The organism is Rhizobium ruizarguesonis, assembly GCF_017357285.1.
In the GTDB taxonomy this organism is placed as follows: Bacteria; Pseudomonadota; Alphaproteobacteria; order Rhizobiales; family Rhizobiaceae; genus Rhizobium; species Rhizobium ruizarguesonis.
In genome coordinates this window covers 461,373-575,285 of record NZ_CP071681.1, presented here as the reverse complement: position 1 = coordinate 575,285, position 113,913 = coordinate 461,373, and the positions used below count along the sequence as shown (strand labels likewise).

Below are 113,913 nucleotides of genomic sequence, written 5' to 3'. Positions count from 1 at the left end.
GCGCGCGGTGGCAGATATGGGCGATTTCCTCGAAGTCGGTCGACACCACGACAACCGCGAGGCCGGCCTCGAGCGCCTGGGTGATCAGACGGTAGATCTCCGCACGCGCTCCGATATCGACGCCGGCGGTCGGATCTTCTGCGACCAGCAGCTTGCGGCCGGTCGCCAGCCAGCGGCCGACGACGACTTTCTGCTGATTGCCGCCCGACAAGGCCTCCACCGGCAGATCCGGGTCGTTCGGCCGCAGGCCGACGGAATGACCGATCTTATGAGCAAGATCGGCTTCGCCGCGCGGCGACAGGAAGGACAAGAGCCCACGTCCGACGGCGCCCGGATTGAGGTAGGTATTTTCCCGAATGGAGAGTGAGAGCGCCACGGACTCCTCCGTCCGGTCACGGGCGATCAAGCCGATGCCCGACGCCATGGCGCGCCGCGGGCTGGAGAGGTCGGGGGCCTCGTCATGCAGCAGAACCGAGCCGTGGAAGGGCTCGCAACCGAACAGCGCGCGGCCGATCCGTTCCTGACCGGCGCCACGCAATCCAGCCAGGCCCAGAAGCTCGCCCTCGCGGATATCGAACGATATCGCGCCTGTGCCGGCGCAAACGAGATCGCGAACCTTGACGATCGCCTTGCCGGGCGTGATCGCCGTCTTGGAAAAGAGGCTGTCGCCGCTGCGGCCGATAATCATCGTCACCAGCTCGTCGGGGGTGGTCTCGCTGACGGGTTTCTGTCCTACCATGCATCCGTCGCGCAGAACGGCGACCCGATCGGCAATCCGGAAAATTTCGTCCAGCCTGTGGGAGACGTAGATCATCCCGACGCCGCGATCCTTTAAGGGGCGGATTGCATTGAACAGCCGATCGACTTCATCGGCGGGAAGGCTCGCCGTCGGCTCGTCGAGCACCAGAACGTCGGCTTCGACGGCAAGCGCACGGGCAATGGCGACAAGCGACTTTTCGGTGCGCGACAGCGCCGAGACCCGCGTGGTGGGGTCAAAATCGCAGCCGACCAGTTTCAAGGCTTCCTTGGCGCGCGCCTGGGTCCTGTTCCAATCGATCAGGCCGCGACGCATCGAGAAGCCCTGTGACAGGCCCATGTTCTCGCCGACCGTCATCCACTCGATCAAACCGAGATCCTGGTGGATGAAGGCAACCTGTTGCCGTTCGTTCGGCTTCGGGGGACGATGATGGTAGCTCTGGCCGCGAAAAAGGATGTCGCCGCTATCGGGCTTGTAGATACCCGCAAGCGTCTTGATGAGCGTCGATTTGCCGGCGCCGTTTTCCCCCAGCAGCGCGAGGATTTCGCCCTCGCGCAGGTCGATCGAGACGTCCCGCAGCGCTTGCGTGCCGCCGAAGCTCTTGGTGATCGACTGGAACTCCAGCAGTCTCTTGGCTTCCACTGTGGCTCCTCCCAAAGCTGCGGTTGTCATTGATCGTATGTTATCGATAACATTTATGGATGGTCAAGCGGAAAGATGACGATCTCGAATTTCTCGGGAAATTGATGTCAGCCGGCCTGAAATCCGTCGAGAAGACGCATCATCTCGGCGGAGTCCTTCGGCCCGAGGCCGGCAGCGCAGAGCAGGCGATGAATTTCGACCACCGAGCCGGTCATCGGCAATGGCGTCTTGGTCTTCAGCGCGAAGGCCTGAAGTGAATCCAGGTCCTTCAACATGTTGTCGATTCTGCCTGTCGGAGAGAAATCCCGGGCAGCGAATTTTGCCATGAATTCCTGCATTATCCGATTATCGGCCCTGCCGCCGGCGAGGGCTGCCGGAATGGCGGCCGGATCGACGCCGCCGGCTTCGGCGAGCTTGACCGCTTCGGCGACGGCCTGAAACAGCACGGCGCAAAACAGCTGATTGATCAGCTTCGTCGTCTGCCCGGCGCCGGATGCACCCATCAGCGTGTAATTGGCGGCGAGATGCCGCATCACCACGCGCGCCCGTTCGAAATCCTCAGCACTGCCGCCGGCCATAATCGTCAGGCGTCCGCTCAGCGCACCCGGCACGCCGCCGGAGAGCGGGCAATCCACCCATGCCATGCCGGTTTCCCTACGCAGCCGCATCGCCATGTCAGCCGTGTCGGCCGGGTCGATCGACGACATGTCGATCAGCACCTTGTCGGCATTTGCCGCCGGCGCGACACCCTTTTCGCCGAAGACGACGGCGCGGACGATGCTGGCGTGATTGAGGCTCAGCACACAAAACGCCGACCGTGAGACCGCTTCCTCCACGGAGCCGGCCGCGCGTGCGCCCTTGGCCACCAAAGCCGCGACTTTTTCGGTATCCAGGTCGAAGACCGATACCTTATGCCCGGTTTCGATCAATCGGGTGACGATCGCCGTTCCCATGATGCCGGCACCGATGACGGCGACATCTGCTCTGTAGTCATCCTGCATGATAATCTCCTCCCTTGACGGCCATGCCGCTCAGTCCCTGACAAGCCAGCGCCACAATATCATCCAACGCATTATCGATCGCCACCGTCACCACACCAGCTTCACCGGTCGGCGGCTCCAGCGTCTGCAGCTGGCTGTCGAGCAGCGACGCCGGCATGAAATGGCCCTGGCGAGCCTGCATCCGCGACAGCAGCAGGTCGCGGGATCCTTCGAGGAAAACAAAGGCCAGGCGCCCGCCCGCGGCCTGTCTTAGCCTGTCGCGATAGCTTCTCTTCAGCGCCGAACAGGAAACCACCAATCCTTGCGACGTTTCTTGCGCGGTCCTTATTTCTTCGCCGATCCGGTCGAGCCAGGGCAGGCGGTCGTCGTCAGCAAGCGGTATGCCCTGCGCCATCTTCTCGACATTTCCAGCGGGGTGGAGTTGGTCGCCCTCCAGAAACAGCATGCCGTTTCGAGCGGCGAGATGCTCTCCAACCGAGGATTTGCCGCAGCCGCTGACGCCCATGACGACAATGGCCAGAGGCGATGCCTTTTGCTCGAAGCCCATGGTCTCGTCTCTATCAGAGGCAGGTCGTGATGCCGCCGTCGACATAAAGCGTATGCCCGTTGATGAAGGACGAGCCGCGGCCCGACAGGAAAACGGCGGCACCCACCAGCTCCTCGACATTGCCCCAGCGTCCGGCCGGCGTCCTCTTCTCGAGCCAGGACGAGAACTCGGGGTTGTCGACGAGCGCCTGGTTGAGCGGCGTCTTGAAATAGCCAGGCGCAATCGCGTTGATCTGCAGACCGTACTTGGCCCAGTCGGCGCACATGCCGCGGGTCAGATTGCGCACCGCGCCCTTGGTCGCCGTGTAGGGGGCAATGCCGGGGCGCGCCAGTTCGCTTTGAACGGAGGCGATGTTGATGATCTTGCCCTGTCCGCGGGCGATCATGGGTTTGGCCGCTGCCTGGCCGACGTAGAACACGCTCGAAATATTGGTGGTCAGCAGCAGCTCCCATTTGTCCGCCGGAAAATCTTCCAGCGGCGTGCGAAACTGCATGCCGGCATTGTTGATCAGGATGTCGAGCGGCCCGATATCGGTTTCGATCGCGTCTATACCTTCTTTGGCAGCGTCCTTGCTGGTCACGTCGAAGATCGCCGCATGGGCAGACAGGCCTTGATCCTTGAGGCTCTCGACCGCACGTTTGACGCTTTCGGGCGTGCGGCCATTGATGATCACCTCGGCGCCATGCTGCGCCAGGCCTTCGGCCAGGGCGTAGCCGATCCCCTGGCTCGAGCCGGTGATCAGGGCGCGCCGTCCGGTAAGATCAAACAAGTTCTTCATGCAAATCACTCCTCCGGTCTCGCCGCAGGCGACGGCTTCAACTGCCGCTGACGGTGAAACTCACTTGACATCCCTCTTCCGAATTATATGTTATCGATAACATAATCAACTGTCAAAATGCGGGATGGAAACGGAATGCCTGAGGTAGAAATCTTGATGGCCGGAGCCTATCCGGAATGGGACATGGTGGATCTGGAGGCGAACTACCGCATTCATCGCCTCTGGGAAGCGACAGACCGGCAGGAGCTGATCTCCAGGGTCGGCAAGGATATCCGCGCCATAGCGACCCGCGGCGAACTGGGAGCGTCCGCAGAACTGATGGCGCAATTGCCGAAACTGGAGATCGTCTCCTGTTACGGCGTCGGCACCGACGCAATCGACTTGTCCTATGCCCGCGCCAACGGCATTCGCGTCACGAATACCCCCGATGTGCTGACCGAAGATGTCGCCGATATCGCCATCGGACTGCTGCTTGCCACGGCAAGGCAGGTCCCTCAGGCCGATGTCCTCGTTCGCTCCGGCCAGTGGGGCAGTGTCGCCATGCCGCTGGTGACGCGCGTCTCGGGCAAGAAGGTGGGGATCGCCGGCATGGGCCGGATCGGCAAGGCAATCGCCAGAAGGGCTGCTGCATTCGGCTGCGACATCTCCTATTTCGCTCGCCATGACCACACGGATGTTGCCTATACCTACGAGCCCGACCTGATCGCGCTTGCCGATTGGGCCGACTTTCTGATCGTCATCGTCCCCGGCGGGGAGGCGACCATGAAGATCATCAATGCTGAGGTGCTTAAAGCGCTCGGCCCTAACGGCATCCTGGTCAACGTCTCCCGCGGGACGACCGTCGACGAAGAAGCGCTGATCGCAGCCCTTCGAGACCGCACCATCCAGGCTGCGGGCCTTGATGTCTTCCTGAACGAACCCAAGATCGATGCCCGTTTCCTGACGTTGCAAAACGTCGTGTTGCAGCCCCATCACGGCTCTGGCACTGTCGAGACCCGCAAGGCCATGGGCCAATTGGTCAGAGACAATCTCGCTGCGCATTTTGCAGGTAGCCCGCTTCCAACTCCCGTCGTGTGAGGGTCCCGATATGAAAGCCATCGTCATTCATGCCGCCAAGGATCTGAGGATCGAAGAGCGCGAGCCGGAGGTTGCTGGCGCCGGGCAGGTGGAGATTGCCATCGAAGCCGGCGGCATCTGCGGTTCCGACCTGCACTATTACAACCACGGTGGGTTTGGCACCGTTCGCCTGCGCGAACCGATGATCCTCGGCCATGAGATCGCCGGAACGGTCAAGGCGCTGGGCTCCGGCGTCACCGACCTTGCCGTCGGAGACCGTGTTGCGGTTTCCCCGAGCCGGCCGTGCAACCATTGCCAATATTGCCTGAAAGGACAGCAAAACCACTGCCTCAACATGCGGTTTTACGGCAGCGCCATGCCGATGCCGCATATTCAGGGTGGCTTTCGCCAGCGGCTGGTGGCGGAGCGCTGGCAATGCCACAAGGTCGCAGACGGCATTTCCATTAACGAGGCCGCCTTTGCCGAACCCTTTGCCGTGACGCTGCATGCGGCAAGCCGCGCCGGCTCGCTGCTCGGCAAACGAGTGCTGGTCACCGGTTGCGGCCCCATTGGGATGTTGGCGATCGTCGCGGCGCGCGTCCTCGGCGCCCGTGAGATCGTCGCGACCGACGTGACCGACAGCGTTCTGGCAATCGCCCGCACCAGCGGCGCCGATAGAACGATCAACGTTGCCACCCATGCTGCCGACCTTGCGGCTTACAGCGCTGACAAGGGATATTTCGATGTCATGTTCGAAGCGTCGGGCAATGAGAAGGCGGTGCGCGCCGGCCTGGAGACGCTTAAGCCCCGCGCCATTCTCGTGCAGCTCGGCCTTGGCGGCGATGTCTCTATCCCGCAGAACATGATCGTTTCGAAGGAAATCGAGATGCGCGGGACATTCCGTTTTCACGAGGAATTTGCGCTCGCCGTCGAACTGATCAACGCGCGTCGCGTCGATCTGAAGCCGCTGTTGACAGGTGTTTTCGGGATCGAAGAGGCCGTTGCCGCCTTCGAGTTGGCGGGCGACCGCAGCAAGTCCATGAAAGTGCAGATCGCCTTCTGACCGACTGTATGATCCCTGCAGCCATTCAAAGTGTTGCATCGCCGCGCACCTGAAAAGACGCGCGGCGCTTTAATCTCAAGCGGTCGGCGCGCCGTTCCGGTCCGTGCTTTCGCGCAAGACAACCTTATAGCCTGTCAATGTGATCTCATCGCCGGTCGCCTCACCGGTATGGAGGGTATCCAGCAGGCGGGCGGCGGCCTGGCGACCGATGCCATAACAATCCACATTGATGGTGGTAATGCGCGGATGACAGATGGACGAGATCTCATAATCGCCGAAACCGGCAATGGCGATGTCCCGCGGAACCTTCATTCCCCTGCGCGTGCATTCCATGATGGCGCCGAAGGCGGAAAGGTCGGAGACGCAGAGAACCACTTCCGTGTCCGGCCAGCGCTCCAGCAGGCTGACGATCGCCTGGCCGCCCTGTTCCATCGTGATGGGCGGGACGCCGAAGGAAATCATCCGTCCCGGTCCGAGGCCCAGTTCTTCGACAGTTTTCTGGAAACCGCTTCGCCGCTGGCTGCCGCGCGTATCGCGCGCCGTCGTTCCGCCGATATAGCCGAACTTCCGATACCCTTGACCGGCAAGCGTCCGCACCAGCAGGGACATCGCCTCACTGTTGGAAAAGCCGACGACCTGATTGATCGGATCTTCCGGAAGTTCCCAGCTCTCGACAACGGGAATGCCGGCTTTTACGAGCATCCGCCGCGCGCGCGCCGTGTGCGAACCACCGGTCAGGATGATGCCTTCGGGGCGGCGGCGCAGCATCGCCTCGATCAGCTCTTCCTCTTTCTCCGCCGAATAGTCGGTATAGCCGAGAAGGAGTTGAAGGCCGGTATTCTGCAGCGCATCGGTCATGCCGCGTGCGGTGTCGGAAAAATTCGAATTGTTGATCGAGGGCACCAGGGCGGCGATGAAGCCGCTCCGCCTTGACGAAAGACTGCCGGCAGACAGATCGAGCACATAACCGAGCGCGTCGACGGCTTCCATGATGCGCTTCCGGGTTTCCTCGGAAACGCTCGCATCCTGGCGAAAGGCACGTGAAACGGTCATGGCAGAGACGCCGACATATTTGGCGACCTCCGCCATCGTCAGCTTTTGCGCGTCTCCCGGCTTGAGACGCTTGTCTTTCGGCTCATCCTCGTTTTTCACTGGTCTCCGCTTTCAAACAAGCTTCCGAGTTGGGTGGTCTAAGACACGATAAAGTTATCGCTATCATCGTACAATCGATATTATTGCAGGAATGCACCATTCCAAAGTCCAAGAACCAGGATTCCTGGGGCTTTTTCGCAAAGGCCGGCCGATCGGCATCTGTACGAAGCCCTCAAAACGCGACAAGATGATATCGATAACAATTTGAAGGAAACGGAGGAGCATCATGTTCGGGCAAATTGACGGTACGGGGTTTGAGGTTCTCGACCCGCGTTTTGAAAGCTGCTTCGTCGGTCACGCCCGCGTCGAGCGGCTTTGGACGGGCGGCCGCTGGCTGGAGGGACCGGCCTGGTTTGCCGCCGGGCGCTATCTGGTTTTTTCGGATATCCCCAACAACCGCATGATGCGCTACGACGATACCAGCGGGCATACATCGGTATTCCGCTCGCCCAGCAACAATTCGAATGGCAACACGGTCGACGTTCAGGGCCGGCTGATCACATGCGAGCATCTGACGCGCCGTGTCACGCGCACGGACTTCAACGGCAGGATCACGGTTCTGGCCGATCAAATTGCAGGCAAACGGCTCAATTCTCCAAACGACGTCACCGTCAAGTCCGATGGGACCATCTGGTTCACCGACCCGAGCTACGGCATCCTCCACGACTACGAGGGCGACTATGGCGAGGCGGAAATCGGCGGATGCCACGTCTACCGGCATGATCCGGCAACAGGCTCGACCGATCAGGTGACCTCCGATTTCGTCAAGCCGAATGGACTGGCTTTCTCCCCGGATGAGACGCTGCTCTACGTCGCCGACACCGGGGCAACGCATCTGCCCGGCGGTCCGCGTCACATCAGAAAGCTCGCGGTCTCGAATGAGGGAAGGTTGACCGATCTCGGCGTTTTCGCAGAATGTACCTCAGGCCTTTTCGATGGTTTTCGCGTCGACCGGAAAGGCCGGATATGGACGAGCGCCGGCGACGGTGTGCACGCCTATGATCCGGATGGCACTTTGATCGGCAAGATCCATATTCCCGAGGGCGTCTCCAACGTCGCTTTCGGCGGAGAAAAATTGAATCGTCTCTTCATCACTGCGAGCACGTCTCTCTACGCTGTTTATCTCACCGCCAACGGATCGAGACTGGGATAATCACTTAGCAGAGGCCGCCCTTTTGGGACGGCCTCTGCTGAGCGCGGCTTTGTGCCTCTTGCCTCATCGTTGACTGAGGCCGTCCGCCAGCCGGACGAGGCCGAGGAAATCCGACCTGTAACCGAAGGTGTCCGTGCCTCGCGATGCCGCGGCGAGATCGGCGATCGCCTGATAGGAATAGGTGTCGACGGCCGCGACGTGGCTCAGTTTCTGGCCGAAGGCTGCGACGGCCACCGAGAAACGGACATCCTGCGGCGCGACGTCGAGGGTGGCGACCGCGTTGTTGTCGTCGACAGGCGTGGTGATGAGCGCGCTCTTGTCCTCTCCCGGCTTTTTGTAGCGCATCTTGACGAAGGCAAGCTCACCGCGATGGGCGCTGTCAGCGGCCGCGGCCGGCGCCTTATCGGCAGCCCCGTAGCGCAGGTCGTCATTCATCACTGCCGGGCTTCCCTTGGGCGTAATCTCGTAAATCGCCGTGACGCTGTGGCCGGAGCCGATATCGCCGGCGTCGACACGATCATTGTTGAAATCCTCGCGCTTCAACGCCCGCGTCTCGTAACCGATCAGCCGGTATTCGGCGATCCGTTCCGGGTTGAACTCGACCTGGAACTTGACGTCGCTGGCGATCGGAAACAGCGTCGATCCGGCCTCTTCGACCAGTGTCTTTTGCGCTTCCGCCAAGGTGTCGATATAGGCAGCACTGCCATTGCCGTTCTGGGCCAGCGTCTGCATCAGCGAATCGTTGAGATTGCCCCGCCCGAAGCCGAGAACGGTGAGGAAGATGCCGTCCTTGCGTCTTTCCTCGATGATGCGCTTCAAGTCCTCGTCGCTCGACGGGCCGACATTGAAGTCGCCGTCCGTCGCCAGCATCACCCGGTTGACGCCGTCCTTGACGAAGCCCTGCTTGGCAAGATCGTAGGCCGCCTCGATGCCTTCGGCGCCGCCGGTCGAGCCGCCGGGCTCCAGCCTGTCGATCGCCGACAGGATCTTCGATTTCTCCGCCACGCGTGTCGGCGCCAGAACGGTGCCGGCATTGCCGGCATAGGTGACGATCGAGACGGTATCGTCGGGTTTCAGCCTGTTGACCAGAAGCCGGAAGGCGCTCTTCAGCAGCGGCAGCTTGTCCGGCTCGTCCATCGAGCCCGACACGTCGATCAGGAAGACAAGATTGGCATGCGGCGTGGTCGCCGGCGCAATGTCATAGCCCTTGATCGCCACATGCATCAATTCCGTGTCGTGGTTCCACGGGGTCGGCATGACAGTCACCGTCGCCTTGAAAGGTTGATCGGCATTATCGGGACCCGGCCAGTCATAGGGGAAATAATTGATCATCTCCTCGACGCGGACCGATAGTGGATCGGGCATCGCCCCGCCTGTCAACGACCGGCGGACGAAGGCATAGGACGCGCTGTCGACATCGGCCGAGAAGGTGGAAACCGGATCCGTCGCGACGCTCTTGATCGGATTGGCCGCTGCATTGGCAAACCGCTCGCGATTGGGATCGAGCTGCATCTGGACACGCCCCTCCGCAGGCGGAGCAGGCGAGGGGGCGATGGCGGCCATCGGTTCGGCCAATTGCTGTTGGGGGGCAACGCCGGGAGCGGCCGGTACAGAGCGTTTGGCGCCTCCGAGTGCAGCGGCAGAACCTTCCGATTTATTCAGGAGAGTGGATATCTCGTCGGCGCTGAAATCAGGAAGCTGCGACGCAGCCGATTTCGCGGCGGCTTGCTGCTCCTTGTCCCGCAAAGCTTGCGCGCTGTCAGCAGCGGGTTGTTCGGCAAGTCCGCTCGTTTCGGGGGTTGCCGGCCGAAGCTGAGGCACAACCGTAATGGGTTTCGCAGACTGGCGCGCCGCTTCGTCGATCGGTTTCGGCGCGTTATTCTTCGAAAGGTTACCGGCAATCTCAGTCTGGTCGACGATCGGCAATTGGTTGCGGGTCAGCTCGAAGGTGAAATAACCGGCGGCGGGAATGACGAGCAGCGTCGCAAGCGCTGAACCGGCGAGGAATTTCTTGTTCATGACAGGGCTCCATATCCAGTTGATGATGGAGCTTTGACGCCAGCCTTTCGCATTTCCTTGGGCCGCCGGCGCACTATTTTCTGCGGTGTCGAAGGCCTGCATCGCGGCAGCAAGCGCACGCGCACGCGCCTCCGGCGTCGCTGCCGGCGGTGTCAGGCGGGAGAGCTTTTCGAGTTCCTTGTCCACGGTCATACCTCTTCCTTGCCGAGCACGGTCTTCAGCCTTTTGCGCGCCTCATGGACCTGCCAGGACACGGTCGCCTCCGAGCAGCCCATGACATCTGCAGCAGCCGAATGGCTGAGGCCTTCGCCGTAAACGAGCAGCACGGCGTCGCATTGCCTTTCCGGCAAGGCGCGCACGGCGGCCCATAATTCGCTCGATAGTTCGTCGTCATGTCCGGCCGGCGCATCGGGCTGCGGTTCGGCGGCGTAGGCGCGAAATGTCTGCTCCTCTCGCGCAAGCTTGCGTCTATGGTCGCGGGCGGCGTTGAGCGTTAGCGTATAGAGCCATGTCCTGAAGCGGCTGGCGCCGCGAAAGCTGCGGATGGCCGCGCCGAGCTTGACGCAGACCTCCTGGGCGATGTCGTCGGCATCGGTGGAACTGCCCGACCAGCGCCATGCCGTCGCATGGACGAAATCATAATGGCGCGAGACCAGTTGCCCAAAGGCCTCCCGGTCACCGCCCTGCGCTCGTTCGATGAGCTCCGCGTCCAATTCCGCACCTACCCCATGCTACCAAGCAAGATGCTATTTCGAGATTGAGACGTTTCTCGGATGGCGTTCCTTTGGTCGATGGCGAAAAAATTATCGGAAATTTTGAGTGGGGCGACATTCATGGGTCGCGGCCAGACAGATCGTCCCCGTCACAAAGGCGCATGATGAGGACAGAGTCGGCCGAGGACGTGATCTACATCGTCCCAAATCGCGAAAGGACCTCCATGTCCGCTCAACCGCCTGTCCCCACCGAAAGGGGCATCCTGCAGTTTCTGGCGATTTGCGATGCCTTCTATCCGCCAGACGCTGTTGAAGCGTCGATCGAGCAGCAGCGAGATTGGTACGACGCTCTTTGTGCGCGCTTTGACCGCCCACTGCCCCCGGAGATGATCTTTGCGGACGGCATGCTCCAGCGCATCCCGATCCGGCGTTACCGTCCGCGCAAAATCAGCACGCGGACCATTCTGCTCTACCTTCACGGCGGCGGCTTCGTTGTCGGTTCGCTCGAGAGCCATCATGCCATCTGCGCCGAGATTGCCGACTTTGCCGGTGCGGAACTCGTTTCGGTCGATTACCGGCTGGCCCCTGAATATCGCTGGCCGGCGCAGACGGATGACGGCTTTACCGTGTTGAAGCATCTGCTTTCCGCCAACAGCAAGGTCGTGCTGATCGGCGACAGCGCCGGGGCCAATCTGGCGGCGGGCCTCGCCTTGCGGGCGCGCGCCGAGGGCCTGTCCGGCGTCATCGGCCAGGTCCTGATCTATCCGGCGCTGGGCGGTGACCTTGCCGCAGGCTCTTACGTCGAAATGGCCGCGGCGCCGGGCCTGACGACGGCGGATGTCACCTATTATCGCGAAATCCTGCAGGCGCCGGCAGGCAATGGGATCGCCGAGCCGCTGCATGCAGCTTCGCTTGCCGGGCTGCCGCCGGCCTTCATCACGGTCGCGCATTTCGATCCGCTCCGGGACGACGGCCGGCACTATGCCGCCCGGCTCACCGCGGAGGGCGTCGAAGTCTGGTTCCGGGAGGAGCCGCAGATGGTGCATGCCTGGCTGCGCGCCCGCCACATGAGCGATGGCGCTCGCGACGGCTTCCGCGCCGTCTGCGAGGCCACAAGGCGTTTTGCGGCGGCCTGATGGTCACATCAGGTCGCGCGCGATCCGCTTTTCCGCAAAGACCTTTTCGAAGACCTGAACATCGTCCTCGAAGGCGGTGACGACAGCGCTGATAACCCAGTCGGTCCGGGTGCAGGCAATCCGTGCGGTCGCGACCGTTCGCACGAACCAGCCGGGGCGGCGCATGTCGCAGGTCCAGGTCGACGTCCCGGTCATCGACAGGGGATCATCCGGTGAAATCGACCAGACTTCCTCCCGCAATTGCCGGGTCGAGAGGCCGGTCTCAGGGTGTTCGGTGAGCCCGGTATCCTCGTGGATGTGATACTCGGTCCGACTGGCCGAGAGATCGCGGACGACCTGCCGCTTCGTTGCGGCGCCCGCATGCTCGATGTATTTCGGCAGGGGATCGGGATTGGCCGGTTCCTTGATGTCGATCCGCTGGTGCTCGCCGAGCATCGGCAGCCCCAGGCCGAGTGCGGCGATATCGACCTCGATGCCCTCGTCATCAGGCGGCGGCAGGATCATCGGCCAATAGGCGGTAGAAAGCGAAAGGCGGATGCGATGCCCCTTGCGGAAGCGATAACCGCAGGCATCGAGCACCAGCCGGATCGACACCCTCTCGCCTGGCATCAGCGGCTTGGGATCTGCATTGCCGTCCCGGTGGGTAAGATTGACGACGCCGAAGGCGACACGCGTTGCCGTGCCGTCCGGATGGACATCGACGAGCCGGGCACAGAGGTTCCCACCGGTTGCCCGGGAGCGTAGCGCAAGCGTCAGCACGGGCCTGCCGAGATAGTCGTAATCGCCAGCAAGCGGCATCGTATCGAAGACCAGCGAGCCGGCATCGTCCAAGCGCTGATCGACCGCCATTTCGGCGTCGGGCTTCAGCGTGAAATATTCACCGGATGCCGTCCCGGTATCGAGCGGAGAGCGGAGATAGACGGGATGCTCTGGCGCATGCGGGATCGGCATGCCTTCCGTCAGCTTGCCGAATTGCTCGACATAGAAGCACTGCATCTGCGGCATCGACCAGACGTCCTTGGCGACCCAAAAACCCGGATCGCTGTCACGTCGCGGGGCAGGGCGGATGGCATCGAGAATATAGGCGCGGGCCTGCGGCAAGCTGTCGATCCCATTATCCTCGCCCCGCAGCCATCTGTTCCACCAGGCGATCGCTTCGCCATGGAAATCGGTGCGCGGCTTCGGCCAGGCAAAGTGCGGATATTTGTGGACCCAGGGGCCGATCAGCGCCTTGGCTTTTTTGCCCAGGCCTTCAACTGCCATCAGCGGCGTATTGCGGTAGCCGTCCGCCCAGCCGGCGATCACCAGCGTCGGGATCTGCACGCTCGAAAAATCCTCTGAGATCGAGCCGTGACGCCAGAAATCGTCGCGCCGCTGATGGGCCAGCCACTCCTCCATGAAGAAGGGTTCGCCCGCCAGACGTTCCAGCCACATTTCCTTCCAGCGCTCGCCGACAAGCGCCGGGTCGGGCGGCCGCGACTGGTAGCCGAGCATCGTTGCCGCCCATGAGAGCTGGGCGGAGAGATGGCAGCCGTTCTTGTAGTGAATGTCGTCATTGTAGCGGTCGACGGTCGAGGCGATCGAGATGACGGCCTTCAGCGCGGGCGGGCGCAATGCTGCGACCTGCAGGCTGTTGAAGCCGCCCCAGGAGATGCCCATCATGCCGATCGAGCCGTTCGACCATGGCTGCGCGGCAATCCAGGCGATCAGCTCGCAGGCATTGGCAAGCTCGCATTCGGTATATTCGCCGTCGATGACGCCGCCGGATTCTCCGGATCCGCGGATGTCGACGCGCACGCCGGCAATGCCTGCGGCCGCGAATACCGGGTAGGTCGACTCATCCCTGAGGCTGGTTCCATCCCGCTTGCGATAGGGCAGGAATTCGAAGACGGCGGGAACGGGATCTTTCTCCGCACCATCCGGCATCCAGATGCGCGCGGCAAGCCGCGTCCCATCCTTCAGTATAATCCATTCATTCTCGATGGTGGTGAAGCCGCGCGAGGTCATGCTCATTCCTTGATGCATATTCCATGAGACGAGGGTTCGGCCCTCGTCAAGTCAGTTACCGGCGCTCTCCATGCGCCGCGTGGCAAGCACCCGTTCCAGCCAGCCGATTTCCATTTCCGGCACGGATTTCAATAGCAGATCGGTGTAGTCGTCAAAGGGCGGCGATAGCGCAGTCGATTTCGGACCGAACCGTACCAGCTTGCCGCGATGCATCACCGACACGCTGTCGGCAATCGCCCGGACGATGGCGATGTCGTGGGTGATGAAGACATAGGACAGCTGTTCTTCCTCCTGCAGGCGCAGAAGCAGCTTGAGGATACCCTCCGCCACCAGCGGGTCGAGCGCCGAGGTCGGCTCGTCGCAGAGGATGAGTTCGGGCTTGGCGGCAAGCGCTCTTGCGATCGCCACCCGCTGCTTCTGGCCGCCGGAAAGTTCGGCCGGGTAGCGATCGACGAAGCCCTTGCCCATCTCGATCTGGTCGAGCAACTCCTTCACCCTTGCCGTCTTCTCAGCACCCCTCAGGCCATAATAGAAGGTGAGCGGCCGGCCGATGATGTCGCGGACCGTCTGGCGCGGGTTCATCGCGGTATCGGCCATCTGGTAGATCAGCTGGATGCGCCTCAGATCGTCGTTCGGCCGGCTCTTGAGACCCGGCATCAGCGGTTTGCCGTCAAAGACGACGCGCCCGCTGCTCGGCGGCAAGAGGCCGGTAATGACGCGCGCTAGCGTCGATTTGCCCGAACCGGATTCACCGACGACCGCAAGCGTCTGCCCCCTCGGCACATGCAACGTGACATCGTGCAGCACCTTGAAACCGTTGGAATATTCGGCACTGACATTTTCCACCTTGAGAAGTGCTGCAGACTGATCGGCGGCCTCCTCGCGATAGGCCTGCCTGACATTGACGAGGGCGCGGGTATAATCCTCCCGCGGCGCCTCGATGATCTGCTGGACGCTGCCATATTCGACCTGCTTGCCATAACGCAGGACCATGATGTCGTCCGAGATCTGGGCGACGACGGCAAGGTCATGGGTGATATAGAGGGCCGCCGTGTGCGTTTCTTCGATGGCATGCTTGATCGCCGCCAGTACGTCGATCTGCGTCGTGACGTCGAGCGCCGTGGTCGGCTCGTCGAAAACGATGAGTTCGGGGTTGGAGCAGAGCGCCATCGCCGTCATCGCCCGCTGCAGCTGGCCGCCGGAGACCTGGTGGGGAAAACGCTCGCCGAAGGTTTCGGGATTGGGCAGGCCGAGAACCCCGAACAGATAAAGCGCTCGCGCACGCGCCTTGTCCTTGGTCATCAATCCATGTTTGACCGAAGCTTCGATCACCTGATCGCCGAGCCGATGCGCCGGATTGAAGGCAGCGGCTGCCGACTGCGCGACATAGCAGACCCGCGCGCCGCGGATCTGGCGGATGCCGTTCTTGCGGAGCGCGAGGATATTGTCGCCGTCGAGCAAGACCTCGCCGCCGGTGATTTCGGCGCCGCCCCGGCCATAGGCGAGTGCGGAGAGACCGATCGTCGATTTGCCGGCGCCCGATTCCCCGATCAGGCCGAGAACCTTGCCCTTCTTGAGGTCGAAGGAAACGCCGTCGACGATCGTGACCCGCTTGGGCGGTTCGCCCGGCGGATAGCTGGTTGCTTCGATCTTCAGATTGCGAACGGAAAGAAGCTCAGGCATCGCCGCGCCCTCCCTTGAGGCTGGATGTGCGTTTCAAAAGCCAGTCGACGACGAGGTTGACGCAGACGGCCAGGACGGCAATCGCCGTGCCCGGCACCAGCGCTGCCGAGATGCCGAAGATGATGCCGTCCTTGTTGTCCTTGACCATGCCGCCCCAATCGGCTGCCGGCGGCTGAATGCCGAGGCCGAGGAAGGAGAGCGTCGACAGGAACAGGATCGAGAAGGCGAAGCGCAGCCCGAACTCTGCCAGCAGCGGCGACAGCGTGTTCGGCAGGATCTCGCGGAAGATGATCCAGAGCTTGCCTTCGCCGCGCAGCGTCGCCGCCTCGACGAATTCCATCACGGCGACATCAAGCGCCACCGCACGGCCGAGACGATAGACGCGAGTGGAGTCGAGGATCGCCATGACAAGGATCAGCACGACGATGTTTTGCGGCAGCACCGCAAGAACGACGAGCGCGAAGATCAGCGTCGGGATCGACATCATCAGATCATTGAAGCGTGACAGGACGGTGTCGATAACGCCGCGCGAGACAGCGGCGGTGAAGCTGAGGATGATGCCGAGCGAGAAGGAGATGATGGTGGCGGCGGATGCGACCGTCAGCGTCGTGCGCGCGCCGTAGATCAGGCGCGAGAAGATATCGCGACCGAGATTGTCGAGACCGAAGATATATTGATTATCCGGCAGCTGCCAGACGTCGCCGACGACCTGCGTCTCGCCATAGGGGGCGAGCCAGGGTGCGAAGATTGCGAAGATGAAGGCGATGGCGATACCGGCCATGCCGATCCAGGCGGTGATGGGGATGTCTCTCAATCTCATCGCGGATGCCTCAGGCGGGGATTGGCGATAATCGCGAGGATATCGGCCGTCATATTGAGGAAGATGTAGACGGCGGCGAAGATCAGGCCGCAGGCCTGCACGACCGGCATGTCGCGCACGGTGACCGCATCGACCATATATTGCCCCATGCCGGGATAGACGAAGACCACTTCGACAACGACGACGCCGACCACGAGATAGGCAAGGTTCAGCGCGATGACATTGATGATCGGCGCCAGCGCATTGGGTGCGGCATGCTTGACGATCGCGCGGAAGGCGCTGAGGCCCTTCAGCTCTGCGGTCTCCATGTAAGCGGAGGACATGACGGAGAGGATTGCCGCCCGCGTCATGCGCATCATATGCGCGAGGACGACGAGCACGAGGGTCGCCGTCGGCAGCGCGATCGCCTTCAACCGCTCGACGAAACTCATACTGTCATAGACGGTCGCCGGAAAGGTCGCCATGCCAAGGTTCACCGCGAAGAACAGGATCAACAGGTAGCCGATGAAGAATTCCGGCAGCGAGATCGCCGCAAGCGAAATCACGTTGATGATCTTATCCGGCAGGCGGTTACGGAAATGCACCGACAGCATGCCGAGGCCGACCGCGAGCGGCACGGATATCACCGCTGCGAAACCCGCCAGGAACAGCGAATTGCCGAGGCGCTTGCCGATCTGTTCGCTCACCGAATTCTTGCTGGCCCAGGAGGTGCCGAAGTCACCCTGGACGGCGTTGCCGAGCCACTCGACGTAGCGCGTGGTGATCGGGCGGTTCAGTCCGAGGTCCTGGCGAATATTGGCGACGGCCTGCGGCGTCGCCGACTGGCCGAGATAGGTGGTGGCAAAATCGCCGGGCAAAGCTTCCAGGCCGCCGAAGATCAGGATGGAGACGGCAAAAAGCAGGACGAGGCTGAGCACGAAGCGCTCGAGGATGAGGGCAAGCAGCGGAAAACGCTGCCGGAACCTGAGGCCGGGCAAGATGCTTGGGGCAGGATTGGTCATGGCGAGGACCTCGCGCTAAAACGTCGGGAGGACCGCGGGTTTTCATCCCACGGTCCCGGCTTCGTTAGAGATCGGAGGGGCATACGCCCCTTGCCATCAGGCGTCCAGCCAGACGCGGGTCGCGACGTAGCCGTTCGACATGTCGTTGCCGATGTCGTGGACATAACCCTTCACCTGCTTGGTGGAGGCGTTCACGAAGTCGTTGAACATCGGCAGGATCACCCCGCCCTCGTCACGCACCGTCATCGCCATGGTGCGATACATGTCCTTGCGCTTGGCTTCATCAAGCTCGGAGCGGGCCTGCAGCAGCAGCTTGTCGAAGTCAGGACGCTTGAACTTGGTGTCGTTCCAGTCCGCCGTCGAGAGATAGGCTGTGGAATACATCTGGTCCTGCGTCGGGCGACCACCCCAGTAGGAGGTCGAGAAGGGCTGGACGTTCCAGACGTTGGTCCAGTAGCCGTCGCCCGGTTCACGCTTGACCTCGATCTCGATCCCGGCCTTCTTGCAGCTTTCCTGATAGAGGACGGCCGCATCGACGGCGCCGGGGAAGGCGACTTCGGAAGTGCGCAGGAGGACCGAGCCGCTATGGCCCGATTTCTTGAAGTGGAAGGCAGCCTTGTCGGGATCGTAGGTGCGCTGCTCGATGCCTTCGGGGAACAGTGCATAGGTGTTGTTGATCGGGAAATCGTTGCCGACCTTGCCGTAGCCGCCCAGGATCTTCTGCACCATGGTCTCGCGGTCCATGGCGTATTTGAGGGCCAGGCGCAGGTCGTTATTGTCGAACGGCGCTTTGTCGCAATGCATGATGAAGACATAGTGACCGCGACCGGCAGTCGAGAGAATCTCGACGTTCGGGGCACGCTTCAGCAGATTGACGGTCTTCGGGTCAACGCGGTTGATGTAGTGCACCTGGCCGGACGAAAGTGCGGCGATGCGGGCGGTCGCATCATTCATGCCGATGATTTCGATCGAATCGACATAACCTCGGTCGGTGCGCCAGTCGTCCTTGTTCCTTTCAAAGGTGGCGCGGACGCCGGGCTCGAAGCTCGTCATCTTGTAGGGGCCGGTGCCGATCGACGCCAGCGGATCATCGACGCCGCCGTTCGGCTGGATGACCAGATGGTAGTCCGACAGCAGCAGCGGCATGTCGGCATTGCCTTCGCTGAGCGTCAAGACGAGATTGCCGCCGTCGGCCTTGATCTCCTTGATCGAGCCGAGAACACCGAGCGCGCCGGATTCCGACTTCGCATCGGTATGACGCTTCAGCGTCGCAACAACGTCGTCGATCGTCAGTTCCTTGCCATTGTGGAACTTGACGCCCTTGCGGATCTTGAAGGTCCAGGTCGCCGCGTCCTTTGACGGCTCCCAGGATTCGGCGAGCGCCGGCACGGCAGCACCCGTCAGCGGATCGGACTCGACCAGCATGTCCCCCCAGCAGCGGCCGATGCAGAACATCACCTGCGACAGGAATTTTGCCGGATCGTTGGAATCGGTGGCTGCACCACCTTCGAGGCCGAGCTTCAGGTGGCCGCCGCGCTTCGGTTCGGCGGCTTGCGCACTTTCGGTAAAGAGCTTGTCGGCGACGGCAAGTGTGATGCCCGCCGCCATGGCGCGTCCCATGAATTCGCGGCGGCTGAGCCCGCCGGCGGTGACGCGGCTTGTGAGATATTTCGTATAGTCGTTCATTCCCCAGTTCCTTCTTTGTGGTGCGTTGACAGAACTTCCGGGCAGGTCCGCAGGCGGTTTCCTCTCCACCTCCGGTGCCCGCATCATGCGGGAAAACAGTGCGGTTGCTGCCGCCTGGTTACTTTCCTTTCCAAATGGGGCTTCGCTTCTCGGCAAAGGCCCGTGCGCCTTCCAATTGGTCCTCGCTCGAATAGAGCCTGTCGACCGTCGCAAACTGCCGCTTGGTGACCTTGTTCATGGCAGTCTGGAACGTCGAACCCTCCGCTTCGCGCACGATTTCCTTGATGGCCGCATAGACGAGCGGCGGCCCGCTCTCGAGCAGCCGGGCAAGCTCCCATGCTCTCTCCATCAGCCGCTCGGCCGGCAGGACCTCGTTGACGAAGCCCCAGCGATGCGCCTCGTGGACGTCGAGCCAGCGCCCGGTCAAAAGCATGTCCATGGCGATGTGGTAGGGGATGCGTTTCGGCAACTTGATGGAAGCCGCATCGGCAACCGTGCCCGAGCGGATTTCCGGCAGAGCAAAGGTTGCATGTTCGGCGGCGAGGATCAGGTCGGTCGACAGCGCGATCTCCAGACCGCCGCCGCAACAGATACCGTTGATCGCTGAGATGACCGGCTTGTTGAGGTCGCGCAGTTCCTGCAGCCCACCGAAGCCGCCGACGCCGTAATCTCCGTCGACCGCATCGCCTGATGCCGCCGCCTTGAGATCCCAGCCGGCACAGAAAAATTTCTCGCCGGCGCCCGAGACGATGGCGACACGCAATGCCGGATCGTCGCGGAAATCTCGGAATATCAACCCCAGGGCGCGGCTGGTCGCAAGGTCGATGGCATTCGCCTTCGGCCGGTCGATGACGACTTCGAGTACTCCGCCGTCATGTCGTGTGCGAATGTGGTCGCTCAACCTATGCTACCTCCTCCGCCGTATCAGAGCATCGACTGCGGCAACGCCAAGCCCTTCGGGAAGAACCATCAACGGATTAATGTCCAGTTCCTCCAGGCATGCCGCGTTCCTTACGACATAATCTGCCGCTGCTGAGACAGCACCGACAGTGGCTTCGAGGTCGCCTTTTGGCCGCCCGCGATAGCCATAGATCAGTTTTGCAAGTTTGAGACGCGAAATCGCTGCGTGAATGTCAGTTTTCGTCGCCGGAAGGGGCAGGATGATGGAATCTTCAAGCAATTCAACGAAGATTCCGCCGGCTCCAAGCGTGAGCGACAATCCGAAGACAGGGTCGCGGATGGCGCCGACAATGAGCTCGGCAACCGGCGGATCAACCATTTCCTCGACGAGATAACCGGCATTCGGCGGCATTGCCGCCGCCGCATTCGACACCGCCTGAGTATCCTTTAGGTTGAGTGCGACGGCTCCGGCCTCGGTCTTGTGTGCAATGCCGAGCGCTTTCAGCACGACGGGAAAGCCGAGCCGCTCAGCCTGCTCGGCCGCTTGACCGGGAGAGGAGGCCAACAGCCCTCGCGGAATCGGAAGGCCGAAGGCGGCAAGCTCTGCCTTCGCATCGGCTTCCGTCAACGTCTCGATCTCGCCATCCATAAAGGACACATCGAGCAGCGCCAGGGGAGGCGGGCGATCCCACGCCTGGCCGATGCCGGCGGCAACTTCCGCTGCCGTGATGGTCTCGTCGATACCGCAGAAGGCGATGATGCCATTTGCCATCAGCCGATCGGCGATGGGCTCCGGCATGTTTTCCGGAAGGGTTGCCAGAAGGCCGGCCAGCGCACCGGTTGCTGCAGCGGCCGTCATGACCGCGTCTGCCGTCATCGCCCATTCGGACGCATCGCAACGGTCACCGCGGGGGAAGTCGAGGACGACGAGATTGAGGGAATAGCCGCCCTCGAACATGGCGCGGAAGGCTTCGGTCTGGCGTGCAAGATCACCCCACACGAATGTGTGGTAATCGAGCGGATTGGACAGCGTCACCATCTCGCCGAGGACCCGCCGCAGACGGGGTAACTGTTGTGGCTGCAGCGCCGGGAATTCCACGTTGCGACCGACGGCGGCATCCGCCATCAGCGAAGCCTCCCCACCGGAACAGCTCATCGACGAGATCGAATGGCTTGCGAGCGGGCCGGCGACATGCAGCAGCTTCAGGGTTTCGAGCAGCGCCGGCAAGGTCTGGACACGGCCAAGGCCGAGGCGGGCGAGCACCGCGTCTGCGACGGCATCGCCGCCGGCGAGCGAGGCGGTATGCGAAACCGCCGCGCGTTTTGCCTGCTCGGATCTGCCGACCTTCAGCACGACGACGGGCTTCCTCGACCGCCGGGCCATGGTGGCCAGGCGTTCGAGTGCAGAGAGATCGCCGAAACCTTCGACATGAAGGCCGACCGCCGTGACGCGCGGGTCGTCGATCAGTGCGCAGGCGACATCGGCAAGCGATGTCTGCGCCTGGTTGCCGGCGGTGACGACATAGGCGATCGGCACGCCGCGGGTCTGCATGGTCAGGTTGATAGCGATATTGGAGGACTGCGTAAGGATCGCGACGCCACGTTCGATACGCTGCATGCCATGCTGATCGGGCCAGAGCAGCGCGCCATCGAGACCGTTGATCAGCCCGTAGCAGTTCGGCCCGAGGATCGGCATGTCGCCGGCTGCGTCCAGCAAGGCCTGCTGCAGCTCGGCGCCGTCGCTGAGTTCCGCCGTCGCCTCGCTGAAACCCGATGCATAACAGACCGCCCCGCCGGCACCGGCCTCAGAAAGGCTGCGGACGATCTCGACGGTCAGCGTCCTGTTGACGCCGACGAAGGCGGCGTCCGGCACCGAAGGCAAATCGGATACGGAGCCATAACAGGGCCGCCCGAGCACCTCGTCGAGTTTGGGATGGACGGGCCAGATCTCGCCGGCAAAGCCCATACGGTCGCATTGCTCGATCACCCTGCGCGCCTCGCGGCCGCCGAAGACGGCGATCGTTTGCGGTCTGAGCAGGCGGTCGAGCGGGCGCGGCGTCATCGGCTTATGCTCCCAGCGGTCGAAGCAGGTCGCGGCTGATGATATGCCGCTGGATTTCGGAAGTGCCGTCCCAGATGCGTTCGACGCGCGCATCACGCCAGAAGCGGGCGAGCGGCAGGTCGTCCATCAGTCCCATGCCGCCGAAGATCTGGATCGCCTCGTCCGTCACGCGGGCCAGCATTTCCGAGGCATAGAGCTTGGCCGAGGCGATCTGCCGGTCTGCGGGGCGGCCGGCATCGACCTGCCAGGCGGCGGCAAGGGTCAGCCAGTCGGCCGCGTCGATCTCCGTGATCATGTCGGCGAGCTTGAACGACACGCCCTGATTGGCGCCGATCGGCTTGCCGAACTGCTTGCGCTCGGCGGCGTAGGGCAAAGCCAGGTCGAAGACGCGCCGCGCCCGGCCGACGCAGGTGGCGGCCACCGTCAGCCGCGTGCCGTAGAGCCATTGATTGGCGATATCGAAGCCGCGATGCACCTCGCCCAGCACCTGGGCTTCGGGAATCCGGCAATCGGTGAAGTTGAGCGTTGAGTTGTGGTAGCCGCGATGCGAAACGGAATCATAGCCCTTGAGGATTTCGAAGCCCGGCGTGCCACGATCCACCAGGAAGGCGGTGATCTTCTTCTTGATGCCTTTCGGTGTTTCCTCCTCGCCCGTTGCTGCAAAGACGATGACGAAATCGGCGACATCGGCATGGGAGATGAAGTGTTTCGTACCGTTGACCACGAAATCGCCACCGTCGCGGCGGGCGGCGCATTTCATGCCGCGCATATCCGAACCGGCGTCCGGCTCGGTGATGGCAAGCGCGTCGATCTTCTCGCCGCGCACTGCGGGCAGGAGGTAGCGCTCTCGCTGCTCGCCCTCGCAGGCCATCAGGATGCCGGAGGGCCGGCCGAAGAAAACCGTCAGCCCGAGGGAGCCGCGCCCGAGCTCCCGCTCGACCAGGGTGAAAGTGACATGGTCGAGACCGGCGCCGCCGACTTCTTCCGGGAAATTGCAGGCGTAAAAGCCAAGATCGATGCATTTGCGACGGATCTCGTCTCCGAGCTCCGGCGGCACGATGCCGCTGCGCTCGACCTCGTTTTCGTGCGGATAGATTTCGGTTTCGACGAAGGCGCGGACCGTCTCGACGATCATTTCCTGTTCTTCGCTCAGTCCGAAATCCATGCCGATCCTCCTACCGCTTCTGGCCGACGTGACGGCCGAGGCCTTCAGGCGCAGCCAAATTCGCATGCGCTTCGGCGATCGCCTTGACCTTGTCGAGAATGACGGCCGGCGCCGGCGTGGCCTTACCGGCCTTGCTGTCGACATGCAGCAACATGTGCTCGGCGGTGGCAATGGCCTCGCCCGTCGCCGTATCGTGAAGCGTGTGGAAGACATGCAGCCGCTTGTCGTCGACGGAGAGGATCCGGCAGGTCGAATGAATCGCCTGCCCGAGCTTCGCCTCGCCGAGATGGCGGATGTGGGTTTCCACCGTGTAGTAGCTGTGTCCCGCCTCGACATAGGCGACGTCGACGCCGACGAGGCGCAGCAGCGCATCTGAGGTATCGCCGAAAACCTGCAGGTAGCGGTGTTCGGTCATATGGCCGTTATAGTCGACCCAGGCAGGGCTGACTTTCGTCTCGACGAGCCTCAGCGGCTTCGACGGGTCGCAAGACGTCGTCGTCCCGCCGCCTTGTACCCAGAGCGATTGCTCGAAGTCCTTCAGCAGCTTGCCGGCGCCCCAGCCCTTGCCGCCATCGCCGCCCTTGAGGGCCTGCAGGATGCCGACGAGGTTTTCATCGCGGATGCGTTCGAGTTCACGGATCGACAGGCCGGCCGCCTGTTCGTCGGATTGCTGGCCGATCTTTTCGATCAGCGCATCGTCGAGATCGACGACATCGGTGAGCTTGGTCCAGGGCCAGGCAAGGCAGGGGCCGAACTGGGCGAGGAAGTGGCGCATGCCGGCCTCGCCGCCGGCGATGCGGTAGGTCTGGAACAGGCCCATCTGCGCCCATCGCAGGCCGAAAGAGTAGCGGATGACGTCATCAAGCGTCTCGACGGTGCAGATATCGTCGTGGATCAGCCACAGGGCCTCGCGCCAGAGCGCTTCGAGCAGCCGGTCGCCGACGAAAGCCTCGATCTCCTTGGCGATGTGGACGCCTTTCATGCCGATCGGCGGCAAGCGTTCCATCGCTGCCTTGATGGTCGCCGCCGAGGTCTTCTCGCCACCGACGATTTCGACGAGCGGCAGCAGATAGACGGGATTGTAGGGATGGGCGACGAAGAGGCGTTCCGGATGCTTCATGTCGCGCTGCAGATCGGTCGGCAGCAGGCCTGACGTCGAAGAGCCGATCAGGGCGTCCGGTCGTGCCACGGCGTCGATCTCGTTCAGCACACCGCGCTTGAGGTCGAGCCTTTCGGGCACGCTTTCCTGAACCCAGTCGGCGCCGGCAACAGCCTCTTCCAGCGTCTCGCAGAAGGTCAGCCTGCCGCGCGGCGGCAGGGGTGCGCCGGTCAGCATGGCATAGGCTTTTTCGGCATTGGCGATCACTTCGCCGACGATGCGGCTCGCCTCCGGATGCGGGTCGAACACATCAACGTCGATCCCGGCCAGCAGGAAACGCGCGATCCATCCGCCGCCGATGACGCCGCCGCCGATGCATGCCGCCTTGTTGATCCCTGTCATGCCGTCCTCAGCGCTTCGTCAGTTTGAGTTTCTTGCGGACGTCTTCCGGACCGATGATCCGGGCGCCCATGCCTTCGACCACCTGCACAGCCTTTTCGACGAGCTCAGCATTGGTGGCGAGCTGGCCCTTGCCGACAAAGAGGTTATCCTCCAGGCCGACGCGCACGTTGCCGCCCGCCAGAACGGCTGCCGCTGGATAGGCCATGGCATTGCGGCCGATCGAAAAGGCCGAAAAAGTCCAGCTCTGAGGCACGTTGTTGACCATCGCCATGAAGGTATTGAGATCGTCGGGCGCACCCCATGGAATGCCCATACAGAGCTGGATCAACACCGGATCTTCGATCAGGCCTTCCTCGGCAAGCTGCTTGGCAAACCAGAGATGGCCGGTGTCGAAGGCCTCGATCTCCGGCCGCACGCCGAGATCCGTCATCTTCTTCGCCATCGCCCGCAGCATGGCCGGCGTGTTGGTCATGACATAGTCGCCGAGGTTGAAGTTCATCGTGCCGCAATCGAGCGTGCAGATTTCGGGCAGACATTCGGCGACATGGCTGACGCGCTCGGTGGCGCCGGCCATGTCAGTGCCCTTGGGGTTAAGGGGAAGGGGGCTTTCGACATCCCCGAAGATCAGATCCCCGCCCATGCCGGCGGTGAGATTGAGAACGACGTCGACATCGGCCGAGCGGATGCGGTCGGTGACTTCCTTGTAAAGGTCATTGCGGCGGCTGGCGGCGCCCGTTTCCGGATCGCGAACATGGCAGTGAACGACGGCGGCACCGGCCTTTGCCGCATCGATGGCGGAATCGGCGATCTGCTTGGGAGTGATCGGCACGTGGCTGGATTTGGACACCGTGTCGCCGGCGCCGGTAACGGCGCAGGTGATGAAAACATCGCGGTTCATGGCAAGAGGCATGTTTTTGTTCTCCCTCGTCTTGTCTGCATTACGCGACAGGATCGGCGGCGATGCTTTGCATTTTTGGAGGTAATTGATACATTATCGGAAATCCGAGGAGGTGGCCTTGCTGGAACGATCGACGGAGCGGCTCGATATCGATCTTCTTATCCTGCCGGATGCGAACCTGATCCTGATCGCGTCGGTCATCGAGCCGCTGCGCGGCGCCAACCGCATCTCCGGCAGCGAGCTTTATCGCTGGCGGCTGCTCACGCCGGACGGAGCGCCGGTTCCGACCACCAGCGATATCGCGATACCCGCTAACGGGGTTTTCCAGGCGACCAGGGACGAAGCGCCGCTCTTCGTGCTTGCGAGTTACAACTGGCGCCGCAGCGCGACACCGGCGCTGAAGATGCAGCTCTCGCAGGCCGCTCGCTACCGCACGATGATTGCGGGCATCGAATCCGGCACATGGCTGCTGGCCGAGGCAAGCCTGCTCGACGGGTTGCCGGCGACCGTTCACTGGGAGGATTACGAGGATTTTGCGCTCGCCTATCCCGAGGTGCGGGCCGTCAAGGATCGTTTCGTCATCGATGCCAAGCGGCTGACGACCTCCGGTTCGCTTCCGACCGTGGACCTGATGCTTGAGGTGATAAGACGAAGGCAGGGTTATTCGCTGGCGCTCGAAGTCAGCCGGCTGTTCCGTTACGAGCAGCCCTCCTTCCATGCGGACGAGCAGCTTTCCGCAGCCTCGGCGGGGTTGCGCCTGCATGATCCCCGCGTGACGCAGGCGGTGCGGCTGATGGAGGAGCATGTCGAGCAGCCTCTGGTCCTCGCGCGGCTGGCCCGCAGGGTAGGCGTCAGCGCCCGGCATCTGCAGGATCTCTTCCAGCAGAGCATCGGCGCGCCGCCGCATGTGCATTATCTCGCGCTGCGCCTGAACGCGGCGCGCCGCAAGGTGATCGAGACGACAGCCTCCTTCGCCGACATCGCGGCAGCGACCGGCTTCAACTCAGCCTCTGCCTTTGCGAGAAGCTACCGGGCGAGTTTTTCCGAGAGCCCGTCGGAGACCCGGCGGCGTTTGCGCCGCCGCATCACACCATCGGAAGCGCCGGCATAGGCTGGAACGCTTCCCGCACCATATCGGCAAGTTCGCGCACAGCCTCGCTGGAACGGTAAGTGCTCCGACGGAGCACGACCTTGGAGGAATCGACCGGCGGAAAACCGTCTTCGGCAGTCAGCTCCCGGCAGCCGGGCGGAATGTTGCTGCGGCACAGCGTTGTGACGGCAAGGCCTGCGATCACGGCGTTCTTCAGCCCAGAGCCCGTATCGGCAATGAATGCGATCCGGTAGTTGCGGCCGATCTGCTCCAGCGACCGGAGCGCATAATCACGTGACCAGGTGGAGTTGCGATAGGTCGCAATGGGCAGGGGATCGATGTCGTGCAACCGATGGACCATGGATGTGACCCAGACTGTCGGATCGATGCAGATGACCTCGCCTTTGGTCTCATCGCTCCAGTCGAAAACGACGGCCAGATCGAGTTCGTCCCGCTCGAGGGCGGCGAGGTTGCGGACTGTATAGTCGCAGGACACGGTAACCTCGACGGCCGGGTGGCGAACGGCGAAAACCGCGAGCGCCGCCGGCAACACCGTCTGGCTGTATTCCTCGGGAATTCCGATGCGCACAGGCCCATCCAGCGGCTTGCTGCGGATCGTCGCGGCGGCCTCGCTTAAGAGATCGATGATCCGGCGGGCGTAGGGCACGAGCTGTATGCCCGGGCGCGTGAGCAGCACGCCGCGGGCGCCCCGCTCGAAGAGAGTCTCGCCGATCGTCTCCTCGAGCCTCTTGATCTGGCTGCTGACGGCCGATTGCGTCCGCCCGATGCGCTGGGCGGCCGCGGAGAAATTGGAAGTCTCGGCAACGACCAGGAAGGTTCTGAGCAGGTCGCTCTCAATCGGCTCGTGCATGGGGAAGCCATTAAAAAAATCGATGACAGCTATCTCTACTATTCGTTTGCCTGATGTCAATTCTTGACGCACAAATAAGCCGCGTTCGACTTCCTTCTTTGAGAATATCTGCGTGACAATTGAAAATCCGGCCAGACGCCTCGCAGGCAGCGAGCACGAGAAGGGTGTGCTTCTCATCATTGCCGCGACACTTGCCTGGAGCGCGAGCGGCGTCTATTCGCGACTCCTGACGACCGACGTATGGACGGCGATCGCCTGGCGATCATTGTTCGGTGGCCTGTTCCTGCTGATCCCCTGCCTTTTCCTCGAAGGGGGCATCTCACGGCGGCAATGGCGATCCGTCTTCCATCCCACAGGTCTTGCCATGATCGCATGCCAGACCTTCAGTCAGGTATGCTTCATCGGGGCGCTTTACATGACCACCGTCGCCAATGTGACGATGATCTATGCGACCGCGCCCTTCATCGCGGCCATGCTCGGCTGGGTCATCCTCAAGGAGAGGGTCTCCAGGCGGACGTTGATTGCCGGCGGCATCTCGCTCTTCGGCGTCGCGGTCATCGTCGCCTCGTCGATCGGCGGCGGCACTGGTGTGGGAGATCTGCTGGCGCTCGGCATGACGGCGTCCTTCGCGCTCGTCATCATCATTCCGCGCATCAATCCCGGCGTGCCGAGCCTGCCTCCGACCGTCGTCAGCGCTTTCCTGACGCTGGCCATCTTTGCCCCGTTCGGTTCAGTCGGCTCGCTCGACCTGCACAACTGGGTCGTTCTCGCCGCCTTCGGTGCGACCAATTTCTCTCTCGCGCTGGTGCTCTTCCTTGCCGGGGCCAAGCGGATGCCGCCGGCCGAGGCGGCGCTGATCGGCACGATGGAAATTGTGCTCACGCCCTTCTGGGTGTGGCTGCTGTTTTCCGAACAGCCGCCCGTCGCCACCTTTTTCGGCGGCGCGATCATCCTCGGCGCCGTGCTCTGGCACACGGCCGTCGACTTCAACCGCAGCCGGCGCCCCTCGCGCCTAAAGTCTTTAGGCGGCGATTAAATCTTCCGGGACGAACCGGAAAACCGCCGTATTCGCGGGATCAATTATTTCCGCTACGCAGCGCTATTGCGACTTTGCGACTGTCGTCTTTGAGTTGCACCCATGTCGTTTTCTTGATCGCTGTTTTCCGTCAGGCATGGTTTGTTTGTACTGTTCAAGGCGCTATCTCGCAAACTGGCGAAATGGACCATTGGGAAGCCGGCCCGACGCCGGCGCTGCCCCGCAGCGGTAGAAGAACTGAAATCCTCAAGGAAATCGCCGGATAGACATCCGGAAAGATATCGAGATGGATCGGAAGGAGATTCTGGAGCCGGAAACCAGCTCTTACGCAGCAGATCGACGGATTGCGGCAGACGGTCACGAGCGGAACGACAGGCAAAAACCGTGGCGTTCACTTCACTTCTGCATCCAATCTGTCCGTTTTGAAAATTCGAATATCGCCCGGTGCGGCGGTATCCTCGTGTTGTCGACACCGGGCTGCAGAGGAGGCAGGCCGGAGGGAAGTCGCCATCGACTGCATCGGTTGCAGATCGAGGCTTTCAAACAAGTGGGAGGAATCCATGAGCAAAAATAGAGGCGTCGTCTATCTCCGGCCGGGCAAGGTCGAAGTTCGCGACATCGACGACCCGAAGCTGGAAGCGCCCGACGGCCGCCGCATCGAACACGGCGTGATCCTTAAGGTGATCTCGACCAATATCTGCGGCTCCGATCAGCACATGGTCCGCGGCCGCACGACAGCGATGCCGGGCCTCATCCTCGGTCATGAAATCACCGGCGAGATCATCGAGAAAGGCATCGACGTCGAGATGCTCGAAATCGGCGATATCGTCTCGGTGCCTTTCAATGTCGCCTGCGGCCGCTGCCGCTGCTGCAAGTCCCAGGATACCGGTGTCTGCCTGACGGTAAACCCGGCCCGCGCCGGTGGCGCTTACGGTTATGTCGACATGGGTGGCTGGATCGGCGGACAGGCGCGCTATGTCACCATTCCCTACGCAGATTTCAACCTGCTGAAGATCCCCGATCGGGACAAGGCAATGGCGAAGATCCGGGATCTCACCATGCTCTCCGACATTCTGCCCACGGGCTTTCATGGCGCGGTGCGGGCAGGCGTTGGCGTCGGCTCGACCGTCTACGTGGCAGGCGCCGGCCCCGTCGGCCTTGCGGCTGCGGCTTCGGCTCGCATTCTCGGCGCCGCTGTCGTGATGATCGGTGATTTCAACAAGGACCGTCTGGCGCATGCGGCGAAGGTCGGTTTCGAGCCGATCGACCTGTCGAAGAGCGACCGTCTCGGCGACATGATTGCGCAGGTCGTCGGCATCAACGAGGTGGACAGCGCCATCGATGCGGTCGGCTTCGAGGCACGCGGCCATTCCGGCGGGGAACAGCCGGCGATCGTGCTCAATCAGATGATGGAGATTACCCGTGCCGCGGGTTCGATCGGCATTCCCGGCCTCTACGTCACCGAGGATCCGGGCGCTGTCGACAACGCTGCCAAGCACGGCAATCTGTCGCTCCGCTTCGGCCTCGGATGGGCCAAGGCGCAGTCCTTCCACACCGGCCAGACACCGGTGATCAAATATAATCGCCAGCTCATGCAGGCGATCCTCCACGACCGGCTGCCGATTGCCGATATCGTCAACGCCAAGGTCATCCCGCTCGACGATGCCGCCGCTGGATATGAGAGCTTCGACCATGGAGCAGCGACAAAATATATCCTCGATCCGCACGGAGAGGTCGCGAAAGCCGCGTAGCGCTCACGACCGAAGACAGGGATGGTCGGGCAACAGCCCGACCGTCCCGCATTCTCGAAAATCGGCCGGTGAATTACTGGATGCTGAACGGGAAATATTTGGCGTTGATCATGTCATAGGTCCCGTCCGCCTTGATGCTCTTCAGCGCTTCGTTCAGGCGCGTCAGACGCTCCTTGTCATCCAGGCGCAGCGCGATGCCGGCGCCTTCGCCAAAATATGTGATGTCGACCAGATCCGGCCCCTTGAACTCGCAGCAGCTTCCGGCCTTGGTGTTGGCAATCCAGTCGTAGATGGCGAGTTTATCCTCAAGGATAATGTCGACACTCCCATCCGCCAGCCCCTTGTATAATTCGGGCGAAGAGCGAAAAACCGTCTTCTTCATGTCCGGATAAAGATGGTTGGCATAGGATTCCTGCGCTGTCGACGAGGTCACCCCAAGAATTTTGTCGCTGAGGGCGGCTGGGCTGACGTTACTGATCGACGAATCCTTCCGGGCGATGAACACCGACGGGCTGTTGTAGTATTTTTCGGTAAAAGCAACCTTTTGACGCCGCTCAAGGCTCATCGACATGGATGAGATGATCGCGTCGTATTTGTCGGCAACGAGATCGGGGATGATGTCGTCCCACTTCTCGATGATAAATTGGCATTCGAACTTGCCAACCTCGCACAGCGCATTGGCAATATCGATGTCGAAGCCCTGAAGCTTGTTATTTGCATCGAGATAGTTGAAGGGCGGAAATGCACCTTCGACGGCAATTCTCATCGGCATGCGATCTTGCGCAGCCAGCTGGAGCGGCAAGGCAGCGGCGAGAAGGATTCCCACCGCGCCCGTCATCAGGGCTCCGCGCACTATAGTGTGAAGGGATCTGCGCAACATCGTCGGGAGCTCCTTGGGGCGTATTCGATCTCGCCCCATAGTGCGCCGCAGCTTTTAATTCTACGTGAACGCTTCTTTGTTAGCGTCGACCAATGCGCCCGTGTCGTGGTGTTCAGGGGTCTAGGCTTGCAGATCGTTCTTCCTTCCAGCTCCAGCACGTTTCAGCAATCCTGGATCGCTTCGGGGCGAATTCTGTTTCTGATTGCCGTCAGCGGCCTTGGAGCGATCGGACTGGTCGTGCTTTCGGCACTGTGGGCGGGAACCGAGAGCGACGCTGCCGCCCTTGATCGACAGCGCCAGCTTGTGAACGCCCGCCTGCGGGAACAGGTCGATCAAGTCGCGCATGTCATCGGCCAGTTCGGCAACGGCTACCTCACCCGTGTTTATCCGGCTGCCCGGTCAAGCGGAGGTTCCTCCAGCCTCGATGCGGTTCTGACAGCGGCCGCCGGGAGCGCGATCAGCCAGACAGCAATGTCCGCCTTCGGCTACGATCAGGCCTTCGTCGTCGACGAGAAGGCGCAACTGCTGATGCTGGCGGACGCCCAAACGGAAAAGCGTTATCGCTGGATGAAGCCTCTCCTTTTGCCTCTCCTTCACGATGCCCGCCTTGGGGTGAGACAAGGCTCGGCTTCCAACGAAAGAACGCCGTCCTCGATGGAAAGCCGCCTTGCAAGCCCAGGGCGCTCCAACACTGCGTTGGCCAATCTGATGCGGCTGGAAGGTCGGCCGACGATCGTCGGCGTCGTCGCCATCAACGAAGCTGATGAGCGGCAACAGCAGACGATGCGGCAGTTCCTGATCGTCGTGCGGTTTATCGATGGTGCGGCGCTGGACGAATTGAGCCGGCAACAGGGCCTCAACGGCGCGCGCTTCGCGCGCACGGCCGATGCAGACGAAAACGAGGTTGCGTTCCAGATCGACGCCACGGCAAATGGCGAACCGATCGGCTTCATCGTATGGCGGCCCGATCTTCCAGGTTCGAGGGTGATCGGCCGATTGATGCCGGCGCTTTCGATAGCCGCCATGGTGATCGCGATCCTGTTCTCGGTCTTGCTGGTGCGCCTGCGAAGCAGTCTCGGCGAGTTGAAGAAAAGCGAGCTGCATGCAAGACAGCTTGCCTTGCATGATGTGCTGACCGACCTTCCCAATCGCGCCTTGTTCGCGATCAGGTTCGACGAGTGCCTGGCCGAGACGCAGAATTCAGCCGAGCGCTCGGCAGTCGCGCTTCTCGACCTGGACCGATTCAAAGCCGTGAACGACACGTTCGGCCATGCCGCCGGCGATGAACTCATCAGGATGGCTGCGGAGCGGATCCGCTCCCTGCTTCGTCCGGGCGACACGCTTGCCCGGCTCGGAGGGGACGAATTCGCCCTGCTTCTCCGGGACATCAAAGATCATGATCACGTGTTGCCGGCAATATGCGACGCGATCGTTGCCGAACTTGGTAAGCCCTTCCCGCTTTTGAGGGGCGAGGCGGTCGCGCGCGTCGGCGGCTCGATCGGCGTGACCGTTGTGCCAGACGCCGGGCGGAATGCCGATGACATCATGCGCTACGCCGACGTCGCGCTGTACGAAGCCAAGATGGGCGGCAGGGGCCAGTGGCGCGTCTATTCACCCTCCATGGACGGCGGCAGGAATGCGCGCGACATTCTCAAGAACGAATTGCGGGAGGTTTTGGCCAAAGGCATGACCTCATCCGCTGACGGTCCACAATCCGGTCCGATTGAGGCCCGGCCCGACTTCGGATCGCTCGAGGTCTATTACCAAACGGTACATCGCGCTGAGGCAGGATATTCGGCATCGGGTGCAGAGGCTCTCGTGCGTTGGCGTCACAGTCAGCGCGGATTGTTGACGCCTGCCAGCTTCATCCCCGTCGCCGAGGAGGGCGGCCTCATCGACGCTCTCGGTTTCTGGGTGTTGCGTGAAGCCTGCAGAGCCGCCTGCAAATGGCCGGAAGACACGTTTGTTGCGGTCAACGTGTCTCCCGCCCAGTTAAGAAGGCCAAATTTTGCCGAGGAAGTATTCGCAGTGCTGCAGGAGACTGGCCTGCCGCCGTCCCGGCTCGAGCTCGAGCTCACCGAGTCCTCGCTCATCGAGGATAACTCGGACGTCTATACGGTGCTGAAGTCGCTGCGCAGCCAGGGTGTCCAGATTTCGCTCGATGATTTCGGAACCGGCTTTTCATGTCTCAGCCATCTGCTGCGCTTCGATATCGACCGCATCAAGATCGATCGATCGTTCGTCTCGCAGCTCGGCACAAGAGCCAACGGGGCGGCCATCATCGGCGCCATCGTCGCGCTCAGCCGCAACCTCGGTATCTCGACGACGGCGGAAGGGGTCGAAACCGAATATCAACGCGACTTTCTGGCCGCCCTCGGCTGCACCGACCTCCAAGGCTACTTCTTTTCCAAACCGGTTCCTCTTGGCGACCTTGATAGTTTCCGGAAAGCTGAGAGCGCCGGGTTACTGGCGACCGCTCCAGGCGCCGTTGCCTGAGAGGCTTTTGATCTCCCGCTAAAGCATGATGCCGAAAAGTGTGAGCAGTTTCGGACGACACCATGCGTTGCGCGTCTCCGCGTCAGGTCCGTCTCGTCAGACAAAGAGGTTGAGAAAGCAATTGGTATCGTTGTAGCAATCGGTATCAAAGAGAAATAGATATGATCGCTGCAAAACCCAATTCGCTCGTTGCCCGCCTCTCTGCCCCGCCCATTCCTTCCGTCGTCGCCTGGAGCCGCGAATACAAAGGGGGAAAAGGGCCGCTCATCGATCTGTCGCAGGCCGTTCCCGGCTATCCCGCGCATCCGGAGATGCTTCGGCTCCTTGGCGAGGCGGCCGGGCAACAGGCTATGACAGGCTACGGGCCGATCGAGGGCGAACCTCTATTGCGCAAGACCTACGCGGCTCATCTTGCCGCGCTTTACGGCGCCGACATTTCCGCCGGCAACATCCACATGACCGCCGGCTGCAATCAGGCGTTCATGTGCACGGCGATTGCGCTGGCGAGAGCCGGCGATACGGTCGCGCTCACCAACCCCTTCTATTTCAATCACGACACGACGTTATCGATGCTGGGGATCGGGCGCCGATTGGTCGATTGTGACCCCGCCAGCGGCTTTCTTCCCGATCCGGGTTCGGCTGAGGCGGCGCTTGCAGCCGGCGCAAAGATGCTTGCCGTCGTGACACCCAATAATCCCACAGGGGCCGTGTATCCCCCAAGTCTGCTTCACGAGCTTTTTGTGCTTTGCCGGAAATATGGCGCCTGGCTGATCCTCGATGAAACCTATCGCGATTTTCTTGGCGAGAATTACGGACGGCCGCACTCTCTTCTCTCCGAACCGGCCTGGGAGAACACGCTCGTTCTTCTCTACAGCTTCTCGAAATCCTTCTGCATTCCTGGTCATCGACTGGGTGCAATCACGGCAGGGCCCAAACTTGTCGCCGAGATCGCCAAGGTGATGGACAATATGCAGATCTGCGCGCCGCGTTCGGCTCAGATCGCCGTTGCATCAGCCATTCCGGCGCTCGCCGAGTGGCGAGCCGGCAACCAGTTGGAGATCGCTCGTCGGGCGGAGGCGTTGAGGCTGGTCTTTTCCGGGCTGCCGGATTGGGAGATCGCCGCGATCGGCGCCTATTTCGCCTTTGTCCGCCATCCCTACGCCGATAAATCGTCTTCGGAGGTTGCCGAAAAACTCGCGAAGGAATCCGGAATCGTTTGTCTACCCGGCGCCTATTTCGGCGAGAGGCAGGAGGGTTATCTCAGACTTGCCTTTGCCAATGCGGATGTCGCCTCGATCGGGCTATTGTCCGAGCGCCTTCGCTAGACCGTTTTGATCAACCTCCGCCGGAAGTTCATGATAGCCGCCGCGCCAGTAAAGCAGCGGCCCTATGCCCTGCCGGATTTCCATCGCGCAGACATGTCCGACCAAAACGGCATGGGAATTGTAGTGGAATGCGGTTTCGAGCTTGCAGTCCAAGACCGTCAGGGCATTTTCAAGGGCGGCCGCGCCGGTCTTGAGACGATACCATCCCGCATCGCCGTAGCGTTCGGCGCCCTTTCGGCCGTCAAGACCGGCAAAGGATTGCGCCACCTGCTGCTGGTCGGCGGCGAGCACGTTGACACAGAAGCAGCCGTACCGCTGTAGCGCCGGCCATGAGGAAGACGCGCGGTTGACGCTGACGATGACGGACGGCAGCTCTGCCGAAAGCGAGGAGACCGACGTTGCCGTGAAGCCGGTGCGATGTTGCCCGTCGCCGACCGTAATCACGCTGACGGCACCTGCCAGATGACGCATCGAAAGCTTGAAGTCCGCTTCGCTGATCAAAGCCTCGACACTCATCGGGCTGGCTCTTGTGTTTTGGCAAAGCGATTGACAGGCATTGAAAGACCGAGGTTTTCGCGCAAGGTCTTGCCCTCGTATTCCTCGCGGAACAGTCCGCGGCGCCGAAGCTCGGGCAGGACAAGCCGCACGAAGTCGTCGAGGCTGGACGGCAGGGTCGGAAACATCAGGATGAAGCCGTCGGCCGCACGTGTCTCGAACCATTCCTCCATGAAGTCGGCGATCTGGGCCGGCGTGCCTGTCATGCCGTTTCCGGTATGCTTCTCGGCATAGTGCCGGATGAGCTCGCCGACGGTGTGGCCGCTTTTCACGAAATCGACGAGCTCGTCGAACAGGGCGCGTGATCCCTTCGGCGCCGCCGGCAGCCGATCCAGGGGGAAGGGCTTGTCGAGAGCGACATCGCGCAGGTCCGCTTCGAGGAATTCGGAGAGCATCAGCCGGCCGACATCCGGATGCATCTTGTCGATCAGATAATCCACCTTCGCCTTTGCCTCGGCTTCAGTTTCACCGACGTTGATCACGATGCCCGGCATGATTTTCAGGTCGTCGGGATCGCGCCCAAAGGCCGGCATCCGGCGTTTGACGTTTTCGTAGAAGGCCCGGTTGCGCTCGATATTCGATGCGAGGCTGAAGACGATCTCGGCCGTGCGTGCCGCCATGTCCATTCCAGGTTCCGAACCGCCCGCCTGGGCGATGACGGGGCGGCCCTGGGGCGTTCGCGCGATGTTGAGGGGTCCGCGAACCTGGAAGTGTTTACCTTTGTGATTGAGCGTGTGGTGTTTGTCTTTGTCGTAGTAGATGCCGTTTTCGCGGTCGAGCAGCAGTGCGCCTTCCTCGAAGCTGTCCCAGAGGCCGAACACGACATCGACGAATTCGTTGCCGCGTTCGTAACGCAGGCCATGCGGATCGAGCCCCTCGCGATTGAAGTTGTAGCCGGTTTCGTCATGGTCTGACGTGACGACATTCCAGCAGACGCGGCCGTTGCTCAGATGGTCGATCGAGGCGAACAGGCGCGCGACATTGTATGGCTCGTAATAACTCGTCGACACCGTCGCCACGAGACCGAGATCGTTGGTGGTGACCGCCAGCGCCGAAAGCAGCGACAGCGGTTCGAAACGGTTCATCTTGGTTGGAATGCGGGCCAACGCCTTCGGATCGCCGACGGCGGCGGCGGGAGAATCCGCCATGAACATGAAATCGAACTTGGCCGCCTCGGATCGTTTGGCGACATCGAGCAGATGAGCGAAGTCGTTGGCGCCATTGACATCGCTTGCCGGATGCAGCCAGGAGGCAGGGTGAAAGCCGAAAGTATAGACGAAAGTCCCGAGTTTCATCTTGTCGGTTCGCGCCATCGAGCTCTCCTGCTATGTCGGCCATGCCGCCAAGGAAAGGCGACTGCGCAAATTATCGCCAGGCGCAAATTTTCATCAATATCGCGCAGCTGAGTTCCGTTTTAGTTTTTCTAAAGTATCGGCTGGGGCGCCGACGCCACGGCCTGCTGACGGGAAATAGCAATGAGCCAGTTGCGGAATTCGCGCCCATAGGGCTTCTGCAACGCCGCCCGATCCCAGGCGAGAAAATAGCTTTCGCGCAGTGCAATGCGCAGGTCGAGCGGAATGACGAGCGTTTGCGCTTCGAGCTCATCTGATATCATCGACATTTGTGCAAGCACGACGCCGCGCTTGTTGACGGCGGCGTCAATTGCACTGCTCGACAGGGTGAAAGAGAGGCCCGGCGTCGACGCATCGAAGGAGACGCCGGCCTTGGCGGCAAACTCCGCCCAGCTGGGATAGGGGGTGAAGTGCCGTTCCCACTCGACATGGAGGAGGGGTTGTTCGAAGAGATCGCGAGCCGCATGCGCGCGATCCTGCATCAGCGCCGGCGAGCAGGCCGGAACGACCCAATCGCGAAACAGCTCGGTATAATGTTCGTGCTGCAGCACGTCCGACCCGTAGCTCACGCGGAAATCGATATCGTCGAAGCCGATGCGGGGCTCTTTGTCACGTCCGATGATTCTCACCTGCACGTCGGGATGAAGCGCCTGCCAGTCGAAGATGCGCCTGCCGATCCATTTGTTGACGACGGAGGAAAGCGCGCTGAGGACCAATGCTGTCTCATTACGCGCCTTTTCCAGCAGTTGCCCGGCCAGCGCGAATTGCTCAAATCCCTTCGATATCTCTTGGTGGTAGAGCCGGCCCCAGGCAGTCAGCTCGACGGTTCGTCCGCTACGCTCCAGAAGCGAAACGCCAAGGAAGCTTTCGATTTTGTGAACCTGCTGGCTGATTGCTCCCGGCGATACGTTGAGTTCCAGTGCTGCGGCCGTCACGCCGCCGCAGCGCCCCACGGCCTCGAAGGCTTGCAAGCCCTTCAGCGGGATCGTCTTGAAGCGCTCATCGGTCACTTGCGGAGCCTCTCGTGATTTGCGCCACTCAATTTGCCATCGGATGAAAGGTCCCGGCGAACTGGAACCGGTCGCCTGGATGGGTAAACTCGACATATGTCACCGTACGACCGTTCTGCCAGGTCTGGCGGATGAGGCTAAGGCAGGCCTCGCCGCGTTCCGTCTGCAGGATCCGCGCCGTCGTGGTGTCGGCCGAAACGGCGCGTATGACATGTTTGGCCTTGGACCAGGGAACCTCGTCAAGCAGCCATTTGCCGGGCGGAATTGAAGCAAAGCTCTCGTCTCTGGCCCGTGGGACAGCATCGAGCATGATGATCCGCCGCTCGATGGCATTCGGTCTGCCATCGACGATATGCAGGCATTGAAGCCTGAGGACTTCCGCATCGGCAGGCTCCGACAGCTGCTGCGCTTCCGCCTCTCCAAGGCGCTCGACCTTGCGGGCGAGGATTTCAAAGCGGTGTTCGTGCCCGGCCAGTTCCGCTTCGGTGCTGATATCCTGAATATCCATCACCGTGCGGTCGATCTGGGGCGATGCGACAAACGAACCTGTCTTGCGCCGTCTGACGATCATGCCGCGCTCGGCGAGCGCCGACAGCGCCTTGCTGACGGTCATCCGCGAGCACCGATATTCCGCCGCGAGTTCGTGCTCGACGGGAATACGGTCACCGGGCCGCCAATCGCCGCTGATGATCTTCGTCTCGACATCCGTGAAAATACGCTGATAAATCGACACCAAGTCCGCACCTCATCCGGCGTCAACGATCATAAATTCCGGAACGGTCATGCCAGCGAGATCGACGCCACCCGGCACAAATTTTGCGTTCCTCGTCTTTTACATTGACACTCTAGGCCAGCCTATATCTATTTGTATAGTCAAAAGCGGGGCATAGAAATCCGCGCAGAGGAAATCGAAGTCGGGAACCAAAACTCCTCCGCCGGGGGAATAAAAACTGGAGAGATGATCATGAAGGCAAATTCACTGCTGAAGGGTCTGGTCGGCGCTGCGTTCCTCATCGGAGCAGCCGTTTCCGCCCATGCAGCCGACACGCTGGCAGCCGTCAAGGCAGCCGGCACCCTCAAGGTTGGCACCGAGACGGCTTTTGCGCCGTTCGACTATATCGATGCCGGTGAACATACCGGCTTGAACGTCGACCTCTTTGCCGAAATCGGCAAGGAACTTGGCGTCAAGATCGAGTGGGTGGCGCTTCCCTGGGACGGTGTTTTCCCGGCGCTTGAGGCCGGCAAGTTCGATGTCGTGGCAGGTCCTGCCACGATCACCAAGAAGCGCATGGAGCGCTATCGCTTCACGCCGCCGATCGCCGAAGCGACCATTGCCATCCTGAAGAAGGCCGGCGACACGACGATCAGCAAGCCGGAAGATATTGCCGGCAAGACGATCGGTGTCGGCAAGGCAACTGCCCAGCTCGACCAGCTGAAGGAATTCTCCGGCACGCTGCCGACCAAAGTCGATGTGCGCGAATATCCAGCCTTTACCGAATCCTACGCTGATCTCGCGGCCGGCCGTATTGCCGGCGTTGCCAACTCGCTGCCCAATATCGCCTTCGTCGCCAGCCAGCGAAAAGGCACCTTCGAAGTCGTCCTGCCGCCATTCGGCAAGAAGTCCTATTTCGGCTTCATCGGTCTCAAGGATGCCGATCATGCGCCCCTGATGGATGCGATCGATGCCGCGATGCTCAAGATCAAGGCAGACGGACGTATGGCAGAGCTGCAAAAGAAGTGGTTCGGTGCATCTTTCGATACGCCGGACGCTGTCAAGGACCCGGCATTCTGATTAGCCGCCGGTGAAACGAACGCGTCCCGCCATCGGTCGGGGCGCAGTCCGCCGTGGGATCAGAGTTCACGGCCGCAGCGCCCAGGCAAACACCGCCCATGTCCATCAAGCTTTTCGAACTGCTTCTGCAAGCCTCGATCTATACGGTGACGATCAGCGTGGTTTCAATTCTGATCGGCTTTGCGATCGCCATCATTGTTTCCGCCATGCTGCTTTCACGGCAACGGCTTTTCGTGCTGCCGGCGCAGATTTTCATCAGTTTCTTTCGTGGTGCACCGCTGCTGGTGCAGCTGTTGCTGATCTATAATCTGCTGCCGGTGATTGGCATCAACGTGCCGAGCATCGTTGCGGCCGTCGTTGGCCTTTCCTTGTGTACTGCTGCCTATCAGGCTGAAAATCTACGCGGTGGTTTTTCCAGCGTTCCTGTGGGCCTGGTCGAATCTGCCGAAATGGTCGGCATGACTCCCATTCAGATCTTCCGCCGGATCAGGGCGCCGATCGCCCTGCGCCTGACCTTCCCGGCGCTCGTCAACGAAGCGATCCTTATTCTGAAGGCGTCTTCGCTCGTCTCCGTTGTCGGAATCGTCGAGCTGACACGCATGGCTCAGGACCTTGCCGGCAGCACCTTCCTGCCGCTCGAGATTTTTGCGTCCGCGGGCCTGATCTATCTCGTCATCAATTGGATCGTTGCGCTTGCGGGCGGCCTGATCGAACGCTCCCTGCCGGGAGTGCCGCGATGACCTTCGATACCAATGTGATTTTCAGCAACTTGCCGGAGATCCTCAACGGTGCGTGGGTCACCATCCTCATCTGGATCGTCACCACCCTTGCCGCTGCCGTGCTGGGTTTCCTTGTCGCTGTGGCGCGACGTTTTGGCGGCGTGCTGCTGGACAGGGCGTTCGGCCTTGTCATCGCGGTGCTGCGCGGCACGCCCTTCCTGATTCAGATATTCCTCGTTTACTATGGTGGCCCCTTCGTCGGATTGTCGCTCGATCCGATCCCGGCCGGCATCGTCGGCCTTTCCATCTACGGCGCGGCCTATTTCAGTGAGATATTCCGCTCGGGCTTTGCCGCCGTCCCGAAGGGACATATCGAGGCGGGTCTGTGCGTTGGCCTGACACAAGGTCAGATTATCCGGCGCATATTGCTGCCGGAGATGACCATGCTGGTGTTACCGCCTTCGGTCAACATGACGATCATCCTGATGAAGGAGACGGCCGTGCTATCCATCATCACCGTGCCGGAGTTGACGGCGACACTCAGCGCCATCGGCTCGCAGCAATATGCTTTCGTCGAGGCGCTCTTCGTCCTTGCACTATTTTATTGGGTACTGGTCGAAATCACCGGCTGGCTCGGCCATCTCGCCGAAACGAAACTCACCAGATTCAGGTTTTTCAACATATGAGCGTTCCTGCGATCGCAGTCAAAAATCTCGTCAAAACGTTCGGCGGTTCCACCGTGCTGCACGGCATCGACCTCGAAATCGAGCAGGGACAAGTTTCCTGCGTCATCGGCCCGTCCGGATCCGGCAAGAGTACGCTGCTGCGCTGCATGGCGTTTCTGGAGGAATCGACGAAGGGGACGATTACCGTCAATGGCGAGGTGCTTGGCTTTGCGGAAAACGCAAAGGGTGTCCGTGAGCGGGTGCCGGCGGCTGTGAACCGGCAGATTCGATCGCAGATCGGGATGGTTTTTCAGCAGTTCAATCTCTGGCCGCATATGACCGCGCTCGGCAATGTCAGCGAGGCGTTGAAGACGGTTCACAAGATGAGCCGCAAGGACGCCGAGGAGCGGGCAATGGCCCAGCTCGTCAAGGTCGGCCTCGAGGGCAGGGCAGGGCATTATCCGTCGCAGCTCTCGGGAGGGCAGCAACAGCGCGTCGCTATCGCCCGGGCACTTGCCCTCAACCCGAAGATCATGCTCTTTGACGAGCCGACCTCGTCACTCGATCCCGAGCTGACCGGCGAAGTGCTCAACGTCATGCGCGATCTCGCCGCCGAGGGTATGACGATGGTCGTCGTCTCCCACGAGATCGGATTTGCAGCAACGGTCGGCCAGCAGATCGTCTTTCTCGATCACGGCAAGGTGCTTTTCACCGGCCCGCCGCAAGACGTCTTCAAACGACCGAGAAACCCCCGGCTCGAGCAATTCCTGGATACCTATATCGATCGCGGAGCCTCGATGCTGCTGTGACGTTCATGTCCTTGCCCGACGTCGGACAGACTTCCACCGCTGGCGTCGGCTTCACGCAATTTCCTCTTCGAGTATTTTCACGGGCCGGTCCCACTGGATGAGCACCATACAGCCGGTATCGCTCCAGACCGAGTGTTCGCTGCCCGGCGCATTGACGATATAACTGCCGCTGATGTAATCGCCCGTCTCGTCGGATTGAACGCCATCGAGCACCAGGATGGTCTCGAGCCCCTCGTGGCGATGGCGGGGAACGGAGGCGCCGGGCTCATATTTCAACAGCGCCACACCCGGCTGATCGCCCTCGAAGGGGCGGATCCAGTGGATGGTGACAGCATCGCGGAAAGGGCTGAATTCCAACTCCTTCCAGCCGCCTGACGTCAGGCGTTCACGGGTCGTTTCAGGCATGGGCAATGCTTTCCAGAATGTCGTCGACATGGGCGGTCCAGCCGACGATCGCGCCCTGGGCGCGGATCATGGCGATGGCGGCGGCTTTGAATTCGGGGAAATAGCTTTCCGTCGCCTCCTCGGCGAGCAGGCATTCATAGCCGCGGTCGTTTGCTTCGCGCATCGTCGTCTGCACGCAGACTTCGGTGGTGACACCGGCAAAGACGAGCTGACGAATGCCCTTTTGCTGCAACACGGTGCCGAGGTCGGTCGCGTAGAAGGCGCCCTTGCCGGGTTTTTCGATGACGACTTCGCCCTTCACCGGAGCGAGCTCCGGAAGAATTGCCGTGCCGGGTTCGCCCGAGATCAGGATGCGGCCCATCGGGCCTTCGTCGCCGATCCTGAGCGCAGGATTGCCGCGATCGCGTTTGGCCGGTGGCAGGTCGGAGAGATCAGGCCGGTGGCACTCCATCGTATGGATCACAGGCAGGCCGGCATTGCGGAAGCCCTGGATGAGGCGTTTGACATCGGGCACGATCCTGGTGATGCGGCTGACATCATTGCCGAGGCTTGCACCGAAGCCGCCGGGCTCGGCGAAATCGCGCTGCATGTCGATGACGATGAGGGCGAGCTCATCGTGCTTCACCGGAAAGGCGAAGGGTTCTGCCTTGATCCCCATCATCAGTGATGTCCCGCCATGTGAGCGCCGATCACGCCGATATCGGCCGAGCGCGCCGGTGTCTCGTAAACCAGCTTGCCTTCCGAAATGACCATGATGCGGTCGGACATCTCGAGCAGTTCATCGAGGTCTTCAGAGAGCAGCAGCACCGCGGCACCTAAATTGCGGGCCTTCATGATCCGGGCGCGGATTTCGGCAACGGCCGAGAAATCGAGGCCGAAACAGGGGTTCGAGACGATCAGCAGATCGACATCGCCCGTCAGTTCTCGGGCGAGCACCGCCCGCTGCACGTTGCCGCCCGAGAGGGCTGCGATCGGCGAGGAGGAAGAGGCCGTCTTGACCTTAAAGTCGGAGATCAGCGCCGAGGCACGCTTCTTCATGCTGCCCTTGTTCAGCCAGACCGCGTCCGTGCCGTCCAGCTTCAAGTCGAACGTGCGGAACGCAAGGTTCTCGCTCACCGTCATCTTGGGCGCACAGGCATTCTGCAACGGCTCTTCGGGGATGAAACGCACCCTGTTCTTGCGGGTCTCGTCACGGGTGGCGCCGTAAGTCTCGCCATTGACCATGACCTGCCCGCTATCGGTCGGGCGCTGGCCGGCCAGAATTTCCGTCAGCTCCTTCTGGCCGTTCCCCGATATGCCGGCGATGCCGACGATCTCGCCGGAGCGGACCGTAAGCGCGTCGATCTCGATCGTCTTCAGGCCGGAGCGATCCGGAGCTTTCACCTGGCTTACAGTAAGCACGGATTTGGCCGCTTCCGCCACCGGCAGACGGCTGTCGAGCTCGGCGAGCTTGACGTCGCCGATCATCATCGCCGCCATCTCGGCGGTGGAGAGCTCGCCGACCTTGCCGGTGCCGACCAGCTTGCCGCGCCGCAGGATCGAGACGGCATCAGCGAACTTCGTCACCTCGTGGAACTTGTGGGAGATCATCAGTACGGTGAGCTCGGCGCGCTCGGTCATCCCACGGACGATGCCGAGCATCTCATCGGCTTCGGCCGGCGTCAGCACCGAGGTCGGCTCGTCGAGCACGAGGAAGGAGCGGCCGAGATAGAGCTGCTTGACGATTTCGAGCTTCTGTTTTTCGCCGGCAGCAAGCTCGCTCACCGGCCTGTCGAGCGGGATCTTGAACGGCATACGTTCCATGAACTCCGCCAGATCCCTGCGTTCCCTGGCCCAATTGATCACCGCGGGTACTTCGGTACGACTGATGACCAGGTTTTCCGCACCGGTCAGAGAAGGAACCAGTGTGAAATGCTGGTAGACCATGCCGAGCCCATAGGCCGCGGCATCCTTGGGCGAGGCCACCGCCACCTCGCGGCTGTCGACCGACAACGAGCCTGACGTTGCGTGATAGAAGCCCATGATGCATTTGACGAGTGTCGACTTGCCGGCGCCGTTTTCGCCGAGAAGCGCGTGAAAAGACCCGGCCGGAACGGCGATCGAGACGTTGTCGAGCGCGGTGAAGCTGCCGAAACGCATGGTCATATCGAGCGTCTCGATGCCGACGGCCTTGCCGGCTTGCGGAAGGGGCGTGTCGCGGACTGTGCTCACTTCATTGCTCCTTTTCGACGATGATGGCGACGGGACCGCCGCCGGACGGACCCTGGTGTTCGGCGCCGCCGGACACATAGAGATCGGTAATGCCGAAGATGCCGGCGAGAACGCCGCCGACGAAGGCACGGGCATGGCGGGTGCCTGCAATATCCGAGTCATCGAGCATCGTGTGGCGCCTGCCGCCGATCCTGCCGGACGGGTCCGGCTCGGCCTTGGCGAGAACCGCTGCCAGCCGGCTGTTTTCCGGCAGGCGTTCGCGGGCTTTCCTGACGGAATGCGCGTCGATCGCATCCCGCATGACCGCGTGGTCGATCGACAGCGGACCGGACCATTTTGCGCTCATGCCGAGGACGATGATTTCGTGATCGGTGAGTTCGACCCCGGACGAGGTTGAGGCGCAGCGGGAAAAGAGATCGAAACGTGTGCAGATGTCGGCATCGTTGATCGATGTCGCATCTATCTCGCCGAGTGCCACGGCGACGCCGAGAGCCGAAGCGCCGCGCGAGAGGCCCATGGATTTCAGCGTGTCGTGGGTTGCGACCGTCCTGCCTGCTGCCTCGGCCTCGGCAATCCGGCGCGAGGTGAGCAGCGGACACTTAATCTGCACGAAATGGGCATCGGCGGGATCATCGATGCGGGCATCCCTCATCGCGGACCTCACGCCTTCGGCAACGAGCAGGATCTGTTCCCGGCGCCCGAGATGTTCGGGGGGCAGCGCGGGGGTACGCGACACACCAATGGCCAGCGCCCGTTCGCCCGGGGTTTCTACGGTTTCACGCGCAAAAACCGTCCAATGCGGCGAGAGCGCACCCTCGGTGCCGCCGGACATGATGATCGAGACGCCGTCGACGCCATATCTACTGAACAATGCCTCGAAGCTGCGGGTGGCATAACCGCGGGTAAAATCATTGACGCAGCCGTTGCCTTCCGTCTTGCCGAGAACGGCGACGATGTTGTTCGCCTGAAGGCCGCTGGCAAAGAGCGCCTCGACGCCGGCAACGTCATCGGGGCCGTCGGCTGGCACGCGAAAGACATGGGCACGCAATGACGGCATCAGGGTAGCGCCTCGACTAGAGCCGCGGAATTGGAGACGGAGCCGAAGACGCCTCCCTGCATCTTCACCATCTTGATGGCGGCGAGGTGGTTTCCATAGTCGGTCGCACCACAGCAGTCCTCCAGCAGCAGGCATTCGTAGCCGCGGTCGTTCGCCTCGCGCATCGTCGTCGAGACGCAGACATCGGTGGTGATTCCGGTGAGGATAATGTTCTCGATGCGCTTCTGGTTGAGGATGAGTTCGAGGTCGGTGGCGCAGAACGAACCCTTGCCGGGCTTGTCGATGATCGTCTCGCCTTTGATCGGGTAGAGCTCGGGGATGATGTCCCAGCCGGGTTCGCCGCGCGTCAGGATGCGGCCGCAGGGGCCGGCATCGCCGATGCCGGCGCCGATCCGCTGCGAGCGCCAGCGTTTGTTGGCCGGCAGATCGGCGAGGTCGGGGCGATGGCCCTCGCGAGTATGGATGATGTGGTAGCCCTTGGCTCGCATGGCGGCCAGCACACGCTTGATCGGTTCGATCGGCGCCTGCACCAGTGACAGGTCGTAGCCCATATGGTCGACATAGCCGCCCTTGCCGCAGAAATCCGTCTGCATGTCGATGATGATGAGGGCGGTGTTATCAGGCCTCAGCGCGCCGTTATAGGGCCACGGATACGGATCGGCGTCGATAAAACGCCCTTTGGTTTCGACCATCGCGTCCATCATTCTCTCTCCTATTCCGCGGCAGGTTTGAGGGGTTCGCCGTAACGGCGCATCGGCTTGTCAAATCCGCAGGACGTGCCGTCCTTGACCTTTATCTCGTCTTCCCATGGCAGGCGGTATTTGCCGGCGACGAGGTTGTGCATGTAGGTGTAGGGTGCATCCTGGGCGCCGCCGGCAACGGCGACATAGCCGCGATGGCCAAACTGGTAGATATTGTTCTCCACGCCCCAGCCGAGCCGGGCCTCCCGCACCAGGTCAGGACGCACCTCGGCGGTGATGATCTCGTTGACGCGGCCGGAGGTGCCGTGGGCGATGATCGTGCCATCGAAATTGCAGATCATGCCTTCACCCATGGAATCGAACGTGCCGTCCGAGCCGCACATGCAGACATTCGCGGTAACCATCAGGTTGCAGAAGGCATTGGCCTGGTTGGTGAAGCGCCAGGCATCGCGGATCGGCGCCGTATAACCCGCCGTGCGGATCATGATTTCGGCGCCCTTATAGGCGCATTCACGCGCCATCTCCGGGAACATGCCGTCATGGCAGATGATCAGCGCGAGTTTGGCGCCCCGCGGGCCTTCGACAACAGGGATGCCGAGATCGCCGGGCTCCCAGGGCTCGACGGGGATCCAGGGATGCATCTTGCGGTAATAGAGCTTCAACTCGCCCTGATCGTCGATGACGATGCCGGAATTATAGGGCATGCCGCCAGGGTTCAGCTCCATGATCGAGAAGCAGCCCCAGATCCGATTGTCCCTGCAGGCCTGACTGAAGGCCGCGACCTCCGGCCCGTCGAGCGTGCACATGATCTCCGGATTGATGTCCATGGAAAGGCCATGCAGCGCATATTCGGGAAAGACGACGAGGTCCATGCCCGGCTGGTTGCGCCGCGCTTTGGCCACCAGCTCGACGATCACTTGCGTCTGTTTTGCCAAGTCCGCTTTGGTGACGGTCACCGGCAGCTGGAGCTGCACCAGGCCGATACCGACGCCGTGTTCGGATTTGTTGAGACCGCCAAGTCCGTTCATCGGAATGCTCCGTTATTTCGTGAGCGACAGCGCGCCCGGCGCACCGGCGAGCGAGCGGGTGGGCGAGGAGGTGGCGATCAGGATGACGAGGGTGAGCACGTAAGGCGCGGCATAAAAGAGGTAGTAGCCTTGTGTGACACCGACCGATTGCAGCGCCGGGCCGAGCGCGCCGGCACCGCCGAAAAGCAGGGCAGCGAGGAAGCAGCCGATCGGGTTCCAGCGGGCGAAAATGACGAGGGCCACGGCCATCAGGCCCTGGCCCGACGAAATGCCTTCGTTCCAGGAACCCGGATAGTAGAGCGAGAGATAGGCACCGCCGATTGCCGCCAACGAGCCGCCGGCGGCCGTCGCCAGCAGGCGAACCCGGTCCGGGTGAATGCCCATGGCCCGGGCCGCGTCGGTGCTGTCGCCGACAACGCGCAGGATCAGACCGATCCTCGTATTCTTGAAGGCCCAGAACAGGAAGAGGGCAAGGGCTGCGCCGATGAAGAACAGCACGTTGATATTGAGCGCCGCCTGGATCTGCGGAGTGCTCGACCAGCCGCCGAGCGGGATCGAGGGCAGTTTCGGGGCAACCGGCTGGATGAAGGATTTGCCGAGGAAGAACGCCATGCCGAGACCGAACTGCATCATGGCGATGCCGATGGCGATGTCGTTGACCTTGGGGAATTTGCAGATCCAGCCGTGGATGAGGCCGAAAATCGCGCCCGCCACCATTGCGGCCAGCACGCCGAGGGTCGGGGAGTTAGTCATGACGGCCACCGCATAGGCCGTCATGGCGCCGAAGACGAGCGTGCCTTCGAGGCCGAGATTGATGCGGCCGGAGCGTTCGGTGATCGTCTCGCCGAGGCTGACGAAGATGAAGGGGGTGGAAACGCGGATGGCGCCGGCGAAGATCGCCAGCGGCACGCCCCAGATGCCGATGCCTGTCTCTTCCATCAGAGGCTCCTTTTCCAGAGGTCGGGATTGAAGATCTTGAAGCGGCCGTAGAAGGTCTCGCAGAAGAGAATGACGATGAAGAGCGTCCCCTGCAGCACCAGAACGGTCGCATCCGGCAGGCCCATGCGCCGCTGGATGAGGCCGCCCGAGGCGTCGATGCCACCGAGCAGGATCGCGACCGGAATGATCGCCAGCGGATTGTGCCTGGCGAGGAAGGCGACGAGGATACCGGTATAACCGTAGCCCGCGGCAAGCGAGGCGTTGGCACTTCCCTGCACCGCTGCCACTTCGATCATGCCCGCCAGACCGGCAAAGCTGCCGGCAAGCGCGGTAAATCCGGCAATCAGCCTGCCGACCGGCAGTCCCTGGATCTGCGCGGCGCGCACGTTGCCGCCGGCGATGCGGGCGGCAAAACCATAGCTCGTCGCCTCGATCACGATCCAGGAGATCATGCAGGCGAGGATGCCGATGACGAGGCCCCAATGCACGTCCATGCCGGGAATATTGCCGAGCATGTATTCCGCCGGCAGCGGCCTGGTTGACGGCTTGTTGAGACTTGCCGGATCGCGCAGCAGCCCTTCGACGAACTGGTTCATCAGGGCAATGGCGATATAGGAGAGCAGCAGCGACGAGATGGTTTCATTGACGCCGCGATAGTGGCGCAGGAAACCGGCAAGGCCGATCCAGATGCCGCCGACCACCATGGCAGCGATCGCCATCAGAATGAGGGTGAGGAAGACAGGCGCGGTGCCGGCGAGCGGCAGACCCATGGCCGCGGCGGCAACGCCGCCCAGCACGACCGCTCCTTCCCCGCCGATGATGACGAGGCCGAGACGGGCGGGCAGGGCGACGCAGAGTGCCGTCAGGAGAAGGGGTGCGGCACGACTTAAGCTGTTCTGCACCGAAAACCAGCTGCCGAAGCCGCCGGTATACATCAGTTGGAAGAGGGTGGCCGGCGACTTGCCGACCGCCAGGATGAAGAGGGAGAAGAGCGCAAGACCGATCAGGATGGCCGCGAGGCCGATGACAACAGGCTCGGCCCGCCGCGCGATCCATTCGAGGACGGGGCGCAGGGAAGCCGGTTTTTCGACGATGGCTATTGCAGGATCATTGGCCTCGATGGTCATGGCGCTTCTCCCTTCGCGGTTTACGCCGTGGACCCGACGACGCCCTCGACCAGATAATTCATGCTTTCGAGCTCGATCGCGTCTTCGGCGTAGCTCTTGTCGGCAGCCACGACGGTGTCGCCCTTGTTGTCCTTCAACGGTCCCTTGAAGACCGAGAAGCCGCCCTTCATCATGTCGGCCTGCGTGGCTTCGAAGGCCTTGCGGCCCTCCGCGGACACACCGGGACCGAGCGCGCTCATCTTCACGAAGCCGTCCTTCAGGCCGCCACGTACGAAGTTGCCGAGCTTTTCGCCGGCCTGCGCCTTCTTGACGAAGTCGCTGTAGACGTTGCCCCAGGCCCATTCGGCGCCGGTGAGGTACTTTTCGGGAGCAAGCGGGCTCTGATTGGCATGATAGCCGCAGACGAAGGCGCCGCGGCCGGCAGCCGTCTCGACGACCACTTTGGGGCTGTCGACGTGGCAGGTGATGACGTCGGCGCCCTGGTCGACCAGCGCATTGGTGGCTTCGGCCTCCTTGACGGCGAGCGACCATTCGCCGGTGAAGATCACCTGGCAGGTGATACCGGGATCGACTGTGCGCGCGCCAAGCAGGAAGGCGTTGATATTCTGCAGAACCTGCGGGATCGGCTTTGCGGCAACGAAGCCGATCTTCTTGCTCTTCGTCGCATGGCCGGCGGCAATGCCGTTCAGATACTGGCCCTGGAAGATATAGCCGAAATAGGAGCCCGTGTTGGCCGGGTTCTTGCCTTCCTGCCAGAGGCCGCCGCAGTGGCGGAACTGGATGTCGGGATGTTTGGCGGCCACGGCCAGCATGTGGGGGTCGAAGTAGCCGAAGGAGGTCGGAAAGAGCAGGGTCGCGCCATCCAGGTTGATCATGGATTCCATGGTCTTCTGGACGTCGACGGTCTCCGGCACGTTCTCTTCTTCGACCAGCGTCACACCCGGCATCGCCTTGATGGCGGCCGCACCTTCGGCATGCGCCTGGTTGTAGCCATAGTCGTCCTTGGGGCCGACATAGATGAAGCCGACGGTCAGCGCGGTTTGGGCTGCGGCGGAGGAGGCGATCAGGCCCGGCATGGCGCCGGCAAGCGCACCGGCAGCGGAAGCCTGGAGGAAATTGCGGCGGTTCATGGAAAGGAGTTTGGTCATCGGAAATGCTCCTTGCGGCGCTGGGCCGGTTGTGAACGGGTACGGAAAAGTGCATGCAATGTATGTGCCAGAAATTAATCTGTTGTTTTTTATAGTTTATCCATTCCAGAAAGACTTGCACATTGCAAAGTGCATACAGATTGATCGAATTCTTGCGCAAAAAGTAATCAATAGATATTTCTTGTTCATTGTGACTGCGTAGCTGGCACAAAGTCGAGTTACCCGAGGTATCTCCTGCATCAGAATGCGAAAATTTAACAATATCTTCGCCGTCCGATTTGACTTATCGAGTCTCGAACGTCATCTGTATGCAGAGTGTTGAGGTGAGCAGATTCGTATCGTGAAGCAAACCAGACGCAGAGAAGTGATCCGCAGCGGAACCACCGTCGAACAGATGGTGCGGGCGATTGCCGACATGATCGTCACAGGTGAAATGCTGCCGGGCGCGAAGTTGGACGAGGTATCGCTCGCGGTTCGTTTCGACGTTTCGCGCACGCCGGTGCGCGAAGCTCTGCGTGAGCTGGGCGCCATGGGATTGGTCGCGCGCGAGCCAAACCGCAGTGCCGTCGTTACCAATGTCACCGAAGCCTATCTGCATTCGATGTTCGAAGCGATGGCGGAACTCGAAGCGATCTGCGCCAGGCTCTCGGCCGAGCGTATGACGGTCGACGAGCGGCGCGCGCTGGAGCTGGAGCATCGGGGATCGATGAGGCTCGTGCATGCCGGCGCGGAAGAAGAATATTCGGCTCACAACACCGAATTCCACACCCGGCTTTATCGTGGCGCGCATAATGATCACGTCTTCGAGATGGTGATGCAGACACGGGCGCGGCTCGCGCCCTTTCGGCGGGCGCAGTTCCGCCTGCCCGGGCGTCTGGCAAAATCCTACGAGGAGCACGGCCGGATCGTCACCGCGATCATGCGCGCGGACGCCACCGCTGCGGGGCAGGCGGCATATTCCCATGTGGAAATTGTCAGCGATGCCAGCGCGGTATTTGCAACGCCCGGGGAGTAAAGAGGGCGCGACGCCCGAAATCAGGCGCCGCTAAAGCGCGTCGCGATCTTTCAGATTCGCTCCTCGCGCTTTAGGTCCTTGTTTTTACGCATGTCGTTGTCGCAAAACCACCGCACACTTTTGCGCGACATGCTCTGGGCCCCGCTACGAAGGCGAGAAAACCACGGCCGGCAAACGCCGAAGTTATGTCCCGGCCTCTACTCCGCCGCTTCGATGAAGCGGTGGCGTTCGTAGAGGAACTTCAGCACGGCTTCACGGCATTTGAGATATGTCCGGTCGGAGGCGAGTTCGATGCGATGGCGGGGACGGGGCATGGTCACGTCGAGCACTTCGCCGATGCGGGCCGCCGGGCCGTTGGTCATCATGACGATGCGATCGGACAGCAGCACCGCTTCGTCGACGTCATGAGTGATCATCACCATCGTATTGCCAAGCCGGGCGTGGATTTCCATCACCGCGTCCTGCAGATGAGCGCGGGTCAGCGCATCGAGCGCGCCGAAGGGTTCGTCGAGCAGCAGGATCTTCGGCTCCATTGCAAGCGCGCGGGCGATGCCGACGCGCTGTTTCATGCCGCCTGAAATTTCCGAAGGCCGCTTATCCCTGGCATGCGCCATCTGCACGAGATCGAGGTTGGCCATCACCCACTCATGCCGCTCGGCCTTGGTCTTCGTTCGGTTGAAGAGTTTGGAGACGGCGAGATTGACGTTCTCGTAGACCGTCAGCCAGGGCAGCAGCGAGTGGTTCTGGAAGACGACGGCGCGCTCCGGACCGGGTCCGTTGACCTCACGGTTTTCAAGCAACACGGCGCCTGCCGAAACCGGGGTCAGGCCGGCGATGAGGTTGAGCAGGGTGGACTTGCCGCAGCCCGAATGGCCGATGATCGAGACGAATTCGCCTGCGGAAATCGTCAGGTTGATGTCCTTCAGGACCTCGGCGCGCACGCCGCCCCGATCGAAATGTTTGTCGATATGATCAAGCTTCAGATAGGCGTTCATAGGTGCGTTCCTCAGTTGGCCATGGCGCCGCGGGTGATGAGTTTGCCGAGTGCGGCCACCAGCTTGTCGAGGGCGAAGCCGACGATGCCGATATAGGCGAGCGCGACGATGATGTCTGGAAGGCGCGACGAGTTCCATGCGTCCCAGATGAAGAAGCCGATGCCGACGCCGCCCGTCAGCATTTCTGCCGCGACGATGGCGAGCCAGGAGAGGCCGACGCCGATCCTGAGGCCGGTGAAGATGTAAGGCGCTGCCGAAGGCAGCATGATCTTCCAGAAAAACTCGAACTGGTTGAGCCGCAGCACCTCGGCGACATTGCGGTAATCCTGCGGGATATTGCGGACGCCGACGGCGGTGTTGATGATCACCGGCCAGATCGACGTGATGAAGATCACGAAGATCGCCGAGGGGTTGGAATCCTGGAAGGCTGCGAGCGACAGCGGCAGCCAGGCGAGCGGCGGAACCGTACGCAGCACCTGGAAGATCGGATCGAGGCCACGCATCGCCCAGACCGACTGGCCGATGATCGCACCGACGACGACGCCGGTGACCGCTGCAAGCCCAAAGCCATAGAGAACGCGCTGCAGCGAAACGAGCACGCGCCAGCCGAGCCCGATATCCTGGGAACCGTAGTTGAAAAACGGATAGGCGATCAGGTCATAGCTATCCTGCCAGACCCGGTGCGGTGAGGGCAAAGACGCATCCGCCGACGAACAGAGCACCTGCCAGACGAGCAGGATGAGTGCCAGTACGACGAGTGGCGGAACGACGTTGCGAAGTGCGGTCAGTGCCGCTCGACGAAAATCGATCCGCGATCCGTGCTTGCCGGAAAATGGCAGAACCTTTGCCGCCAGCTTGGCAGAGGCGGCCGTGGAGGGATTTTCTTTATTTGCCAGGGCGAACATCAACGCGCTCCTCACGTGAATGAAAGGCCGGCGCGCCCGTTGCGCGCCGGAGCGGGTCAGGAGACAGCCTTGATCGAAAGGCTGTCGAGATAGGCCGAGGGATTTTCAGGGTCGAAGACCTTGCCGTCGAAGAAAGTCTCCTTGCCGCGAGAAGACGATGCGGGGATATCGGCCGCCGCGACGCCGAGATCCTTGGCGGCCTCGCGCCAGATGTCTTCGCGGTTCACCTGGTTGACCAGCGCCTTGATGTCGGTGCTCGCCGGCAGATTTCCCCAACGGATGTTTTCCGTCATGAACCATGTGTCGTGGCTCTTGAACGGGTAGGAGGCGCCGTCCTTCCAAAATTTCATATAGAGGTCGGTGGCCTTGACCTCGCGGCCGTTGCCATAATTGATGTCGCCCTTGAGGCGGCCGAGCACGTCCTTCGTCGGAACGTTGAACCATTGGCGCTTGCCGAGAATGTCAGCCATCTCCGCCTTGTTGTCCATGCTTTCGCACCATTGCTGAGCCTCCATGACGGCCATCAGCAGGGCCTTGGCAGCATTGGGATTCTTTTCGATCCAGTCGGCGCGCAGTCCGAGCGCTTTTTCAGGATGACCCTTCCAGAGCTCGCCGGTGGTGGCTGCGGTAAAGCCGATGCCCTGGTTGACGAGCTGCTCATTCCACGGTTCGCCGACACAGAAGACGTCCATGTTGCCGACCTTCATGTTGGCAACCATCTGCGGCGGCGGCACGACGATGGTCGAAACGTCCTTGTTCGGATCAATGCCGCCGGCGGCGAGCCAGTAACGGATCCAGAGGTCATGGGTGCCGCCCGGGAAGGTCATGGCGGCCTTGATCTCCTTGCCCTCCGCCTTCTTTTTCTCGAATGCGGCCTTCAGCTTCGAGGAATCGAGCTGCACGCCGGTTTCGGCATATTCCTTGGCGACGGAAATACCCTGGCTGTCGAGGTTGAGCCGGGCAAGGATCGCCATCGGCACCGGTTTATTGTTCTGCGTCACCTTGCCGGTATGCATGAGATAAGGGAGCGGCGACAGGATATGCGCACCGTCGATGCCGTTTGCCGCGCCGCCCAGCACGAGATTGTCGCGGGTCGCACCCCAGGAGGCCTGTTTGGCCACATCCGTTTCCGGAAGGCCATGCTTGTCGAAAAGGCCCTTTTCCTTGGCGATGATCAGCGGCGCGGAATCCGTGAGTGCGATAAAGCCGAGCTTGACACCTGTCACTTCAGGGCCTGCTCCGGCCGCGAAAGCGCCGGACGGAAAGGCCGTCTTGACAGCGCCGATGAGGGCAGCCGCTGCAGTCGTCTTGAGCATGCCGCGGCGGGTCATGCCGGTTGTAAAAATCCCAGTCTGCAAATTCTTTGTCATGCGCAGGTTCCCTCTGCTGGCTGAATTTGGACACAAAAAAACGCCGCCGGAAATTGCGTCCAGGGGATGGGAGAATCCCGGAGCAAAAACCTTGCGACGTCGGTGTCTATTGTAGGCGCTTATGCCGCGCCTATCTGCGCCGGTCGCCATTGACCGATGCGTCTCAGAACCTGCAAGCAGCGTGCCAATTTCGAGAGGAGATGGTAACGGCATGAAGCAAAAGGAGAAATGCGAAGAATTGACTGGCGCCCATTTCTTAGGCTTATTATTTTCTGCTTCCGTTTTGTGCGATTGCTAGCGTAATCGCAGCCATGCGAGCGCTCTATTTGTGCAGTGCACGCAATATGGAAGTCGCGATCACCCAGACCGCAGAGCGGATTCTACCCCTCTCATTCGTCGGTATTGCCACCGGGAAAGCTCAGGAGGGGAAGGTCAATGCGTGGCGATTGCCTCGCCATCCTCTCATTTCATTGCAGCAAAGATACGAGGCCGTAGAACGCCGCCGATATTGCTGCAGCCGCCGGCATCGTGACGATCCAGGCTATCACGATGTTGCCGGCCAATCCCCAGCGCACGGCGGAGACACGACGAGCCGCGCCCACTCCAACGATTGCTCCGGTGATGGTATGCGTCGTCGAAACGGGAATACCGAGCCACGTCGCTCCGAAGAGTGTCAAGGCTCCGCCGGTCTCTGCGCAGAAACCTTGCATGGGGTTGAGCCTCGTGATCTTCGACCCCATGGTATGAACGATCCGCCATCCGCCAAAGAGCGTACCGAGAGCCATTGCCGACTGGCAGGAAATGACCACCCAGAAAGGCACGTAGAATGTCGGGCCGAGATATCCCTGGCTGAACAAGAGCACCGCGATGATGCCCATCGTCTTCTGCGCATCGTTCCCGCCATGGCCAAGCGAATAGAGCGAAGCGGACACAAACTGCATAATGCGAAATGTCCGATCCACCGCAAACGGCGTTTGCCGGACGAATAGCCAGGAGACGGCGAGCACCAGCACCAGGGCAAGCAGGAAGCCGATGGCTGGCGAAAGGAAAATAGCGCCGACCGTCTTTAGAAGGCCGTTCCAGACGATCGAGCTGAAGCCAACCTTTGCCAGACCGGCCCCCACCAGCCCACCGACAAGCGCATGCGACGAACTGGATGGAATCCCCAAAATCCAGGTAAGAATATTCCAAATGATCGCGCCCATGAGGGCGGCGAAGATCACTTGAGGCGAAACGATCGCAGGATCGATGATGCCGGTCCCCAGTGTCTCGGCCACATGTAGACCGAAGAACAGGAATGCAATGAAATTGAAGAACGCCGCCCAGGCGACCGCATACTGTGGCCGCAGGACGCGGGTCGAGACGATCGTGGCGATCGAATTGGCCGCGTCATGCAGACCATTGAGAAAATCGAAGAACAGGGCGACGACGACCAGGCCGACGAGCAGCGGGAAAGCGAGGGAAGCATCCATCAGACGTTCTCGATGAGAATGCCGCTGATTTCGTTGGCGACATCCTCGAAGCGGTCGACGACTTTCTCCAACTCTCCGTAGATTTGGCTTCCGATCATGTAGGCCATAGCGTTGCCGCCGGGGCCATAACGCAAAAACAGATCCTTCAAGCCCTGGTCGTGGAGTTCATCGGAACGACCCTCCACTCGGGTGACTTCCTCCGCGATGGCTGCCAGACGCTGCGCATTGGCTCCCAATCTGTCGAGGAGCGGTATCGCTTCCGCAATGAGGTTTGCTGCCTTGACGATTTCGCCGCCCATGTGCTGCATAAGCGGATCGAAGCTCGATTGCTCGAACAAGCGGATCGTCTTGACTGTCTTATGCATCATGTCGATCGCATCATCCATCGACTGGATGAGATCCTTGATGTCGCCGCGGTCGAAAGGCGTGATGAAGCTTCGCCGAACGGCAAGAAGAACCTCGCGCGTGACGTCATCGGCCTCGTCTTCCAATGTGACGATACGTTCGCAGTTTTTCTGGACGTCATTGCCTTGCAAGAGTTGATCGAGGGCGTGCGCTGCGGCAACGACAGTTTTCGAGTGCTTGGAAAACATTTCAAAGAATCTGTCTTCCCGTGGCATCAGCCTGCGAAAAATGCTCATCATGCCTGCGAACCTTCCTCGTGCGGCCGATTGTCATAAAAGTGTCATAAACACGCTCAGGCAGTTGAAGCAACAAGCAAATTCGGTAACTCAGTCAATATGACGCCTAGCAAAAAAGGCAGGAAGCCTCGACCGGACAAGTCCCAGCCACTGCTGCGGCAGCTCGCTGCTGTTCCTGAAATGCTGTTCGCCGGTGCATTCCGTCAACAATACGGCGCACTTTGCTTCCGTCACGGCAATGGCGGATCCGAGGTCGAAATCCTGGTGATCACATCGCGCGAGAGCGCACGCTGGGTCATCCCGAAAGGATGGCCGATGAAAGGGAAAAAGCCTTTCGAAGCAGCAGCAATCGAGGCCTGGGAGGAGGCAGGCGTGCGCGGGGTGGTGAAGAAGAGGCCGGTCGGCCGCTATACCTATCTGAAAGAACTCGACAACGGCGATGTGGCGCCCTGTATCGTCGACATGTTTCAGATTGAAGTCACGGAAATCAGCGGCGATTTCAAGGAGCGGGGTCAGCGTATTCTCGAATGGGTCAGCCCGGATGAAGCGGCAAGACGCGTTCGCGAGATCGAACTCAAGTCGCTGCTCGTCCAATTTGAGGCGCGCGGCCGCAAGAAACGCGATCGCGGCTGACCACAGGCTTTTTCGCCGACGCGTTACAGCGCCGCGCGTCTTTTTAGGGAATTATGCAGTCGGCGTTTGATCCCGAAAACCGCTTTCCGCACTATGCCCTATCGCTCGAATGGTTCGCCGAGCGAAGCCACGCCGTTCAGTTTCAGCAGACGACGGTCGGCGGAGATGATGCCGAGCACGATGATCGTGACGAGATATGGCAGGCTCGAGAGCAGTTGCGAGGGAACGTCCAGTCCGGTTGCCTGGGCTGCAAGGCCCATCAGCGAGACCGCGCCGAAGAGGCAGGCGCCGAGGAAGATACGACCGGTGAGCCAAGTCCCGAAGACGACGAGGGCGATGGCGATCCAGCCGCGCCCGGCAATCATTCCATCGGCCCAGAGTGGTGTATAGACTACCGACGCATAGGCGCCGGCGAAGCCGGCCATCGCACCGCCGAAGGCGATGGCGAGGACGCGGACTGAGATTACCGAATAGCCGATGGCGTGAGCGGCCTTCGGGTTCTCGCCGACGGCGCGGACGATGAGGCCAAGCTTGGTGTAGGCAAATATCGCCCACAAGGCGAGGGTCGCGGCGAGTGAAATCCACACGACGATGTCCTGGACGAAAAGGCCGCCGACAATCGGCAATTCCGAAAGCCCCGGAAGGGCGAGCTTCGGAAGTCCCCTGACCGTGAGGCTTTCATAGGTCTTGCCGAAAAGCGCGGAAAGGCCCTGGCCGAGAATGCCGATGGCAAGGCCCGCTGCCACCTGGTTTGCCCGGAAACCCAGCGTGACGAAGGCGAAGAGCAGCGAAAGGACAGCGCTGCCGAGCCCGGCTGCGACGAAACCCAGGAGATGTCCGCCGCCCTGGTAGACGATAATGAAGGCGAGCACGGCACCGAAGGCCATCAATCCCTCGACCCCGAGGTTGAGGACGCCGGCGCGCTCGGCCACCAGCTCGCCGAGGGCTGCCAGAAGAAACGGTGTCGCAGCCGCAAGCATGCCGGCAAGAATGAACTCGATGGCGTTCATGACGGGCTCCGGTGGGCGGCGCGGCGCCATTCAAGGCGATAGCGCACGAAGGCGACGGCGATCAGATAGGCGAGCAGCAGGCTGCCCTGGAAGACACGGACGGCGGCGATCGGCAGGTTGGCCGAGACCATGGCATTGTCGCCGCCGATATAGATGACCGCCATGACCAGCCCCGAGATCACGATGCCGATCGGATGCAGGCCGCCGAGATAGGCGACGATGATGGCCGCATAGCCATAGCCGCTCGCGACCGAACGCTGCAGTTGACCGAGCGGACCGGCGACTTCGGCAGCCCCGGCAAGGCCGGCTGCAAAGCCGCCGATCAGCAGCGAAAGCCAGATCGCCCAACCTTCCCTGAAGCCGGCGTAGCCGGCAGCCCGCGGTGCCAGACCACCGACCTGCAGCTTGTAGCCGATGAAGCTCCTCTGCATGAAGATCCAGGCCGCAACCGAGAAAGCCAGCGTAATCAGGAACGAGACATTGACGCGCGTGCCGGCAATCAGGGTCGGCACCATGGCATCATACTGAAACATCACCGACTGGGGGAAGTTGAAGCCGTTCGGATCCTTCCAGGGGCCGAGCAGCAGATAGTTCAGCAGTTGCGCCGCAACGAGGCCCAGCATCAACGAAACGAGGATCTCGTTGGCGTTGAGGCGCACGCGCCAGAAAGCGGTGAGAGAAGCCCAGAATGCGCCGCCGATGGCGCCGAGCAGCAGCATTGCCGGCCAGATCCACTGGCCCGTCGCTTGCGGAAACCAGACCGGAATGGCAGAGGCGAAGATCGCACCGAGAATGAACTGGCCTTCGGCGCCGATGTTGAAGACCTTGGCGCGAAAGCCGATCGCCAACCCCTGTGCGATCAGGAGGAGCGGTCCTGCCTTTAAAAGCACCTCCGAAAATGAGGCCCAGGAAAGGAAGGGTTCGAAAAGCATCGCATAAACGACCGCGACAGGGTCGCGGCCCATCAAGATGTATAGGCCGAGGTTGAGCGCGGTCGCTATGACAAGTGCCATGACGGGCGCGAGCAAGGTCGCGGCAAGCGAGGCGCGCTCCCGGCGGACCAGGGTGGGAACGAAAGCAAGGGACCAAGCGCTCATTACTGGACTTTCTCGGGCGAGGCTTGTGCCCCGATCATGTATCGGCCGATCTCCTCGGGCTTCGTGTCGCGTGTTGCGAGCGGCGGGCTGAGCCGGCCGTGATGCAGCACCTGGATGGAATCGCAGAGCTCGAACAGTTCTTCCAACTCTTCGGAAATGACGAGGATCGCCATGCCCTGATTGCGCAATGCGACCAGACGGCTGCGGATGGCGGATGCAGCGCCGATATCCACGCCCCAGGTTGGCTGCGCCACGAAAAGCAATTTGGGAGACAGCATGATTTCGCGGCCAACGATGAACTTCTGCAGATTGCCGCCCGATAGAGTGCCGGCTTCCGCATCCGGGCCTGGCGTGCGGACATCGTACTGACGGATGCAATCCTTGGTGAACGCCAACGCCCGCGCCCTGTCGACGAGACCGTGCCGCAAAAGCTTGAGCGGATGGGCCGTCAGCAGGCTGTTGAGGGCGAGCGACATTTCGGGGACGGCGCCGCGTCCGAGCCGGTCTTCCGGAACGAAGGCAAATCCGAGCGTCCGCCGCGTGGCGGCATCGAGCCTGCCGACATCCATCCCCATCATGTAGATCCGGTCGCGTTGGTCGCGCGCCAGCAGCGTCTCACCTGAAATCAGTGCGGCAAGCTCGCTTTGGCCGTTGCCCGAAATACCGGCGATCCCGAGGATTTCGCCGGCACGCACTTCAAGGCTGATGCCGGAGAGCGGCACGGCAAAGGGATCGTCGGGCTGATAGTCCAAACCGATGATCTCCAGCCGCTTTTCCCCGCCAGACGTTGGCAGCGCCGAGATGGGAGCGGGCATATCGCGGCCGATCATCATGCGGGCAAGGTCATGGGCATCATGTTCGCGCGGATCGACATCCCCGGTCACGCGTCCACCGCGCAGGATGGTCGCCCGGTCACAGATCGCCCGGATTTCCTCCAGCTTGTGGGATATCAACAGGATGGAAACGCCGCCGTCGCGCAGCCGACGCAGCGTGTCGAAGAGCTTCTCCACCAGTTGCGGCGGCAGGACAGAGGTCGGCTCGTCGAGGATCAGCAGCTTCGGATTTGTCATCAGGCTTCGGATGATCTCCACCCGTTGCCGCTCGCCGACGGATAGCGCATGCACATGGGCGAGCGGGTCGACCTCAAGGCCGAATTCCCGTCCAAGCGTCCGGATGCGGTCCTTGAGCTCAGCCTTGCGACCCGGCACGACCAGCCGAATATTCTCCAGGACCGTCAGGGTCTCGAACAGCGAAAAGTGCTGGAAGACCATGCCGATGCCGTGGCGCCTCGCCTCGGCGGGGGAGGCGAGGCGCAAGGGCTCTCCTTCCCAGACGACATCTCCGTCGTCTGGTTGCTCGACGCCGTAGATCAGCTTCATCAGCGTCGATTTTCCCGCCCCGTTTTCGCCGAGGATCGCATGGATCGATTGCGGCGCCACGTCCAGATCGACTGCCTGATTGGCGTGGATCTGGCCGTAGCTCTTCGAAATGCCGCGCAGCGACAGGAGCGGGGCGGTCATGACTTATTTCGGCAGCGGCGTGGACACGCCCTTGACGTGCCAATTCATGGCGATGATCTCGGCGTCGGCCATGGTTGCGCCGGATGCGACACCTTCGCTGCCGTCGGCCTTGGTGATCGGCCCGGTGAAGGGCGAGAAGCTGCCGTCGGCGATCTTTACCTCGATTTCCTTGATCTTGGTCATCACGTCAGCTGGAACATCCGGGTTCCAGTCGACCACTTCGACGACCTTGTCGGCGACGCCGAGGAACGCATTGGCGCCCTTGAACGTACCGGCAAGGTGAGCGTCGACCGACGCCTTGAAGAACGGCGACCAGTCCGTCGAGATGCATCCGAGATAGGTTTTCGGTGCGTATTTCTTCATCGAGGAGTTAAGGTTGAAGGCGTAGACGCCGGCTTCCTCGCAGGCCGAGATGACGGACGGCGTGTCCTGGGCATTGGAGAAGATCACGTCGCACTTCTGCGCGATCAGGGCTTTGGCGGCTTCCTGCTCCTTGGCCGGGTCGAACCAGGAGTTCACCCAGACGACCGAGACCTCGATATCCGGCTTGACGGCCTGGGCGCCGAGGGTGAAGGCGTTGATCGAAGTGATCAGTTCGGGAATCGCAAAGGCGGATACGGAGCCGAGCTTGCCGGTCTTGGAGAGGGCTGCGGCAGCCATGCCGAGCAGATAGGTGCCCTGGAAATACTTGGCCGCAAAAGGCGAGAAGTTCGGAGCGATCTGGAAGCCGGAGGCGTGCAGAACCGTAACGCTCGGATCGCGGCGAGCGATCTGCAAGGCACCGTTCTGATAGCCGAAAGAGCCAGCGACCAGGAACTTGTTTCCGTCGGCGACGGTCTTGTTCATGATGCGGTCGGCGTCCGGGCCTTCGGCGATATTCTCGAGCACGGTGACCTTCACCTTGTCGCCGTAAGCGGCCTTGATCGGCTCGAGACCGGCGGCAAGCGCATGCCCCCAGCCGACGTCGCCGATCGGCGACGGGACGACGAGCGTGATGCCGAGCGGCTCGTCGGCGGCCAAAGCAAGACGGCTGCCGAGCACGCCGGCAAGGCCGGTAGCGGCAGCGGCCGTCATCAGGTTTCTGCGGGTCAGTTTGGTCATGTTCTCAGTTCCCTCTTTTGGTTTTTTTAAAATTCCACGGTGGATAGTGCAGCCTCTGCATCGGCAGCCAGCTTGGCCTCGTCGAGACCGGGGAATTCGCCCTTCTGCCAGACGATGCGGCCATTGATCATGGTCATGTCGGTCGCCATACCGATGCCGACGCGGGCAATCAGGCTCAGCGGGTCGTGCCGCGTGCCGACATAATCCATACGGCGAGTGTCGATCGCAAACAGGTCAGCGGCCATGCGGGGCGCCAGCCGGCCGATCTCGTGCCGGCCGAGCAGGCTGGCACCCCCTGACGTGCCGTAGCCGAGGAAATCGACCGGCGGCGGCACGGGATGGGCGCGGCCGGAGGCGACGAGGCACTGCAGCATGTAGGCGGAATGCAGGCAGTGCATCAGGTTGGAATTGTCGTTGGAGGCAGCCCCGTCGCAGCCGAGGCCGACGCGCAGGCCGAAGGCGGCCATGGCGGGAATGTCGGTGACCTCAGCGCCGACCAGATAGACGGGTTCCGGGCAATGCGCGACACCGGTGCCGCTGGCGGCCATCTTCCTGAGTTCGTCATGGGTCAGCTCCCAGCAATGGGCATAGAAGGCATCGGGCCCGGCAAAGCCGAGTTCTTCGAGATAGTCGACCGTGCGCATGCCGTGGCGCGCCTGGATGACCGGGCTTTCGCCTTCGCCGACATGGGTATGCATCATGACGCCGCGATCACGCGCCAGCGCCACCGATTCCACGAAGGTCTCGCGATAGCAATTGACCGGCTGGCAGGGCGCGACCACCACCTGGCGCATGCTGAAGGGGCTGGTATCGTGGTAGGTCTCGATCAGCCGGGCGCAGTCGGCGATGAACTCGTCGGTCGTTTCCAGCATCTCGTCGGGGATGGTCGAGCCTTCCGACTTCGGCAAGGTGTTGCCGCCGCGGCCGGCATGGAAGCGCATGCCGAGCAGCTCGGCCGCTTCGAACTGGCGGTCGATCAGCCGCTTCCCGGCATGCCGGGGGAAATTGTACTGGTGGTCGAAGGCCGTGGTGCAGCCATGCTTGATCATCTCGGCCATCGCCGTGACGGAGGAGTGGTAAAAGCATTCCTCGTTGAGCTGCGAAAAGATCGGGTAGATGCGGTCGAGCCACTCGATCACCGAGAGCTTCGTCCAGTCGAGATCGGCGCGGTTGCGCACGAAGCACTGAAAGAAGTGATGATGGGTGTTGACGAGGCCCGGATAGACAAACCAGCCGGCGGCATCCTGAACGGTCGTGCCGGCAGGCAGTGCGTCCGCCCCCAGATTTTCGCCGATCGCCAGGATCGCCGGACCGCTGGTCAGGAGATCGACATTGCGATGGACGACCGGTCCCTTGCCCTCGTCGACAATCACGGCTGCGCAGTTCTTCAGGAGATATCCAGCCATGTCACGCCTCGCCCGGTTCGATATGAGGTTCGGGCTTCAGCTCGTGCAGCCGGTGAATGCCTGGCATTTCGATAAACTTGTCGAGGGCGCGCAGCGCCCGGGACCAGAGCCGGATGGCGGGATAGGCATCCAGCGTGACGCCGCCATCGGGCGCCAGCGCTACATAGGGAAAGCAGCCGATGTCGGCAATTGTCGGCCGATCGGCGGCGAGGAAGCGCATGCCGCGAAGACCCTGCTCGACAAGCCCGGCTTCAAGCTCGCGAAGCGCGGCGATGCCCTGGGCCTGCAGCGCGCCGATATCGCCCGGCCGCAGCAGCATCTCATGGAGCCGTGCTGCCCCGAGGCTTGCCGTCAGCCGGCCGGAGAACGACAGCCATTGCTGCACCCGTGCCGCTTCCTCGGCCGTACCGCTGCCGAGCCACTCGGGTGCTGCCTTGGCGGCAAGATAGACGAGGATCGCCGACGATTCCGTCAGGATCAGGTCGCCATCCTCCAGGATCGGAATGGAGCCTGCCGGGTTGAGCGCAAGCAGCTCGGGACCGCGATGCTCGGCGCCGGGATGGAAATCCACCGGGCGCAAGTCAAGCTTCACCCCGGTCAGCGCCGCCATCAGACGCACCTTGTAGCAACTGGGCGAGAGAATGTAGTCGTAGAGCTTCATTGCGCCACCAGCTGTGCGCCGTAGGTATAGTTGTGACGCTTCAGCCAGCGCCGGTAGGCGATCGATGTCAGATCGGCCCGCGTCGGGATTTCCATGCCGGGGTCGAGCGGCAGCAGCCGCGGGATCTGGTTTTCGAGGATCGAGCGATCTTGCAGGAAGATCGTCTGCTGGAAGTGGATGAGGTCGGTCATCGCGGTCTCGTCATCGAAGAGCGCCATCCATGGCCAGACGTCGCACAGGTCCTCTGCCAGCGGCTGCACGAAGAGCGTGATGACATCCCATTCGCTCGGGCGCGGCGGGCAGGTCTTGTAAAGCACGGAGCAGGTCGGTGCCGGCACACGGTACATGTATTCCGTCGTGATCCCGCCGCTTGCCGATTTGGCGGCCTGCGGCTGGTAGAATTTCACTTGCGTTGCCCAGACCTCGTCTTCTTCCTCGCGGATCTCGACCTTGTAGTTCTGCACCTCGGTGTGCGGCTCCGCGCCGAGAATGTCGGTGTGGACGAAGGGGAAATGGGCGATGTCGAGGAAGTTCTCGACGGCGCGGAGCGGCGAGCAGCGCACCCGCACCACGCCGACATCGACGAAGCGACGGCCGGGCTGGTCAGCCTCGGGAATTGGGAAAAGCTCCTTCTTCGGCTCGCCGAGGGAGGACCAGACATGACCGTAACGCACACGCACCGGCAGAACACGGCCATCGCCGCCCGTCACCTTCGCATTGCCATCGCCATCGCGCGCCACTTCGATCGGCTCGCCCATCAGCGCCGTCTTACGGCCGGCGCTGTCGAGCTGGCTGAAAAGCCCGACCGGATACCATTCGTCGATCATCGCCTGCACGGTCATTGCGCGACCTCCTTTTTCTGAAGATCCTCGGCTCGGCGGCGCAGGCTCTCGGCGACCCGTGAAGCACCGATGCCCGCCTCCGGGCCGGTGTCACCCTTCAGCAGCACATGGATCAACGTCTGTCCGTCTTCCCAAGCGGATAATAGCAGACAGACGGTCCCGGTGGATGCGTCGATCTCGACTAGACCGACATTGCTCGCCTTCGCACCGGCCGCCGCCTCGATCGCCGCGATGCCGGCGAATGCCGTCAGCGAACGCAAGGGAGTGAGGTCATCAAGCCTCGGTGGCTTCGAAGCGGGCGCACCCACAGCCACCCAGATCACGTTATCTGTTTCCTCGACGTCATGGGTGGCGACGCGGATTGTCTCCGGTGGCGTCAGGCCTGGATGAGCCGGAATGCGGAGACAGTTTCCGGCCTGGCCGTAGCTCCAACCGTGATAGATGCAGGAGAGCGTCTCGCCGCGCACGAAGCCGTGAGACAAGCGCATGCCACGATGCGGACAGCGATCCGCCGATGCCGATATGCGCCCCGAAGCGCTACGCCACAGGGCAATCGATCCGGCTGCCGTCCGTGCCGGTATGACGGTTCCGGCCGGCAAATCCCGGGAAAGGGCGACTGGCGTCCAAAAGCCGGTCGTAGGGGATGGCATGACTAGATTTCCCAAACAAAATCATATGCTTGCTGAGCACGCCCTACCTCGCCCTCGAGGCAATTCCGCTCAACCTTATCAGGTTTGCATAATTATTTCGCATTGGCAACATTGAGTAAATAATATGCACGGAGGAAATATCTTACAGCCCGGCACTGGGTCTTTTTGCGCTGAGCGCGGTGCGCTCTATCCTCTCGACCCATACGTCGATGGGCCCGAGAGAGCATCCCATCTCCATCATGTCGATCAGCTCCACCGGCCCAGCGACCTCAAGTTCGATCCGCATGGAACTCGTATGAGATATGGTGTGCGAAAGCCCAAGCTTGGCGGCATGGCGCCGGATCCAGGGAACAAAGGAGGCGACCTCGAGATCACCGACAATCGTCATCCGCTCCAGCAGGTAGCTTGTATCTTGTCGCATGCTCGCCCTTGCTTTCCTACACCACAGCGCCTGAAGGAACTGGGGGAAGGGATCATCGTCAAAGAGAGAATATGGCGTCGGAATTTCCTTTGCAAATCCCAGCGGCAACATACCAATTCCTGCCACCGTATCCCTGCGCGTTGGCGCAGCCTGAGCCGCGCTAGCAACTACCAGTCAGCATTGCGACAAAAGCCGTGACCTTGGGCGGACGAAACCGAGCTGCCGGATAGACGACATAAATTCCTCCGGCAGGCAGGGTCCAGTCCGGCAACAATCTTATCAGTCGGCCAGCCTCTATATGCTCTCCAGCCAGAAAATCCGGCAGGACGGATATGCCTGCCCCCGCAAGCGTGGCCGCGAGAACCGCAGGCGTCGAATTGCTCATGAGGCTCTGTTGCATCCGCACGGTTCGCCGGTCGAAATCGCCCTGGATAAACCTCCAGACCACCGGCTCCTTGAGGGCCAGGTTGGCGATAAACGGCTGGCTCGCAGCATCCTCTGGACTGTTCAAACTGAGCGTGGCGAAGAAGCTGGGGGACGCCACAAGAAACTGCCGGAACGAACCGATCCGTCTCGCTTGGTGACTGGAGTCATCGAGCCATCCAACGCGGATCGACAGGTCGATCTGATTGGCGAGCAGATCCATCTTCGTATCAGCGAGCAGAAGCTCGACCCTGCAAGCGGGGTACTTCCGGATAAAGGCCGCAGCAATGGGAGCGATCGTGCTCGCACCATAATCATTGGGCGCAGCAATGCGTAGCATGCCTGTCGGCTCGGCATTTGCGCGGGTGATTTCATCGACAGCGTCCCCGGCTTCGCGGAAAATCAAGACGCAGCGCGCGTAGAGAAGCTTGCCGGCCTCGGTCGGCTCGACGCGTCGTGTTGTCCGGAGAAGCAAGCTAGTTTTCAACTCAGCTTCCAGCCGCGCAACCTGCTGGCTGACGACCGTCTTCGTGATCGCGAGGCGCTCGGCAGCTTTCGTGAACGAGCCGGTATCGACGACGGCTGCAAAATAGGCCAGCCGATTGAGGTTGACAGCCTCCATAGCCTTCTTCCATTTGATTGTAAGTTTTTGACATACTTTCTGTCACATTTAACAATATTTATCACTCAATAGAAGTGCACTATCCGTTGGCCATCGCTTCAAGGATGGTCCGATATGCATCTTACCTATCTCTACGATCCGCTTTGCGGCTGGTGCTATGGTGTGGCGCCCGCGCTCGACAAAATGGCCAAGCTTGACAATCTCACCGTCGAGCTTGCGCCCACCGGGCTTTTCGCGGGCGAAGGCGCGCGTCCGCTGGATGAACGTTTCGCAGCCTATGCCTGGCACAATGACCAGCGGATCAACCGGCTCACCGGACAGGTCTTCAGTCAGCTCTATCGCGATCAGGTTCTCGCGGGCGCAGACGGTATGTTCGACTCCGCCCCTGCGACGCTCGGGATCATTGCGGTCGGGCTAAGGCAACTCGACAGCGAGCGCGAAGCTCTGAAGGCACTTCAAATCGCCCGTTATATTGACGGCCGCAACACCTCGGAGATCGCTGTCGTGGCCGACGTTCTCGATCGGGCCGGATTTTCCGATGCCGCCGCTCGTGTCCGGGCTCCGGACGAGGCTCTGCTCGATATCTATCGCAACAGGATCGGAAAGTCCCGCCAACTCATGGCTGCATTCCGGATGGATGGTGTCCCCGCGCTATTGGTCAGCGACGGCGATAAGCGCCGCGTGCTGCGTAGCGATGCCTTGTTCGGCGGCTTTGACCGACTTGCTGCCGAGCTTCAGGCGGCGTGATCGTTCATTTTCAGCAGACCGTTCCATGAACTACCGACCACCCTGCCGGGGGGCAACACTCACGGCAGCAGAAAATCGAAACTGGCGATCATCGGAGACAACCATGTACTCAAGGAGAGAAATCATGAAAACCACCCTCGCAGCCGGCGCCGTTGCCGTTTTTGCGCCTGCCGGCCTCGGCAACGCGGCCGGATCAAAGCTGGCCTGGAAGCACTTCCCCGCCGGTCAGAATGGCTTCTTTCGCGCTCCGGTGCTGCTGACCGGCCCCAGCGAAGCGTTGCTGATCGATGGCGGTTTCAGCTATCCCGACGGCCGTGCGCTGGCGGAGGCCATCAAGGCCACCGGCAAGACGCTGACCGCGATTTATGTCAGCCAGTCCGATCCGGACTATTACTTCAGCCTGAAGCCGGTCCTCGAAGCCTTTCCCGGCACAAAAGTGCTGGCCGCTTCCGATACGATTGCAGCGATCAAGGGCAATATCGAGAAAAAGCTTGCCGTTTGGGGGCCGCAGCTCAAGGAGAACGGCCCGCAGACCCTTGCAGACATCGTCATGCCGGAAGCGTTCGACGCTCCAAGCCTCACAGTTGATGGCGAACCAGTCGAGATTGTCGCGGCCGAAGCAGGGTTAAGCAATCGCCGGTACCTGTTCGTGCCATCGCTGAACGCCGTTTTCGGGGGCGTCATGATTTTCTCCGGCGTCCACGTGTGGACGGCCGACACCCAGGCTCCGGAGCAGCGTGCCGCTTGGGTGGCCACCCTCGACAAGATCAGCGCCCGCAAGCCGACGATTGTCGTTCCCGGCCACATGACGCCGGAAGCGGCAACCGATCTGTCCGCCGTCGAGCACACGAAGAGTTATCTGCTCGCTTTCGAGGAAGAACTCGCCAAGGCCGCCGATTCCACCGCGCTGAAGGCCGCCATGGAAGCCCGCTTCCCCGGTCTCGGCATGGGCGTTGCGCTCGACATCGGCTCCAAGGTTGCTAAGGGAGAAATGAAGTGGGGCTGAACGGCCGATCTTCAAACTGATCCGAAGGGCCCGGGAGGGCCCTTCATCTCTGGGAAGGCCGCAAAAGTGGTGATGCAGTCGTCAGGTCCGCATCACATCAAGGCGCTCGAGCCTTTGACAAACTTTGCCAAAATCGGTTATGTTGCCTTCAAATGGAGGGTATCAATGGCCACGATGAACGTATCTCTTCCAGGCCCGATGAAGGATTGGGTTGAGGCCCAGGCCAGGACCGGGCGATATTCGAATGCTAGCGACTACGTGCGCGACCTGATCCGACGCGACCAGACCCGAAATGACAAGATCGCCGCCATGCAAAGCTTCGTCGAGGCCGGGCTCCAAAGTGGTGTCGGCATTCGATCAAAGGATGAACTCTTTGCTGAGGCAATGGCTCGTGCCAACAAGTCATGAGTTTTAAGCTTTCTGCCGAAGCGGAAGATGACATTATTGCGATCGCCGAGCAAGGTATCCGTATGTTCGGGCCGGGCCAGGCAAAGCGATACCACGATGAACTTTTCGCATTATTTGATCTGATAGCTGTCAATCCACGCATCGCGCGCGAACGGGATGAGATTGATCCGCCCGTTAGAATTCATCCCTTCAAAGCGCATCTAATCGTTTATCGGATCGAAGATGATGAGACAATTTTTGTAATACGAACTCGCCACGCGCATGAAGATTGGGCAAGTGACTCAATTTAGCGCACCTCGGATGGAGCTGTGGGATTTGGTAATGCGACCCGATTGAGCCCGCGAAGGGCGTTCGGCAAGAAGAAGACCTGACCATCAGACCACGCCCTTCTTAAGGATGAAGTTCCCATAGGGGCGCGATTCAGCCGTCTGGATGACTGCAAACGATCGCATGGCGATGGGATAGTATGCAAACCTCTCGACAGGTTGGCTCGCTATCGAACGCCCCTCTGCCTCTCTGCAAACCGCGAGGACGTCTTTGTGGACCTCCAGCAACTCGCCTGGCGCGTCAACGGCCTCCATGTGCATCAGAGGCGTTTCAATGAACGTGTCCAAGGGCATCAACTGAAGGATCCCGCGGACTGCAGTCGGTGCATCGACACCCTCTAAGATGAGAAGCTTTCCGCTCGTGGTTTGGGTCGCCACACGAAAACCGGAGAAGTTTCGATCCACGATTGCCAGTTCGTCGCCGTGACCCATGGAGGCCATGACCCATAACACGTCGGCCGTAATAAACGGCGGCACACCCTTCAGCATGGCATCTCCCTCCCAAGAGATTTCACCGACAAGAACGATGAACGATTAGCAGAAAAAAACGATTGCGCAAACGTTTCGATGGCGCTAGCGTGACCAAATAGCGGATCCTGGGAGAGCCTCTGGAGGTTGGAATTCCGCTTGGGAGGATAGTTTGAAAAACTCTTTTGTGGCGCTGCTGGCGAGAGCTGGAGTGCGCTCATGACGACTATTTCCGAGGTGGCAAAGGCGGCTGGGGTCTCAGTCTCCACGGTTTCGCACGTTCTCAATAAGACGCGCTACGTCTCACCCGAGAAGGTCAAGCTCGTCATCGAGTCCGTGGAGGCGATCGGATACATCCCCAATACAGTCGCTCGCTCGCTCAAACTGTCATCGACAGGCACTGTCGGCCTCGCGATTTCCGCGATTTCGAACCCTTACTTCAGTGACATCATCTGCGCGATTGAGGCCGAGTGTTCCAAACGAGGCTTGATCGCGTTCCTCTGTGACACGCAGGATGATCCGGTCCGGGAGCTGGAACTGATCCAGCATCTGCATCAGCGCCGCGTCGACGGGATCATACTTGCGCCTTCGGGCGATCCTAAAAAAGCGCTGGACTATCTCATCCGGTCCGACCTTCCCTGTGTGCTTGTTGACAGGCTGTCGGACAACCGTTTCGACCAGGTCGGGACGGATAACGTCGCCGCAATACGAACGCTCGTCGATCACCTCGTCACGCTGCATCATCGACGGGTTGGGATCATTCTCGGTCAGCCCGGCTTTGCGACGACTGTGGAGCGCGCAAAGGCCTTCCGCGCAGCGATGACGGAGAAGGGAATAGAGGTAGAGGATAATTTAATCAGCGATGGCAATCGCAGCACCGCCGACGCCACTGCTTCGACGCACCGTTTGCTGGGGCTGAAGGAGCCGCCGACAGCGATTCTTGCTTCGAACAATCTGGCGATGATCGGGGCTATGAGGGCTATCCGGGAGCGGAAGCTGCGTGTTCCCGCGGACATTTCTGTGCTTGGGATCGATGATTTCGAATGGGCAGATTATTTCGAACCGCGCCTGACGCTGATGGCCCAGCCTTGCGACGAGATTGGCAGGAAGGCGGCGGACTTGCTGATCGAGCGGATAGGCAACAAGCGCCGCCCCCGCGAGACCATTCGACTGTCGCCAGTTTTGCGGGTGCGTGAATCGTGTGGAGAAGCAGCATGAGCCAAGTCGTTCTTTCAGCGAAAGGTGTCGTCAAGCGCTTCGGCGGCGTTCAGGCGCTTCGTGGCGTGGATTTCGACCTAAAGGTTGGCGAAATCCATGCGCTGCTTGGTGAAAATGGTGCAGGAAAATCGACGCTGATGAACCTGCTGTCCGGTGTGAATACGCCGGACGAGGGAGAGATCTTCATCGACGGCAAACCGGCGCGATTTCATAGCCCGCGTGATGCACAAGCAGCGGGGATCGCAACGATCTTCCAGGAGCTGGACCTCGTTCCGAGCCTGACCGTGGCTGCCAATCTCTTCCTCGGGCGCGAACTTATCCATCGGCATGGCATGCTCGATGGCAAGGCGATGCTGCAAGAGGCGCGTAAAAGACTAGAAGCGATCGACCGATCTATCGATCCCGCCCAGTTCGTCAGTGAGCTTTCGATCGGCCAGCGCCAGGTCGTCGCCATCGTCAAGGCGCTTTCCTACGCATCGAGAGCTCTCATCATGGATGAGCCGACGGCTGCCTTGACCGTTGGCGAAGTGGATCGACTGTTCGACATCATGCGTGGCCTGGCATCGTCGGGCGTTGGCATCGTCTATATCTCGCACCGTCTTGAGGAAGTCCCGCAGATCGCTCACCGCGTGACGGTCATGCGCGACGGCAAGGTGGCAGGTGTCACCAAACCGGATGCGCCGCAGGCCGAACTGGTGCAGCTTCTTGTCGGACGTCCTTTGAACGAGCTTTATCCCCGCCGCGCACACAGTGTTGGCGACGTGCTGCTGCGGATGCGACAGGCTTCCTTCCGCCCATACCGCGTGTCGCCAGGGTGGCAGGCGCCAACTAAAGTCGATCTGGATGTTCGGCATGGCGAAATCGTCGGGCTCGCCGGCGTTATGGGGGCGGGTCGAACCGAGCTTTTGAGCGCTCTGTACGGAACAGGCGTGCCCGGCCAATGGCAAGGGGACATTACGATTGGTGGCAGGCCGACCAGGCTTAAATCGATCGCGGCTGCTCGCAGGGCAGGACTGGCATTCGTAACCGATGACCGGCGTGGGGCCGGTCTCATGTTGCGTATGTCTGTAGGTCTCAATCTGGTGATGTCGATCATCCGCTGGATATCACCAAAGGGCTTGCTGTCGGCGCGACGCCAAGAGGATGCGATCAAGAGCTCTTTCGGCCAATTCGACATTCGTCCAAAGAATCCCGGCATCGCGGTCGGGGCTCTCTCCGGGGGAAATCAGCAGAAGGTCGTCCTCGCAAAGGAAGTGCTGGGCAATCCGCGCTTGTTGCTTCTCGACGAGCCGACACGTGGCGTCGACGTCGGCGCCAAGGGTGAAATCTACGCCCGCTTGCGCAAGTTAGCTTCAGAGGGATTGGGCATTCTTGTCGCTTCTAGCGAGATGCCCGAACTGATCGGCCTATGCGATCGCATCGTGGTTTTGCGCAACGGCAACAGCGTTGCTGAGTTTTCTGGCGGCGTCGACGAACACGAAGTCCTGGCGGCCGCCAACGGGAGGGAGGCCTGATGTCCGAACAGCAAATCGCATCCAATCCAGCGGTTCAGCCCGCCAAGCGGATTGATCCGCTCGCGGTGTTGGTCCGCTTCCAGAGCTTGATCGGCCTTATACTCGTTTTCGCCGGGGGCATCATTTTCTCACCGCGTCGGCACGGAGTCATCCTGTTCATTCAACCCGACAACATCGCCAACATCGTCCGCGCGGTGTCCGAAACTGGCATCATCGCGATTGGAATGACGTTCGTGATCATCACCGCCGGGATTGATCTCTCGGTTGGGGCGACACTTGGTCTTGCGAGCGTCGTAACAGCAACATTGATGGTCTCAGGCGGTTTTGGGCTGGTCACGACGGTGCTGGCAGTGCTGCTGATGGGCACTTGTTTCGGGTTGGTCCAGGGAGCGATCTCAAGCAAGTTTCGACTTGAAGCGTTTATCGTCACTCTTGCCGGCTTACAGGCAGCCCGTGGGCTTGCACTCGTTGTGTCGGACAATCAGTACATCAATATTTCCTATGGTGATGGTCCTGGGCTCGCTCCGCCCATCTTTGCCATTCTGGGCGGCCGGCTATTCGGTAACGTCGTTCCCGTTGCCACGATCGTCTTCTTGATCTTTGCCTGCATCGCCACACTGGTGCTGAACACGACGAGGTTCGGCCGTTACGTCTATGCAGTCGGCGGCAACGATCGCGCCGCCCGCATCTCGGGTGTTCCGGTCTCGGCAATCAAGATCGCCGTTTACGCCATTACCGGCTTTGCATCCGCGCTTGCTGGCATCGTCCATGCCGGACAATTCAATTTTGGCAGTGCCAATGATGGGACCGGATATGAATTGACGGCCATCGCGGCTGTGGTCATCGGCGGAACCAGCCTGTTTGGCGGGTCGGGTTCAATGGTCGGAACAATCGCCGGTACGATCATGCTCGGCGCTTTGGCCAATATATTGCAGCTGAACAACATCACGCCAGCCATGCAGTTGCTTGCGACAGCGGCAATTATCGTTCTGGCGGCAGTCCTTCAATCCCTCGTTCGTCGCCGCGAAGGATTGGGCAGGTAGTGTGGCGGCATCGCCCGGAGGGTGGATCCGGGATCAATGTGGAGGAGAAAGTAATGACACAGAATGCACTTCGACTGTCGCATGCCGGGCGCATGGCACTCCTGGCGGGCTCATGCCTTGCTATTGCCAGCGTGGCTCACGCTGCCGATCCGCTCGTGAAGGCTTGCGCCAAGGATGGCGAGTTCGTCATCGGCTTCTCGCAGGCCAACAATGCGGAGCCCTATCGCCAGCACGTCAACGATGAACTGGAGGCCGCCGCCAAGGCAGTCCCGCAGTTCACGCTGCAGATCGCTGACGGCGCGGGCAACGTCAACACTCAGACATCGCAGGTCGACAATTTCATCACCCAAAAGGTTGATCTTCTGTTGATCTCGCCTTTCGAGGCGGCTCCGCTTACGCCCGCCGTCAAGCGGGCAATGGACGCGGGTATCCCGGTCGTCGAACTTGACCGCAAGACGAACGGTGAGGCTGGCAAGGACTACACAGCTTTCATCGGAGGAGACAACTACAAGATCGCGTTGGCCGCCGGCGAATATACGAGCAAGACGCTTCTGCCGGACGGCGGCGAAGCGGCCGTGCTGCAGGGCCTGCCGAGTTCCACACCGGCCGTCGAACGGCTGAATGGCTTCAAGGATGGCGTGAAATCCAACTCCAAGATCCAGATCGTGGCAGAACAAGCGGCAGACTGGTTGCCGGATAAAGCGCAGACCGCGTTCGCCGCGATGCTGCAGGCTCATCCCGATATCAAGATGGTCTATGCCAGCAACGACATGATGGCGGCGGGTGCACTCCTTGCTGCGAAAGGTGCCGGTAAGAGCGTGAAGATCATCGGCACTGATGGCTTGCCAGGTCCGGCAGGCGGGATCGAGGCCGTCGCAAAGGGCGACTGGTCCGCGACTTTCACATATCCGACAGGAGCCAAGGAAGCGATCGACATGGCTAAGTCGATATTGCTGGACTGCGCATCGTCGGTGCCGGCGACAGTAACGGTCGATACCACCGCCATTACGCCCGACAACGCGAAGCAGATGATGGGTAAGTAAAGCTCCAGACTCAACCCGGCCGGGCGCGTCCGTCCAGCCGGGTTGAATCATATCGATTGGCTGGCATGCTCGAACTCTTTCGTCGGGCGCATTCCTAAATAGCAGGAGACCCGCTTCAAGGCGCTATCGTGCTCGCGACTGTATCGTTCAAAGAGTTTTTGACCCCTTCTGTTACAATGCCGGCGGCGTCAGACGCAAATCTGGCATTGAAAATCAGAGTTTTCCTACCTCTTTCGCATAGTCGATAGCCGCATCGCGGCAATCTCTATCGTGCCCTGTGCGAGGCCAAGCCGCTGCTCGGCATCACCGACTCCGAGCGCTGGCCATCTTGAAATGACTTGCTGAGCTTTTATCCCACGGGAGAGCTTTCCGAGGAAACAGGCTTGTGCTGTTCCCTTCCAATGCACAGGTCGATAATGGACGAAGCCGGCGTATGATAAAACGCCATGCCCTACAGTTGACGCGAAACGCTTTTTGACGATACGGCAAACGACAGCGGCGAATGCCGGATCGTCGATCGATGGGCGGAAGAACTTCGGAATATGGATTTGAAACGGGCGATGGATTTCTTCTTGGCTTTGATTGCGTCGGTAATCCTGCTTGTGCCAATCCTTATCGTCGCTCTTTGTGTTCGCCTTACCTCGCCGGGACCGATCCTTTATTGGTCAAAACGTGTCGGCCGTTTCAATCAGATCTTCCTGATGCCGAAGTTTCGCAGCATGCGCGTCGATACACCGACGGTTGCCACGCATCTGCTCGAAAATCCGGATCGGTTTCTGACACCCATCGGCTCGTTTCTGCGCAAATCCAGCCTCGACGAACTGCCACAACTCTGGTGCATTCTTGTGGGGAAGATGAGTTTCGTCGGCCCGCGGCCGGCACTTTACAATCAATATGATCTGATAGAGTTGCGGACGGCCCATGGTGTCGACAAGCTCCTGCCTGGGTTGACGGGATGGGCGCAGATCAACGGCCGGGACGAATTGCCGATTCCGGAGAAGGTAAAATTCGATATCGAATATCTCGAACGTCGCTCGTTCGGCCTCGACATAAGCATTCTGTTTATGACCGCCGAGAAGGTCATCCGCCGTAAGGGAATAAGGCATTAAGCTACCTACTTCTGATAGATAAGCGGTGCAGGACACCTTGGTTTCCGATTATTTCAGTTGCGCTCGTTGCAGAAAATGACAAGAAGGTGAAGTCGATCGATCTGCGAAACGCTGGTAAGCAATGCCCGAAAATACCCCCACTGAGACGCCGCGCTCGGGATGGTTCTTAATGCCGCTGCAAGCGCTCGTCGCCCCTCTGCTGGCGATGCCGCGGGTTGCCAAACGTGCTCTGGCTTTGCTGGTGGATTCCAGCTTTTGCGTTCTGACGATCTGGCTGGCCTATTGTTTCCGCCTGAACGAATGGACGGTGTTGACCGGCGTCCAGTGGTTGCCGGTCTTCGTTTCGCTCTGTATGGCACTTCCCATCTTCATCGTGATGGGCATGTATCGGGCGATCTTCCGTTATGCCAATATGGCTGCTTTCATTACTGTTCTAAAGGCGATTGCGATCTACGGCGTCGCCTTCATGACGATATTTACCGCCCTCAGCGTTCCGGGTGTTCCGAGAACCGTCGGCATTCTCCAGCCCTTCCTGCTGTTGATTGCGATCGGCCTCTCGCGATTGGGGATCCGTTATTGGCTCGGGGATGCCTACCAGCGCATCCTTCACAAGAATATGCTCGCCAAGGTGCTGATCTATGGGGCAGGGACGGCCGGGCGGCAACTGGCCGGTGCCTTGATCAACAGTGCCGAACTCAATGTCGTCGGCTATCTGGATGATGACCCGCGTCTCAAGGGCGGCGTCATGGGTGGTTTGCCGATCTACGACCCCTCGGATCTTCCGGTGCTTGCGGGAGCCCTTGGCGTGCACAATGTGCTTCTTGCTCTTCCATCTGCATCGCGGCAGCGTCGCAATGAAATCCTGGAAGATATCCGTAAAGCCAGGGTCAATGTTCGCACGTTGCCGGATCTCACGGCCCTGGCTCAGGGACGCATCGCCGTCTCCGACATCCGTGAGCTGGAGATCGAAGATCTGCTGGGGAGGGAAGCGGTCGCGCCGCGGCAGGAGTTGCTCGACACGGCGATGCGCAACAAGGTGGTGATGGTCACCGGTGCTGGTGGGTCGATCGGCGGCGAATTATGCCGCCAGATTCTGCGCAACGAGCCTTCCAGCCTGATCCTCCTCGATCAGAACGAGTTTGCGCTTTATAATATCCATGCCGAATTGCGAAAGCTGGCCGAACTGTACAGACATGAAAGTCTGCAGATCGTCCCAATCCTCTGTTCCGTCCGCGACCAGGATCGCATGGAACATATCATGCAGAGCTGGCGACCTCAGACGCTCTATCATGCCGCCGCTTACAAGCATGTGCCCCTTGTCGAACACAATGCCGTGGAAGGCATCAAGAACAATGTCATGGGTACGCTGATCACGGCACGCGCAGCGAACAAATGCGGCGTTTCGAATTTCGTGCTGATCAGCACAGACAAGGCCGTGCGGCCGACAAATGTGATGGGCGCCAGCAAGAGGTTGGCGGAGATGGTTCTGCAGGCGCTCGCAGCAGAATCGGCGACCGACAGAATGCGAACGAATTTTTCCATGGTCCGCTTCGGAAATGTCCTCGGCTCCTCCGGATCCGTCGTGCCGCTATTCCGGCAGCAGATCAAGGACGGCGGCCCCGTTACGCTGACACATCCTGATATAACCCGCTATTTCATGACCATTTCGGAAGCCTCGCAGCTCGTCATCCAGGCCGGTGCGATGGCCGACGGTGGCGATGTTTTCCTGCTCGACATGGGGGAGCCCGTTCGCATCGCAGATCTCGCCCGCAAGATGGTCGAGCTTTCCGGGTTGACCGTCCGCGACGAGAACAATTCCGAAGGCGATATCGAGCTTTCCGTTACCGGCCTTAGACCCGGCGAGAAGCTCTACGAAGAACTGTTGATCGGGGATAATCCTGAAACAACCGAACATCCTCGGATTATGAAGGCGCGTGAGGATTTCTTGTCCTGGCCGGAGCTGTCGAAAAGGCTGAACTCGCTCAACGCGGCATTGGACCGGAACGATATGATCGCTGCACGCGCGACGTTGGCGGAGCTTGTTTCCGGCTATTCGTCAACGGGTGAGGTCTCGGATCTGGCTTTCACCGGCGCCGAAGCCAATACGGCAGCCTGAGACATCACTGCAAATTCCTTAAATCGGAATCGATCTGAGGAAAAAAATCATGCAGCAATTCAAAGTGCTGCAGCATCCCCTGCGCGTCTTAAAAGACGCGCGGCGTTGTCGAAGTCTGCAGGCTCGAGGGGTGCCAAGCATCAGCTCCGGACGACGGGAGCAAAGGCCGTACTGCCTCTATCCGCACAAATAAGGGCAACGAGATAGGCGAAGATCGGATCCAAAGCCTTCTGATTGAACATAATGCCAAAGCTGCCTGTGATGACGTAGCTGCTGAACAGCAGAAGAGCGAGCGCAATAGCCAAATCCCGGCCAGGTCCCGCTTCTTTTCTCCACGCGCCTATCACAGGCGTCAGCAGCATCAGCGAAAGCGCCGCAATGCCGAAAACGCCGGCGTCGATTCCCGCGGTCAGGAAACCGTTGTGGACATGCGAGTAGGGCAGCTGCGGCCGTATGTTTTCGGGCAGCTCGGCCAAAACCGAAGCCATCCGGTTTTGCGGGCCATAACCCGTCAACGGGTCCTTGCTGATTGCTGATAGTGCGCCTTTGTACAAGGCGAACCGCGCACCGATCGACGTGATCTCGCCGTCACTGCGTTCGAGCGATGTCAGATTCTCCTGAAGCGCCTCGATGCGATGGAGAACCTGGCCGCTGCCCAGGGCGATAAGTCCCGCCAACAGCAAGGAGCTGGTAATAGCGAGGCTGCGCAAACTCAGATGGAAGCTGTGTTTGCGAAAATACCAGAGAAAGATGACGATATGGACGGGAATGACCAGCCAGGCCGAGCGCGTTCCCGATAGCAGAACACAGCCTAGGCCGGCGGCATATCCCAATATCGCAATTCTTTGCTCCACGCTTCTGGGAGATTGAACGTTGAGAAGCGCGATGCCGCCGAAAAGAACGCCAATGACGCCCAGGAGTGCAGCGTTCGAAGTCCCTGCCTCTGCCCTCTCCATCAGAAACATGATCTGCAGGAGACTGAAAAGAAAGGTGACGATCATGCCGATGCCTGCGCCGAGGATAAAGAGCGGCACGAGACTGCCATCGGGAGATTGGCGCATCCGCGGCAATATCAGCCAGACCGAAAAGAAAGGCAGAAGCCGGAATATCCAGTCCAGTTCTTCGGAGTAAGGCGGGTTGATGAAGATGCTCGCGATCATCACCAGCGGGTAGATCGACATGCCAATGGCCACCAGCCGGTCGGATTTCGACAAGTTCAAGGCGAGGCTGCCCGTGGCCAAACAGTAGGCGCCCCATACCATCGACGCGAGGAGGATGAAGGAGTTAAAGTTCGGCGAAAGCCCTGGAAGGATCGCAAAGAGAAAGACCGCAATGCGGTTGTTTCGGTCGAGTGCACTTCCGGCCTCATTCCCGGGATAAAGCACCGCCATCTTGAGTTGTCTGAAATAATTCACTTTGCCGGTCCTGACCGTGGCCATACTGCCTCGCTAAGGATCGTGATCACGGCTGTCAAGCGGTGATGAGGATGCAATCTGTGGCTTTATTCGACGTGGTATTCCAGCAACAGGCGTCCAGACGGGCATAATTCTATACTATGATGGGCGGCAAATGAAGGCGAGGGCAAGGTCTGCCTCAACAGAAAACACGTCTGAGGTGCGGGCTTGATTGCTCGTCCAGCAGCCGACGGGCATGCCGCGGAGCGAGATGGCGGCCAAATCGGGGTCGGCAGGTCTACAGCGCTGCGCGTCTTTTTAGACGCGCAAGGGATGCTGTCGCTCTTTGAAGTGCGGCATGATTTTGTCGTTAAGTGTGGCTGCCGCTATCGCCAATAGGGGCGTGTCGAACCTTCCGCCGCTGATCGACCGAGGAGATAACCGAGCCCGAATGCCAGAATGCCGGTGCCGAGCAACAGCGCGCTTGCAGTGTGCGGATGCTCTCTAACGCCGGTGGTGACTGCATAAGCCTCACGCTTGATCTCTTTGGCGGCCGACTTCGCGACCTTGGTCAATCCCTCCGGCTGCTCAGCTGGTGTGCCGGTGAATCCGGCATTCAAGTTCTGTTTGTCGCTCATGTCGGGGACCTTTCTGAAGTTGGCGCGCGATCTGAAATTGGCGCGCGGCGGAAAGTTCAATCCTGCTCGCGTGTGCCGGGTGAGGCTTCGCGTTGGTCCGCATCCTCGAGATCCGTCTTGACGAGGAATGCATCGGTGTGTTCGCGCGAGGCCTCTCGCAGTGCTGCGAGGTTTGGAGGATTGTCGGCTTCACCCTGCTGGGCATCGAGTTCATGCTCGGCGAGAGTCCAGTGATGCCCGTGCTTGCCTTCCGGTCTCCCTTCCTTCTCCCACAGGGAATATGCCCTTTTTCGGATCTCCTCCTCGCGGGCGGCTGCCGGCGACCCACCGCTCTGCCTGTCGCTTTGGTTTGCGGCTCGCCGAGCCATTTTCCGTCCGCCTGCGTCCGCGGCGGGTGGAGCTTCCGGCCGGCCGCCGTCAGCCTTCCCTTCGCTTGTCTTACGTCGTGCTGGGTTTTTCATGAGCATCTCCTTGGGGATCTCAACCAACTCGGCCGATCTAAGTTCCAAACAAAGAGTGCCTCGGCGCAAGATCGGGCTTCCGATTCCGCGAGGCCTCTGCCGTTCACCCGCGCTTTTACACCGCAATGCCACTCCATGCTTTCGATTCCGTCCGAGCGTGCGGCCCGCGGGCCGATATGCTCAATTCGCGAAGCGCCGAACCCCCAGCGGCATGTCTTGGCAGGGTGATAAAATTGATATACTAGTATGCCAGAAGTTTTAACGTCTCGGTATGTCATGCGCCAGGCATCAGAAACTGAAGTTTTGGTAGCCCCGACGTCGCAGGAGGTCGCGGGCAGGCTGCGCCGCATCACCACGGCCGGCGCCATCTACGATCGACTGTATGCCGACATCGTGTCGCTGCGGCTGCCGCCCGGCATGCTGCTGCAGGAAAAGCGGATCGCCGATGAATTCGGTGTCAGCCGCACGCCGGTGCGCGAGGCGCTGCTCAGGCTTTCCGAAGGCGGACTGGTCGATATCTACCCGCAGTCGGGCACCGTCGTGTCACGGGTGCCGGTCCAGGCGATCCCAGAGGCGGTCGTCGTGCGCAAGGCGCTCGAAGGTACGACCGTCGAGACTGCGGCTCTGACCGCCACCGCCGCCGATATCGCCCGTCTCGACGCCATCATTGCTCGCCAGCAGGCTCATGCAACGACCGGCAATGTCTCGAGCTTCCATGAGGAGGATGAGGCCTTCCACGAGGCGATCGCGCAGATATCAGGTTATCCCGGCATCTGGGCAATCCTGAAGACGGTCAAGGTGCAGATCGACCGAGCACGGCGGCTGACGTTGCCGGTGCTCGGGCGCATGGATAACGTCGTGCACGAACACATCATTATCCGCGATGCGCTCGCCGCTCACGATGCGGCGGCTGCACGCAGCGCGATGATCCATCACTTAAGCGCCGTCATTCCCGATGTCGACGAACTGCGCGCGCGTTACCCCGATTATTTCTGCTGACGGCAGGCCAACACGAAACGAAAGACTTAGGGAAGGAAGAAGATGCGACAGGGTTGGAGATGGTTCGGACCGGAAGCGCCGGTGACGCTGGATGACGTCCGCCAAACGGGCGCGACGAATATCGTCTCTTCGCTGCATCAGGTGCCGATCGGCAGGGCCTGGACGGAAAAGGAAGTGCGCGAGCGCCAGTCTCTGATCGAGACGACGCCTGGCGACCGTTCGCCGCTCACCTGGTCGGTCGTGGAAAGCATCCCGATCCCCGATGCCGTCAAGCGCAACGGTGGAGAGGCGAAGGCCGAAATCGAGGCGTGGATCGCCAGTCTCGAAGCAGTCGCCGCCTGCGGCATTCCGATCGTCTGCTATAATTTCATGCCTGTCGTGGACTGGACCCGCACCGACCTCGATTACGTGACGCCGACGGGCGCCACCGCCATGCGCTTCGATCACGAGCGCTTTGCAGCCTTCGATCTCTTCATCCTGGAGCGACCGGATGCGGCACAGCACTATTCACAGGAGGACCGCGAGCGGGCCCGTGTCGTCTTCGAGGCGATGTCGGACGAGGAGATCGCCGACATCACCCGCATCATCACCTCGGCTCTGCCGGGGTCGACTACCGAACCTCTGACCATTCCGGCCTTCCGGGAAAAGCTGGTCGCCTATAGCGGTATCGATGCCGCAAGATTGCGTCGGCACCTGATCGAATTCCTGGAGGCTGTGACGCCGGCTGCCGAAGCGCGCGGTGTCAAGCTGACACTGCATCCCGATGATCCGCCGCGCTCGCTGTTCGGCCTGCCGCGCATCGCCTCGACGGCCGATGATTATGCCGCGCTCTTCGATGCCGTGCCATCGGCGGCGAACGGCATGTGTTATTGCACGGGCAGCCTCGGCGTGCGCGCCGAGAACGACCTGCCGGCGATCGCCCGGCGCTTCGCCTCGCGCATCCACTTCGCCCATCTGCGCGCCACGACGCGCGAGGGCGACGGCCGGACGTTTCATGAAAGCGCGCATCTGGAAGGTGACGTCGACATGGTCGCGGTGCTTCAGGAACTGGTGGCGGAAGACCGCCGGCGCAGTCCCGAAAACACCATCGTCTTCCGCTCGGATCATGGCCATCGCATGCTCGACGATCTCGATAAAGTCGTCACACCAGGCTACCCGGCCATCGGCCGCATGCGCGGCCTTGCCGAACTGCGCGGCATTCTGCATGCGCTAGGGGCGCCGCCGACCTGAGGGTGTCCTCGAACGGCATCGTGTGACCTTGGCGAATTGGGCTGCTGCGGGGCAAGCTTCTTCACGCGCCGGCTCGCTCGTAAGAAAAACCAACGCGCTCTGAAGCCCGAGCGATGCTTCAGAGCGCGCAACCTTTCAGGAAAAGATCGGCGCACATCTTCGCCCGCGCCTGGATCGCCTCGATCTTCGGCGGCGGCTCCTGGCGCAGGATCGCCGCGCGCTGCGGCTCCATGGTCATCATGCCGCGCAGCATGCCGCAGGCCAAATGCGGATCGTCGAGTGCAATGAGGCCGCGGTCGACCTGCAGGCGCAGCCAGTTTTCCATCAGCGCATTGGTGCGCAGGATCGCCTGTTCGTAGAAGGACGTAGCGATCTCCGGAAAACGGTCCGACTCGGCGATGACGAGCCGCATGATGGTGACCGTATCTTCTGAAAGTGTCAGCATGCCATAGGCCATCAGCATGCGCTCCAGCCCTTCTCTCAGATCGGCGGCGGCAAGCATCGGGGGATCGAGCGCCAGCAGGAAGCGGCTGATACGCTCGGAGACCACGCTCGCGAAGAGATCGGCCTTTGTCGGGAACAGCCGGTAGAGCGTCTTTGTGGAAACACCAGCCTCCTGGGCGATCGTGGCGATGCTTGCCGCCGCGTAGCCGTTCTCGTGAAACTGAGTGTCCGCTGCTTCGACGATCAGGCTCCTGGTGTCGTCGTCACAGCGTATCTGCGGCCTTCCGCGCGGCCTTCTCTCAATTTGTTGATTTTGGACCATGATGATTTTCCAAATTCCCATTGACATCCATTTTATAGTGCATATTTTGGAAAACATCAAGTTTCCTAAATAGGATTTCACTTGAATTCAGAGGCCGCAGCCCAAGAGACGGCGACCCGTCATCCGGAGAGAGACAATGACCATCAAGAAGCTGCATGCCTTGAACAACAATACCGCCGTCGAAACCACCGCCGAAGCCGCTCCCGCAAGCCTCGACGCCGGCAAGCCGCCGCGCATCACTGAGGTCGCCGCCCCCGTTGCCGAAGAAAAGCCCGCCCGCAGGCGCGGCGGCCGCTCCCTGCTTCTCGGCGCCACTGCGCTCGTGCTGATCGCCGCCGGCGCCTATTACGGCCATGATTACTGGACGGTCGGCCGCTTCCACATCTCGACCGACGATGCCTATGTGAAGGCTGACAGCAGCACCATCGCCCCCAAGGTATCAGGCTATCTCGCCGAGGTGCTTGTCATGGACAACGAGACCGTCAAGGCCGGCCAGCCGCTCGCCCGTATCGACCACCGCGACTTCAAGGCTGCCCTCGATCAGGCCAGGGCCGATGTCGCCGCCGCGGAAGCCACCGTCAACGCCAGGCAGGCTTCGCTCGATATCCAGCAGTCGACTATTACTGCAGCCCGCGCGACCGTCGATGTTGACCGCGCCAACGAGACCTTTGCCGAGCAGAACAACAAGCGTTATTCGAACCTTGCCACCAGCGGCTATGCCCCGGTCCAGACGGCGCAACAGGCCGCCTCGCAGATCGCTGCCGCCCAGGCCACCATTATCCGCGACACCGCCTCACTCGACGCCGCGGTCAAGCAGGTCGACCTGTTGAATGCCGAGCTTGCCCAGGCAAAGGCAGCACTTGCGAATAGCCAGGCCGTTCAGCATCAGGCCGAGCTCAACCTTTCCTATGCGACGATATCAGCTCCTGTTGACGGCACCATCGGCAACCGGACGCTGCGCGTCGGCCAATATGTCCAGGCCGGCACCCAGCTGATGTCGGTCGTACCGACGACGGCTGCCTATGTCATCGCCAACTACAAGGAAACCCAGCTCACCGACGTCAAGGCCGGCCAGCCTGTCGATATCGAGGTCGATATGTTCCCGGGCCGCACCTATCACGGCCATGTCGATAGCCTCGCGCCGGCAAGCGGCCAGGAATTCGCCCTGCTGCCGCCCGACAACGCCACCGGCAATTTCACCAAGGTCGTCCAGCGCATTCCAGTGAAGATCGTGCTCGACGGCGACGCCGCCGAAAACGGCGACCTGCGCCCCGGCATGTCGGTCCAGCCTAGCATCGACACCAAGAACGACCGCAGCTAGGCCGGGGGACGAGGAGTTCGTGTCATGTCCACCATCGCAGCAACAACAATCGCCCTCCCGCAGCCGAAAACCGGCGCCAGCACCAGGGAATGGATCGCCGTTCTCGCCGGCATGATCGGCGCCTTCATGGCGATCCTCAATATCCAGATCACCAATGCCTCCCTGCTCGACATCGAGGGCGGCATCGGAACAGGCGTCGACAACGGCGCCTGGATCTCGACCTCCTACCTGATCGGCGAGATCGTCGTCATTCCGCTGACAGCCTATTTCAGCAGCGTCTTCTCGTTCCGCCGCTATATCCTCGTCAATTCCGTGCTCTTCCCGCTGTTTTCGATTGGTTGTGCCTTCGCCCATGATCTCGGCACGATGATCGTGCTCCGCGGCCTGCAGGGATTTGCAGGCGGCGTGTTGATCCCCATGGCCTTCACCATGGTGCTGACCAAGCTGCCGAAACACCAGCAGCCGCTCGGCCTTGCGGCCTTCGCGCTCTCGGTCACCTTCGCACCGGCGATCGGTCCGACCATCGGCGGTTATCTTACCGAAAATTACGGCTGGCAGACGATCTTCTTCATCAACGCCATCCCGAGCGCCATCATGGCGGTCGCCCTTGCCCTGACGCTCGACAAGCAGCCGATGCAGCTCGGCCTGCTGAGGGAAGGCGACTGGGCCGGGATCATCAGCATGGCGATCGGCCTCTCGGCGCTGCAGACGGTGCTCGAAGAAGGCAACAAGGAGGACTGGTTCTCCTCACCCTTCATCGTCAAGCTCAGCATCCTCGCCTTTGTCTTCCTCGTCGCCTTCATCTGGATCGAGCTGAGGGTGGAAAAGCCGCTGGTCAAGCTGCGCCTGCTCAAGCAGCGCAACTTCGGCATCGGCGTTGCCGTCAACGTGCTGGTCGGCGTCGCCCTCTTTGGCACCGTCTATATCCTGCCGCAATATCTTGGCCAGGTGCAGCGCTACAATGCCGAGCAGATCGGCAACGTGCTGGCCTGGACCGGCCTGCCGCAACTGCTTTTGATCCCGCTCGTCCCGATGATGATGAAGCGCTTCGATGCACGTTACATCGGCTTCCTCGGCATCTCGATCTTTGCGATCAGCTGCTTCATGAACATTACGCTGTCGGCCGATACCGCAGGCGACCAGTTCTGGATTCCGAACATTGTCCGCGCCATCGGCCAGGCCCTGGTGCTGACGCCGATCACCGCCATCACCACCGCCGGCATCGCCCCTTCGGATGCTGCCGCCGCCTCGGGCCTCACCAACATGCTGCGCAATCTCGGCGGCGCCGTCGGCACGGCCACGCTCGGCACGGTGCTGACCAAACGCGAGCAGTTCCACTCGAACATCATCGGCCAGTCGGTGACGCTCGGCCGTGACGAAGTTCGCACCCGTCTCGACCAATTGACCGGCTACTTCCAGCAGCATGGTGTTTCCGATCATGCCGTCGCAGCCCAGAAAGCCGTCGTGGCGCTTGGTCAGGTCGTCAGACGCCAGGCCCTCATCCTCGGCTTTGCCGATACCTTCGCCGTCATCGGCGTGGTTCTTGCCATTGCAGCCGTCGCCCTGCTGCTCACCCAAAAACCGCGGGCCGGCGGTGGCGCCGGCGCTCACTGAAACTAGCGCTCACCGGACTTCCCGGCGAGCGCCTTCTGCTGTCTTTTATTGCGGGATTTCGACCGCGAAGGAAAAGCTCGCCACGGCGCCCGGCGCCAGGATCGTGGTCGATGGCCTCTTCGATAGCTCGCTGGAGCCCCCGGCTTCCGCGGCCGTTCCATGCCAGGGCTCGATGCAGAGGAAGGGCGCTCCGGGCTTGGTCCACAGCGCAAGATTGGGCAGGTTTTCGAAATGGAAGTGCATGGTGGGCCCGCCTTCGGCGCCGTAACTCAAGCCTTCGCCCGCACCACGCGGGAAGATCATTGCATCCTGCTCGAACATCGAATGATCGAGCACCAACCGGCCGGCATCGAATGGCGAGGGTAGGGGCGCGGGATTGATGAGACCACCTCCCAGCCGCACCAGCGCCGGCTCGCCTTCATTGTCGAGCGTGACGATATGGTCGCGGCCGGCCGCACCGGGCAATGGCCATGCGAAGGCCGAATGGAAGCCGAGGCCGAACGGCATCGGCTTCGGGTCGCGATTGGTGACCTCCGCCGTGACAGTCAACGCGCGGCCCTCGACCGCATGCACGACGGCCAGCTGAAATTCGAACGGATAGACCGCTCGCGTCGCATCCGAGGCGACCAATTCGAAGCGGCACATCGTCTCGGAGGAGGCCGCAAGCGCGAATTCGCTGCGGCGGGCAAAACCATGCTGGGACATCGGATAGACCGTGCCGTCGATCGCTATCTTGTCATCAGGCGCCTTGCCGACGATCGGAAACAGGATCGGAGACCGCCCGGTCCAGAAGGCCGCGTCACCGGTCCATAGCCACGAGCGTCCGTCGCTTGACCTGAGCGCCTGCATCTCGGCGCCGAGGGAGGAGACATCGACGGTGAGATCCTGATTCCCGATCCGGATGGAGATTGGCATCGCGTTTCCCTTTCGAATTGGTGCGGCACCAAGCCATACCGTTCCGCACGGGGGATTTCCACCCAATAGAGGGGCGGGACGGCAGCACAGCAGCCGCTGCCCTCGTCATTTCCTGATCGCGCCCAATCTCGCGATCACTTCGTTCGGGATGCCGTAGCGCTGGATGGCGTCGCGGTTGTTCCGCAAGCCGCAGATCTCGCGCTGGATGAAGAACGCCCAGACGGCGTCGGATGCGTCGTTGAGAAGCCTCTCGCGGTCTTCGCCGCTCTGGCGGTCGGCAGTCCAGGCCTTCAGGGCGGCAAGGGCAGTCTCCACCTTCAGCCCGTGACGTCCGAGCGAATCCGCGCGTTCCGACATCAACTCGTATTCGAGGACGTTGAAGCCGTTTCTATCCTGCTCGGATTGTCTGAAGGATTGCGGCGGACGAACGCTCATTGGCACAGGTCTCCGTTGGCGTGAGCCGCGATATTAGCCAATCCTGTTGCAAATTAAAGAAGTGGGCATGATGTCGTTCGAAAACCGCTCACGCCTTTCGGCATCATACTCTTGATCGAGAGGGTGGGAAACAGGGCTATCCCCCGGTTTCCCCGCATGGCATAAGCGCGCCAAAATCTCCTTCTCCAGGCTCCCGCGCAAACCATGATCCGTATCGAAAATATCAGCAAGCAGCTCAGCCACCGCATCCTCTTCATCGAGGCGTCCGCAGCCCTCAATAGAGGCGAGAAGATCGGCCTCGTCGGTCCGAACGGCGCCGGCAAGACGACCGTCTTCCGGATGATCAACGGCGAGGAGCAGCCCGACGAGGGGCAGGTCTCCTGCGAGAAGGGCGTCACCATCGGCTATTTCAACCAGGATGTCGGCGAAATGGCCGGCCACAGCGCCGTCGCCGAGGTGATGAATGGCGCAGGTCCTGTCAGCATCGTTGCCGGCGAATTGCGCGAGCTCGAGGCGGCCATGGCCGATCCCGAACAGGCCGATAACATGGAGGAGATCATCGAGCGCTACGGCGAGGTGCAGGCGCGCTACGAGGAGCTGGACGGTTATGCGCTCGAGGGGCGCGCCCGCGAAGTGCTCGCGGGCCTGAGCTTCAGCCAGGAGATGATGGACGGCGATGTCGGCGCGCTGTCGGGCGGCTGGAAGATGCGCGTGGCGCTCGCCCGCATTCTCCTCATGCGCCCCGACGTCATGCTGCTCGACGAGCCGAGCAACCATCTGGATCTGGAAAGCCTGATCTGGCTGGAGGAATTCCTGAAAGGCTACGAAGGCGCGCTGCTGATGACCTCGCACGACCGCGAGTTCATGAACCGCATCGTCACCAAGATCATCGAAATCGACGGCGGCACGCTGACGGCCTATTCCGGCGACTACGAATTCTACGAGCAGCAGCGGGCGCAGAACGAGAAGCAGCAGCAGGCCCAGTTCGAACGCCAGCAGGCGATGCTCGCCAAGGAAATCAAGTTCATCGAGCGGTTCAAGGCACGCGCCTCGCATGCCTCGCAGGTGCAGAGCCGCGTGAAGAAACTGGAGAAGATCGACCGGGTGGAGCCGCCCAAGCGCCGCCAGATCGTTTCCTTCGAGTTCCAACCGGCGCCGCGCTCCGGCGAGGACGTGGTCAACCTGAAGAACGTCCACAAGAAATACGGCCGCCGCAGCATCTATGAGGGGCTCGACTTCGTCGTGCGGCGGCGGGAGCGCTGGTGCATCATGGGCATCAACGGCGCCGGCAAATCGACGCTGCTGAAGCTGGTGACGGGTTCCACCGCGCCAGACCAGGGCAGCGTTGCGCTCGGCGCCAGCGTCAAGATGGGCTATTTCGCCCAGCACGCCATGGATATTCTCGATGGCGAACGCACCGTCTTCCAGATGCTGGAAGACCAGTTTCCCCAGGCCGGGCAGGGGCCTTTGCGCGCGCTGGCCGGCTGCTTCGGCTTCTCCGGCGACGATGTCGAGAAGCGGTGCCGGGTCCTATCCGGCGGCGAGAAGGCGCGGCTGGTCATGGCGATCATGCTGTTCGACCCGCCGAACCTGCTCGTGCTCGACGAGCCGACGAACCATCTCGACCTCGACACCAAGGAAATGCTGATCAAGGCGCTGTCGCAATATGAGGGCACGATGCTGTTCGTCTCGCATGACCGGCATTTCCTGGCAGCACTCTCCAACCGGGTGCTGGAACTGACGCCCGAGGGTGTCCACCAATATGGCGGCGGCTACACGGAATATGTGGCTCGCACCGGCCACGAGGCGCCCGGCCTCAGGAGCTGACGGCTTTTTTTTGCGGCGGCATGTCGAAACCGTGAGGCTCGAAGCGACCAGCAGAGAGCCGGCCGGCGATATCGACTGAATGGCCGGAGCAACGGAGGAAGAGATGTCCATGCTGTTAGACAGGATCGAGGTTATCACCCTGTTCGTCGATGATATCGACGAGGCCAAAGCCTTCTACCAGAAGGTCTTTGCACCTGCGTCCGTCTATGAGGACGCGGTGTCCTCGGTGCTGAAATTCTCAGGGACGATGGTCAACCTGCTCAGGGCGACGGAAGCGCCGCAACTGGTCGAGCCATCGGCGGTGGCGGCACCGGGTTCCGGCGCGCGCATCCTGCTGACGATCAGGGTCGATGACGTCGATGCGGTCTGTGCGGAGCTGCGCAAACTTGGCGTCACCCTGCTCAATGGTCCCATCGATCGTCCCTGGGGCCGCCGCACCGCGGCCTTCGCCGATCCGTCGGGCCATGTCTGGGAAATCGCGCAAGAACTGCATTAGGCTGTGGTCGCCAAGGACGAAAGTCGGTTATTGCGACCGCCTTGCCACGATGATGACCAAATTCCGTGGTGTTCGGAACCCTCTTCATGCAATCGGGGACGGGCGCATCCGCATGGACTGGATCAATCGCTATATCGATCAGCCGCTACTGCACGGCGCGGCGGGCTTGCTGCGCAGCTGGCACATCCGCACGCGGCAGCCGCCGGAGCTGCTGGAGCCGACATGGAATCTCGTCGTGCTCTCCTTTCTGTTCTTTGCGAGCGGGCAGGTCATGTCGGGCAAGCCTTTCGCACTCAGCGTCGTCGCCCTGATCATGCTGGCGCTGCCTTCCGCGCGAAAACTGCTTTCGGCGGTAAAGGCACGAGGAAGCGCCTATGGCGCCCGGGAATACAAGTCGCTGAGAGCACGTGCCATCGCCAAACGCGAGGCGGAGTGGTCGGTGCGGATCATTGTTCTCTTCGCATCCGCCTGCCTTCCCTTCATCGCCCGTATCGACGATCCGGTGGGAGCCTATTTCTTGCTGGGCGCGAGTGTCTGGTTCGTGCTGACCGGACCGCTCAAGACCTATCTCGATGCCGCCGAGCCTCCCGAGCCGACTGAAGGCGACCGGATGTACAAAGGCGTGTTTCATTTCGGCTGAATAAGCTTATCCGAAGACCGGTGCACCGCCTCAAGGCGGGCAGGGAACCAAACCGGGCCGTCTCCGTTATCTCCGCAGCAAACGCAAAGGAGATCGCGATGCTTTATTACGCTCTGGTATTTCTCGTTGTGGCCTTGATTGCCGGCGTCCTCGGATTTGGCGGCATCGCAGGCGCTTCAGCTTCTATTGCCCAGGTTCTGTTCTTCATTTTCCTGGTGCTGTTCGTCGTATCGCTCGTCATGCGGCTGATGCGAAAAGTATGACGCGGACAGATCGAGCGTTAAAAACCCGGCGAAACACTTCGCCGGGTTTTTCTGTACCGTTGCATTTCATTGACTATTGAAGGTTTCCGTTCCGGTCGTGGTCAGCCGTCGCGAAATCCGCCATCACCCGCTGCATGAACTCGCTTTTGTTGATGCGGCCGTCATGGTTGGCGTCCGTCAGGGTGAATTGCTCGACGGACAGGATCTGCACCGTCTCGCCGGCCTGCAGGTTTCCGTCCTTGTTCTTGTCGAGGCTGACAAAAGCCGTGCCCATGAAGGTTTCGTATTCCGAACGGTCGATCGTCTTGCTGGTATTTGCGTCAAGCCGGTCCATCTGGCCCTGATACATCGATCCGGGCTGTTGCGGCTGCGGTTGCTGCGCCATTGCGCCAACGCATTGGCACAATATGAATGTGGTCACCAAAGCCAAGGTTTTCATCGCGTGATCTCCCTCCCGAATTAGCGGCAAGCCAGCCGGTTGCCGACGTAACCGCCGCCGCCGATGCCGGCGCCGACAGCAAGTACCTGCCCGGTTCCGGCGCCGATCGTGCTGCCGATCAAGCCACCGACAATCGCGCCGCCGACGGTTCCCGCGATGCAGCCGAATTCGGAATTACGATCCGAGACGGCCTGCGACGTCGGCCCGGACTGGCAGGCGGAGACGGCAAGGCATCCCGCCAGTATGATATTTGTCCTGCGTATGCGCATCTTTCCCTCCCGATAAATTGCCCGCTATCTCCAATAGAGATCGGCGGGCGTGCGATTGTCCGGCCCCCGCGAAAATATCGCCTGATTATATTTCTCAAATTCAGACTTAGTTTCTGTTCGAACAGAAGCAGAATTCCGGAAAACAAGCGGAAATTCTGCGGCAATGCCAAGACATCATGCCGTTTCCTCTCCAGTTACAGTGTCGCATGGAGAGTATTTCAAAAATAGTACAGCTATCTATACCGCATGGCAACCTGCGCGATCATCGATTGCCTATGCAAATAGGGGTCCCTGCGATGTGCATGATACCGCTCGTTGAGAGTTGACAGCGATCAGGATCGTGCCTTTCCGGCAACCATCGCTGACAACATCGTGAAATAACCGGATGACGCGAAAAGATGCCTTCGAAATGTCCCAATGGGGGCTGAACCGTAACTGTGTTTGTCGCTAGCGCCCTCCCACGCGCTTTGACAGGCGATGCGTAAATGATGCCGGTTCGGGATCCGTTTTGCGGTTCCGTCCGTTATCTGTTGCCGAATCTGGTGGCGAGTAGCCGGGTATGCTCCCGTCACGATTTGAGAAGGAGAGACTTATGAAGAAAATTGTTGCGACGGCGTTTGCCGCGGTATCGTTGACGCTTGTTGGCGCAGGGGCGGTCAATGCCGCTGACCTCGTCACGAGGACATATGAAGAGCCGGACCTGCGCAATGGCGTGAAAATCGGCTACCTCACCTGCGATATTGGTGGCGGCACGGGTTATGTGCTTGGTTCATCCAAGGAAGCTGATTGCATCTTTCAGTCGACCGTCGGCAACGAACTTTCGGATCGTTATACCGGCGAAGTGAGAAAACTTGGCATCGACCTCGGCTTCACCACGCGCAGCCGCTTGATCTGGGCGGTGTTTGCGCCGACGGCCGGCTATCACCGCGGATCGCTCGCCGGCCTCTATGTCGGCGCCACAGCCGAAGCGACGCTCGGCGCCGGTGTCGGCGCCAATCTCCTGATTGGCGGCACCTCCGGTTCGATCCATCTGCAGACGGTCAGCCTCACCGGTCAGCTCGGCCTCAACGTTGCGGCCGGCAGTGCCTCGATGACGCTGACGGCAGCGAATTGATATGCCTTTTTGGCGCCTCCTGCCGCATGGCGGCAAGGGGGCGCCACCTCTTCTGAGGAGCGATTTCGCGCCCTCGCACGCCCAAGCCGGATCACGACATCATGGATATTCGAATAGCAACGCCCGACGAGGACGAGGTCTTGGTGGGGCACTATCTGAAGATCTGGGACAGCTACGGCACACCACCGCAACACTACAGGCCAGATGCAGCGGCACGGATCTTGTCGTTCATCAGAAGCGGTCGCGATGAGCGCCGGCTGACCTCGTTCCTTGCCATCGTCGACGGTGACATTGCCGGCTCCGCATCCTGCCAGTTGCACCAATCGCCATTTCCGGAGGTCATCCGGCCGGAACAGCGGCTGCACGGTTACATATGGTCCGTCTATGTCGGAGGCGCTTTCCGCCGGCGCGGCATCGCACTGGCGCTGACCAACAAGGCTGTCGACTATCTGAAGTCGATTGGCTGCACCACCGTCGTCATTCATGCCTCGGATCCAGGCGAACCCGTCTATCGGGCCGCTGGTTTCGAACTGGCGAAGGAAATGCGCCTGAAGATTTCGGAGGGGTAGCGACCAGCGATGGCCGAAGCCGCCGCTGGGCTTTTGGCCTACGCTTTCACCCTACCGGGTGCGACAAAGGCGGCAATCGTTGTCTCGTCATGGCCGGCCTCGCGCAGAAAGCGGCTGGCGAATTCGATGGCAGGGCTTCTAAGCGCATCGTCCGGTCTAATCAGGTGAAAGGCCACATGGTAATCGAGCGTCCGCTCCGAGACAGTGACGACGCGCCCGGCCGCCAGCGCGGCATCCGACAGCGGCGGGCGCGCGAGCGCGATGCCGAGCCCCTGCGCACAGGCATCGATCACCAAATTATAGTCCTCGAAGCGCCGGTCGTGGCCGCGCGGCGTATAGTCGACACCCTCACGGGAGAGCCAGCGGCGCCAGCCTTCAATATTCGAATCATGCAGGATTGGCATCTCGAGCAGCGAAAGGGCATCGGAGCGCTGCCCGAGCCGGTCCGCCAGCATCGGGGCGGCGATCGGAAACGATTTCTCCTGCCAGAGCGGCAGGGCACGCACGCCGGCCCACGGCCCCTTGCCGCAACGAATGGCGAGATCCGTGCCTTCGCCGAAATCCGCCAGCCGGTGTTCGAGCGTCAGCTCGACATGCAGCTCGTTTCCTTCGAGCTTCGGCAGGCGCTGAAACAGCCATAGAGAGGCGACGGAGGGCGTCACCGAAAGGCGCACCACCACCTTGTTACGACGAGGCAGCCAGCGCTCGCCGCTATTGCCGAGGAGCGCAAGTGCCTCCTCCGCCCGCGCGAAAAACCGCATACCTTCCGGCGTCAGGCGCACGCCCCGGGCTTCGCGCGCAAACAGGCGCACACCCATCCAGCGCTCCAGGCGCGAGACCTGCCGAGATACCGCGCCATGGGTGATGCCGCTTTCCTCCGCCGCGGCCGAAAACGATCCGAGCCGGGCGGCACGGGCAAAGGTCTCGAGCGTATCGAGCGGCGGAAGCACTGGCGAGCTGTGAACCATACGCACATTTGATCATCGATTGCGATGCTTTTCAAGCACGCATGGAAGGCCTAATCCACTGTCGCAGGAACATATGGAGGCGAAAATGAGCATGGCAGCAAGCGCACCGATTTCGACGAAACAGCAAGGCGGGTTTGATCTGGTGGCCTTTGCGGCGATCCTCGTCACCATCCTCTTCTGGGGGTCCTCCTTCGTGGTGATCCGTATCTGCCTCGGACCGCTGACGCCGATCGAACTGGCGACGGCCCGCTATGTGGCAGCCGGCGTCATCGCCCTCGTCTATCTCGTTATCTACCGGCCGATGCCGGAAAAACGCGATTTCGTCCGCCTCTCCGTTGCTGCCGTGCTTTTCATTGCCGCCTATGCGGTTCTGCTGAACACTGGCGAGCAGACCGTTGCGGCGGGACCGGCGAGCTTCATCATCAACACCATGCCCGTCTTCACCGCCCTCATTGCCACATTCGCACTCGGCGAGCGCTTCGGCCGCTGGGGCTGGGCCGGCACCGCGGTTTCCTTCGGCGGCGTGGCGCTGATTGCGGTCGCCTCCGACGGCGGTTTCAAGCTCGATCCAAATGCCGTCCTCATCCTTGGCGCAGCGCTTTGCTCAGCGATCGCCAGCGTGTTGCAGAAGCCGCTGCTCGGGCGGCTGCCGGCGCTTGCCGTCACTGCCTGGATCCTGCTGATCGGTTCCGTGCCGCTGTTTCCAGCCGTTCCGGCGACGATCCAGGCGCTGGCCGCCGCACCGGCGGAAGTGAACTGGGGCGTTGCCTATCTGGTCATCTTCCCGACCGCGATCGGCTACCTCACCTGGGCGATCGCCCTGAAGCGGCTGACGGCCGCCCGCGCCTCGAATTTCCTCTACGGCGTTCCGCCGGTCGCCACGCTGATCGGGTTCGTCTGGCTGGGCGAAACACCGACCGTGCTCGGCGCAATCGGCGGCGTCATGGCAATCTTCGGCGTGCTGGTCGTCAACGTCATGCGGAAGCGGTAGCGTCAAATTCGGGCGGTGAAGGCGGATTGATAACAGTTAGGCATTGCGCCGCCGTTCGCTTTCTTTAAAACGAAAGCAGATCGAAAGGCGCACGCTCATGTTTTTGACCGACCGGCAAACCGAAATCGTGGCGATTGCGAAATCGAGCGGCAGGGTTCTGGTCGAGGAGCTCGCCTCCCGCTTTTCGGTGACGCCGCAGACGATCCGCAAGGACCTGAACGATCTCTGCGATGCGCAGGTGCTGACACGCATCCATGGCGGCGCCACATTTCCGAGCGGAACGGAGAATGTCAAATACGAAGCGCGGCGACAGATCGCCGCTTCCGAGAAACAGGCGATCGGCATTGCGACGGTCGAACTGATCCCGAGTGGTGCCTCGCTCTTCATCAATATCGGAACGACGACAGAGGCGGTGGGGGAGGCGCTCGCCAACCATCACGAGCTAATGGTAATTACCAATAATATCAACGTTGCCAATAGATTACGTCTTTTTCCGGCAATCGAGGTGGTGATTGCCGGCGGGGTCGTTCGCGGTTCGGACGGCGGGATCGTCGGTGAGGCGGCCGTCGATTTCATCCGCCAGTTCAAGGTCGACTATGCCGTGATCGGCGCGTCGGCGATCGATATTGACGGCGCGCTTCTCGACTACGATTTTCGCGAAGTGAAGGTTGCTCAAGCGATCATCGCCAATGCCCGACATGTCATTCTCGTTGCCGATTCGACGAAGTTTGAACGCACCGCACCAGTCAGGATCGGCCAGCTTTCCCAGGTTCATACCTTCATCACTGATCACTGTCCGGTGCCGTCGATCCGCAATCTCTGCCTCGAAAACAATGTGAAACTAATCGAAACCAACGGCAGATTTCGCTAGGCAGCCACCTCCACCAAACATTCGTTTGACATTCGGATCTCTTTCGTTTTAACTGATGTTACTTTCGCAATTGCGCAAATTTTGTGCGATGCGAAATCGACAGCGGGCTCGGAGGGGGAATTGGGCCGAAATATTCACGACATATTCGTCATCGGCGGCGGCATCAACGGTTGCGGTATTGCACGCGATGCCGTTGGGCGTGGCTATTCGGTGGCGCTGGCGGAGATGAACGATTTCGCCTCGGGCACCTCGTCGGGCGCCACCAAGCTGATCCATGGCGGCCTGCGTTACCTCGAGCATTACGAGTTCCGCCTGGTGCGTGAATCGTTGATGGAACGCGAGATCCTCTGGGCGATGGCGCCGCACATCATCTGGCCGCTGCGTTTCGTGCTGCCCTACCACAAGGGCGGCATCCGTCCGGCCTGGCTGATCCGGCTCGGCCTCTTCCTTTACGATCATCTCGGCGGTCGCAAGCTGCTGCCGCCGACGTCCGTGCTCGACATGCGCCGCGATCCGGCCGGCAAGCCGCTGAAGGCGCTGTTTGCCAAGGCCTTCGAATATTCCGACGGCTGGGTCGACGATGCCCGCATGGTGGTGCTGAACGCCCGCGACGCCGCCGACAAAGGGGCAACGATCATGCCGCGCACCAAGGTGGTGTCGGCAAGGCGCGAGAACGGCCTGTGGCATATCGAGACCACCGATACCCTCACCGGCCGCAATGACAGCCATCAGGCGCGCATGCTGGTCAATGCCGCCGGTCCCTGGGTCGATCATGTCATCCGTTCCGCCTTCGGCCAGAACGAAGCCCACCATGTCCGCCTCGTCCAGGGCAGCCACATCGTCGTGAAGAAGAAGTTCGACGATGTGAGAGCCTATTTCTTCCAAAATCCCGACAACCGCATCATCTTCGCCATCCCCTACGAGGGCGACTTCACCCTGATCGGCACCACGGATCGCGACTACACCGCCGATCCCAAGGATGTCAGGATTTCGGAGGAGGAGACGGTCTATCTCTGCAATGCGGCGTCGGAATATTTCAAGGAGCCCGTCAGGCCGGAGGATATCGTCTGGACCTATTCAGCCGTCAGGCCGCTCTATGACGACGGCGCCTCGAAGGCGCAGGAGGCGACGCGCGACTATGTGCTGAAGCTGGAAGGCGAAGGTGCCGCGCCGCTGCTCAACGTCTTCGGCGGCAAGCTCACCACCTATCGCCGGCTTTCCGAACATGCGCTGGAGAAGATCGGTGCCGCAATCGGCGTCAAGGGCGCTCCGTGGACGGCCAAAAGCCATCTGCCGGGCGGCGACTTCCCGGTCCGCGGTTACGAGACACAGGTTGACAAGCTGAAGCGGCGTTATTCGTTCCTCGCCGATCGGCATGCCCGCCGGCTGGTGCGGCGCTACGGCACCAAGGCGGAGCTGCTGCTTGGCGATGCCGGCGGTATCGACGATCTCGGACGGCTCTTCGGTGGCGATCTCTATGAGGCAGAGGTCACCTATCTCGTCGAACATGAATGGGCCCGGCACGCCGAAGACGTGCTGTGGAGGAGAACAAAGGATGGTCTGCGCCTTTCGAAGGAGCAGGCCCAGTCACTGGAGGAGTACATGGCTGCCATGCCGGCGATGGCCGGGTAGGAGCCATGTGGTCCCCGCTGCGTGGAGGCACGGGAACAGGAATGCTGGAACTGCGAAACGCCGCCAAGATGGTGGGCGCGGACTATCATATCTATCCGACCGATCTGGTTCTCGAGCGGGGCACGCTGAACGTCCTGCTCGGGCCGACGCTCGCGGGTAAAACGTCGCTGATGCGGCTGATGGCGGGGCTTGACCGTCCCACAGGCGGCTCGATCCATTTCGACGGCGCCGATGTTACCGGCATGCCGGTGCAGAAGCGCAATGTCGCCATGGTCTACCAACAGTTCATCAATTATCCGGCATTGACGGTCTACGAGAATATTGCCTCGCCGCTGCGGATTGCCGGCAAGGATGCCAAGATCATCGATCTGGAGGTACGCAAGGCTGCCGAACTTCTGAAACTCGGGCCTTATCTCGATCGCACGCCGCTCAACCTCTCGGGCGGCCAGCAGCAGCGCACGGCGCTTGCCCGTGCACTCGTGAAGAATGCGAGCCTTGTTTTGATGGACGAGCCGCTCGCCAATCTCGATTACAAACTGCGCGAGGAACTGCGGCAGGAATTGCCGCGCATTTTCGCCCTGTCCGGCGCGATCTTCGTTTATGCCACGACGGAACCCTCCGAAGCCTTGTTGCTGGGCGGCAATACGGCAGCGCTCAGCGAGGGCCGGATCACCCAGTTTGGCCCGACGGTCGAGGTCTATCGCCATCCGCTCGATCTGACGACGGCGAAAACCTTTGCCGATCCACCGCTGAATTTTATTGATCTCATCAAATCGGCAGGCAATTTCCTGCGCGACGGCGCTGTGATTTTTGCCGTGCCGCGGCATCTTCAGAACGTGCCAGACGGGCCGGCAACGATCGCGTTTCACCCCCATCATCTTGCACCAACCGCCCAGACGGCTGATTCGGCGCGGCTGACAGCACGGACACAGATTTCGGAGATCACCGGGTCGGAAAGTTTCGTGCATCTGCAATTTGCCGACACCCGCTGGGTGATGCTTGCGCACGGCATCCACAATGTCGACCCGGACACGGATCTCTCCGTTTTCATCGATACGCGCCACCTGATGGCGTTCGGCGCGGACGGCCGGGCGATCACCACTGCCAGGCAGGGGGGCTAGGAGAAGATCATGGCACGTATCACCCTCGATCATATTCGACATGCCTATGGGCCGAACCCGAAGAGCGAGAAGGACTACGCTCTCAAGGAAGTGCACCACGAGTGGAACGATGGCGGTGCCTATGCGCTGCTCGGACCTTCAGGCTGCGGAAAAACCTCGCTGCTCAATATCATTTCCGGCCTTATTCAGCCCTCCGAAGGGCGAATTCTCTTCGACGGACAGGATGTTACGAACCTGCCGACGCAGCAGCGAAATATTGCGCAGGTATTCCAGTTTCCGGTCATCTACGACACGATGACCGTCTATGACAATCTGGCTTTCCCATTGCGCAACCGCGGAGTCGCGGAGCCTGATGTTGATCGTCGTGTCCGCGAAATATTGGAGATGATTGATCTTGCAGACTGGGCCAAGCGTCGCGCGCGCGGTTTGACGGCGGACCAAAAGCAGAAGATTTCGCTCGGCCGCGGCCTCGTGCGCTCGGATGTGAACGCGATTCTCTTCGACGAGCCGCTCACTGTTATCGATCCGCATATGAAATGGGTGCTGCGATCGCAGCTGAAGCGGCTGCATAAGCAGTTCGGTTTTACCATGGTCTATGTCACGCATGACCAGACGGAGGCGCTGACCTTCGCCGACAAAGTCGTGGTGATGTACGATGGCGAGATCGTGCAGATCGGCACGCCGGCCGAGCTCTTCGAGCGTCCGAGCCATACCTTCGTCGGCTACTTCATCGGTTCTCCGGGCATGAACTTCATGCCAGCCAAGGTGGAAGGCCGCACGGTTCGGGTCGGCGAGCATGCGCTGACGCTCGACTATGCGCCAAAGACTTCGGCAGCGGCCAAGGTAGAGCTTGGAATCCGGCCCGAGTTTGTTCGGATCGGCCGCGAGGGCATGCCTGTGACCGTCAGCAAGGTGGAAGATATCGGCCGGCAGAAGATCGTCCGCGCGCAGTTTGCCGGCCAGCCGATCGCGATCGTCGTCCCTGAGGACGAGGACATTCCGGCTGATCCTCGGGTGACCTTCGAGCCATCGGGTATCAGTATCTATGCCGACTCTTGGCGCGCCGGACCGGAGGCTTGATGATGGAAAAAACCTGGAACAACAAAGCGTGGTTTCTGGTCCTGCCGGTCCTCGTGCTGGTGGCATTCTCGGCCGTCATTCCCTTGATGACGGTTGTGAACTATTCCGTTCAGGACACTTTCGGAAACAACCAGTTCTTCTGGAACGGAACTGACTGGTTTACCGAAATCCTGCATTCCGACCGATTCTGGGCCGCCCTACAGCGAAACCTGATTTTTTCGTTGATCATTCTCGCTCTTGAGATCCCGCTCGGTATCTTCATTGCGCTCAACATGCCGAAATCGGGCATCGGCGTGCCGGTGTGCCTGGTTCTGATGGCGCTACCACTGCTGATCCCGTGGAACGTTGTCGGCACGATCTGGCAGGTGTTCGGCCGCAACGACATTGGTTTGTTTGGCTATTACATCAATGCCATCGGCATCGATTACAACTATGTGCAGGATCCGTTCGACGCCTGGGTGACGATCATCATCATGGATGTCTGGCACTGGACGAGTCTGGTCGTCTTGCTCTGCTATGCAGGCCTCGTTTCCATTCCGGATGCTTTCTATCAGGCAGCCAAGATCGACGGTGCCTCTCGTTGGGCTGTGTTCCGCTATATCCAGCTGCCAAAGATGAAGCGCGTTCTTCTGATCGCCGTGCTGCTGCGTTTCATGGATAGTTTCATGATCTACACCGAGCCTTTTGTCGTCACTGGTGGCGGTCCCGGCAACGCGACCACTTTCCTGTCGATCGATCTGGTCAAGACCGCCCTCGGACAGTTTGACCTCGGTCCGGCCGCTGCCATGTCGCTGGTCTATTTCCTGATCATCCTGCTGCTTTCGTGGGTGTTCTACACCGTCATGACAAGCCACGACGCGGAGAATTGAAATGAGCACCTCCAACGAAACGACAGCGAGCCGAAAAATCTCTGGCGTTACCAGTGTCGCAAGCGGTCTCTCCTCCGATGAAGTCAGCCGTCTGATGCGCAGGCGCGGCGAGGAATCACGCTGGTGGTGGGTGGTTCCGACGATCTATATCATTGTGCTCCTGCTGCCGATCTATTGGCTCGTCAACATGAGCTTCAAGACCAACGCGGAAATCGTCAATTCTCTGACGCTTTATCCTCATAGTCCGACGATCGCCAATTACGTGACGATCTTCACGGAGAAGGCCTGGTATTCCGGATACATCAATTCAATCACCTATGTCGTGATCAACATGGTGATCTCGGTGGCAGCCGCGCTGCCGGCGGCCTATGCCTTCTCCCGTTATCGGTTCCTTGGTGACAAGCATCTTTTCTTCTGGTTGCTGACGAACCGGATGGCGCCGCCGGCGGTCTTTGCCCTGCCGTTCTTCCAGCTCTACTCAGCCTTTGGACTGATCGATACGCACATCGCCGTGGCATTGGCGCATTGCCTCTTCAACGTGCCGCTTGCGGTCTGGATCCTTGAAGGCTTCATGTCCGGCGTGCCGAAGGAAATCGACGAAACGGCCTATATCGATGGCTATTCGTTCCCGCGCTTTTTCCTGAAGATCTTCACGCCGCTGATTGCGAGCGGCATAGGTGTCGCCTGCTTCTTCTGCTTCATGTTCTCTTGGGTCGAGTTGCTGATCGCACGAACGCTGACGACGACCGACGCGAAGCCGATCGCTGCCACCATGACCCGTACCGTCTCTGCATCCGGCATGGATTGGGGCCTGCTCGCCGCCGCCGGTGTTCTGACCTTGATCCCAGGGGCGCTGGTGATCTGGTTTGTGCGCAATTACATCGCCAAGGGCTTCGCCCTGGGGAGGGTTTGATGAGCTTTTCGCTTCCCGATTTTTCATGGATGGCATGGACCTGGCCGACGGCCACTTTCTTCGTCGTCATCGCATTGCTGCTGATCGGCATGGGGGTCTGGGAATACGCCGCTCCGGGCGGCAATCCCCGGATCGGAATCCTGCGCTTCGAGACGACGCGCGGCGACCGGCTTTTCCTTTCGCTGCTCGGCAGCGCCTTTATCCATCTTGCCTGGCTTGGTCTCGCTGGATCAAGCCTCTGGTGGGCTCTCGCTCTCTCCGTTGTCTACGCCGTTGGCGTATTCCGTTACGTGTGAGGCAAACTGATGCAGATGGCCAGGGTTTTTCTGGCCGCCTGAGACGTGAAGACTGCAATCGCAAAACCCTGGGAGGATATCATGCGAAGGCATTTATTGACGACGACAGCAGCCGTGCTGCTGGCCATGACCGGGTCGGCCTATGCCGGCATGGACGAGGCAAAGACTTTTCTGGATAAAGAGATCGGCGACGTGTCGACGCTCTCTCGCGCCGACCAGGAAAAGGAAATGCAATGGTTCATCGATGCTGCGAAGCCTTTCCAGGGGATGGACATCAAGGTTGTTTCGGAAACCTTGACCACCCACAAGTATGAGTCCGAGGTTCTGGCTCCGGCCTTTACTGCGATTACCGGGATAAAGGTCACGCACGACGTCATTCAAGAGGGTGACGTTGTCGAGAAGATCCAGACGCAGATGCAGACCGGGCAGAACCTGTATGACGGCTGGGTCAACGACTCCGACTTGATCGGCACCCACTGGCGCTATCAGCAGGTGCGCAACCTGACCGACTGGATGGCCGGCGAAGGCAAGGACGTTACCAACCCCGGCCTCGATATCGACGACTTCATCGGCACCAAGTTCACGACAGCGCCGGACAAGAAGCTCTACCAGCTTCCCGACCAGCAGTTCGCCAACCTCTACTGGTTCCGTTACGACTGGTTCAACGACGAGAAGAACAAGGCCGATTTCAAGGCGAAATACGGCTACGATCTCGGCGTTCCGGTCAACTGGTCGGCCTATGAGGACATTGCCGAATTCTTTACCGGCCGTGACGTCAACGGCAAGAAGGTCTTCGGCCATATGGATTACGGCAAGAAGGACCCGTCGCTCGGCTGGCGCTTCACCGACGCCTGGCTGTCGATGGCCGGCAATGGTGACAAGGGTCTGCCGAACGGTCTTCCAGTCGACGAATGGGGCATCAAGGTCGACGAGAATTCGCGTCCCGTCGGTTCGTGCGTCGCGCGTGGCGGCGATACCAACGGCCCTGCATCGGTCTATTCGATCCAGAAGTATCTCGATTGGTTGAAGGCGTACGCACCGCCGGAAGCTCAGGGCATGACCTTCTCGGAATCCGGTCCGGTGCCGGCGCAGGGTAACGTCGCGCAGCAGATCTTCTGGTACACGGCGTTCACCGCAGACATGGTCAAGCCTGGCCTGCCTGTCATGAATGAGGACGGTACGCCGAAATGGCGTATGGCACCGAGCCCGCATGGCGTTTACTGGAAAGACGGCATGAAGCTTGGCTATCAGGACGTCGGTTCCTGGACGCTGATGAAATCGACCCCGACGGACCGTGCAAAAGCCGCGTGGCTCTATGCACAGTTCGTGACCTCGAAGACGATTGACGTGAAGAAGAGCCAGCTCGGTCTCACCTTCATCCGCGAATCCACCATTCGCGACAAGAGCTTTACGGAGCGCGCTCCGAAGCTCGGCGGTCTGATCGAGTTCTATCGTTCGCCTGCGCGTGTTCAGTGGTCGCCAACCGGCACCAACGTCCCCGACTATCCGAAGCTGGCTCAGCTTTGGTGGCAGGCTATCGGTGACGCCGCTGCCGGCGCCAAGACGCCGCAGGAAGCCATGGATTCTCTTTGCGGCGAGCAGGAGAAGGTCATGGGACGTATCGAGAAATCGGGCGTCCAGGGCGATATCGGCCCGAAACTCGCTGAAGAGCAAGACCTCGCTTATTGGAACGCGGATGCGGTGAAGAAGGGCAACCTTGCACCGCAGCTGAAGATCGAGAACGAGAAGGAAAAGCCGGTCACGGTCAACTACGACGAACTCGTCAAGAGCTGGCAGTCGAAGTAAGGCGGACCCGGCCGGAAGCGACGGGGCTTCCGGCCATCACTTCCTGCCACCGGCAACAAGCCGGTGGCACCCACAATCTTTCTCTCATGAAACGTCCGCGTCCTGCTGTCCTCGGCAGGAGCGGTTTCGTGCGAGCCGGAGACGGATATGAGCGGCTATATTCTTTCAATCGACCAGGGCACGACCTCCTCGCGCGCAATCATCTTCGATAGCGACATGAAAACGGCCGGCTCGGCGCAGGCGGAGATTACCCAATATTATCCGCAGCCTGGATGGGTGGAGCACGACGCCGCCGAAATCTGGCAGTCCGTCGTCGATACTGTGCGCAGGGCGATCGCCGATGCCGGACTTGATGCCGCCGACATTGCCGCGATCGGCATTACTAATCAGCGCGAGACGGCGGTCGTCTGGGATCGCAGGTCCGGGACACCGCTTCACCACGCGATCGTCTGGCAGGACAGGCGCACGGCCGAAATGTGCGATAGCCTGAAGGCAGACGGCTACGAGAAGCTGTTCAGCGCCAAGACCGGGCTGCTGCTCGACCCCTATTTCTCCGGAACAAAGCTGCGTTGGCTGCTCGACAATGTCGATGGCCTGCGTGAGAAGGCCGAGGCCGGCGATGTCTGCTTCGGCACGATCGACAGCTGGCTGATCTACAATCTGACTGATGGCCGCGTACATGCCACCGATGCGACCAATGCATCGAGAACGCTGCTTTATAATATCGATGACGGTGCCTGGGACGAGGAGCTTCTCGGCATTCTCCGCATTCCGGCCGCCATGCTTCCTGACGTCAGGGAATGTGCCGATGATTTCGGCCGCGTCGACAAGGCGCTGTTCGGCGCGGAACTTCCGATCCTCGGGGTCGCCGGCGACCAGCAGGCAGCGGCGATGGGCAACGCCTGCTTCGAGCCCGGCATGATGAAATCCACCTATGGCACCGGCTGCTTTGCCCTGTTGAACACAGGCCGGGATCGTGTTTCTTCCTCAAACCGGATGCTGACGACGATCGCCTGCCGGCTCGACGGCGAGACGACCTATGCGCTCGAAGGCTCGATCTTCATCGCCGGTGCCGCCGTGCAATGGCTGCGCGACGGCCTCGGCATTATCGACCAGGCGTCGGAGGCGGGAGTGCTTGCCGCCAAGGCCGATCCCGGACAGCAGGTCTACATCGTTCCGGCCTTCACCGGCCTCGGCGCGCCCTACTGGGATCCGGCGGCGCGCGGCGCAATCTTCGGTCTGACGCGAAACAGCGGGCCGGCGGAATTCGCCCGCGCCGTGCTTGAATCCGTCGCCTACCAGACGCTCGATCTGCTGGTGGCGATGAAGAAGGACTGGGGCGTCAACCAGCTGGAAACGGTGCTGCGCGTCGATGGCGGCATGGCGGCTTCGGATTGGACGATGCAGTGCCTGGCCGACATGACCGGAAACCCTGTCGACCGCTCGGCGATCCGCGAGACGACGGCGCTGGGCGCAGCCTGGCTTGCCGGCTCAAAAGCCGGCATCTGGCCAGGCAAGCGGGATTTTGCGCAGGCCTGGGCCTGCGACCGCCGCTTTAGCCCTTCGATGGATGAGACCGAGCGGCAAACGAAGATCATCGGCTGGAAGAATGCCGTATCGCGAATGATTTCAGACGCCTCCGCGGGATAGGACCGCTTCCGGCTCTCTTACGCGCCGGCAGCCTTTCTGTTGATGAAGCTCAGGGCGAGCACGGCGAAGATCAGCGTTCCCGTGCCGACCTGCTGCCAATAGAAGTTCAGATCGGTCAGCAGAAGCCCATTGGCGACGATGCTGAGCAACAGCGCGCCGAGAACGGTGCCGCCGACATTCGGCCGCCCGAGTGGGCTGAGCGTCGTGCCGATGAAGGTCGCGCCGATGGCATTGAGCAGGAAGGCATTGCCCGAGGAGGGGATGTAGGTGGTGACGGTTGCGGTCAGGATCAGGCCGGCGATTGCCGCGATCAACCCGACCAGGACGAAGGTCACCGCGACATGGGCCGGCGCGGCGATGCCGGAATAGCGCACGACGCCCGGCTGGATGCCGATCGACAGGATGACGCGGCCGAAACGCGTGCGGGCAAAAACAATGGCGGCGGCTGCGATGACGACGATGGCAGCGGCAAGCGGCACCGGGAAGCCGGCGATCGTTCCGTGGCCGAGAAAACGGAAGCTTTCCGGCACGCCGTTCGGCGGCAGATAGACCGGATTGCCGCCATTGGTCAGCAGCTGCTGAACGCTGCGGCCGATGAACAGCGTGCCGAGCGTGGCGAGGAACGGCGACACGCCGATCCCGGAAATCAAGAGCGCGTTGAAGGCACCGACGAACCCTCCGGCGGCCAGTCCCGCGAGCGCAGCGACTGCCACCGGCTGCCCGGCGAGGACGAGCGAGACGAAGGCAAAGCTCGCAAAATCCATCGCCGTTCCGACCGAAAGATCAATGCCGCCCGACGCGACGGCGAAGGTCATTGCGACGGAGACGATGGCAAGCAGCGTGAAATTGTTGACCAGGATGCTCTGCAGGTTCGCCGGCGACAGGAAGGTTGGCGTTGCTATGGAAAAGGCGGCAAACACCGCAACCAGGGCGAGGATCAAACCATAGCGCACCAGGCCGCCGGCGATGACACGCGGCAAGTCGATGGTGGCGAGGGGAGGGGTCTGGAGCGACATGGTCAGGCCTCCTGTCGACGCAGCAGCGTGGTCGCGGAAACGACGATGAGAATGAGCACACCCTGGACGCCGCTGACCAGTGTGCTCGAAATGTTCAGCAGCTGGAAACCGTTGACCAGGAAGCCGACCAAAAGGGCCGAAAGCAGCGTCCCGGTGACCGTCGGAACCAGCCGGCGCGAAAAGACCGAGCCGAGCAGGGCCGTCACGACGACGGGCAACAGCATCTCGCCAGCACCAGTCGTGCTGCCGCTCAGATAGGAAACCGACAGGATGCCAGCGATGCCGCCGGAGACGCCGCTGGCGACGAAGGCGCCGGCCAGCAGCCGGCGAAGCGGCAGACCGGCGGCACGGGCCGCATCCGGAAACTCACCGACGGCATAGAGGCGCAGGCCGAGCGGGGTATATTGCACCATCGCCGTGGTGATGGCCGTGAAACCGACGAGCACATAGGCGAGAACCGGTATGCCGAAAGGATCCGAGGCCGAAAGCGCTGACAGGAAAGGCGTCGAGGCCGGCAGGACGGTATTGCCGGTCAGCACCAATTCCAGGCCGGCGACGACGTTCATGACGGCCAGCGTGGCCAGCAGCGGCACGATGCCGGCATAGACGACGGCAATGGCATTGACCGTGCCGATCAGCGCGCCGGTGAGGATCGCCGCGGCAATCGCCGTCGCATCGCCGTAGCCGAGCTGCGTCAGGCTCGCATAGACGGCGGCGCTGAGGCCCATATTGGCAGCCAGCGACAGGTCGATGCCGCCGGTGACGACATTGGAGCCGCCGGCAATCAGCACGATCGTCAACCCGATGGCAAGCACACCGGAGATGGCCGATTGGCCAAGTACGTTGCCGATATTGCCGATGCTGAGGAAATAGGGCGCTGTCAGCGAGAAGATGATCAGGATGGCGGCAAATGCGATCACCGATCCGAAGCGCAATGCCGCAGCGGCAAAATTGCCGGCCGGGCGGGGAGGCGGTTCCGCAGCGGAAAAACCGGAAGGCGCGAATTCCACTTCAGCCGACATGGCGATGTCCCTCGGATGATCCGGTCGATTGAGCGAGCACCGCATCCGCCGTGGTCTCCGACGAGATGAATTCCCGCGCCACGCGGCCGCGGTAGAGCACAAGGATGCGATCGGTGATGCCGATGAGTTCCGGCAGATCCGAAGACAGCACGATGACGCCGGCGCCGCGTGCCGCGAGTTCGCCGATCAGCGTATAGATCTCGACCTTGGAGCCGATATCGACTCCAACAGTCGGCTCGTCGAGCAGATAGATCTCGGAACGGCGGCTCAGCCACTTGGCGATGGCGATCTTCTGCTGGTTGCCGCCCGAAAGCGTGCGCAGCAGGGCATCGCGCCCATTGGTCTTCACTTGCAGCCGCGTAATCAGAGCGTCCACTTCTCTCTGTTCGCGTCTGCGATCGAGAAAGCCGAAACGCGTGAAGCGGCCAAGGCTCGAAAGACTGATATTTTCCGCGACGCTGAGGTCGAGCGCGACGCCGTGGCGACGCCGATCTTCCGGCACCAGGGCGATCTCGAGGCCGGCCGCCTGGATGGGATTGGTGAAACGGGCAGCCTTGCCGCTGATTTCGATATGGCCGGAAGCCGGGGTCTCCAGACCGAAGAGAGTGCGGACCAGCTCCTTTGCGCCGGAGCCGAGCAGGCCGGTGAGGCCGAGCACCTCGCCGCGCCGAAGCGTGAAACTGATGTCGCTATATTTCCCCGGCGCCGACAGTTGCTCGACCTTGAGGATTTCCGCGCCCGGCGTCACCTGCGGCTTCGGAAACATCTCCTTGATGTCGCGCTCGACCATCAGCCGCGCAATCGCGCCAGCCGAGGTGTCCCCGATCGGCAGAGATGCCACGTCGAGCCCATTGCGCAGCACGGTGACGTGGTGGCAGAGCTCTTCGATTTCGTTCAGGTAATGCGAGATATAGATGATGGTAACGCCTTCGTCGCGCAGACGGCGGATCAACCGGAAAAGGATATCGGCCTCGCGGCGCACCAGTGCGGCCGTCGGCTCATCGAAGACGAGCACCTTCGGCTGATTGAGGAGCGCGCGGGTGATTTGCACGATCTGCTTTTCGGCAGTCGACAATTCGCTGATCAAGGCGGCGTTCGGCAACCGGATACCGAAATAGTCGTTGAGAATATCAGACGCGCGACGTTGCATCAGTCGCCGATCGAGGAACGGTGTGCCCGATATCCGCGGTTCCCGGCCAAGGAACAGGGCTTCGCCGACAGTGAAGGTCGGGACCAGCAGCCGATCCTGGTGAATGAAGTGGATGCCAAGCTCTTCGGCAAGATGGGGTGTCAGCCTGTCGAATGTTTGCCCTTCGATCTCGATCCGGCCGCCGTCCGGCTGATGAAGACCGGCAAGCAGCTTGATCAGCGTCGACTTGCCGGCGCCGTTCTGGCCGACGAGACCGTGGATGGTGCCGCGCCTGACGATCAGCGACGCACCGGCAAGCGCCTGGGCACCACCGAAATGCTTGACGATGCCTTCAAAGCGGATGATGTCGTCGCGTGCAGTGACCGGCTGCTTCAACGAAATGGCCGTCATGTCGATCTCTCCGGGCGGGCAGATTCCGAGCGATCCGGCGATGAGCGGATCGCTCGTATTCCGTGTTAGCCGATGCCGAGCTTCTTGGTGACTTCGCCGACATTGGCCTTGTTGGCGAGCAGTGCCGGGACATAGGTCTCGCGCGGCAGGGTCTGGCCGGCGAGCAGCTTGGCAACGTTGCGGATGGCGGTGCGGCCGATTTCCGCCGGCTGCTGGGCGACATCGGCGCCGGCCGGCGAATTCGGATCGGCGATGAGCTGGAGCACTTCCGGGCTGCCATCGACGCCGTAGGTGCGAATCTCCGTCCGCCCGGCAGCCGTCAACGCCTGGGTCGCGCCAAGCTGCGGAATGTCCCAGGCCGACCAGATCGCCTTGATCGAACCCTTTTCCGGATATTTGTTGAGGATTGCCGTGATCTGCGTGAAAGCGTCCTGCACAGTATTCGGGATGACGTCGCGCAGTTCCGGCTGGAGGATTTTCACCTTCGGGAAATATTTGACGACATTGACCAGCTGGTCGTAGCGGATCGCGCAGGGGGTTACGCCGTAGAAGCCGTTGAAGACGACGATATTGCCTTCGCCGCCGATATCGGAGACGAGCTGCAGCGCCAGATCCTTGCCGATGCCCCAGTTATCGGAGGTGGTGTTGTTGATCGAATTGGTCGAACCGACGTCGACGGTCAGAACCGGGATCCCGGCATCGCGCGCCTTCTTCAGCCAGGGATCGATGACGCTGAGCGTGCCGAGGATTTGAACGATCGCATCCGGCTTCTGGGCAATCAGCGTCTGCAGCTGCGAGACCAGCTTGCCGTCATTGCGTCCGGCATCGACGGCGATCGGCTCGCCACCGAGGCGCTTTACCTCCTCGATCTGGGCATTATAGGCCTGCAGATCGAAGAAGTGATCGGTGCCGGTTGCGCTGATGGCGATGCGCTTGCCTTTCAGCGACAGTTCTTCGCCCGCGGCAAAAGCCGGTTTCTGCCCGATGAGCGATGCACCAGCGACGGCGACCCCGGCCGCGGCAGACAGTTTCAGCAGATCTCGTCGTCCGAGACCGTTTTCAGACTTTTCGATGCTCATCGCCACTCTCTCCAATTAATTATGTCTATAGATTAAATAGATTAATGCCGGTGGATAGGAACGAATTTCCAAAAGAACGATCTCCGGGGAAAAGAGTGGATGGAGCGAAAGCTCATCCCTGGCTGCGATTTCCCGCGACCGGGAATGATTTCGGAGGCCTCGGTGGTTTTCAGAGCGGTCAGATGAGTCTGCAGCCACCGATCAAGAAGAACATGCACTGCATAATTCTTGCGCATGCGACCCAATTTGCCGAAGGCGAGCTCCTGCCAGGCCGTGGTGCCGTGTGGCGCGACAGCAGGCGTAAAATCACGATTTAATGGGCAGGGTCGGGGTTTATGCCATTACGTTGATAGCTAGCGCGAAGCTTCGCTCCACTTGGCGCGCAACTTGCCTCTCTCCTGCCAGGGAGAATGAAACAATGCCCGACATCGACCCGCAGATTTTCTCAATAAGCCGACCATCTCTCGGAGGCTACAAGGCCTTCGTTCAACGCGACATGATCGTCGAGACCTATCGCAGCGCCGCGGGGCAAATGGTTTCGAGGGGCTCGCTTCATAGAATTTCGATCAACCGCACGGCGCACGGCAAATACGCCTATCGGCTCGGAAGCGGGGCGTTCCGCAAAGTCGAGAGGCCGCCGTTCACCCTGGGATTTCAACCGGCCGCCACGGTCCTCGAAGTCGATGGCGATGCGGCGGATTATATCTCGATTTTCCAGTCCCCTGCGCTCTACAGCGGCATTGGCGGCTCTCGCTTCGATCCCGAGCATTGGGATAGTGACGCGCTCAGCGCGACGACTGATCCGACAACGCTGCAGGTCGCGCTCTCCCTTGCATTTGCCGCCGAGAAGACCGGGCGCGACGACCCGCTTTTGATGCAGCATCTGGGGATGGCGCTCGCCTGCTGCGTTGTAAAGCTGCTGGGCGCCAAACCTGAAGTCGGCGATCGTCCGCTGACATCGGACAATCTCCGGCGTGTGATCGATTACATCGAGAACCTGCTTGGCAAATCCGATCTGAGTGTGGAGGAGCTCGCCGGGGTGGCCCATATGAGCCCCTTTCACTTCAGCCGGGAATTCAAACGGGCAGCCGGCATGGCTCCGCATCGCTTCGTTCTGGAACGCAGGATCGAGCGGGCGCGACTTTACCTCGCCGATGGCAAGGAGACGCTCGCAAACATCGCTTATGCCACAGGCTTTTCCAGCCAGGCGCATTTCTCCAGCGTCTTTCGCCGTCTGATGGGGGCGACCCCGAAGGAATACCAGCGTTCGGTCCGTCTTTGAGCCGGCTCTTGCCGATGACAGCTCAGCAGCTTTGCGAAAGACAACCGCACGAATTTGAAATCTCTTGAGGCTGCGGTCTGCGAGGCTTTTCCCATCAGGAGGCCCATATGACCGCTTTTGCCCAAACCAATCCGATTACCGACATCTGCTTTTTGGTCGAGGATATCGACAAAGCATCGGCCTTCTATGTCGAGCGGCTTGGCTTCAAGCCGCGCCGCCGGGCTCCTGGCTTTGCCGATTTCAAAGGGGCGGGCGTGACGCTGGCGCTATGGGAGATCGAGCATATTGCCGAAAATACCGGTGTCTCAAGCCGCCGTGCCCCTCCAGGTGCGCACAAGGCCTGCGCGGCCATCGAGCTCGCCTCGCCAGAGCAGGTCGATGCTGCCTATGCGGAGCTGAAAGCTGCGGGCGTGCTCTTCTACGCGCCGCCGCAGGACTATGTCTGGAACGCGCGATGCGTCTATTTCGCCGATCCTGACGACAACCTCTGGGAAATCTATGCGTGGTCCGCAGGCGGCCCGATCGGTGACATCGGCCCGCAATAGCGAGCGCAATCGCCGGTCGTCCAACAATCCAACAAGGGGAAAGGCAAGCAAATGAACGGGGATGACAAACAAATCGTGGTTGGCAGGCGTACCGTCCTGAAGGGCGGCGCCTTTGCCCTTGCTGCAGCGACGGCAGGGATCAGCGTGTTCGTGCCGCGTCACTCGAAAGCCGCCGCTTCCAAGGTCGTCATCAAATATGACTGGCTGATGAGCAATGGCCAGATCGGCGATATCGTCGCAGTCAAGCAGGGCCTGTTCCAGGCCGAGGGTCTAGACGTCGAGTTTTCCCCCGGCGGTCCCAATTCGGCAACGGTGCCGCCCGTGATCACGGGTGATGCGCAGCTCGGCCAATTTTCGGATTCGGCACAGCTTCTTCTTGCCAGGTCGTCCGGCGTGCCGATCAGGATCTTCGCCTGCGGTTTCCGCATGGCGCCGTTCGCCTTCTATTCACTGCCGAAGGCGCCGATCCGCACCGTCAAGGATATGGTCGGCAAGCGCATCGGCATCCAGCCGACAGCCCGTTACGTGCTCGATGCCATTCTGCTGAAGAACGATATCGATCCATCGAGCCTGACCATCACCAATATCGGCTTCGACATGACGCCGCTGATGACCGGCCAGGTCGATGCCGTGACCGGGTGGATCACCAACACGCAGGCGCTTTCCATCATCGGTCCCGACCGGATCGATCTGATGATGAAGGAGACGGGCCTGCCCTCCTACGCCAATGTCTATTTTGCCACCGACGATGCCGTGACCGGCCATGCCGAGACACTGGCAAAGGTGCTGCGTGCCGTCGCCAAGGGCTGGGCCTGGACGCATGAACATCCTGAAGAGGCGGTCAAACTGACGGTGGAAGCCTATCCGCAGCTCGACCTTGCCGTAGAGCTGAAGACGGTGCCGCGCATCCTGTCACTGAGCTTCGACGCAGCGACCGGGAGGGATGGCTGGGGCAGCTTCGATCCGGCCGCGCTTGCCGAGCAGATTGCCGTTTACGACAAGATCGGTCAGTTCAAGAGCGGCGCGCCGAAGCTGGAGGATTGCTATACGACTGAGATACTCGACATGACGGCGGGTGACCGCCCGAAGATTGCGTGAGAGCGGATTTGCCTGAAGCAGCGGCCATCGAAACCAAGGATCTGGCTGTCGGTTATGCCGGCGCTGTCGAGACGACCCGCATTCTGTCCGGCGTCGACCTCAGCGTCGACAGGGGCGAGTTTCTGACCATTCTTGGTCCCTCCGGCTGCGGCAAGTCGACCTTGCTGCGTGCGGTGGCGGATCTTCTCCCGCCGCTTGACGGGCGGCTGTCGGTGCTCGGCAGGACAGCGTCGGAGGCGCGCCGGCGGCGCGAGG

The 113,913-nt window shown here is 61.0% G+C and carries 110 protein-coding genes and 1 riboswitch (2 of these 111 running past the window's edge); of the genes, 49 read left to right on the top strand and 61 right to left on the bottom strand.

The features are described from left to right. The 4 genes from J3P73_RS33745 to J3P73_RS33730 form a co-directional block, all read right to left on the bottom strand. Positions 1-1,399: the 5' portion of a sugar ABC transporter ATP-binding protein gene (locus J3P73_RS33745; RefSeq protein ID WP_207580105.1), read on the bottom strand. The gene continues 98 nt to the left of window position 1, outside the view; only the first 1,399 of its 1,497 coding nucleotides appear in the window; the start codon lies at positions 1,397-1,399; its stop codon lies off the left edge, out of view. 107 nt (positions 1,400-1,506) lie between these two features. After that, complete coding sequence (locus J3P73_RS33740) at positions 1,507-2,400, bottom strand: NAD(P)-dependent oxidoreductase (protein ID WP_207580104.1); 894 nt, start codon at positions 2,398-2,400, stop codon at positions 1,507-1,509. Continuing rightward, a complete protein-coding gene (locus tag J3P73_RS33735) occupies positions 2,390-2,947 on the bottom strand; it encodes a gluconokinase (RefSeq protein ID WP_027688678.1) in 558 nt (185 codons plus the stop codon). The genes J3P73_RS33740 and J3P73_RS33735 overlap by 11 nt, the downstream gene beginning before the upstream one ends. A gap of 13 nt (positions 2,948-2,960) precedes the next feature. Then, entirely contained in the window at positions 2,961-3,725 is a 765-nt protein-coding gene (locus J3P73_RS33730; protein ID WP_018496302.1) for an SDR family oxidoreductase, read from the bottom strand. A gap of 135 nt (positions 3,726-3,860) precedes the next feature. Here J3P73_RS33730 and J3P73_RS33725 point away from each other — a divergent pair, with 135 nt between their 5' ends. Next, complete coding sequence (locus J3P73_RS33725) at positions 3,861-4,802, top strand: 2-hydroxyacid dehydrogenase (protein WP_018070700.1); 942 nt, start codon at positions 3,861-3,863, stop codon at positions 4,800-4,802. A gap of 10 nt (positions 4,803-4,812) precedes the next feature. Beyond that, the gene (locus J3P73_RS33720) at positions 4,813-5,844 is read left to right on the top strand and encodes an L-idonate 5-dehydrogenase (protein WP_018070701.1); all 1,032 of its coding nucleotides are present in this window, start codon (positions 4,813-4,815) and stop codon (positions 5,842-5,844) included. A 75-nt stretch (positions 5,845-5,919) separates the two neighbouring features. On the opposite strand, the gene J3P73_RS33715 is transcribed toward J3P73_RS33720, so the two are convergent. Next, positions 5,920-6,996, bottom strand: a complete 1,077-nt coding sequence (locus J3P73_RS33715) for a LacI family DNA-binding transcriptional regulator (protein WP_207580103.1) — start codon at positions 6,994-6,996, stop codon at positions 5,920-5,922. 226 nt (positions 6,997-7,222) lie between these two features. Here J3P73_RS33715 and J3P73_RS33710 point away from each other — a divergent pair, with 226 nt between their 5' ends. Next, positions 7,223-8,149, top strand: coding sequence for an SMP-30/gluconolactonase/LRE family protein (locus tag J3P73_RS33710; protein WP_207580102.1), 927 nt, complete (start codon positions 7,223-7,225; stop codon positions 8,147-8,149). 63 nt (positions 8,150-8,212) lie between these two features. On the opposite strand, the gene J3P73_RS33705 is transcribed toward J3P73_RS33710, so the two are convergent. Further along, positions 8,213-10,360 (bottom strand): vWA domain-containing protein, encoded by a 2,148-nt coding sequence (locus J3P73_RS33705; protein WP_130774271.1) that lies wholly within the window; start codon positions 10,358-10,360, stop codon positions 8,213-8,215. Further along, positions 10,357-10,881, bottom strand: coding sequence for an RNA polymerase sigma factor (locus J3P73_RS33700; protein WP_018070705.1), 525 nt, complete (start codon positions 10,879-10,881; stop codon positions 10,357-10,359). The genes J3P73_RS33705 and J3P73_RS33700 overlap by 4 nt, the downstream gene beginning before the upstream one ends. A gap of 224 nt (positions 10,882-11,105) precedes the next feature. Between J3P73_RS33700 and J3P73_RS33695 the strand changes: the two genes are divergently transcribed. Continuing rightward, entirely contained in the window at positions 11,106-12,017 is a 912-nt protein-coding gene (locus J3P73_RS33695; RefSeq protein WP_130774270.1) for an alpha/beta hydrolase, read from the top strand. A gap of 3 nt (positions 12,018-12,020) precedes the next feature. Here the strand turns inward: J3P73_RS33695 and J3P73_RS33690 are convergent, their stop codons facing one another. The 10 genes from J3P73_RS33690 to bcoG all read right to left on the bottom strand — a co-directional run bounded on the left by J3P73_RS33690 (position 12,021) and on the right by bcoG (position 25,752). Next, positions 12,021-14,024 carry a CocE/NonD family hydrolase gene (locus J3P73_RS33690; RefSeq protein ID WP_130774269.1) on the bottom strand — a complete coding sequence of 668 codons (2,004 nt, stop codon included), beginning with the start codon at positions 14,022-14,024 and terminating at the stop codon, positions 12,021-12,023. Positions 14,025-14,075: 51 nt separating this feature from the next. Next, positions 14,076-15,707 carry an ABC transporter ATP-binding protein gene (locus J3P73_RS33685; RefSeq protein WP_130774268.1) on the bottom strand — a complete coding sequence of 544 codons (1,632 nt, stop codon included), beginning with the start codon at positions 15,705-15,707 and terminating at the stop codon, positions 14,076-14,078. Then, positions 15,700-16,527 carry an ABC transporter permease gene (locus J3P73_RS33680; protein WP_018070709.1) on the bottom strand — a complete coding sequence of 276 codons (828 nt, stop codon included), beginning with the start codon at positions 16,525-16,527 and terminating at the stop codon, positions 15,700-15,702. The genes J3P73_RS33685 and J3P73_RS33680 overlap by 8 nt, the downstream gene beginning before the upstream one ends. After that, positions 16,524-17,528: an ABC transporter permease gene (locus J3P73_RS33675; protein WP_018486105.1), complete on the bottom strand. Its 1,005-nt coding sequence runs from the start codon at positions 17,526-17,528 to the stop codon at positions 16,524-16,526. Before J3P73_RS33675 ends, J3P73_RS33680 begins: the two co-directional genes overlap by 4 nt. Before the next feature lie 96 nt (positions 17,529-17,624). Then, positions 17,625-19,214: an ABC transporter substrate-binding protein gene (locus J3P73_RS33670; RefSeq protein WP_130774267.1), complete on the bottom strand. Its 1,590-nt coding sequence runs from the start codon at positions 19,212-19,214 to the stop codon at positions 17,625-17,627. A 118-nt stretch (positions 19,215-19,332) separates the two neighbouring features. Then, positions 19,333-20,115, bottom strand: a complete 783-nt coding sequence (locus J3P73_RS33665; protein ID WP_018070712.1) for a carnitinyl-CoA dehydratase — start codon at positions 20,113-20,115, stop codon at positions 19,333-19,335. A 6-nt stretch (positions 20,116-20,121) separates the two neighbouring features. Further along, a complete protein-coding gene (locus J3P73_RS33660) occupies positions 20,122-22,176 on the bottom strand; it encodes an acetate--CoA ligase family protein (protein WP_130774266.1) in 2,055 nt (684 codons plus the stop codon). 4 nt (positions 22,177-22,180) lie between these two features. Continuing rightward, positions 22,181-23,341, bottom strand: a complete 1,161-nt coding sequence (locus tag J3P73_RS33655) for an acyl-CoA dehydrogenase family protein (protein ID WP_130774265.1) — start codon at positions 23,339-23,341, stop codon at positions 22,181-22,183. Between the two features lie 10 nt (positions 23,342-23,351). Then, positions 23,352-24,842 (bottom strand): carnitine 3-dehydrogenase, encoded by a 1,491-nt coding sequence (locus J3P73_RS33650; protein WP_130774264.1) that lies wholly within the window; start codon positions 24,840-24,842, stop codon positions 23,352-23,354. A gap of 7 nt (positions 24,843-24,849) precedes the next feature. Beyond that, positions 24,850-25,752: a 3-dehydrocarnitine:acetyl-CoA trimethylamine transferase BcoG gene (gene bcoG, locus J3P73_RS33645; protein WP_130774263.1), complete on the bottom strand. Its 903-nt coding sequence runs from the start codon at positions 25,750-25,752 to the stop codon at positions 24,850-24,852. A gap of 73 nt (positions 25,753-25,825) precedes the next feature. Here bcoG and J3P73_RS33640 point away from each other — a divergent pair, with 73 nt between their 5' ends. Next, positions 25,826-26,851: a GlxA family transcriptional regulator gene (locus J3P73_RS33640; RefSeq protein ID WP_018070717.1), complete on the top strand. Its 1,026-nt coding sequence runs from the start codon at positions 25,826-25,828 to the stop codon at positions 26,849-26,851. On the opposite strand, the gene J3P73_RS33635 is transcribed toward J3P73_RS33640, so the two are convergent. Continuing rightward, complete coding sequence (locus tag J3P73_RS33635; RefSeq protein ID WP_207580101.1) at positions 26,826-27,701, bottom strand: LysR substrate-binding domain-containing protein; 876 nt, start codon at positions 27,699-27,701, stop codon at positions 26,826-26,828. The two genes, J3P73_RS33640 and J3P73_RS33635, sit on opposite strands and share 26 nt — an antisense overlap. Before the next feature lie 112 nt (positions 27,702-27,813). Between J3P73_RS33635 and J3P73_RS33630 the strand changes: the two genes are divergently transcribed. Next, positions 27,814-28,737: a DMT family transporter gene (locus tag J3P73_RS33630; protein ID WP_018070719.1), complete on the top strand. Its 924-nt coding sequence runs from the start codon at positions 27,814-27,816 to the stop codon at positions 28,735-28,737. 140 nt (positions 28,738-28,877) lie between these two features. Then, positions 28,878-29,078, top strand: a riboswitch (cobalamin riboswitch). Between the two features lie 219 nt (positions 29,079-29,297). Continuing rightward, positions 29,298-30,488 carry a formaldehyde dehydrogenase, glutathione-independent gene (gene fdhA / locus J3P73_RS33625; RefSeq protein ID WP_018070720.1) on the top strand — a complete coding sequence of 397 codons (1,191 nt, stop codon included), beginning with the start codon at positions 29,298-29,300 and terminating at the stop codon, positions 30,486-30,488. Positions 30,489-30,561: 73 nt separating this feature from the next. Here the strand turns inward: fdhA and J3P73_RS33620 are convergent, their stop codons facing one another. After that, on the bottom strand, positions 30,562-31,368 hold the full coding sequence (locus J3P73_RS33620) for an ABC transporter substrate-binding protein (RefSeq protein ID WP_130774262.1): 807 nt from the start codon (positions 31,366-31,368) through the stop codon (positions 30,562-30,564). A 105-nt stretch (positions 31,369-31,473) separates the two neighbouring features. Here J3P73_RS33620 and J3P73_RS33615 point away from each other — a divergent pair, with 105 nt between their 5' ends. After that, entirely contained in the window at positions 31,474-33,864 is a 2,391-nt protein-coding gene (locus J3P73_RS33615; protein WP_130774261.1) for a putative bifunctional diguanylate cyclase/phosphodiesterase, read from the top strand. A 161-nt stretch (positions 33,865-34,025) separates the two neighbouring features. Next, a complete protein-coding gene (locus J3P73_RS33610) occupies positions 34,026-35,189 on the top strand; it encodes an aminotransferase (protein WP_130705764.1) in 1,164 nt (387 codons plus the stop codon). On the opposite strand, the gene J3P73_RS33605 is transcribed toward J3P73_RS33610, so the two are convergent. From J3P73_RS33605 to hutC, 4 genes are all read right to left on the bottom strand, one after another. Beyond that, positions 35,166-35,705, bottom strand: a complete 540-nt coding sequence (locus tag J3P73_RS33605; protein WP_130774260.1) for a flavin reductase family protein — start codon at positions 35,703-35,705, stop codon at positions 35,166-35,168. The two genes, J3P73_RS33610 and J3P73_RS33605, sit on opposite strands and share 24 nt — an antisense overlap. Further along, positions 35,702-37,057: an LLM class flavin-dependent oxidoreductase gene (locus tag J3P73_RS33600; RefSeq protein WP_018070725.1), complete on the bottom strand. Its 1,356-nt coding sequence runs from the start codon at positions 37,055-37,057 to the stop codon at positions 35,702-35,704. Before J3P73_RS33600 ends, J3P73_RS33605 begins: the two co-directional genes overlap by 4 nt. Before the next feature lie 110 nt (positions 37,058-37,167). Then, positions 37,168-38,106, bottom strand: coding sequence for a LysR family transcriptional regulator (locus tag J3P73_RS33595; protein ID WP_075223745.1), 939 nt, complete (start codon positions 38,104-38,106; stop codon positions 37,168-37,170). Positions 38,107-38,134: 28 nt separating this feature from the next. Continuing rightward, positions 38,135-38,842 carry a histidine utilization transcriptional repressor HutC gene (gene hutC, locus J3P73_RS33590; RefSeq protein ID WP_024320255.1) on the bottom strand — a complete coding sequence of 236 codons (708 nt, stop codon included), beginning with the start codon at positions 38,840-38,842 and terminating at the stop codon, positions 38,135-38,137. A gap of 228 nt (positions 38,843-39,070) precedes the next feature. Here hutC and J3P73_RS33585 point away from each other — a divergent pair, with 228 nt between their 5' ends. The 4 genes from J3P73_RS33585 (at position 39,071) to J3P73_RS33570 (ending at position 42,091) form a co-directional block, all read left to right on the top strand. Beyond that, a complete protein-coding gene (locus tag J3P73_RS33585; protein WP_024320254.1) occupies positions 39,071-39,898 on the top strand; it encodes a transporter substrate-binding domain-containing protein in 828 nt (275 codons plus the stop codon). A gap of 98 nt (positions 39,899-39,996) precedes the next feature. Beyond that, on the top strand, positions 39,997-40,638 hold the full coding sequence (locus J3P73_RS33580; protein ID WP_020397455.1) for an amino acid ABC transporter permease: 642 nt from the start codon (positions 39,997-39,999) through the stop codon (positions 40,636-40,638). After that, the gene (locus tag J3P73_RS33575; protein ID WP_018070730.1) at positions 40,635-41,303 is read left to right on the top strand and encodes an amino acid ABC transporter permease; all 669 of its coding nucleotides are present in this window, start codon (positions 40,635-40,637) and stop codon (positions 41,301-41,303) included. The genes J3P73_RS33580 and J3P73_RS33575 overlap by 4 nt, the downstream gene beginning before the upstream one ends. Further along, on the top strand, positions 41,300-42,091 hold the full coding sequence (locus J3P73_RS33570; protein ID WP_018486125.1) for an amino acid ABC transporter ATP-binding protein: 792 nt from the start codon (positions 41,300-41,302) through the stop codon (positions 42,089-42,091). The genes J3P73_RS33575 and J3P73_RS33570 overlap by 4 nt, the downstream gene beginning before the upstream one ends. 51 nt (positions 42,092-42,142) lie before the next feature. On the opposite strand, the gene J3P73_RS33565 is transcribed toward J3P73_RS33570, so the two are convergent. The 9 genes from J3P73_RS33565 to J3P73_RS33525 are packed head-to-tail and all read right to left on the bottom strand — an operon-like array spanning position 42,143 to position 50,707. Then, positions 42,143-42,496, bottom strand: a complete 354-nt coding sequence (locus J3P73_RS33565) for a cupin domain-containing protein (RefSeq protein WP_018070732.1) — start codon at positions 42,494-42,496, stop codon at positions 42,143-42,145. Further along, positions 42,489-43,157, bottom strand: a complete 669-nt coding sequence (locus J3P73_RS33560) for a cysteine hydrolase family protein (protein ID WP_018070733.1) — start codon at positions 43,155-43,157, stop codon at positions 42,489-42,491. Before J3P73_RS33560 ends, J3P73_RS33565 begins: the two co-directional genes overlap by 8 nt. Beyond that, positions 43,157-44,707, bottom strand: a complete 1,551-nt coding sequence (locus J3P73_RS33555; RefSeq protein ID WP_018070734.1) for an ABC transporter ATP-binding protein — start codon at positions 44,705-44,707, stop codon at positions 43,157-43,159. Before J3P73_RS33555 ends, J3P73_RS33560 begins: the two co-directional genes overlap by 1 nt. A gap of 1 nt (position 44,708) precedes the next feature. Beyond that, positions 44,709-45,764, bottom strand: a complete 1,056-nt coding sequence (gene atzD / locus J3P73_RS33550) for a cyanuric acid amidohydrolase (protein WP_130774259.1) — start codon at positions 45,762-45,764, stop codon at positions 44,709-44,711. Continuing rightward, a complete protein-coding gene (gene biuH, locus J3P73_RS33545; RefSeq protein ID WP_130774258.1) occupies positions 45,764-46,465 on the bottom strand; it encodes a biuret amidohydrolase in 702 nt (233 codons plus the stop codon). Before biuH ends, atzD begins: the two co-directional genes overlap by 1 nt. An 11-nt stretch (positions 46,466-46,476) precedes the next feature. Next, positions 46,477-47,493, bottom strand: a complete 1,017-nt coding sequence (locus J3P73_RS33540) for a formamidase (protein ID WP_130774257.1) — start codon at positions 47,491-47,493, stop codon at positions 46,477-46,479. 12 nt (positions 47,494-47,505) lie between these two features. Then, positions 47,506-48,432 carry an ABC transporter permease gene (locus J3P73_RS33535; RefSeq protein WP_130707053.1) on the bottom strand — a complete coding sequence of 309 codons (927 nt, stop codon included), beginning with the start codon at positions 48,430-48,432 and terminating at the stop codon, positions 47,506-47,508. After that, positions 48,432-49,559 (bottom strand): ABC transporter permease, encoded by a 1,128-nt coding sequence (locus J3P73_RS33530; RefSeq protein ID WP_024320247.1) that lies wholly within the window; start codon positions 49,557-49,559, stop codon positions 48,432-48,434. Before J3P73_RS33530 ends, J3P73_RS33535 begins: the two co-directional genes overlap by 1 nt. A gap of 20 nt (positions 49,560-49,579) precedes the next feature. After that, positions 49,580-50,707, bottom strand: a complete 1,128-nt coding sequence (locus J3P73_RS33525; RefSeq protein ID WP_018070740.1) for a BMP family ABC transporter substrate-binding protein — start codon at positions 50,705-50,707, stop codon at positions 49,580-49,582. A gap of 340 nt (positions 50,708-51,047) precedes the next feature. Between J3P73_RS33525 and J3P73_RS33520 the strand changes: the two genes are divergently transcribed. After that, the gene (locus J3P73_RS33520; RefSeq protein WP_018070742.1) at positions 51,048-51,722 is read left to right on the top strand and encodes a GntR family transcriptional regulator; all 675 of its coding nucleotides are present in this window, start codon (positions 51,048-51,050) and stop codon (positions 51,720-51,722) included. 197 nt (positions 51,723-51,919) lie between these two features. Here the strand turns inward: J3P73_RS33520 and J3P73_RS33515 are convergent, their stop codons facing one another. From J3P73_RS33515 to J3P73_RS33495, 5 genes are all read right to left on the bottom strand, one after another. Further along, positions 51,920-52,717 carry an ABC transporter ATP-binding protein gene (locus tag J3P73_RS33515; RefSeq protein ID WP_017958153.1) on the bottom strand — a complete coding sequence of 266 codons (798 nt, stop codon included), beginning with the start codon at positions 52,715-52,717 and terminating at the stop codon, positions 51,920-51,922. An 11-nt stretch (positions 52,718-52,728) separates the two neighbouring features. Continuing rightward, complete coding sequence (gene ntrB / locus J3P73_RS33510; RefSeq protein ID WP_018070743.1) at positions 52,729-53,622, bottom strand: nitrate ABC transporter permease; 894 nt, start codon at positions 53,620-53,622, stop codon at positions 52,729-52,731. Between the two features lie 56 nt (positions 53,623-53,678). Then, positions 53,679-54,992 carry a CmpA/NrtA family ABC transporter substrate-binding protein gene (locus tag J3P73_RS33505; RefSeq protein ID WP_207580100.1) on the bottom strand — a complete coding sequence of 438 codons (1,314 nt, stop codon included), beginning with the start codon at positions 54,990-54,992 and terminating at the stop codon, positions 53,679-53,681. A 467-nt stretch (positions 54,993-55,459) separates the two neighbouring features. Continuing rightward, positions 55,460-56,464: an inorganic phosphate transporter gene (locus tag J3P73_RS33500; RefSeq protein ID WP_075223737.1), complete on the bottom strand. Its 1,005-nt coding sequence runs from the start codon at positions 56,462-56,464 to the stop codon at positions 55,460-55,462. After that, on the bottom strand, positions 56,464-57,108 hold the full coding sequence (locus tag J3P73_RS33495; RefSeq protein WP_130680645.1) for a DUF47 domain-containing protein: 645 nt from the start codon (positions 57,106-57,108) through the stop codon (positions 56,464-56,466). The genes J3P73_RS33500 and J3P73_RS33495 overlap by 1 nt, the downstream gene beginning before the upstream one ends. A 96-nt stretch (positions 57,109-57,204) precedes the next feature. On the opposite strand from J3P73_RS33495, the gene J3P73_RS33490 reads away from it, so the two are divergent. Continuing rightward, a complete protein-coding gene (locus J3P73_RS33490; protein ID WP_024320240.1) occupies positions 57,205-57,738 on the top strand; it encodes an NUDIX hydrolase in 534 nt (177 codons plus the stop codon). 98 nt (positions 57,739-57,836) lie between these two features. On the opposite strand, the gene J3P73_RS33485 is transcribed toward J3P73_RS33490, so the two are convergent. From J3P73_RS33485 to J3P73_RS33440, 10 genes are all read right to left on the bottom strand, one after another. Next, positions 57,837-58,748, bottom strand: a complete 912-nt coding sequence (locus tag J3P73_RS33485; protein ID WP_130657762.1) for an ABC transporter permease — start codon at positions 58,746-58,748, stop codon at positions 57,837-57,839. Further along, positions 58,745-59,845, bottom strand: coding sequence for an ABC transporter permease (locus J3P73_RS33480; RefSeq protein WP_130774255.1), 1,101 nt, complete (start codon positions 59,843-59,845; stop codon positions 58,745-58,747). The genes J3P73_RS33485 and J3P73_RS33480 overlap by 4 nt, the downstream gene beginning before the upstream one ends. Continuing rightward, positions 59,845-61,365 carry an ABC transporter ATP-binding protein gene (locus J3P73_RS33475; RefSeq protein ID WP_130718429.1) on the bottom strand — a complete coding sequence of 507 codons (1,521 nt, stop codon included), beginning with the start codon at positions 61,363-61,365 and terminating at the stop codon, positions 59,845-59,847. The genes J3P73_RS33480 and J3P73_RS33475 overlap by 1 nt, the downstream gene beginning before the upstream one ends. 3 nt (positions 61,366-61,368) lie before the next feature. Then, positions 61,369-62,466, bottom strand: coding sequence for a BMP family ABC transporter substrate-binding protein (locus tag J3P73_RS33470; protein WP_024320237.1), 1,098 nt, complete (start codon positions 62,464-62,466; stop codon positions 61,369-61,371). 26 nt (positions 62,467-62,492) lie between these two features. Beyond that, positions 62,493-63,872 carry an amidohydrolase gene (locus J3P73_RS33465; protein WP_130774254.1) on the bottom strand — a complete coding sequence of 460 codons (1,380 nt, stop codon included), beginning with the start codon at positions 63,870-63,872 and terminating at the stop codon, positions 62,493-62,495. A 1-nt stretch (position 63,873) separates the two neighbouring features. Further along, positions 63,874-64,533, bottom strand: a complete 660-nt coding sequence (locus J3P73_RS33460; protein WP_130657758.1) for a glutathione S-transferase family protein — start codon at positions 64,531-64,533, stop codon at positions 63,874-63,876. Then, positions 64,530-65,375, bottom strand: coding sequence for an aromatic ring-hydroxylating oxygenase subunit alpha (locus tag J3P73_RS33455; RefSeq protein ID WP_018070754.1), 846 nt, complete (start codon positions 65,373-65,375; stop codon positions 64,530-64,532). The genes J3P73_RS33460 and J3P73_RS33455 overlap by 4 nt, the downstream gene beginning before the upstream one ends. Next, positions 65,372-66,025, bottom strand: a complete 654-nt coding sequence (locus J3P73_RS33450) for a Rieske (2Fe-2S) protein (protein WP_130657757.1) — start codon at positions 66,023-66,025, stop codon at positions 65,372-65,374. Before J3P73_RS33450 ends, J3P73_RS33455 begins: the two co-directional genes overlap by 4 nt. Before the next feature lie 142 nt (positions 66,026-66,167). Then, positions 66,168-66,446 (bottom strand): acylphosphatase, encoded by a 279-nt coding sequence (locus tag J3P73_RS33445; RefSeq protein ID WP_018070756.1) that lies wholly within the window; start codon positions 66,444-66,446, stop codon positions 66,168-66,170. 160 nt (positions 66,447-66,606) lie between these two features. Continuing rightward, a complete protein-coding gene (locus tag J3P73_RS33440) occupies positions 66,607-67,491 on the bottom strand; it encodes a LysR family transcriptional regulator (RefSeq protein ID WP_130666001.1) in 885 nt (294 codons plus the stop codon). 114 nt (positions 67,492-67,605) lie between these two features. On the opposite strand from J3P73_RS33440, the gene J3P73_RS33435 reads away from it, so the two are divergent. The 4 genes from J3P73_RS33435 to J3P73_RS33420 all read left to right on the top strand — a co-directional run bounded on the left by J3P73_RS33435 (position 67,606) and on the right by J3P73_RS33420 (position 69,942). Next, the gene (locus J3P73_RS33435; protein ID WP_130680640.1) at positions 67,606-68,238 is read left to right on the top strand and encodes a DsbA family protein; all 633 of its coding nucleotides are present in this window, start codon (positions 67,606-67,608) and stop codon (positions 68,236-68,238) included. A 103-nt stretch (positions 68,239-68,341) separates the two neighbouring features. Further along, on the top strand, positions 68,342-69,244 hold the full coding sequence (locus tag J3P73_RS33430) for an MBL fold metallo-hydrolase (RefSeq protein ID WP_163885091.1): 903 nt from the start codon (positions 68,342-68,344) through the stop codon (positions 69,242-69,244). 165 nt (positions 69,245-69,409) lie between these two features. Beyond that, complete coding sequence (locus tag J3P73_RS33425) at positions 69,410-69,652, top strand: type II toxin-antitoxin system ParD family antitoxin (RefSeq protein WP_024320231.1); 243 nt, start codon at positions 69,410-69,412, stop codon at positions 69,650-69,652. Further along, positions 69,649-69,942, top strand: coding sequence for a type II toxin-antitoxin system RelE/ParE family toxin (locus J3P73_RS33420; RefSeq protein ID WP_130657753.1), 294 nt, complete (start codon positions 69,649-69,651; stop codon positions 69,940-69,942). The genes J3P73_RS33425 and J3P73_RS33420 overlap by 4 nt, the downstream gene beginning before the upstream one ends. 84 nt (positions 69,943-70,026) lie before the next feature. Here the strand turns inward: J3P73_RS33420 and J3P73_RS33415 are convergent, their stop codons facing one another. Further along, positions 70,027-70,467: an RbsD/FucU family protein gene (locus tag J3P73_RS33415; RefSeq protein ID WP_130676544.1), complete on the bottom strand. Its 441-nt coding sequence runs from the start codon at positions 70,465-70,467 to the stop codon at positions 70,027-70,029. Between the two features lie 198 nt (positions 70,468-70,665). Between J3P73_RS33415 and J3P73_RS33410 the strand changes: the two genes are divergently transcribed. The 6 genes from J3P73_RS33410 (at position 70,666) to J3P73_RS33385 (ending at position 78,489) form a co-directional block, all read left to right on the top strand. Beyond that, a complete protein-coding gene (locus tag J3P73_RS33410) occupies positions 70,666-71,664 on the top strand; it encodes a LacI family DNA-binding transcriptional regulator (RefSeq protein WP_130657751.1) in 999 nt (332 codons plus the stop codon). Continuing rightward, entirely contained in the window at positions 71,661-73,178 is a 1,518-nt protein-coding gene (locus tag J3P73_RS33405; protein ID WP_130707064.1) for a sugar ABC transporter ATP-binding protein, read from the top strand. Before J3P73_RS33410 ends, J3P73_RS33405 begins: the two co-directional genes overlap by 4 nt. After that, positions 73,178-74,221, top strand: coding sequence for an ABC transporter permease (locus tag J3P73_RS33400; protein ID WP_130774252.1), 1,044 nt, complete (start codon positions 73,178-73,180; stop codon positions 74,219-74,221). Before J3P73_RS33405 ends, J3P73_RS33400 begins: the two co-directional genes overlap by 1 nt. 53 nt (positions 74,222-74,274) lie before the next feature. Next, entirely contained in the window at positions 74,275-75,264 is a 990-nt protein-coding gene (locus J3P73_RS33395; RefSeq protein ID WP_024320230.1) for a substrate-binding domain-containing protein, read from the top strand. 542 nt (positions 75,265-75,806) lie between these two features. Continuing rightward, the gene (locus tag J3P73_RS33390; RefSeq protein ID WP_130657749.1) at positions 75,807-76,373 is read left to right on the top strand and encodes a sugar transferase; all 567 of its coding nucleotides are present in this window, start codon (positions 75,807-75,809) and stop codon (positions 76,371-76,373) included. Positions 76,374-76,494: 121 nt separating this feature from the next. Next, positions 76,495-78,489: a polysaccharide biosynthesis protein gene (locus J3P73_RS33385; RefSeq protein ID WP_130657748.1), complete on the top strand. Its 1,995-nt coding sequence runs from the start codon at positions 76,495-76,497 to the stop codon at positions 78,487-78,489. A gap of 140 nt (positions 78,490-78,629) precedes the next feature. Here the strand turns inward: J3P73_RS33385 and J3P73_RS33380 are convergent, their stop codons facing one another. From J3P73_RS33380 to J3P73_RS33370, 3 genes are all read right to left on the bottom strand, one after another. Then, positions 78,630-79,928 (bottom strand): O-antigen ligase family protein, encoded by a 1,299-nt coding sequence (locus tag J3P73_RS33380; RefSeq protein ID WP_130666989.1) that lies wholly within the window; start codon positions 79,926-79,928, stop codon positions 78,630-78,632. A gap of 341 nt (positions 79,929-80,269) precedes the next feature. Beyond that, positions 80,270-80,521, bottom strand: a complete 252-nt coding sequence (locus J3P73_RS33375; RefSeq protein ID WP_075223819.1) for a hypothetical protein — start codon at positions 80,519-80,521, stop codon at positions 80,270-80,272. 56 nt (positions 80,522-80,577) lie between these two features. Beyond that, positions 80,578-80,982 carry a DUF2934 domain-containing protein gene (locus J3P73_RS33370; protein ID WP_064248528.1) on the bottom strand — a complete coding sequence of 135 codons (405 nt, stop codon included), beginning with the start codon at positions 80,980-80,982 and terminating at the stop codon, positions 80,578-80,580. A gap of 276 nt (positions 80,983-81,258) precedes the next feature. On the opposite strand from J3P73_RS33370, the gene J3P73_RS33365 reads away from it, so the two are divergent. Both J3P73_RS33365 and uxuA read left to right on the top strand, forming a co-directional pair. After that, entirely contained in the window at positions 81,259-81,981 is a 723-nt protein-coding gene (locus tag J3P73_RS33365; protein WP_130680636.1) for a GntR family transcriptional regulator, read from the top strand. A gap of 42 nt (positions 81,982-82,023) precedes the next feature. Beyond that, the gene (uxuA, locus tag J3P73_RS33360) at positions 82,024-83,211 is read left to right on the top strand and encodes a mannonate dehydratase (RefSeq protein WP_130774251.1); all 1,188 of its coding nucleotides are present in this window, start codon (positions 82,024-82,026) and stop codon (positions 83,209-83,211) included. Positions 83,212-83,329: 118 nt separating this feature from the next. Here uxuA and J3P73_RS33355 read toward each other — a convergent pair whose 3' ends face one another. Next, positions 83,330-83,977, bottom strand: coding sequence for a TetR/AcrR family transcriptional regulator (locus tag J3P73_RS33355; RefSeq protein ID WP_024320222.1), 648 nt, complete (start codon positions 83,975-83,977; stop codon positions 83,330-83,332). 136 nt (positions 83,978-84,113) lie between these two features. Between J3P73_RS33355 and J3P73_RS33350 the strand changes: the two genes are divergently transcribed. Both J3P73_RS33350 and J3P73_RS33345 read left to right on the top strand, forming a co-directional pair. Then, a complete protein-coding gene (locus J3P73_RS33350; protein WP_130774250.1) occupies positions 84,114-85,298 on the top strand; it encodes an HlyD family secretion protein in 1,185 nt (394 codons plus the stop codon). A 24-nt stretch (positions 85,299-85,322) separates the two neighbouring features. After that, positions 85,323-86,912: a DHA2 family efflux MFS transporter permease subunit gene (locus J3P73_RS33345; RefSeq protein ID WP_024320220.1), complete on the top strand. Its 1,590-nt coding sequence runs from the start codon at positions 85,323-85,325 to the stop codon at positions 86,910-86,912. Positions 86,913-86,957: 45 nt separating this feature from the next. Here J3P73_RS33345 and J3P73_RS33340 read toward each other — a convergent pair whose 3' ends face one another. Further along, on the bottom strand, positions 86,958-87,827 hold the full coding sequence (locus tag J3P73_RS33340) for an aldose 1-epimerase family protein (RefSeq protein ID WP_024320219.1): 870 nt from the start codon (positions 87,825-87,827) through the stop codon (positions 86,958-86,960). A gap of 105 nt (positions 87,828-87,932) precedes the next feature. Continuing rightward, positions 87,933-88,262, bottom strand: coding sequence for a DUF6665 family protein (locus J3P73_RS33335; RefSeq protein WP_029767499.1), 330 nt, complete (start codon positions 88,260-88,262; stop codon positions 87,933-87,935). Positions 88,263-88,466: 204 nt separating this feature from the next. Here J3P73_RS33335 and J3P73_RS33330 point away from each other — a divergent pair, with 204 nt between their 5' ends. The 4 genes from J3P73_RS33330 to J3P73_RS33315 all read left to right on the top strand — a co-directional run bounded on the left by J3P73_RS33330 (position 88,467) and on the right by J3P73_RS33315 (position 91,488). Next, positions 88,467-90,089, top strand: a complete 1,623-nt coding sequence (locus J3P73_RS33330; protein WP_018070779.1) for an ABC-F family ATP-binding cassette domain-containing protein — start codon at positions 88,467-88,469, stop codon at positions 90,087-90,089. Between the two features lie 103 nt (positions 90,090-90,192). Then, positions 90,193-90,585, top strand: a complete 393-nt coding sequence (locus tag J3P73_RS33325; RefSeq protein WP_018484069.1) for a VOC family protein — start codon at positions 90,193-90,195, stop codon at positions 90,583-90,585. A gap of 49 nt (positions 90,586-90,634) precedes the next feature. Beyond that, positions 90,635-91,225 (top strand): hypothetical protein, encoded by a 591-nt coding sequence (locus tag J3P73_RS33320; RefSeq protein WP_020397458.1) that lies wholly within the window; start codon positions 90,635-90,637, stop codon positions 91,223-91,225. Positions 91,226-91,323: 98 nt separating this feature from the next. Continuing rightward, entirely contained in the window at positions 91,324-91,488 is a 165-nt protein-coding gene (locus J3P73_RS33315; protein WP_003549551.1) for a DUF1328 domain-containing protein, read from the top strand. Between the two features lie 73 nt (positions 91,489-91,561). Here J3P73_RS33315 and J3P73_RS33310 read toward each other — a convergent pair whose 3' ends face one another. Beyond that, the gene (locus J3P73_RS33310; protein WP_027688721.1) at positions 91,562-91,927 is read right to left on the bottom strand and encodes an EF-hand domain-containing protein; all 366 of its coding nucleotides are present in this window, start codon (positions 91,925-91,927) and stop codon (positions 91,562-91,564) included. Positions 91,928-91,947: 20 nt separating this feature from the next. Next, positions 91,948-92,196 carry a glycine zipper 2TM domain-containing protein gene (locus J3P73_RS33305; protein WP_003552191.1) on the bottom strand — a complete coding sequence of 83 codons (249 nt, stop codon included), beginning with the start codon at positions 92,194-92,196 and terminating at the stop codon, positions 91,948-91,950. Between the two features lie 592 nt (positions 92,197-92,788). On the opposite strand from J3P73_RS33305, the gene J3P73_RS33300 reads away from it, so the two are divergent. Both J3P73_RS33300 and J3P73_RS33295 read left to right on the top strand, forming a co-directional pair. Next, positions 92,789-93,310, top strand: coding sequence for a DUF992 domain-containing protein (locus J3P73_RS33300; protein ID WP_018070784.1), 522 nt, complete (start codon positions 92,789-92,791; stop codon positions 93,308-93,310). A gap of 101 nt (positions 93,311-93,411) precedes the next feature. Further along, positions 93,412-93,879: a GNAT family N-acetyltransferase gene (locus J3P73_RS33295; protein WP_075223722.1), complete on the top strand. Its 468-nt coding sequence runs from the start codon at positions 93,412-93,414 to the stop codon at positions 93,877-93,879. Between the two features lie 38 nt (positions 93,880-93,917). On the opposite strand, the gene J3P73_RS33290 is transcribed toward J3P73_RS33295, so the two are convergent. Further along, positions 93,918-94,847, bottom strand: a complete 930-nt coding sequence (locus tag J3P73_RS33290; RefSeq protein ID WP_018070786.1) for a LysR family transcriptional regulator — start codon at positions 94,845-94,847, stop codon at positions 93,918-93,920. A gap of 73 nt (positions 94,848-94,920) precedes the next feature. Here J3P73_RS33290 and J3P73_RS33285 point away from each other — a divergent pair, with 73 nt between their 5' ends. The 10 genes from J3P73_RS33285 (at position 94,921) to glpK (ending at position 106,076) form a co-directional block, all read left to right on the top strand. Continuing rightward, the gene (locus J3P73_RS33285; protein ID WP_130689096.1) at positions 94,921-95,838 is read left to right on the top strand and encodes a DMT family transporter; all 918 of its coding nucleotides are present in this window, start codon (positions 94,921-94,923) and stop codon (positions 95,836-95,838) included. A gap of 97 nt (positions 95,839-95,935) precedes the next feature. Next, complete coding sequence (locus J3P73_RS33280) at positions 95,936-96,709, top strand: DeoR/GlpR family DNA-binding transcription regulator (protein WP_018070788.1); 774 nt, start codon at positions 95,936-95,938, stop codon at positions 96,707-96,709. 120 nt (positions 96,710-96,829) lie between these two features. After that, positions 96,830-98,341: a glycerol-3-phosphate dehydrogenase gene (gene glpD, locus J3P73_RS33275; protein ID WP_024320212.1), complete on the top strand. Its 1,512-nt coding sequence runs from the start codon at positions 96,830-96,832 to the stop codon at positions 98,339-98,341. Positions 98,342-98,382: 41 nt separating this feature from the next. After that, on the top strand, positions 98,383-99,462 hold the full coding sequence (locus tag J3P73_RS33270) for an ABC transporter ATP-binding protein (protein ID WP_018070790.1): 1,080 nt from the start codon (positions 98,383-98,385) through the stop codon (positions 99,460-99,462). A gap of 9 nt (positions 99,463-99,471) precedes the next feature. Beyond that, entirely contained in the window at positions 99,472-100,542 is a 1,071-nt protein-coding gene (locus tag J3P73_RS33265) for an ABC transporter ATP-binding protein (RefSeq protein WP_018070791.1), read from the top strand. A 2-nt stretch (positions 100,543-100,544) separates the two neighbouring features. After that, positions 100,545-101,411, top strand: coding sequence for a carbohydrate ABC transporter permease (locus tag J3P73_RS33260; RefSeq protein ID WP_012759894.1), 867 nt, complete (start codon positions 100,545-100,547; stop codon positions 101,409-101,411). Between the two features lies 1 nt (position 101,412). After that, on the top strand, positions 101,413-102,324 hold the full coding sequence (locus tag J3P73_RS33255) for a carbohydrate ABC transporter permease (protein ID WP_027688728.1): 912 nt from the start codon (positions 101,413-101,415) through the stop codon (positions 102,322-102,324). Further along, a complete protein-coding gene (locus tag J3P73_RS33250; RefSeq protein ID WP_003552210.1) occupies positions 102,324-102,620 on the top strand; it encodes a DUF2160 domain-containing protein in 297 nt (98 codons plus the stop codon). The genes J3P73_RS33255 and J3P73_RS33250 overlap by 1 nt, the downstream gene beginning before the upstream one ends. A gap of 81 nt (positions 102,621-102,701) precedes the next feature. After that, positions 102,702-104,426, top strand: a complete 1,725-nt coding sequence (locus J3P73_RS33245; RefSeq protein ID WP_012759892.1) for an ABC transporter substrate-binding protein — start codon at positions 102,702-102,704, stop codon at positions 104,424-104,426. 147 nt (positions 104,427-104,573) lie between these two features. Further along, positions 104,574-106,076, top strand: a complete 1,503-nt coding sequence (gene glpK, locus J3P73_RS33240) for a glycerol kinase GlpK (protein ID WP_075223720.1) — start codon at positions 104,574-104,576, stop codon at positions 106,074-106,076. A 17-nt stretch (positions 106,077-106,093) separates the two neighbouring features. On the opposite strand, the gene J3P73_RS33235 is transcribed toward glpK, so the two are convergent. The 4 genes from J3P73_RS33235 to J3P73_RS33220 all read right to left on the bottom strand — a co-directional run bounded on the left by J3P73_RS33235 (position 106,094) and on the right by J3P73_RS33220 (position 110,733). Further along, a complete protein-coding gene (locus J3P73_RS33235) occupies positions 106,094-107,092 on the bottom strand; it encodes an ABC transporter permease (RefSeq protein ID WP_130774249.1) in 999 nt (332 codons plus the stop codon). Between the two features lie 2 nt (positions 107,093-107,094). After that, complete coding sequence (locus J3P73_RS33230) at positions 107,095-108,114, bottom strand: ABC transporter permease (protein ID WP_207580099.1); 1,020 nt, start codon at positions 108,112-108,114, stop codon at positions 107,095-107,097. Next, positions 108,104-109,654 (bottom strand): sugar ABC transporter ATP-binding protein, encoded by a 1,551-nt coding sequence (locus tag J3P73_RS33225; RefSeq protein WP_130707071.1) that lies wholly within the window; start codon positions 109,652-109,654, stop codon positions 108,104-108,106. The genes J3P73_RS33230 and J3P73_RS33225 overlap by 11 nt, the downstream gene beginning before the upstream one ends. Positions 109,655-109,719: 65 nt before the next feature. After that, entirely contained in the window at positions 109,720-110,733 is a 1,014-nt protein-coding gene (locus tag J3P73_RS33220; RefSeq protein ID WP_018070797.1) for a sugar ABC transporter substrate-binding protein, read from the bottom strand. A gap of 418 nt (positions 110,734-111,151) precedes the next feature. Between J3P73_RS33220 and J3P73_RS33215 the strand changes: the two genes are divergently transcribed. The 4 genes from J3P73_RS33215 to J3P73_RS33200 form a co-directional block, all read left to right on the top strand. Continuing rightward, positions 111,152-112,015: an AraC family transcriptional regulator gene (locus tag J3P73_RS33215; RefSeq protein WP_130707072.1), complete on the top strand. Its 864-nt coding sequence runs from the start codon at positions 111,152-111,154 to the stop codon at positions 112,013-112,015. A 107-nt stretch (positions 112,016-112,122) separates the two neighbouring features. Beyond that, positions 112,123-112,560: a VOC family protein gene (locus J3P73_RS33210; RefSeq protein WP_018070800.1), complete on the top strand. Its 438-nt coding sequence runs from the start codon at positions 112,123-112,125 to the stop codon at positions 112,558-112,560. 51 nt (positions 112,561-112,611) lie between these two features. Then, entirely contained in the window at positions 112,612-113,658 is a 1,047-nt protein-coding gene (locus J3P73_RS33205; protein ID WP_024320205.1) for an ABC transporter substrate-binding protein, read from the top strand. Between the two features lie 8 nt (positions 113,659-113,666). Beyond that, positions 113,667-113,913, top strand: partial view of an ABC transporter ATP-binding protein gene (locus J3P73_RS33200; RefSeq protein WP_027688735.1) — the 5' portion only. Its footprint extends 542 nt past the window's final position; 247 of the gene's 789 nt are visible here — the first part of the coding sequence; its start codon is at positions 113,667-113,669; its stop codon lies off the right edge, out of view.

Coding starts and splice junctions, on each gene's coding strand:
- J3P73_RS33420 (WP_130657753.1), top strand. CDS start 69,649: ATGAGTTTTAAGCTTTCTGCCGAAGCGGAAGATGACATTATTGCGATC.
- J3P73_RS33560 (WP_018070733.1), bottom strand. CDS start 43,157: ATGATGGGGATCAAGGCAGAACCCTTCGCCTTTCCGGTGAAGCACGAT.
- J3P73_RS33310 (WP_027688721.1), bottom strand. CDS start 91,927: ATGAAAACCTTGGCTTTGGTGACCACATTCATATTGTGCCAATGCGTT.
- J3P73_RS33265 (WP_018070791.1), top strand. CDS start 99,472: ATGGCACGTATCACCCTCGATCATATTCGACATGCCTATGGGCCGAAC.
- J3P73_RS33215 (WP_130707072.1), top strand. CDS start 111,152: ATGCCCGACATCGACCCGCAGATTTTCTCAATAAGCCGACCATCTCTC.
- J3P73_RS33340 (WP_024320219.1), bottom strand. CDS start 87,827: ATGCCAATCTCCATCCGGATCGGGAATCAGGATCTCACCGTCGATGTC.
- J3P73_RS33425 (WP_024320231.1), top strand. CDS start 69,410: ATGGCCACGATGAACGTATCTCTTCCAGGCCCGATGAAGGATTGGGTT.
- J3P73_RS33705 (WP_130774271.1), bottom strand. CDS start 10,360: ATGACCGTGGACAAGGAACTCGAAAAGCTCTCCCGCCTGACACCGCCG.
- J3P73_RS33720 (WP_018070701.1), top strand. CDS start 4,813: ATGAAAGCCATCGTCATTCATGCCGCCAAGGATCTGAGGATCGAAGAG.
- J3P73_RS33205 (WP_024320205.1), top strand. CDS start 112,612: ATGAACGGGGATGACAAACAAATCGTGGTTGGCAGGCGTACCGTCCTG.
- J3P73_RS33600 (WP_018070725.1), bottom strand. CDS start 37,057: ATGGCGCGAACCGACAAGATGAAACTCGGGACTTTCGTCTATACTTTC.
- J3P73_RS33485 (WP_130657762.1), bottom strand. CDS start 58,748: ATGAACGCCATCGAGTTCATTCTTGCCGGCATGCTTGCGGCTGCGACA.
- J3P73_RS33405 (WP_130707064.1), top strand. CDS start 71,661: ATGAGCCAAGTCGTTCTTTCAGCGAAAGGTGTCGTCAAGCGCTTCGGC.
- J3P73_RS33740 (WP_207580104.1), bottom strand. CDS start 2,400: ATGCAGGATGACTACAGAGCAGATGTCGCCGTCATCGGTGCCGGCATC.
- J3P73_RS33300 (WP_018070784.1), top strand. CDS start 92,789: ATGAAGAAAATTGTTGCGACGGCGTTTGCCGCGGTATCGTTGACGCTT.
- uxuA (WP_130774251.1), top strand. CDS start 82,024: ATGCGACAGGGTTGGAGATGGTTCGGACCGGAAGCGCCGGTGACGCTG.
- J3P73_RS33685 (WP_130774268.1), bottom strand. CDS start 15,707: ATGCCTGAGCTTCTTTCCGTTCGCAATCTGAAGATCGAAGCAACCAGC.
- J3P73_RS33285 (WP_130689096.1), top strand. CDS start 94,921: ATGGAGGCGAAAATGAGCATGGCAGCAAGCGCACCGATTTCGACGAAA.
- J3P73_RS33245 (WP_012759892.1), top strand. CDS start 102,702: ATGCGAAGGCATTTATTGACGACGACAGCAGCCGTGCTGCTGGCCATG.
- J3P73_RS33585 (WP_024320254.1), top strand. CDS start 39,071: ATGAAGGCAAATTCACTGCTGAAGGGTCTGGTCGGCGCTGCGTTCCTC.
- J3P73_RS33230 (WP_207580099.1), bottom strand. CDS start 108,114: ATGTCGGCTGAAGTGGAATTCGCGCCTTCCGGTTTTTCCGCTGCGGAA.
- J3P73_RS33670 (WP_130774267.1), bottom strand. CDS start 19,214: ATGAACGACTATACGAAATATCTCACAAGCCGCGTCACCGCCGGCGGG.
- bcoG (WP_130774263.1), bottom strand. CDS start 25,752: ATGCCTCTTGCCATGAACCGCGATGTTTTCATCACCTGCGCCGTTACC.
- J3P73_RS33530 (WP_024320247.1), bottom strand. CDS start 49,559: ATGACCATCGAGGCCAATGATCCTGCAATAGCCATCGTCGAAAAACCG.
- J3P73_RS33500 (WP_075223737.1), bottom strand. CDS start 56,464: ATGGATGCTTCCCTCGCTTTCCCGCTGCTCGTCGGCCTGGTCGTCGTC.
- J3P73_RS33535 (WP_130707053.1), bottom strand. CDS start 48,432: ATGGAAGAGACAGGCATCGGCATCTGGGGCGTGCCGCTGGCGATCTTC.
- J3P73_RS33690 (WP_130774269.1), bottom strand. CDS start 14,024: ATGACCTCGCGCGGCTTCACCACCATCGAGAATGAATGGATTATACTG.
- J3P73_RS33400 (WP_130774252.1), top strand. CDS start 73,178: ATGTCCGAACAGCAAATCGCATCCAATCCAGCGGTTCAGCCCGCCAAG.
- J3P73_RS33315 (WP_003549551.1), top strand. CDS start 91,324: ATGCTTTATTACGCTCTGGTATTTCTCGTTGTGGCCTTGATTGCCGGC.
- J3P73_RS33565 (WP_018070732.1), bottom strand. CDS start 42,496: ATGCCTGAAACGACCCGTGAACGCCTGACGTCAGGCGGCTGGAAGGAG.
- J3P73_RS33235 (WP_130774249.1), bottom strand. CDS start 107,092: ATGTCGCTCCAGACCCCTCCCCTCGCCACCATCGACTTGCCGCGTGTC.
- J3P73_RS33270 (WP_018070790.1), top strand. CDS start 98,383: ATGCTGGAACTGCGAAACGCCGCCAAGATGGTGGGCGCGGACTATCAT.
- J3P73_RS33390 (WP_130657749.1), top strand. CDS start 75,807: ATGGATTTGAAACGGGCGATGGATTTCTTCTTGGCTTTGATTGCGTCG.
- J3P73_RS33660 (WP_130774266.1), bottom strand. CDS start 22,176: ATGACGCCGCGCCCGCTCGACCGCCTGCTCAGACCGCAAACGATCGCC.
- J3P73_RS33455 (WP_018070754.1), bottom strand. CDS start 65,375: ATGACCGTGCAGGCGATGATCGACGAATGGTATCCGGTCGGGCTTTTC.
- J3P73_RS33335 (WP_029767499.1), bottom strand. CDS start 88,262: ATGAGCGTTCGTCCGCCGCAATCCTTCAGACAATCCGAGCAGGATAGA.
- J3P73_RS33525 (WP_018070740.1), bottom strand. CDS start 50,707: ATGACCAAACTCCTTTCCATGAACCGCCGCAATTTCCTCCAGGCTTCC.
- J3P73_RS33260 (WP_012759894.1), top strand. CDS start 100,545: ATGGAAAAAACCTGGAACAACAAAGCGTGGTTTCTGGTCCTGCCGGTC.
- J3P73_RS33445 (WP_018070756.1), bottom strand. CDS start 66,446: ATGCGACAAGATACAAGCTACCTGCTGGAGCGGATGACGATTGTCGGT.
- J3P73_RS33465 (WP_130774254.1), bottom strand. CDS start 63,872: ATGGCTGGATATCTCCTGAAGAACTGCGCAGCCGTGATTGTCGACGAG.
- glpK (WP_075223720.1), top strand. CDS start 104,574: ATGAGCGGCTATATTCTTTCAATCGACCAGGGCACGACCTCCTCGCGC.
- J3P73_RS33695 (WP_130774270.1), top strand. CDS start 11,106: ATGTCCGCTCAACCGCCTGTCCCCACCGAAAGGGGCATCCTGCAGTTT.
- J3P73_RS33345 (WP_024320220.1), top strand. CDS start 85,323: ATGTCCACCATCGCAGCAACAACAATCGCCCTCCCGCAGCCGAAAACC.
- J3P73_RS33450 (WP_130657757.1), bottom strand. CDS start 66,025: ATGCCATCCCCTACGACCGGCTTTTGGACGCCAGTCGCCCTTTCCCGG.
- J3P73_RS33225 (WP_130707071.1), bottom strand. CDS start 109,654: ATGACGGCCATTTCGTTGAAGCAGCCGGTCACTGCACGCGACGACATC.
- J3P73_RS33350 (WP_130774250.1), top strand. CDS start 84,114: ATGACCATCAAGAAGCTGCATGCCTTGAACAACAATACCGCCGTCGAA.
- J3P73_RS33470 (WP_024320237.1), bottom strand. CDS start 62,466: ATGACCAAACTGACCCGCAGAAACCTGATGACGGCCGCTGCCGCTACC.
- J3P73_RS33655 (WP_130774265.1), bottom strand. CDS start 23,341: ATGGATTTCGGACTGAGCGAAGAACAGGAAATGATCGTCGAGACGGTC.
- ntrB (WP_018070743.1), bottom strand. CDS start 53,622: ATGTTCGCCCTGGCAAATAAAGAAAATCCCTCCACGGCCGCCTCTGCC.
- fdhA (WP_018070720.1), top strand. CDS start 29,298: ATGAGCAAAAATAGAGGCGTCGTCTATCTCCGGCCGGGCAAGGTCGAA.
- J3P73_RS33725 (WP_018070700.1), top strand. CDS start 3,861: ATGCCTGAGGTAGAAATCTTGATGGCCGGAGCCTATCCGGAATGGGAC.
- biuH (WP_130774258.1), bottom strand. CDS start 46,465: ATGGACGCGATGGTCGAAACCAAAGGGCGTTTTATCGACGCCGATCCG.
- J3P73_RS33490 (WP_024320240.1), top strand. CDS start 57,205: ATGACGCCTAGCAAAAAAGGCAGGAAGCCTCGACCGGACAAGTCCCAG.
- J3P73_RS33430 (WP_163885091.1), top strand. CDS start 68,342: ATGTACTCAAGGAGAGAAATCATGAAAACCACCCTCGCAGCCGGCGCC.
- J3P73_RS33330 (WP_018070779.1), top strand. CDS start 88,467: ATGATCCGTATCGAAAATATCAGCAAGCAGCTCAGCCACCGCATCCTC.
- J3P73_RS33305 (WP_003552191.1), bottom strand. CDS start 92,196: ATGCGCATACGCAGGACAAATATCATACTGGCGGGATGCCTTGCCGTC.
- J3P73_RS33635 (WP_207580101.1), bottom strand. CDS start 27,701: ATGCACGAGCCGATTGAGAGCGACCTGCTCAGAACCTTCCTGGTCGTT.
- J3P73_RS33475 (WP_130718429.1), bottom strand. CDS start 61,365: ATGACCGCCCCGCTCCTGTCGCTGCGCGGCATTTCGAAGAGCTACGGC.
- J3P73_RS33415 (WP_130676544.1), bottom strand. CDS start 70,467: ATGCTGAAGGGTGTGCCGCCGTTTATTACGGCCGACGTGTTATGGGTC.
- J3P73_RS33220 (WP_018070797.1), bottom strand. CDS start 110,733: ATGAGCATCGAAAAGTCTGAAAACGGTCTCGGACGACGAGATCTGCTG.
- J3P73_RS33580 (WP_020397455.1), top strand. CDS start 39,997: ATGTCCATCAAGCTTTTCGAACTGCTTCTGCAAGCCTCGATCTATACG.
- J3P73_RS33435 (WP_130680640.1), top strand. CDS start 67,606: ATGCATCTTACCTATCTCTACGATCCGCTTTGCGGCTGGTGCTATGGT.
- J3P73_RS33460 (WP_130657758.1), bottom strand. CDS start 64,533: ATGAAGCTCTACGACTACATTCTCTCGCCCAGTTGCTACAAGGTGCGT.
- J3P73_RS33680 (WP_018070709.1), bottom strand. CDS start 16,527: ATGAGATTGAGAGACATCCCCATCACCGCCTGGATCGGCATGGCCGGT.
- J3P73_RS33570 (WP_018486125.1), top strand. CDS start 41,300: ATGAGCGTTCCTGCGATCGCAGTCAAAAATCTCGTCAAAACGTTCGGC.
- J3P73_RS33650 (WP_130774264.1), bottom strand. CDS start 24,842: ATGACAGGGATCAACAAGGCGGCATGCATCGGCGGCGGCGTCATCGGC.
- J3P73_RS33605 (WP_130774260.1), bottom strand. CDS start 35,705: ATGAGTGTCGAGGCTTTGATCAGCGAAGCGGACTTCAAGCTTTCGATG.
- J3P73_RS33320 (WP_020397458.1), top strand. CDS start 90,635: ATGATGACCAAATTCCGTGGTGTTCGGAACCCTCTTCATGCAATCGGG.
- J3P73_RS33440 (WP_130666001.1), bottom strand. CDS start 67,491: ATGGAGGCTGTCAACCTCAATCGGCTGGCCTATTTTGCAGCCGTCGTC.
- J3P73_RS33395 (WP_024320230.1), top strand. CDS start 74,275: ATGACACAGAATGCACTTCGACTGTCGCATGCCGGGCGCATGGCACTC.
- J3P73_RS33735 (WP_027688678.1), bottom strand. CDS start 2,947: ATGGGCTTCGAGCAAAAGGCATCGCCTCTGGCCATTGTCGTCATGGGC.
- J3P73_RS33480 (WP_130774255.1), bottom strand. CDS start 59,845: ATGAGCGCTTGGTCCCTTGCTTTCGTTCCCACCCTGGTCCGCCGGGAG.
- J3P73_RS33710 (WP_207580102.1), top strand. CDS start 7,223: ATGTTCGGGCAAATTGACGGTACGGGGTTTGAGGTTCTCGACCCGCGT.
- J3P73_RS33280 (WP_018070788.1), top strand. CDS start 95,936: ATGTTTTTGACCGACCGGCAAACCGAAATCGTGGCGATTGCGAAATCG.
- J3P73_RS33385 (WP_130657748.1), top strand. CDS start 76,495: ATGCCCGAAAATACCCCCACTGAGACGCCGCGCTCGGGATGGTTCTTA.
- J3P73_RS33290 (WP_018070786.1), bottom strand. CDS start 94,847: ATGGTTCACAGCTCGCCAGTGCTTCCGCCGCTCGATACGCTCGAGACC.
- J3P73_RS33610 (WP_130705764.1), top strand. CDS start 34,026: ATGATCGCTGCAAAACCCAATTCGCTCGTTGCCCGCCTCTCTGCCCCG.
- J3P73_RS33375 (WP_075223819.1), bottom strand. CDS start 80,521: ATGAGCGACAAACAGAACTTGAATGCCGGATTCACCGGCACACCAGCT.
- atzD (WP_130774259.1), bottom strand. CDS start 45,764: ATGCCGTCATTGCGTGCCCATGTCTTTCGCGTGCCAGCCGACGGCCCC.
- J3P73_RS33355 (WP_024320222.1), bottom strand. CDS start 83,977: ATGGTCCAAAATCAACAAATTGAGAGAAGGCCGCGCGGAAGGCCGCAG.
- J3P73_RS33325 (WP_018484069.1), top strand. CDS start 90,193: ATGTCCATGCTGTTAGACAGGATCGAGGTTATCACCCTGTTCGTCGAT.
- J3P73_RS33515 (WP_017958153.1), bottom strand. CDS start 52,717: ATGAACGCCTATCTGAAGCTTGATCATATCGACAAACATTTCGATCGG.
- J3P73_RS33620 (WP_130774262.1), bottom strand. CDS start 31,368: ATGTTGCGCAGATCCCTTCACACTATAGTGCGCGGAGCCCTGATGACG.
- J3P73_RS33210 (WP_018070800.1), top strand. CDS start 112,123: ATGACCGCTTTTGCCCAAACCAATCCGATTACCGACATCTGCTTTTTG.
- J3P73_RS33295 (WP_075223722.1), top strand. CDS start 93,412: ATGGATATTCGAATAGCAACGCCCGACGAGGACGAGGTCTTGGTGGGG.
- J3P73_RS33575 (WP_018070730.1), top strand. CDS start 40,635: ATGACCTTCGATACCAATGTGATTTTCAGCAACTTGCCGGAGATCCTC.
- J3P73_RS33675 (WP_018486105.1), bottom strand. CDS start 17,528: ATGACCAATCCTGCCCCAAGCATCTTGCCCGGCCTCAGGTTCCGGCAG.
- J3P73_RS33730 (WP_018496302.1), bottom strand. CDS start 3,725: ATGAAGAACTTGTTTGATCTTACCGGACGGCGCGCCCTGATCACCGGC.
- J3P73_RS33540 (WP_130774257.1), bottom strand. CDS start 47,493: ATGAACGGACTTGGCGGTCTCAACAAATCCGAACACGGCGTCGGTATC.
- J3P73_RS33505 (WP_207580100.1), bottom strand. CDS start 54,992: ATGACAAAGAATTTGCAGACTGGGATTTTTACAACCGGCATGACCCGC.
- J3P73_RS33370 (WP_064248528.1), bottom strand. CDS start 80,982: ATGAAAAACCCAGCACGACGTAAGACAAGCGAAGGGAAGGCTGACGGC.
- J3P73_RS33250 (WP_003552210.1), top strand. CDS start 102,324: ATGAGCTTTTCGCTTCCCGATTTTTCATGGATGGCATGGACCTGGCCG.
- J3P73_RS33410 (WP_130657751.1), top strand. CDS start 70,666: ATGACGACTATTTCCGAGGTGGCAAAGGCGGCTGGGGTCTCAGTCTCC.
- J3P73_RS33380 (WP_130666989.1), bottom strand. CDS start 79,928: ATGGCCACGGTCAGGACCGGCAAAGTGAATTATTTCAGACAACTCAAG.
- J3P73_RS33495 (WP_130680645.1), bottom strand. CDS start 57,108: ATGATGAGCATTTTTCGCAGGCTGATGCCACGGGAAGACAGATTCTTT.
- J3P73_RS33255 (WP_027688728.1), top strand. CDS start 101,413: ATGAGCACCTCCAACGAAACGACAGCGAGCCGAAAAATCTCTGGCGTT.
- J3P73_RS33365 (WP_130680636.1), top strand. CDS start 81,259: ATGCGCCAGGCATCAGAAACTGAAGTTTTGGTAGCCCCGACGTCGCAG.